The sequence below is a fragment of the Blastococcus sp. CT_GayMR16 genome, assembly GCF_004570875.1.
GTDB lineage: Bacteria > Actinomycetota > Actinomycetes > Mycobacteriales > Geodermatophilaceae > Blastococcus_B.
In genome coordinates, this window is the sequence record NZ_SPQK01000002.1 from 1 (window position 1) to 109,668 (window position 109,668).

General features: G+C 70.7%; 129 protein-coding genes, 2 tRNA genes and 1 pseudogene (1 of these 132 only partly in view). 34 read left to right on the forward strand and 98 right to left on the reverse strand.

Going from position 1 to position 109,668, the window contains the following annotated elements; translation table 11 throughout:
* The 4 genes from E4P38_RS23125 to E4P38_RS02510 form a co-directional block, all read left to right on the forward strand.
* A partial coding sequence (locus E4P38_RS23125; protein ID WP_209308905.1) for a hypothetical protein occupies positions 1–235 on the forward strand: 235 nt, incomplete at its 5' end.
* Positions 236–255: 20 nt separating this feature from the next.
* The gene (locus E4P38_RS02500; RefSeq protein ID WP_135130157.1) at positions 256–1,143 is read left to right on the forward strand and encodes a 1,4-dihydroxy-2-naphthoyl-CoA synthase; all 888 of its coding nucleotides are present in this window, start codon (positions 256–258) and stop codon (positions 1,141–1,143) included.
* Positions 1,144–1,188: 45 nt separating this feature from the next.
* The gene (locus E4P38_RS02505) at positions 1,189–1,521 is read left to right on the forward strand and encodes a hypothetical protein (RefSeq protein WP_135130158.1); all 333 of its coding nucleotides are present in this window, start codon (positions 1,189–1,191) and stop codon (positions 1,519–1,521) included.
* Positions 1,522–1,659: 138 nt separating this feature from the next.
* Entirely contained in the window at positions 1,660–2,271 is a 612-nt protein-coding gene (locus tag E4P38_RS02510; protein ID WP_135130159.1) for a TetR-like C-terminal domain-containing protein, read from the forward strand.
* A gap of 5 nt (positions 2,272–2,276) precedes the next feature.
* On the opposite strand, the gene E4P38_RS02515 is transcribed toward E4P38_RS02510, so the two are convergent.
* Together E4P38_RS02515 and E4P38_RS02520 are read right to left on the reverse strand one after the other, a co-directional pair.
* Positions 2,277–2,987 (reverse strand): TetR/AcrR family transcriptional regulator, encoded by a 711-nt coding sequence (locus tag E4P38_RS02515; RefSeq protein ID WP_135130160.1) that lies wholly within the window; start codon positions 2,985–2,987, stop codon positions 2,277–2,279.
* 72 nt (positions 2,988–3,059) lie between these two features.
* Complete coding sequence (locus tag E4P38_RS02520; RefSeq protein ID WP_135130161.1) at positions 3,060–3,488, reverse strand: DUF5946 family protein; 429 nt, start codon at positions 3,486–3,488, stop codon at positions 3,060–3,062.
* A gap of 143 nt (positions 3,489–3,631) precedes the next feature.
* On the opposite strand from E4P38_RS02520, the gene E4P38_RS02525 reads away from it, so the two are divergent.
* Positions 3,632–4,759, forward strand: coding sequence for an NDMA-dependent alcohol dehydrogenase (locus E4P38_RS02525; protein ID WP_135130162.1), 1,128 nt, complete (start codon positions 3,632–3,634; stop codon positions 4,757–4,759).
* On the opposite strand, the gene helR is transcribed toward E4P38_RS02525, so the two are convergent.
* Positions 4,746–6,911: an RNA polymerase recycling motor ATPase HelR gene (gene helR, locus E4P38_RS02530; RefSeq protein ID WP_135130163.1), complete on the reverse strand. Its 2,166-nt coding sequence runs from the start codon at positions 6,909–6,911 to the stop codon at positions 4,746–4,748. The two genes, E4P38_RS02525 and helR, sit on opposite strands and share 14 nt — an antisense overlap.
* 169 nt (positions 6,912–7,080) lie before the next feature.
* Here helR and E4P38_RS02535 point away from each other — a divergent pair, with 169 nt between their 5' ends.
* On the forward strand, positions 7,081–7,746 hold the full coding sequence (locus tag E4P38_RS02535) for an HAD family hydrolase (protein WP_135130164.1): 666 nt from the start codon (positions 7,081–7,083) through the stop codon (positions 7,744–7,746).
* Between the two features lie 15 nt (positions 7,747–7,761).
* Here E4P38_RS02535 and E4P38_RS02540 read toward each other — a convergent pair whose 3' ends face one another.
* Both E4P38_RS02540 and E4P38_RS02545 read right to left on the reverse strand, forming a co-directional pair.
* The gene (locus E4P38_RS02540) at positions 7,762–8,601 is read right to left on the reverse strand and encodes a glycerophosphodiester phosphodiesterase family protein (RefSeq protein ID WP_135130165.1); all 840 of its coding nucleotides are present in this window, start codon (positions 8,599–8,601) and stop codon (positions 7,762–7,764) included.
* 112 nt (positions 8,602–8,713) lie between these two features.
* Positions 8,714–9,685, reverse strand: a complete 972-nt coding sequence (locus E4P38_RS02545; protein WP_135130166.1) for a glucosyl-3-phosphoglycerate synthase — start codon at positions 9,683–9,685, stop codon at positions 8,714–8,716.
* A 237-nt stretch (positions 9,686–9,922) separates the two neighbouring features.
* Here E4P38_RS02545 and E4P38_RS02550 point away from each other — a divergent pair, with 237 nt between their 5' ends.
* Positions 9,923–10,117 (forward strand): hypothetical protein, encoded by a 195-nt coding sequence (locus tag E4P38_RS02550; protein WP_135130167.1) that lies wholly within the window; start codon positions 9,923–9,925, stop codon positions 10,115–10,117.
* A gap of 9 nt (positions 10,118–10,126) precedes the next feature.
* Positions 10,127–10,486: a DUF1801 domain-containing protein gene (locus E4P38_RS02555; protein WP_135130168.1), complete on the forward strand. Its 360-nt coding sequence runs from the start codon at positions 10,127–10,129 to the stop codon at positions 10,484–10,486.
* 101 nt (positions 10,487–10,587) lie between these two features.
* Here E4P38_RS02555 and E4P38_RS02560 read toward each other — a convergent pair whose 3' ends face one another.
* The 5 genes from E4P38_RS02560 to E4P38_RS02575 form a co-directional block, all read right to left on the reverse strand.
* Positions 10,588–12,738, reverse strand: a complete 2,151-nt coding sequence (locus E4P38_RS02560; RefSeq protein ID WP_167760413.1) for a phage holin family protein — start codon at positions 12,736–12,738, stop codon at positions 10,588–10,590.
* The gene (locus E4P38_RS22740) at positions 12,735–13,370 is read right to left on the reverse strand and encodes a VTT domain-containing protein (RefSeq protein WP_167760414.1); all 636 of its coding nucleotides are present in this window, start codon (positions 13,368–13,370) and stop codon (positions 12,735–12,737) included. Before E4P38_RS22740 ends, E4P38_RS02560 begins: the two co-directional genes overlap by 4 nt.
* Entirely contained in the window at positions 13,367–14,179 is an 813-nt protein-coding gene (locus E4P38_RS02565) for an MBL fold metallo-hydrolase (RefSeq protein WP_167760415.1), read from the reverse strand. The genes E4P38_RS22740 and E4P38_RS02565 overlap by 4 nt, the downstream gene beginning before the upstream one ends.
* 199 nt (positions 14,180–14,378) lie before the next feature.
* Positions 14,379–16,970 (reverse strand): diguanylate cyclase, encoded by a 2,592-nt coding sequence (locus tag E4P38_RS02570; RefSeq protein WP_135130169.1) that lies wholly within the window; start codon positions 16,968–16,970, stop codon positions 14,379–14,381.
* A complete protein-coding gene (locus tag E4P38_RS02575) occupies positions 16,967–18,913 on the reverse strand; it encodes a GGDEF domain-containing phosphodiesterase (protein ID WP_167760416.1) in 1,947 nt (648 codons plus the stop codon). Before E4P38_RS02575 ends, E4P38_RS02570 begins: the two co-directional genes overlap by 4 nt.
* Before the next feature lie 124 nt (positions 18,914–19,037).
* Between E4P38_RS02575 and E4P38_RS02580 the strand changes: the two genes are divergently transcribed.
* Positions 19,038–19,322 carry a hypothetical protein gene (locus E4P38_RS02580; RefSeq protein WP_135130171.1) on the forward strand — a complete coding sequence of 95 codons (285 nt, stop codon included), beginning with the start codon at positions 19,038–19,040 and terminating at the stop codon, positions 19,320–19,322.
* A gap of 223 nt (positions 19,323–19,545) precedes the next feature.
* Here the strand turns inward: E4P38_RS02580 and E4P38_RS02585 are convergent, their stop codons facing one another.
* Both E4P38_RS02585 and E4P38_RS02590 read right to left on the reverse strand, forming a co-directional pair.
* Positions 19,546–19,905 (reverse strand): type II toxin-antitoxin system PemK/MazF family toxin, encoded by a 360-nt coding sequence (locus tag E4P38_RS02585; RefSeq protein WP_135130172.1) that lies wholly within the window; start codon positions 19,903–19,905, stop codon positions 19,546–19,548.
* The gene (locus E4P38_RS02590) at positions 19,902–20,135 is read right to left on the reverse strand and encodes a toxin-antitoxin system protein (RefSeq protein ID WP_135130173.1); all 234 of its coding nucleotides are present in this window, start codon (positions 20,133–20,135) and stop codon (positions 19,902–19,904) included. Before E4P38_RS02590 ends, E4P38_RS02585 begins: the two co-directional genes overlap by 4 nt.
* Positions 20,136–20,260: 125 nt before the next feature.
* Between E4P38_RS02590 and E4P38_RS22745 the strand changes: the two genes are divergently transcribed.
* The 4 genes and pseudogenes from E4P38_RS22745 to nrfD all read left to right on the forward strand — a co-directional run bounded on the left by E4P38_RS22745 (position 20,261) and on the right by nrfD (position 25,882).
* Positions 20,261–20,398 carry a hypothetical protein gene (locus E4P38_RS22745; protein WP_167760417.1) on the forward strand — a complete coding sequence of 46 codons (138 nt, stop codon included), beginning with the start codon at positions 20,261–20,263 and terminating at the stop codon, positions 20,396–20,398.
* Positions 20,399–20,453: 55 nt separating this feature from the next.
* Positions 20,454–23,747 (forward strand): annotated as a pseudogene (fdh, locus tag E4P38_RS02600) (formate dehydrogenase).
* Positions 23,748–23,772: 25 nt separating this feature from the next.
* The gene (locus E4P38_RS02605) at positions 23,773–24,834 is read left to right on the forward strand and encodes a 4Fe-4S dicluster domain-containing protein (RefSeq protein WP_135130176.1); all 1,062 of its coding nucleotides are present in this window, start codon (positions 23,773–23,775) and stop codon (positions 24,832–24,834) included.
* Positions 24,835–24,838: 4 nt separating this feature from the next.
* Entirely contained in the window at positions 24,839–25,882 is a 1,044-nt protein-coding gene (gene nrfD / locus E4P38_RS02610) for an NrfD/PsrC family molybdoenzyme membrane anchor subunit (protein WP_135130177.1), read from the forward strand.
* Positions 25,883–26,036: 154 nt separating this feature from the next.
* Here nrfD and E4P38_RS02615 read toward each other — a convergent pair whose 3' ends face one another.
* Positions 26,037–26,699 (reverse strand): TylF/MycF/NovP-related O-methyltransferase, encoded by a 663-nt coding sequence (locus tag E4P38_RS02615; protein WP_167760418.1) that lies wholly within the window; start codon positions 26,697–26,699, stop codon positions 26,037–26,039.
* Positions 26,700–28,407: 1,708 nt separating this feature from the next.
* On the opposite strand from E4P38_RS02615, the gene E4P38_RS02620 reads away from it, so the two are divergent.
* A complete protein-coding gene (locus tag E4P38_RS02620) occupies positions 28,408–29,199 on the forward strand; it encodes a glycosyltransferase family 2 protein (RefSeq protein WP_135130179.1) in 792 nt (263 codons plus the stop codon).
* Between the two features lie 1,182 nt (positions 29,200–30,381).
* Here the strand turns inward: E4P38_RS02620 and E4P38_RS02630 are convergent.
* Genes E4P38_RS02630 through E4P38_RS02650 form a run of 5 tightly spaced genes read right to left on the reverse strand, consistent with a single transcriptional unit; the run spans position 30,382 to position 35,922 of the window.
* Entirely contained in the window at positions 30,382–31,752 is a 1,371-nt protein-coding gene (locus E4P38_RS02630; RefSeq protein ID WP_167760420.1) for an O-antigen polymerase, read from the reverse strand.
* A gap of 6 nt (positions 31,753–31,758) precedes the next feature.
* Complete coding sequence (locus E4P38_RS02635) at positions 31,759–32,865, reverse strand: hypothetical protein (RefSeq protein ID WP_135130182.1); 1,107 nt, start codon at positions 32,863–32,865, stop codon at positions 31,759–31,761.
* The gene (locus tag E4P38_RS02640) at positions 32,862–33,923 is read right to left on the reverse strand and encodes a polysaccharide pyruvyl transferase family protein (RefSeq protein ID WP_245160787.1); all 1,062 of its coding nucleotides are present in this window, start codon (positions 33,921–33,923) and stop codon (positions 32,862–32,864) included. The genes E4P38_RS02635 and E4P38_RS02640 overlap by 4 nt, the downstream gene beginning before the upstream one ends.
* Complete coding sequence (locus tag E4P38_RS02645) at positions 33,923–34,960, reverse strand: glycosyltransferase family 1 protein (RefSeq protein ID WP_135130184.1); 1,038 nt, start codon at positions 34,958–34,960, stop codon at positions 33,923–33,925. The genes E4P38_RS02640 and E4P38_RS02645 overlap by 1 nt, the downstream gene beginning before the upstream one ends.
* 2 nt (positions 34,961–34,962) lie before the next feature.
* Positions 34,963–35,922 (reverse strand): glycosyltransferase, encoded by a 960-nt coding sequence (locus E4P38_RS02650; RefSeq protein ID WP_167760421.1) that lies wholly within the window; start codon positions 35,920–35,922, stop codon positions 34,963–34,965.
* 392 nt (positions 35,923–36,314) lie between these two features.
* Between E4P38_RS02650 and E4P38_RS02655 the strand changes: the two genes are divergently transcribed.
* The 4 genes from E4P38_RS02655 to E4P38_RS02670 all read left to right on the forward strand — a co-directional run bounded on the left by E4P38_RS02655 (position 36,315) and on the right by E4P38_RS02670 (position 42,031).
* Positions 36,315–37,712: a polysaccharide biosynthesis tyrosine autokinase gene (locus tag E4P38_RS02655; protein ID WP_135130186.1), complete on the forward strand. Its 1,398-nt coding sequence runs from the start codon at positions 36,315–36,317 to the stop codon at positions 37,710–37,712.
* Positions 37,713–38,002: 290 nt separating this feature from the next.
* Positions 38,003–39,517: a sugar transferase gene (locus tag E4P38_RS02660; protein WP_135130597.1), complete on the forward strand. Its 1,515-nt coding sequence runs from the start codon at positions 38,003–38,005 to the stop codon at positions 39,515–39,517.
* A gap of 16 nt (positions 39,518–39,533) precedes the next feature.
* Positions 39,534–40,169 (forward strand): hypothetical protein, encoded by a 636-nt coding sequence (locus tag E4P38_RS02665; protein ID WP_167760422.1) that lies wholly within the window; start codon positions 39,534–39,536, stop codon positions 40,167–40,169.
* Positions 40,170–40,333: 164 nt separating this feature from the next.
* On the forward strand, positions 40,334–42,031 hold the full coding sequence (locus E4P38_RS02670; protein ID WP_135130188.1) for a hypothetical protein: 1,698 nt from the start codon (positions 40,334–40,336) through the stop codon (positions 42,029–42,031).
* 10 nt (positions 42,032–42,041) lie between these two features.
* Here the strand turns inward: E4P38_RS02670 and E4P38_RS02675 are convergent, their stop codons facing one another.
* Positions 42,042–43,166 (reverse strand): LCP family protein, encoded by a 1,125-nt coding sequence (locus E4P38_RS02675; RefSeq protein WP_245160743.1) that lies wholly within the window; start codon positions 43,164–43,166, stop codon positions 42,042–42,044.
* A gap of 108 nt (positions 43,167–43,274) precedes the next feature.
* The gene (locus E4P38_RS02680; RefSeq protein WP_135130189.1) at positions 43,275–43,610 is read right to left on the reverse strand and encodes a hypothetical protein; all 336 of its coding nucleotides are present in this window, start codon (positions 43,608–43,610) and stop codon (positions 43,275–43,277) included.
* A gap of 366 nt (positions 43,611–43,976) precedes the next feature.
* Here E4P38_RS02680 and E4P38_RS02685 point away from each other — a divergent pair, with 366 nt between their 5' ends.
* The 4 genes from E4P38_RS02685 (at position 43,977) to E4P38_RS02700 (ending at position 48,243) form a co-directional block, all read left to right on the forward strand.
* Positions 43,977–45,296, forward strand: coding sequence for a UDP-glucose/GDP-mannose dehydrogenase family protein (locus E4P38_RS02685; protein ID WP_135130190.1), 1,320 nt, complete (start codon positions 43,977–43,979; stop codon positions 45,294–45,296).
* A gap of 149 nt (positions 45,297–45,445) precedes the next feature.
* Positions 45,446–46,441, forward strand: a complete 996-nt coding sequence (rfbB, locus tag E4P38_RS02690) for a dTDP-glucose 4,6-dehydratase (RefSeq protein WP_135130191.1) — start codon at positions 45,446–45,448, stop codon at positions 46,439–46,441.
* The gene (locus E4P38_RS02695; RefSeq protein WP_167760423.1) at positions 46,438–47,277 is read left to right on the forward strand and encodes an NAD(P)-dependent oxidoreductase; all 840 of its coding nucleotides are present in this window, start codon (positions 46,438–46,440) and stop codon (positions 47,275–47,277) included. The genes rfbB and E4P38_RS02695 overlap by 4 nt, the downstream gene beginning before the upstream one ends.
* Positions 47,278–47,334: 57 nt before the next feature.
* Positions 47,335–48,243 carry a hypothetical protein gene (locus tag E4P38_RS02700; RefSeq protein ID WP_245160744.1) on the forward strand — a complete coding sequence of 303 codons (909 nt, stop codon included), beginning with the start codon at positions 47,335–47,337 and terminating at the stop codon, positions 48,241–48,243.
* 1 nt (position 48,244) lies between these two features.
* Here the strand turns inward: E4P38_RS02700 and E4P38_RS02705 are convergent, their stop codons facing one another.
* The 6 genes from E4P38_RS02705 to E4P38_RS02730 form a co-directional block, all read right to left on the reverse strand.
* Positions 48,245–49,297 (reverse strand): PHP domain-containing protein, encoded by a 1,053-nt coding sequence (locus E4P38_RS02705; RefSeq protein ID WP_348633777.1) that lies wholly within the window; start codon positions 49,295–49,297, stop codon positions 48,245–48,247.
* A 4-nt stretch (positions 49,298–49,301) separates the two neighbouring features.
* Positions 49,302–49,841 (reverse strand): DoxX family protein, encoded by a 540-nt coding sequence (locus E4P38_RS02710; RefSeq protein WP_135130194.1) that lies wholly within the window; start codon positions 49,839–49,841, stop codon positions 49,302–49,304.
* Positions 49,842–49,953: 112 nt separating this feature from the next.
* Positions 49,954–51,450, reverse strand: coding sequence for a sugar transferase (locus E4P38_RS02715; protein WP_135130195.1), 1,497 nt, complete (start codon positions 51,448–51,450; stop codon positions 49,954–49,956).
* A 146-nt stretch (positions 51,451–51,596) separates the two neighbouring features.
* Positions 51,597–52,544: a hypothetical protein gene (locus tag E4P38_RS02720; RefSeq protein WP_135130196.1), complete on the reverse strand. Its 948-nt coding sequence runs from the start codon at positions 52,542–52,544 to the stop codon at positions 51,597–51,599.
* 274 nt (positions 52,545–52,818) lie between these two features.
* Entirely contained in the window at positions 52,819–54,255 is a 1,437-nt protein-coding gene (locus E4P38_RS02725; protein ID WP_135130197.1) for a phosphatase PAP2 family protein, read from the reverse strand.
* Positions 54,256–54,386: 131 nt separating this feature from the next.
* A complete protein-coding gene (locus E4P38_RS02730) occupies positions 54,387–54,917 on the reverse strand; it encodes a CGNR zinc finger domain-containing protein (protein ID WP_135130198.1) in 531 nt (176 codons plus the stop codon).
* A 102-nt stretch (positions 54,918–55,019) separates the two neighbouring features.
* Here E4P38_RS02730 and E4P38_RS02735 point away from each other — a divergent pair, with 102 nt between their 5' ends.
* The 5 genes from E4P38_RS02735 (at position 55,020) to E4P38_RS02755 (ending at position 58,312) form a co-directional block, all read left to right on the forward strand.
* Complete coding sequence (locus E4P38_RS02735) at positions 55,020–56,225, forward strand: MFS transporter (protein ID WP_135130199.1); 1,206 nt, start codon at positions 55,020–55,022, stop codon at positions 56,223–56,225.
* A 97-nt stretch (positions 56,226–56,322) separates the two neighbouring features.
* A tRNA-Ser gene (locus tag E4P38_RS02740) sits at positions 56,323–56,411 on the forward strand.
* Positions 56,412–56,726: 315 nt separating this feature from the next.
* Positions 56,727–57,548, forward strand: coding sequence for a tyrosine-type recombinase/integrase (locus E4P38_RS02745; RefSeq protein ID WP_167760424.1), 822 nt, complete (start codon positions 56,727–56,729; stop codon positions 57,546–57,548).
* Positions 57,545–57,922, forward strand: a complete 378-nt coding sequence (locus tag E4P38_RS02750) for a hypothetical protein (RefSeq protein WP_135130201.1) — start codon at positions 57,545–57,547, stop codon at positions 57,920–57,922. The genes E4P38_RS02745 and E4P38_RS02750 overlap by 4 nt, the downstream gene beginning before the upstream one ends.
* A 42-nt stretch (positions 57,923–57,964) precedes the next feature.
* Positions 57,965–58,312: a hypothetical protein gene (locus E4P38_RS02755; RefSeq protein WP_135130202.1), complete on the forward strand. Its 348-nt coding sequence runs from the start codon at positions 57,965–57,967 to the stop codon at positions 58,310–58,312.
* Positions 58,313–58,392: 80 nt separating this feature from the next.
* Here E4P38_RS02755 and E4P38_RS02760 read toward each other — a convergent pair whose 3' ends face one another.
* The 51 genes from E4P38_RS02760 to E4P38_RS02990 all read right to left on the reverse strand — a co-directional run bounded on the left by E4P38_RS02760 (position 58,393) and on the right by E4P38_RS02990 (position 95,344).
* Positions 58,393–58,794, reverse strand: coding sequence for a hypothetical protein (locus E4P38_RS02760; protein ID WP_135130203.1), 402 nt, complete (start codon positions 58,792–58,794; stop codon positions 58,393–58,395).
* Entirely contained in the window at positions 58,791–59,132 is a 342-nt protein-coding gene (locus tag E4P38_RS02765) for a hypothetical protein (RefSeq protein ID WP_135130204.1), read from the reverse strand. The genes E4P38_RS02760 and E4P38_RS02765 overlap by 4 nt, the downstream gene beginning before the upstream one ends.
* Positions 59,119–59,595, reverse strand: coding sequence for a hypothetical protein (locus E4P38_RS02770; RefSeq protein ID WP_135130205.1), 477 nt, complete (start codon positions 59,593–59,595; stop codon positions 59,119–59,121). The genes E4P38_RS02765 and E4P38_RS02770 overlap by 14 nt, the downstream gene beginning before the upstream one ends.
* Positions 59,596–59,603: 8 nt before the next feature.
* On the reverse strand, positions 59,604–60,521 hold the full coding sequence (locus tag E4P38_RS02775; protein ID WP_135130206.1) for a hypothetical protein: 918 nt from the start codon (positions 60,519–60,521) through the stop codon (positions 59,604–59,606).
* Positions 60,518–60,691, reverse strand: coding sequence for a hypothetical protein (locus tag E4P38_RS22750; RefSeq protein WP_167760425.1), 174 nt, complete (start codon positions 60,689–60,691; stop codon positions 60,518–60,520). The genes E4P38_RS02775 and E4P38_RS22750 overlap by 4 nt, the downstream gene beginning before the upstream one ends.
* Positions 60,692–60,777: 86 nt before the next feature.
* On the reverse strand, positions 60,778–61,065 hold the full coding sequence (locus tag E4P38_RS22755; RefSeq protein ID WP_167760426.1) for a hypothetical protein: 288 nt from the start codon (positions 61,063–61,065) through the stop codon (positions 60,778–60,780).
* Entirely contained in the window at positions 61,062–61,298 is a 237-nt protein-coding gene (locus E4P38_RS02785; protein ID WP_135130208.1) for a hypothetical protein, read from the reverse strand. Before E4P38_RS02785 ends, E4P38_RS22755 begins: the two co-directional genes overlap by 4 nt.
* Positions 61,295–64,387 (reverse strand): tail fiber domain-containing protein, encoded by a 3,093-nt coding sequence (locus E4P38_RS02790; RefSeq protein ID WP_135130209.1) that lies wholly within the window; start codon positions 64,385–64,387, stop codon positions 61,295–61,297. Before E4P38_RS02790 ends, E4P38_RS02785 begins: the two co-directional genes overlap by 4 nt.
* Positions 64,387–65,568, reverse strand: a complete 1,182-nt coding sequence (locus E4P38_RS02795) for a hypothetical protein (protein ID WP_135130210.1) — start codon at positions 65,566–65,568, stop codon at positions 64,387–64,389. Before E4P38_RS02795 ends, E4P38_RS02790 begins: the two co-directional genes overlap by 1 nt.
* Positions 65,569–69,483, reverse strand: coding sequence for a hypothetical protein (locus E4P38_RS02800; RefSeq protein ID WP_135130211.1), 3,915 nt, complete (start codon positions 69,481–69,483; stop codon positions 65,569–65,571).
* Positions 69,484–69,486: 3 nt separating this feature from the next.
* Positions 69,487–69,750 (reverse strand): hypothetical protein, encoded by a 264-nt coding sequence (locus E4P38_RS02805; protein WP_135130212.1) that lies wholly within the window; start codon positions 69,748–69,750, stop codon positions 69,487–69,489.
* A 62-nt stretch (positions 69,751–69,812) separates the two neighbouring features.
* Complete coding sequence (locus E4P38_RS02810) at positions 69,813–70,310, reverse strand: hypothetical protein (RefSeq protein WP_135130213.1); 498 nt, start codon at positions 70,308–70,310, stop codon at positions 69,813–69,815.
* Complete coding sequence (locus tag E4P38_RS02815; RefSeq protein ID WP_135130214.1) at positions 70,307–71,155, reverse strand: hypothetical protein; 849 nt, start codon at positions 71,153–71,155, stop codon at positions 70,307–70,309. Before E4P38_RS02815 ends, E4P38_RS02810 begins: the two co-directional genes overlap by 4 nt.
* A 3-nt stretch (positions 71,156–71,158) precedes the next feature.
* A complete protein-coding gene (locus E4P38_RS02820) occupies positions 71,159–71,488 on the reverse strand; it encodes a hypothetical protein (RefSeq protein WP_135130215.1) in 330 nt (109 codons plus the stop codon).
* Positions 71,489–71,490: 2 nt separating this feature from the next.
* Positions 71,491–71,964 carry a hypothetical protein gene (locus tag E4P38_RS02825; RefSeq protein WP_135130216.1) on the reverse strand — a complete coding sequence of 158 codons (474 nt, stop codon included), beginning with the start codon at positions 71,962–71,964 and terminating at the stop codon, positions 71,491–71,493.
* Positions 71,961–72,269, reverse strand: a complete 309-nt coding sequence (locus tag E4P38_RS02830; protein WP_135130217.1) for a hypothetical protein — start codon at positions 72,267–72,269, stop codon at positions 71,961–71,963. Before E4P38_RS02830 ends, E4P38_RS02825 begins: the two co-directional genes overlap by 4 nt.
* Before the next feature lie 33 nt (positions 72,270–72,302).
* Positions 72,303–73,319, reverse strand: coding sequence for a hypothetical protein (locus tag E4P38_RS02835; RefSeq protein WP_135130218.1), 1,017 nt, complete (start codon positions 73,317–73,319; stop codon positions 72,303–72,305).
* Entirely contained in the window at positions 73,319–74,548 is a 1,230-nt protein-coding gene (locus E4P38_RS02840) for a hypothetical protein (RefSeq protein WP_135130219.1), read from the reverse strand. Before E4P38_RS02840 ends, E4P38_RS02835 begins: the two co-directional genes overlap by 1 nt.
* On the reverse strand, positions 74,548–74,670 hold the full coding sequence (locus E4P38_RS23735; RefSeq protein WP_280791039.1) for a hypothetical protein: 123 nt from the start codon (positions 74,668–74,670) through the stop codon (positions 74,548–74,550). Before E4P38_RS23735 ends, E4P38_RS02840 begins: the two co-directional genes overlap by 1 nt.
* The gene (locus E4P38_RS02845) at positions 74,670–75,929 is read right to left on the reverse strand and encodes a hypothetical protein (protein ID WP_135130220.1); all 1,260 of its coding nucleotides are present in this window, start codon (positions 75,927–75,929) and stop codon (positions 74,670–74,672) included. Before E4P38_RS02845 ends, E4P38_RS23735 begins: the two co-directional genes overlap by 1 nt.
* On the reverse strand, positions 75,929–76,327 hold the full coding sequence (locus E4P38_RS02850; RefSeq protein WP_135130221.1) for a hypothetical protein: 399 nt from the start codon (positions 76,325–76,327) through the stop codon (positions 75,929–75,931). The genes E4P38_RS02845 and E4P38_RS02850 overlap by 1 nt, the downstream gene beginning before the upstream one ends.
* Positions 76,324–76,737: a hypothetical protein gene (locus tag E4P38_RS02855; RefSeq protein WP_135130222.1), complete on the reverse strand. Its 414-nt coding sequence runs from the start codon at positions 76,735–76,737 to the stop codon at positions 76,324–76,326. The genes E4P38_RS02850 and E4P38_RS02855 overlap by 4 nt, the downstream gene beginning before the upstream one ends.
* A gap of 24 nt (positions 76,738–76,761) precedes the next feature.
* A complete protein-coding gene (locus E4P38_RS02860) occupies positions 76,762–77,358 on the reverse strand; it encodes a hypothetical protein (RefSeq protein WP_135130223.1) in 597 nt (198 codons plus the stop codon).
* Entirely contained in the window at positions 77,358–78,260 is a 903-nt protein-coding gene (locus E4P38_RS02865) for a major capsid protein (protein WP_135130224.1), read from the reverse strand. Before E4P38_RS02865 ends, E4P38_RS02860 begins: the two co-directional genes overlap by 1 nt.
* A gap of 19 nt (positions 78,261–78,279) precedes the next feature.
* Positions 78,280–78,666 (reverse strand): capsid cement protein, encoded by a 387-nt coding sequence (locus E4P38_RS02870; RefSeq protein ID WP_135130225.1) that lies wholly within the window; start codon positions 78,664–78,666, stop codon positions 78,280–78,282.
* A 3-nt stretch (positions 78,667–78,669) separates the two neighbouring features.
* Entirely contained in the window at positions 78,670–80,085 is a 1,416-nt protein-coding gene (locus E4P38_RS02875; protein WP_135130226.1) for a head maturation protease, ClpP-related, read from the reverse strand.
* A 14-nt stretch (positions 80,086–80,099) separates the two neighbouring features.
* Positions 80,100–81,419, reverse strand: a complete 1,320-nt coding sequence (locus tag E4P38_RS02880; RefSeq protein ID WP_209308907.1) for a hypothetical protein — start codon at positions 81,417–81,419, stop codon at positions 80,100–80,102.
* 17 nt (positions 81,420–81,436) lie between these two features.
* Positions 81,437–83,005 (reverse strand): hypothetical protein, encoded by a 1,569-nt coding sequence (locus tag E4P38_RS02885; RefSeq protein WP_135130227.1) that lies wholly within the window; start codon positions 83,003–83,005, stop codon positions 81,437–81,439.
* Positions 82,977–83,342, reverse strand: a complete 366-nt coding sequence (locus tag E4P38_RS02890; protein WP_135130228.1) for a hypothetical protein — start codon at positions 83,340–83,342, stop codon at positions 82,977–82,979. Before E4P38_RS02890 ends, E4P38_RS02885 begins: the two co-directional genes overlap by 29 nt.
* A 241-nt stretch (positions 83,343–83,583) precedes the next feature.
* On the reverse strand, positions 83,584–84,405 hold the full coding sequence (locus E4P38_RS02895) for a hypothetical protein (RefSeq protein ID WP_135130229.1): 822 nt from the start codon (positions 84,403–84,405) through the stop codon (positions 83,584–83,586).
* Positions 84,405–84,692 (reverse strand): hypothetical protein, encoded by a 288-nt coding sequence (locus tag E4P38_RS02900; RefSeq protein WP_135130230.1) that lies wholly within the window; start codon positions 84,690–84,692, stop codon positions 84,405–84,407. Before E4P38_RS02900 ends, E4P38_RS02895 begins: the two co-directional genes overlap by 1 nt.
* Positions 84,689–84,940 carry a hypothetical protein gene (locus tag E4P38_RS22760; RefSeq protein WP_167760427.1) on the reverse strand — a complete coding sequence of 84 codons (252 nt, stop codon included), beginning with the start codon at positions 84,938–84,940 and terminating at the stop codon, positions 84,689–84,691. The genes E4P38_RS02900 and E4P38_RS22760 overlap by 4 nt, the downstream gene beginning before the upstream one ends.
* 25 nt (positions 84,941–84,965) lie before the next feature.
* On the reverse strand, positions 84,966–85,769 hold the full coding sequence (locus E4P38_RS02910; protein WP_135130231.1) for a GIY-YIG nuclease family protein: 804 nt from the start codon (positions 85,767–85,769) through the stop codon (positions 84,966–84,968).
* Positions 85,766–86,014 carry a hypothetical protein gene (locus E4P38_RS02915; protein WP_135130232.1) on the reverse strand — a complete coding sequence of 83 codons (249 nt, stop codon included), beginning with the start codon at positions 86,012–86,014 and terminating at the stop codon, positions 85,766–85,768. The genes E4P38_RS02910 and E4P38_RS02915 overlap by 4 nt, the downstream gene beginning before the upstream one ends.
* Positions 86,011–86,505 carry a helix-turn-helix domain-containing protein gene (locus E4P38_RS02920; protein ID WP_135130233.1) on the reverse strand — a complete coding sequence of 165 codons (495 nt, stop codon included), beginning with the start codon at positions 86,503–86,505 and terminating at the stop codon, positions 86,011–86,013. Before E4P38_RS02920 ends, E4P38_RS02915 begins: the two co-directional genes overlap by 4 nt.
* Before the next feature lie 99 nt (positions 86,506–86,604).
* On the reverse strand, positions 86,605–86,814 hold the full coding sequence (locus E4P38_RS02925; RefSeq protein WP_135130234.1) for a hypothetical protein: 210 nt from the start codon (positions 86,812–86,814) through the stop codon (positions 86,605–86,607).
* A gap of 116 nt (positions 86,815–86,930) precedes the next feature.
* Complete coding sequence (locus E4P38_RS02930; RefSeq protein WP_135130235.1) at positions 86,931–88,019, reverse strand: hypothetical protein; 1,089 nt, start codon at positions 88,017–88,019, stop codon at positions 86,931–86,933.
* A gap of 21 nt (positions 88,020–88,040) precedes the next feature.
* Complete coding sequence (locus tag E4P38_RS02935) at positions 88,041–88,235, reverse strand: hypothetical protein (protein WP_135130236.1); 195 nt, start codon at positions 88,233–88,235, stop codon at positions 88,041–88,043.
* Complete coding sequence (locus E4P38_RS02940) at positions 88,232–88,453, reverse strand: hypothetical protein (RefSeq protein ID WP_135130237.1); 222 nt, start codon at positions 88,451–88,453, stop codon at positions 88,232–88,234. The genes E4P38_RS02935 and E4P38_RS02940 overlap by 4 nt, the downstream gene beginning before the upstream one ends.
* Entirely contained in the window at positions 88,450–88,971 is a 522-nt protein-coding gene (locus E4P38_RS02945) for a hypothetical protein (RefSeq protein ID WP_135130238.1), read from the reverse strand. The genes E4P38_RS02940 and E4P38_RS02945 overlap by 4 nt, the downstream gene beginning before the upstream one ends.
* Positions 88,968–89,717, reverse strand: coding sequence for a CAP domain-containing protein (locus tag E4P38_RS02950; RefSeq protein WP_167760428.1), 750 nt, complete (start codon positions 89,715–89,717; stop codon positions 88,968–88,970). The genes E4P38_RS02945 and E4P38_RS02950 overlap by 4 nt, the downstream gene beginning before the upstream one ends.
* The gene (locus tag E4P38_RS23740) at positions 89,714–89,845 is read right to left on the reverse strand and encodes a hypothetical protein (RefSeq protein ID WP_280791040.1); all 132 of its coding nucleotides are present in this window, start codon (positions 89,843–89,845) and stop codon (positions 89,714–89,716) included. The genes E4P38_RS02950 and E4P38_RS23740 overlap by 4 nt, the downstream gene beginning before the upstream one ends.
* 17 nt (positions 89,846–89,862) lie before the next feature.
* Positions 89,863–90,060 (reverse strand): hypothetical protein, encoded by a 198-nt coding sequence (locus E4P38_RS22765; RefSeq protein ID WP_167760429.1) that lies wholly within the window; start codon positions 90,058–90,060, stop codon positions 89,863–89,865.
* Positions 90,057–90,311 (reverse strand): hypothetical protein, encoded by a 255-nt coding sequence (locus E4P38_RS02955; protein WP_135130240.1) that lies wholly within the window; start codon positions 90,309–90,311, stop codon positions 90,057–90,059. Before E4P38_RS02955 ends, E4P38_RS22765 begins: the two co-directional genes overlap by 4 nt.
* Entirely contained in the window at positions 90,308–91,636 is a 1,329-nt protein-coding gene (locus tag E4P38_RS02960; RefSeq protein WP_135130241.1) for an AAA family ATPase, read from the reverse strand. The genes E4P38_RS02955 and E4P38_RS02960 overlap by 4 nt, the downstream gene beginning before the upstream one ends.
* The gene (locus E4P38_RS02965) at positions 91,633–92,493 is read right to left on the reverse strand and encodes a DNA adenine methylase (RefSeq protein ID WP_245160745.1); all 861 of its coding nucleotides are present in this window, start codon (positions 92,491–92,493) and stop codon (positions 91,633–91,635) included. The genes E4P38_RS02960 and E4P38_RS02965 overlap by 4 nt, the downstream gene beginning before the upstream one ends.
* Complete coding sequence (locus E4P38_RS02970; protein ID WP_135130242.1) at positions 92,481–93,236, reverse strand: hypothetical protein; 756 nt, start codon at positions 93,234–93,236, stop codon at positions 92,481–92,483. The genes E4P38_RS02965 and E4P38_RS02970 overlap by 13 nt, the downstream gene beginning before the upstream one ends.
* Complete coding sequence (locus E4P38_RS02975; protein WP_135130243.1) at positions 93,236–93,643, reverse strand: hypothetical protein; 408 nt, start codon at positions 93,641–93,643, stop codon at positions 93,236–93,238. Before E4P38_RS02975 ends, E4P38_RS02970 begins: the two co-directional genes overlap by 1 nt.
* Positions 93,643–93,966 carry a WhiB family transcriptional regulator gene (locus E4P38_RS02980; protein ID WP_135130244.1) on the reverse strand — a complete coding sequence of 108 codons (324 nt, stop codon included), beginning with the start codon at positions 93,964–93,966 and terminating at the stop codon, positions 93,643–93,645. Before E4P38_RS02980 ends, E4P38_RS02975 begins: the two co-directional genes overlap by 1 nt.
* Entirely contained in the window at positions 93,966–95,150 is a 1,185-nt protein-coding gene (locus E4P38_RS02985) for a hypothetical protein (RefSeq protein ID WP_135130245.1), read from the reverse strand. The genes E4P38_RS02980 and E4P38_RS02985 overlap by 1 nt, the downstream gene beginning before the upstream one ends.
* Positions 95,147–95,344, reverse strand: coding sequence for a hypothetical protein (locus tag E4P38_RS02990; protein WP_135130246.1), 198 nt, complete (start codon positions 95,342–95,344; stop codon positions 95,147–95,149). The genes E4P38_RS02985 and E4P38_RS02990 overlap by 4 nt, the downstream gene beginning before the upstream one ends.
* Positions 95,345–95,365: 21 nt before the next feature.
* Here E4P38_RS02990 and E4P38_RS02995 point away from each other — a divergent pair, with 21 nt between their 5' ends.
* Together E4P38_RS02995 and E4P38_RS03000 are read left to right on the forward strand one after the other, a co-directional pair.
* Complete coding sequence (locus E4P38_RS02995) at positions 95,366–95,578, forward strand: hypothetical protein (protein ID WP_135130247.1); 213 nt, start codon at positions 95,366–95,368, stop codon at positions 95,576–95,578.
* A gap of 26 nt (positions 95,579–95,604) precedes the next feature.
* The gene (locus tag E4P38_RS03000; RefSeq protein ID WP_135130248.1) at positions 95,605–95,871 is read left to right on the forward strand and encodes a hypothetical protein; all 267 of its coding nucleotides are present in this window, start codon (positions 95,605–95,607) and stop codon (positions 95,869–95,871) included.
* Between the two features lie 50 nt (positions 95,872–95,921).
* Here the strand turns inward: E4P38_RS03000 and E4P38_RS03005 are convergent, their stop codons facing one another.
* From E4P38_RS03005 to E4P38_RS03090, 19 genes are all read right to left on the reverse strand, one after another.
* Entirely contained in the window at positions 95,922–96,323 is a 402-nt protein-coding gene (locus E4P38_RS03005) for a hypothetical protein (RefSeq protein ID WP_135130249.1), read from the reverse strand.
* A 2-nt stretch (positions 96,324–96,325) separates the two neighbouring features.
* The gene (locus E4P38_RS03010; RefSeq protein WP_135130250.1) at positions 96,326–96,607 is read right to left on the reverse strand and encodes a hypothetical protein; all 282 of its coding nucleotides are present in this window, start codon (positions 96,605–96,607) and stop codon (positions 96,326–96,328) included.
* Between the two features lie 17 nt (positions 96,608–96,624).
* The gene (locus E4P38_RS03015; RefSeq protein WP_135130602.1) at positions 96,625–97,128 is read right to left on the reverse strand and encodes a DUF1643 domain-containing protein; all 504 of its coding nucleotides are present in this window, start codon (positions 97,126–97,128) and stop codon (positions 96,625–96,627) included.
* Positions 97,128–97,418, reverse strand: coding sequence for a hypothetical protein (locus E4P38_RS03020; RefSeq protein WP_135130251.1), 291 nt, complete (start codon positions 97,416–97,418; stop codon positions 97,128–97,130). The genes E4P38_RS03015 and E4P38_RS03020 overlap by 1 nt, the downstream gene beginning before the upstream one ends.
* Positions 97,415–97,975: a hypothetical protein gene (locus tag E4P38_RS03025; RefSeq protein WP_135130252.1), complete on the reverse strand. Its 561-nt coding sequence runs from the start codon at positions 97,973–97,975 to the stop codon at positions 97,415–97,417. The genes E4P38_RS03020 and E4P38_RS03025 overlap by 4 nt, the downstream gene beginning before the upstream one ends.
* The gene (locus tag E4P38_RS03030; protein ID WP_135130253.1) at positions 97,972–98,478 is read right to left on the reverse strand and encodes a hypothetical protein; all 507 of its coding nucleotides are present in this window, start codon (positions 98,476–98,478) and stop codon (positions 97,972–97,974) included. Before E4P38_RS03030 ends, E4P38_RS03025 begins: the two co-directional genes overlap by 4 nt.
* The gene (locus tag E4P38_RS03035; RefSeq protein WP_135130254.1) at positions 98,475–98,732 is read right to left on the reverse strand and encodes a hypothetical protein; all 258 of its coding nucleotides are present in this window, start codon (positions 98,730–98,732) and stop codon (positions 98,475–98,477) included. The genes E4P38_RS03030 and E4P38_RS03035 overlap by 4 nt, the downstream gene beginning before the upstream one ends.
* Entirely contained in the window at positions 98,729–99,079 is a 351-nt protein-coding gene (locus E4P38_RS03040) for a hypothetical protein (protein WP_135130255.1), read from the reverse strand. The genes E4P38_RS03035 and E4P38_RS03040 overlap by 4 nt, the downstream gene beginning before the upstream one ends.
* Complete coding sequence (locus E4P38_RS03045) at positions 99,076–99,453, reverse strand: hypothetical protein (protein WP_135130256.1); 378 nt, start codon at positions 99,451–99,453, stop codon at positions 99,076–99,078. The genes E4P38_RS03040 and E4P38_RS03045 overlap by 4 nt, the downstream gene beginning before the upstream one ends.
* Positions 99,450–99,647: a hypothetical protein gene (locus tag E4P38_RS03050; RefSeq protein WP_135130257.1), complete on the reverse strand. Its 198-nt coding sequence runs from the start codon at positions 99,645–99,647 to the stop codon at positions 99,450–99,452. The genes E4P38_RS03045 and E4P38_RS03050 overlap by 4 nt, the downstream gene beginning before the upstream one ends.
* Positions 99,644–100,732, reverse strand: coding sequence for a hypothetical protein (locus E4P38_RS03055; RefSeq protein WP_209308909.1), 1,089 nt, complete (start codon positions 100,730–100,732; stop codon positions 99,644–99,646). Before E4P38_RS03055 ends, E4P38_RS03050 begins: the two co-directional genes overlap by 4 nt.
* Complete coding sequence (locus E4P38_RS03060) at positions 100,729–101,664, reverse strand: PD-(D/E)XK nuclease-like domain-containing protein (protein WP_209308910.1); 936 nt, start codon at positions 101,662–101,664, stop codon at positions 100,729–100,731. The genes E4P38_RS03055 and E4P38_RS03060 overlap by 4 nt, the downstream gene beginning before the upstream one ends.
* Positions 101,661–102,074 carry a hypothetical protein gene (locus tag E4P38_RS03065; RefSeq protein WP_135130258.1) on the reverse strand — a complete coding sequence of 138 codons (414 nt, stop codon included), beginning with the start codon at positions 102,072–102,074 and terminating at the stop codon, positions 101,661–101,663. The genes E4P38_RS03060 and E4P38_RS03065 overlap by 4 nt, the downstream gene beginning before the upstream one ends.
* Complete coding sequence (locus E4P38_RS03070) at positions 102,071–102,421, reverse strand: hypothetical protein (RefSeq protein ID WP_135130259.1); 351 nt, start codon at positions 102,419–102,421, stop codon at positions 102,071–102,073. Before E4P38_RS03070 ends, E4P38_RS03065 begins: the two co-directional genes overlap by 4 nt.
* Positions 102,418–103,038 carry a hypothetical protein gene (locus E4P38_RS03075; RefSeq protein WP_135130260.1) on the reverse strand — a complete coding sequence of 207 codons (621 nt, stop codon included), beginning with the start codon at positions 103,036–103,038 and terminating at the stop codon, positions 102,418–102,420. The genes E4P38_RS03070 and E4P38_RS03075 overlap by 4 nt, the downstream gene beginning before the upstream one ends.
* 121 nt (positions 103,039–103,159) lie before the next feature.
* Positions 103,160–103,768: a hypothetical protein gene (locus tag E4P38_RS03080; RefSeq protein WP_135130261.1), complete on the reverse strand. Its 609-nt coding sequence runs from the start codon at positions 103,766–103,768 to the stop codon at positions 103,160–103,162.
* Positions 103,765–104,115 carry a hypothetical protein gene (locus E4P38_RS03085; protein WP_135130262.1) on the reverse strand — a complete coding sequence of 117 codons (351 nt, stop codon included), beginning with the start codon at positions 104,113–104,115 and terminating at the stop codon, positions 103,765–103,767. Before E4P38_RS03085 ends, E4P38_RS03080 begins: the two co-directional genes overlap by 4 nt.
* 219 nt (positions 104,116–104,334) lie before the next feature.
* Positions 104,335–104,475 carry a hypothetical protein gene (locus tag E4P38_RS22770; protein ID WP_167760430.1) on the reverse strand — a complete coding sequence of 47 codons (141 nt, stop codon included), beginning with the start codon at positions 104,473–104,475 and terminating at the stop codon, positions 104,335–104,337.
* Positions 104,476–104,592: 117 nt separating this feature from the next.
* The gene (locus E4P38_RS03090; protein WP_135130263.1) at positions 104,593–104,802 is read right to left on the reverse strand and encodes a hypothetical protein; all 210 of its coding nucleotides are present in this window, start codon (positions 104,800–104,802) and stop codon (positions 104,593–104,595) included.
* Positions 104,803–105,196: 394 nt separating this feature from the next.
* Here E4P38_RS03090 and E4P38_RS03100 point away from each other — a divergent pair.
* A tRNA-Arg gene (locus E4P38_RS03100) sits at positions 105,197–105,269 on the forward strand.
* Between the two features lie 74 nt (positions 105,270–105,343).
* On the opposite strand, the gene E4P38_RS03105 is transcribed toward E4P38_RS03100, so the two are convergent.
* Positions 105,344–105,940, reverse strand: a complete 597-nt coding sequence (locus E4P38_RS03105; RefSeq protein WP_135130264.1) for a TetR/AcrR family transcriptional regulator — start codon at positions 105,938–105,940, stop codon at positions 105,344–105,346.
* Between the two features lie 30 nt (positions 105,941–105,970).
* Here E4P38_RS03105 and E4P38_RS03110 point away from each other — a divergent pair, with 30 nt between their 5' ends.
* Both E4P38_RS03110 and E4P38_RS03115 read left to right on the forward strand, forming a co-directional pair.
* A complete protein-coding gene (locus tag E4P38_RS03110; protein ID WP_209308911.1) occupies positions 105,971–106,393 on the forward strand; it encodes a cupin domain-containing protein in 423 nt (140 codons plus the stop codon).
* A gap of 80 nt (positions 106,394–106,473) precedes the next feature.
* Entirely contained in the window at positions 106,474–106,668 is a 195-nt protein-coding gene (locus E4P38_RS03115; protein WP_135130265.1) for a DUF1059 domain-containing protein, read from the forward strand.
* 237 nt (positions 106,669–106,905) lie between these two features.
* Here the strand turns inward: E4P38_RS03115 and E4P38_RS03120 are convergent, their stop codons facing one another.
* Positions 106,906–108,186, reverse strand: coding sequence for a lactate 2-monooxygenase (locus E4P38_RS03120; protein ID WP_209308912.1), 1,281 nt, complete (start codon positions 108,184–108,186; stop codon positions 106,906–106,908).
* Positions 108,187–108,416: 230 nt separating this feature from the next.
* Here E4P38_RS03120 and E4P38_RS22775 point away from each other — a divergent pair, with 230 nt between their 5' ends.
* A complete protein-coding gene (locus tag E4P38_RS22775) occupies positions 108,417–109,376 on the forward strand; it encodes a hypothetical protein (RefSeq protein ID WP_167760431.1) in 960 nt (319 codons plus the stop codon).
* A 162-nt stretch (positions 109,377–109,538) separates the two neighbouring features.
* On the forward strand, positions 109,539–109,668 hold the 5' end (the start) of the coding sequence (locus E4P38_RS03130) for a VOC family protein (protein WP_135130267.1). It continues 221 nt past the right edge of the window; only the first 130 of its 351 coding nucleotides appear in the window; it begins with the start codon at positions 109,539–109,541; its stop codon lies off the right edge, out of view.

Here is a 109,668-nt window from a genome sequence, read left to right on the forward strand (position 1 = left end):
GGCGCCGGCCGCTGCGCCCCAGCAGCCGGCGCAGCAGCAACCGGCGGCCCCGCAGCAGCAAGCACCGCAACAGCAGCCCGCGCCCGCCCCCAAACCCGCCCCGGCACCCGCACCCGCACCCGCGCCGACGAAGGACGGGAACGGCTATCCCTGCCCGTGCCAGATCATCAACGGCGTCCTGACGAGCCTGACCGCGCCGGTGACCGGATCGCTCCCCAAGCTGCCGGGACTCTGACGGCCGCTAGGTTCGAGCGCATGAGCGCCCGCGACGACGTCTCCGAGATCTTCGACAGCTCGGCATGGCAGCCGGTGGACGGCTTCGACTTCGCCGACATCACCTATCACCGCGCCGTCGACGCCGGGGTCGTCCGGATCGCGTTCGACCGGCCCGAGGTGCGCAACGCGTTCCGCCCGCAGTCGGTCGACGAGCTGATCACCGCGCTGGAGCACGCCCGGCTCGCCACCGACGTCGGCTGCGTGATCCTCACCGGCAACGGCCCGAGCCCCAAGGACGGCGGCTGGGCCTTCTGCTCCGGCGGCGACCAGCGGGTGCGGGGGAAGTACGGCTACGAGCACGCGGCTGGCTCGAGCGGCCGGTTGCACATCCTCGAGGCGCAGCGGCTGATCCGGTTCATGCCCAAGGTCGTCATCTGCGTCGTCCCCGGCTGGGCGGCCGGTGGCGGGCACAGCCTGCACGTCGTCTCCGACCTGACGCTGGCCAGCGCCGAGCACGCCCGCTTCAAGCAGACCGACGCCGACGTCGGCAGCTTCGACGGCGGCTTCGGCTCGGCGTACCTGGCGCGTCAGGTCGGGCAGAAGTTCGCCCGCGAGATCTTCTTCCTCGGCGAGGAGTACTCCGCCGAGGACGCCCACCGCATGGGCATGGTCAACCGGGTCGTGCCGCACGCGGACCTCGAGGCCACGGCGCTGGACTGGGGGAAGCGGATCGTGGCCAAGAGCCCCACCGCCCAGCGCATGCTCAAGTACTCGTTCAACCTGATCGACGACGGTCTGGTCGGCCAGCAGATGTTCGCCGGGGAGACCACGCGGCTGGCGTACATGGCCGAAGAGGCCGTCGAGGGCCGGGACGCCTTCCTGGAGAAGCGCGATCCCGACTTCAGCCGCTTCCCGTGGCATGTCTGAGGGCCGTTATGGCCATAAAGGCCCCATGAGCATGAGGAGGTCGCCGTGATCGTCGAGGTGGTAGGTGGCGCGGAGGAGCGTCCAGAGGCGCGGGTCGTCGACGTCGACAACCTCACGTCGCTGCACCTGGCCCTGGGCGAGGTCACCGACGAGGAGGCCGCCGAGGTGCTCGAACGGGCCGGGCTCGGCCGGCTCAAGGACGCGGACACCGCGTTCCTGGACACCGCCGCCCTGCGGGCCGCCGCCGAACCGCGCGCCACGGCCGCCGACTGGTCGGCCCGGTGGGACTCCATGATCGGTCACGCGCGCGGCAAGGGGTGGCTGTCCGACGACGGCGCCAGCGTGCAGGTCCAGATCGAGAGCGCCGCGGGGGCCTGAGCGACGCGTGAACGGCACCCCCACCGACCGTCACTGACTTGAGATTGTCAACGGTTCCTCGGCCGGAGTCATTGTGGTCGCTCCACCGACGCGCCAGGATGTCGCGGTGCGTATGACCACGCGTCACGGAATCCCGTCATGACCGGGACACCCGGGCGGCCCCTCAGCAGCGAGCTGTCCGAGCAACTGATCTCGGTCGCCGTCGACATCCTCGCCGAGGAGGGGTGGGGTCGACTCAACAGCGACCGGATCGCTGCCCGTGCGCGAGCCGGGAAGGCGGGCATCTACCGCCGGTGGCCCACGATGGCGGCTCTTGCCCGGTCCGCGGTGAGCCGGTTCACGCTGGTCACGCCGCCGCCGGCCGGAGATTCGCTGCGCGAGGACCTCGTCGGTCTGGTGAGCCGGTGGACCGGGCCGCTGGACCGCGAGGAGCGAGCGGTGGCCAGCATCGTCGGCGCCGCCCGCCACGAGGAGGAGCTGCGCGCCGGCCTGGACGACGCACTGGTCCGGCCGCTCGCGTCGGCGGTCGCCGACATCGGTGCGCGCGCCGCCCAACGCGGGGAGTCGATCGACGTCAACCGGCTGGCCCTGCTCGGCTCGGTGCTCGAGGCGTTCTGGTGGCAGCGCTACACGGCGGCCGGAGACGGCGCCATGACCTCCGACCAGGTCGAACGCGTTGTGGACGACGTCCTGCTGCCGATCGCCACCCCGACGGCGCACGCGATCCAGCCGGAGCCTGCCCCGGTCTGAGCCCCTCAGCCCGCCCGGCGGACGGTTGCTTCGGGCCAGCCGGTGTCCGTCGGGAGCGCAGGTCCCGGGCCGTGGAGCACGTTCGCCGTGGTCTCCATCTCGCGGAGCAGCCGGTCGGCCAGGTCCATCACGGCCGCGGCGGACAGGTCGGGGTCGGCACCCCCCGTCACCCGGGGGCGCTGACCCACCACGAGTGAGCGGCCCGCCGCGAGCCAGACGGCTGCGATGAGTCTCGAGGCGGCGTCCGGGTCGGACGGACTGATGGCGTCGTCGGCGGACCAGGCCTCCAGCAGGGCCTGGCGCAGCTGCTCCTCGGACCGGTGGACCAGCCCGCGCTCGTAGGCCCGCAGTGCCTCCGAGGCGTCCAGCGTGGCGATGTAGCGGCGCCGCTCCGGGCAGCGCAGGGAGCCGACGAGCTCGGCCACCAGGTCCACCAGCTGCGACCGCAGTGCCGTCAGCGGCGCGACCGAGGCCTCGCGCAGGCGCACCGCCTGGGCGGGGGCGTCGACCCAGGGCGTGCGTCCGTCGAAGAAGAGGTCTTCCTTCGTCGCGAAGTGGTTGAACACCGTCTGGACGGCGACGTCGGACGCGCGGGCGATGTCGGCGATCGTGACGGCCTCGAAGCCGTTCTCGTCGAACAGTCGACGGGCGACCGACCGGATCAGCTCTCGGGTCAGTGCCTTTTTCCGTGCTCGACGGTCCGTCAGTTCACCCACCGTCGCAGCATAGCCACGGTCCGTGGTCGGCGCTGGATGACGGACGGACGAGTGCCGTTATTGCCCGTGTTGTCAGTGCCGGAGCGCGCCGACGGCCGTCCAGTCCTCGCTCACCGAGCGGGCCCACGCCTCCACCAGCACCCGCAGGTCGATGACGTCGAGGTCAGCGGCGACATCGGCGATCGTCGTCCGCCAGGCACCGGGGGTGCGTCCCGTCGCCGGCGCCACCTCGAGCGCCTCGAGCGCCGTCCGCAGGCGGTCCGGGTCGGCCGGGTCAGGGTGTTGAGCGTCATAGGCGGCGTCGGCAAGTCGGACCACCGTCGCGGCGCCCGCGTCCGGCCCCGCCTCCTCCCGCAGCCCGCGGAGGGTCACCTCGAACAGCCGCGTGCAGGACGTCGACGCACCGGGGTGGGACGGCGTGGTGTCCTCGGTCAGCCGGACCAGGACGGCGCCGCAGCCGGGGCAGGCCTCGGTCGGTTGGGGCGGATCGACGGGAGGCACCTCCCGATGGTGCCGCACCCGGGCCAGGGGCGCGGGTCGAGGGGTGGCCGTCGGCGGGCGACCGGGCCCAGGCAGCATGGTCGACCGGCCCACGGCCGACGAGACCGGCCCACGGCCGACGAGCAGAGGAAGGGAGCCGCCCCGTGCGGACGAGAGCAGCGGTCCTGCGTCAGGCGGAGACCGAGTACGAGATCGTCGACCTCGAGGTGCTGGACCCGGGGCCGGGCGAGGTGCTGGTCGAGATGGCGTACGCCGGCCTCTGCCACTCCGACGAGCACCTCCGGCACTCCAACCCCGGGGGGCGGTACCCCATCGTCGGCGGCCACGAGGGCTCCGCCGTCGTCCAGGCCGTCGGCCCCGGCGTGACCGGCGTCGCGCCCGGCGACCACGTCGTCACCAGCTTCCTGCCCGCCTGCGGGCACTGCCGGTTCTGTGCCGCCGGCCGGTCGAACCTCTGCGACAAGGGCGCCACCATCGCCAGCGGGCAGCTGCCGAGCGGCACGTTCCCCTTCCGGCTGGACGACGAGCCGCTGGGAGGGTTCTGCATGGTCGGCGCCTTCGCCGAGCACACCCTGCTCAGCGAGTTCTCCTGCGTGAAGATCGACCCCTGGATCCCGCTCGACACGGCCGCGCTGGTCGCCTGCAGCGTCCCGACCGGATGGGGCTCGGCGGTCTACTCCGGGGGCGTGCGGCCCGGGGACACGGTGTTCGTCGTCGGTCTCGGCGGCGTGGGTGCGAACGCGGTGCAGGGCGCGGTGCACGCCGGGGCGATGCACGTCGTCGGCGTCGACCCGGTCGCCCTGAAGCGGGAGTTCGCCGAGTCGGTGGGCGCCACGCACACCGTCGCGAGCGCCGACGAGGCGGCGGGACTGGCTCGTCAGCTGTCGCGCGGTACCGGCGCGGACGTCGTCATCGTCACGGTCGGGAAGATGTCGGCCGACGCGATGACCGGGGCGATGACGTGCCTGGGCAAGGGCGGCACGCTCGTGCTCACCGCCCTCGGGGATCGGGTCTCCGACGGCAACGTGACCCTGAGCGGGCAGCTGGCGACGGTCTTCGAGCAGCGCATCCAGGGCTCGCTGTTCGGCTCGTGCAACCCGTTCCGCGACATCCCGATGCTGCTGCGGCTGCACGAGGAGGGGCGGCTCGAGCTCGACCGGCTGATCACCCGGCGCTACTCGCTGGAGCAACTCAACGAGGGCTACCGCGACCAGGCGGCCGGCCTCACCGTGCGGGGCCTGCTCGAGCACGCCGCCGTCAGGAGCTCGTGAGGACGACGAGTCGCTGGGTCGCCCGGGTCATCGCGACGTAGCGGTCGACCGCGCCTTCGATGCCCGTGCCGAATTCGTCCGGGTCGACGAGGACGACCAGGTCGAACTCGAGACCCTTCGACAGCTCCGGGGTCAGCGACCGGACGCGGGCGGTCCCCCGGAAGGAGGGATCGCCGATGACGCAGGCGATCCCCTCGGCGTGCTCGGCGAGCCAGGTGTCGATGATCGTGCCCAGCTCCGACGCAGCCCCGTGCAGGACGGGGATGCCGCTGCTGCGGATGGAGGTCGGCACGTTGGCGTCGGGGAGCACGGCCCGGATGACGGGCTCGGCCTCGGCCATGACCTCTTCCGGCGTCCGGTAGTTGATGGTCAGCGACGCCAGGTGGATGTCACGTAGTCCGATCCGTTCCAGCCGTTCCCGCCACGACTCGGGAAACCCGTGCCGGGCCTGCGCGCGGTCGCCGACGACGGTGAAGCTGCCCGATGGACAGCGCAGCATCAGCATCTGCCACTCGGCGTCGGTCAACTCCTGGGCCTCGTCCACGACGATGTGCGCGAACGGGCCGGCGAGCACATCCGGGTCCGCGGTGGGCAGCGCGGCCTGGTCGACCAGGGCGTCCCTCAGGTCGCCGTGGCGGAGGCTCGTCATCAGCAGCAGCTCGGAGTCGTCGGCCGCGATCAGTTCGTCGATGACGCCGGCCATGCGGTCGCGTTCGAGGGCGGCCGCGGCCTCCGCCCGGCGCCTGCGCCGCGACGTCTCCGGGTCGCCGAGCCGCTGCCGTGCCGCGTCGAGCAGCGGCAGGTCGGGCACCGTCCAGGCCTGGGGGTCGGTGCGCTGCAGCGTCCGGACGTCGTCGGCGCTGAGCTCCGGAGCGCACATCCGCAGGTAGGCGGGCACCGACCAGAGGTCCCCGACGACGTCGGTCGCCTCGAGCAGCGGCCACGCCCGGTTGAAGACGGCGAGCAGCTCCCGGTTCTGCTGCAACGACTTCCGGAGCAGGTCGTCGTCCTCCTCGCCGTCGTAGGAGTCCACCAGGATCGTGAGGAGCTGCTCGAGGACCAGGTCGCGTGCCTCGTTGTGCGGGGTGCCCGGGTCGGGAGACGCGAACGCCTCGGCCCAGTCGGCGGCGCTCAGCCGGAGATCACCCGCGTCGGTCTCGACCGTCATCCCCGTGGCGGGCGGCTCCTCGTAGAACCGGGCCGCCGCCTCGATCACGGAGCCGACGGCCATGGACGACTTCAGGCGAGCGACGTCGGGGTCGATCTCGATGCCTGCGTCGCGCCCCTGGGGGACGAGGTCGCGCAGGGTCGCAGTCTGCACGCCCTCCTCCCCGAGGCTGGGAAGGACGTCGGAGACGTAGGCCAGGTAGGGCTGGCTCGGGCCGACGAACAGGACCCCGCCCCGGTGGTGACCCAGGCGCGGGTCGGAGTAGAGGAGGTAGGCGGTGCGGTGCAGGGCGACGACGGTCTTGCCCGTGCCGGGACCGCCGTCGACGACGAGGGCGCCGGCCGATCCCGCCCGGATGATGGCGTCCTGGTCGGCCTGGATGGTGCCGAGGACGTCGCGCATCCGGGCCGAGCGGTTGCTCCCCAGGCTGGCGATGAACGCGGACTGGTCGTCGAGCGCTGCGTTGCTCTCCAACGCCTCGATCCCCCCGAACTCATCACGGGCGAACACCTCGTCCCAGTAGTCGGTGACGCGGCCGCGGATCCAGCGGTACCTGCGGCGGCTCACCAAACCCATGGGGTTGGCGTGGGTCGCGCCGAAGAACGGCTCGGCCCCGGGCAGGCGCCAGTCGAGCAGCAGCTGGCGACCCGCCCTGTCGGTGAGCCCGAGGCGTCCGATGTACACCGGCTCGGGCTCGGCCGCGTGCACGATGCGGCCGAGGGACAGGTCGAGCCCGAAACGGCGCAGGATGCGCAGGCGGCCGGTCAGCCGGTGGATCTCCAGGTCCCGGTCCAGGGCTTCCTGGCCGATGCCGCCGGGCGTCCTGCGCTCGGCATCAAGCCGGTCGGTGAGGTCGGCGATCGACTGCGCGAGGCTCTCGGCGATGGCGGCGAAGTGCGCGTCGTCGGCGGCGATCAGGGTCGGATCCGCCTTGGTGGCGAGGCTGTCGGGAAGGTCGAACGCGCTGGTGGGAGGGGAAGTCACGGCATCAGCTCCGATCTGAGATGGGCGACCATAGACCGAAATTTTCGGGCTCATGAGCGACGCCGATTTCTGCTACACATGAGGTGGCGGAGAGGCGCGCAACCATTGCGCGGGCCCCGCCCCCCCGGACTCATGTGCACAAACCGCGCGAGCTGGGCAGCCTCCGCCCATGACTGAGCAGCGCATCGCCGTCCTCGATGTCGACGGCACCCTCGTCGACACCAACTACCAGCACGCGCTGGCCTGGTACCGGGCGTTCCGGTCGCTGGGGGAGACGTTCCCGATCTGGCGCATCCACCGGCTCATCGGCATGGGCGGCGACCAGCTCGTGGCCGCCCTCGGTGGGGACGTCGTCGAGGCCCGCATCGGCGACGAGGTGCGCGAACGCTGGGTCAAGGAGGCAGACCCGCTGATGGGCGAGGTCGCCCTGCTGCCCGGCGCCCGCGAGCTGATCCTGGCGCTCAAGGAGCGGGGGCACCGGGTGGTGCTGGCCAGCTCGGGCAAGCCGCACCACGTCGACCACGCGCTGGACATGCTCGACGTCCGGGACGTCGTCGACGGCTGGACGACGAGTGAGGACGTCGAGGAGACCAAGCCCGCGCCGGATCTCCTGCACGTGGCCCTGGAGAAGATCGGCGAGCCCACCGACGCCCCGAGCGTCGTCATCGGCGACTCGGTCTACGACGTGGAGGCGGCCAAGAACGCCGGGATGCCGGCGATCGTCGTCCGCTCCGGGGGATTCGGGGACGACGAACTGCGCGATGCCGGCGCGGTCGCCATCTACGACACCCCCGCCGACCTCACCGCGGCGCTGGACGACACCGATCTCGCCTGAGCGGAGGAGGCCGGGTCAGCTCGTCGGGGCGTCGCGACCCAGTCGGCGCAGCATCGCGTGCGGATTGTCGGTGACGGCGGCGTCGACGCCGAGCTCGCGGACGAGGTCCATGTCGGCGGCGGTGTTCACCGTCCACACGTGCACCTCCTTGCCGGCGGCGTGGGCGGCCGCGACGTAGTCCGGGTCCGAGCGGATCAGCGAGATGCCCGGCCCGACGGCCGTCGCGCTGCCCAGCAGGAGCTCCCGCCGGACGGGCCGCAGCCGCTTGCCGATGAGCTGCACGGTCGGCATCCCGGGGGCCAGGTCCGCCATCCGGCGCACCGCCAGCTGGGAGAAGCTCATCATCCGGACGGCGGGCTTCCCGGCCCACTCGACCGGCGTGCCGTTGCGGATCATGCCGAACCGCTCGAGGCAGGCGACGAGCGCCTCCTCCACCTTCCGGGCGTGCCGGGTCGGGTGCTTGGTCTCGATCGCCAGGCGCACTGTGCCGGGGCTGGCGCTGATGTACTCGAGCAGCCGCTCCAGGGTGAGCACCAGACCGCTCTCCACGTCGGGCTCGTCGTTGACGGCGGTGATCTCGTCACCGCCCCAGCGGCTGCGGGGAGACGACCGGCGGGCACCGAAGTGGAACTGCTCGAGCTCGTCGAGGTGCAGCGCGGACACGACGCCGCGGCCGTTCGACGTGGTGGCGATCCGCCGGTCGTGCACGCACACCAGGACACCGTCGCGGGTCATGCGCACGTCGCACTCGACGGCGTCGGCGCCGATCTCGGCGGCTCGGCGGTAGGCGGCGAGGGTGTGTTCGGGTGCCTCCGCGGTCGCGCCGCGGTGGGCGACGACCTCCGGACCGGTCACCGGAGCGGAACGGGAGCGACCGGCACGACGCGATCTTCCCCTGCCGGTCCGCGCCTCCGCGAGCGGGCCCGCCCCATCCGTCCCAGCGGCCACCCGCACCACCGTTCGACCGTCAGCCGACCATTCCCGCCCAGAGCGAGCGGTACTCGGGGACGGTCTCCATCGGGGGGCGCTCGTCCACGGCGACGGCGGTGCTGCGCGGGACGAAGCCCACCCCGTCGTGCCGGAACTGGGTGAGCAGGCCGCTCGCATCCGGCCCCCCGGCGCGGGTGAGGACGGCGGAGACCACCTGGGCGGCCATCGCCCCCAATGCCTCCTCGCCCTGCGACGTGTGCCGGCGGACGCCGAGGTCCACCTGTGCGAGCGAGCCGAGCCCGCCGAGCTCCAGCAGGTCGATGAGCAGCCCGATCTCCACCCCGTATCCGGAGACGAACGGCACCTGCTCCAGGGCGGAGCGGCGGCCGGCGTACTCACCGCCGAGGGGCTGGACGAAGCCGGCGAGCTCGGGCCACAGCGCGTTGAGCAGGGGCCGGGCGGTCAGCTCGGTGACCCGCCCGCCACCGGCAGGCTGCACCACGCCGTCGACCTCGAGCGGCCGCGTGTAGCAGCCCTTCACGTAGGCGACCTGGGGATCGGCCAGCAGCGGGCCGAGCAGGCCGGGCACGAAGTGGGCGACGTCGCCGAGCAGGTCGGCGTCGAGGAAGACGACCAGGTCGCCGGTGGTGGCGGCGAGTGACTTCCACAGCGCCTCGCCCTTGCCGGGGCGGGTGCCGTGCGCGGAGAGGACGTCGGTGGTCGCGACGACGTCGGCGCCGGCCGCCCGGGCGACGGCCGCGGTGTCGTCTGTGGAGTCGGAGTCCATGACCAGCAGCTCGTCGACCAGGGGCACCCGGCGCACCCACCGCTCGTGCAGGTCGGCCACCAGATCGCCGACCGTGGCGGCCTCGTTCCGCGCCGGGAGGACGACGCTGACCCGATGGCCACCGCGCCGCTTGGCCCGCAGCAGGGCATCGAGATCCAGCTCCGCCAGGGCAGCGGCGGACGTCGTCCGGTGCTCGAACCAGGCGCGGGCGTCGGGTCTCATCACCTCACTGTCGACCAGGATTGCCGAAACAGCCAGAACGGCCCGCGGAAATGCAATGCAGTTCACCTGTTCGTCACCGCCGTGCCGGCGACATACCCGCCGCAGGAAGCTTTCCGCCGGGCGCCCGCATCTTGCGCATTCCTTGCGGTTTCCCGGCGGTCGCCCTGCGGTTGACCCGTCAGAGTCGTCTCTGCAAGGCCAAGGGGGAAGTAGCCCGCCCAGGACCGAGGAGACCACGTGACGATCCGCACCGACGCCGCTCTCAGCCGCAGCGTCACCGGCGCGCGACTCGCCACCACGCTCGCGGTCCTGGGCGGCACCCTCGCCCTTGCCGGACTCGGCGCCTTCGGGAACCTGACGACCGGCCCCACCGACGGGAGCGTCCCCGGCATCGTGACCGTGGAGCTGTCGCAGGCGGTCACGACCCGGTAGGAACGGCGCATGGCCACCACGTTCGCCGACGTCGACGAGTACATCGCGGCACTGCCGGAGGACGTCCGGCCCCTGCTGGAGGGCATCCGGCGGTCGGTCCGCACGGTCGTGCCCGACGTCGGCGAGACGATCAGCTACGCGATGCCGACGTTTCTCCTCGACGGTCAGCCGCTGCTGCACGTCGCGGCCTGGAAGAAGCACATCGGCGTCTATCCGCTCCCGGCGATGGACGACGACCTCGCGCGCGACGTCGAGCCCTTCCGCGGTGCCAAGGACACCATGCGGCTGCCGCTGGACGCCGTTCCGTACGAACTCTTCGAGCGGGTGCTCGCGGCGATGCTGCAGCAGCGCCGGGCCGGCGTCGGCTGAGCTGCGCACGGCTCTCGCGCCGTTGCAGCCGCTCTCGCGGCGGGGCAACAGCGTGAATGCGGGGGAAGCACCGCAAGAGCGCGGGGACCGGACGGCGTCGGCTAACGGACCACGGGCGTCGCGAGCCCCAGCGGGCTCTCCTCGCCGATCGCGGCACCCTCGCCGGTGGGCTCCGGGTGGCCGAGGTCGGTGAGCCAGCCGCGCAGCACGCGGTGCAGGTGCTCCGCACCCACGATCTCGCCGGGCGGTGTCCATGCCCGCGGATGGGTCAGGAAGCCGAACTGCTGCGGCCCGCCCAGCCCGCCGTGGGAGCCGACGTGCGGCTCGAACGGCGAGGCCTCGTCGGTGTCGGGGTCGTACCGGCTGTTGATGACGACGTCGGCGCAGTGCGGGAAGGACGAGACGCGGGCGACCAGGTCGCGGGCGTGCTCGCCGTAGGGCAGCAGCGGGTCCTTCCCGATGACGACGCCGGACGCCAGCCGGTGCAGCCCCGAGCGGCCGAGCACGACCGGGCCGAATTCGTCGGAGTGCACCAGCAGGAAGCCGACGCCGTCATGGTCGACCAGCCCGGGCAGCAGGTCGGGCCAGTGCCGCTCGATCTCCTCGATCGACACCCGGCCCGGCAGATCGGCGAAGGACACCATCGCGGTGTGGCCGGACACCACGCAGACGACGCCGGGTGCCACCCGCGGCACCTCGCCGGCCTCCCCGGGGACGAGCTCGTGGTCGTGCCGGGAGTCCTGGGCGCGCTCGGCGCGCTGGCGCAGCCGCCGCGCGATGGGTCCGGCGCTCTCGCCGAGTGCGGCGGTCACCTGCCAGCCCTCCGTCGTCCGGCGGCTGTCCTTGGGCCCGGTCAGGTGTCGCTTGCGCGGCTCCACCGTCGAGCCGCACAACCGGCCGACCAGCTCCTCGATCGATTCCCCGAACCGGTCGGTGAACGCCCAGCCCTGGGTCTGGCCGTGGTCGGAGAGGACGACGAGGTGGTAGCGGCGCGGCGCCAGCGCGCTGGCGCGGTAGAGGCGGCCGAGCTGCTGGTCGATGCTGTGCAGCACCGCCAGGCTGTCGGCGCGCTCCAGCCCACCGTGGTGGGCGGCCTCGTCGTAGCCGAGGAAGTCGGCGTAGGCGACCGAGTGACCGGCCAGCATGTCCTCGAGCAGGGCGTAGACGACGACGTCGCGGGAGATCACCGTGACCCCGGGCCGGGCCAGCGGGTAGATGCCGCCGCGGGACACCCGGGGGCGGACGTCGTCGCGGCGCTCGCGGGCGGCCGCGGACAGTTCGCGGAGGATGTCGACGGCCGAGACGCCGATGGTGCGGATGGCGTTCACCGGGCTGGCGAAGTACGCGTAGTAGCCCGAGCCGACCCGGTCGCGGGTGCGCCGCGTCCGCCGGGAGCCCGCGGGGACGACGTGGGACAGGGAGCTCATCGTGAGGCTGATGTGCGCGGCGTCGCCGGTGAACAGGTTGCCGCGGCTGGCGCCGTCACCGGCGAGCAGGCCGCGGCCGTCGGAGTGCCGGCGCTCGACCTCCGCGGCGTCGACGGGGTGGGAGACGCGGGTGATGTGGTCGCGGTCCTTCTCGTACCAGCGGAACCCGAGGATGTCGTGGTTGGAGCCGTGCAGGATGCCGCTGACGGCGGCGCCGGTCTGCGAGCTCCAGTCGGTGTGCCAGGAGGTCATCGTGTGGCTGCCGGCGCGCAGCCAGGCGGCGAGGTTCGGCATCGAGCCGTCGCGGACGGCGCGACGGGCGGTGTCGTAGGAGAGCGCGTCGATCTGCAGGAACAGCACGCCGGGGGGCCGCTCGCCGTCGCCGTCCGTCGCGCGGGCCTTGCGCCGGGCCCGGCGGAAGAAGAGCTCGTCGGAGTCGACGGCGAGCAGGCTGCTGACCACTCCCGACACCGCGGAGAGCACGACGGCGACCACCACCGCGACGCCGAGGTCGGCGACGTAGACGCCGGGGACGGCGAAGGACAGCGCGAGCACAGCGGCGCCGAAGAGCAGGAAGCTGCTCAGGCCGAGGGTGAAGAGCGCGACCGGCAGCGCCACCCGCATGACCAGCGGCCACGCCACGGCGCTGAGCAGGCCGAGGAGCAGGGCCATGACCGGGGCCTGCCACCACGAGGGGACGGCGAACCCGTCGAGCCAGTTGCTGAGCGCGACCAGCGCACCGGTGACGGCGGCCCAGGTGATGACCACGCGGGCGACGGTGCGACCGGTCCGCAGGAGCCGGCCGTGCGTGGCGGGACCGGTCACGTCGACTCGCAGCGTTCCGGGGTCGTCTGCTCGACGGGGGTGGCGTGCCGCCGGCGCCGGGCGCTCACCAGGTTCAGCACCGCGCCGATCACGAGGATCAGCAGCGTCGCCAGGAGGGTGGCCAGCAGCGGGGAGTCGAAGATGCCGCCGCTGAGGACGCCGAGCAGCGCGTAGGCGATGGCCCAGAGCAGCGCCGCGAGGGTCGCGGCAGGAACCAGCCGCCGCCACGGGTAGGCGAGCGCGCCCGCGGCCAGCAGCACGGGGATGCGGCCGGCGGGCAGCAGCCGGCCGACGACGATGATCTGCCAGCCGTGCCGCCGGAACTGGTCGCGCACCTCGTCGATGCGCTCGGTGTGCTGCCCGCGGGCGATCCAGCGCACCGCTGACGGCCCGCCGAACCGGCAGATGGCGAAGGTGACGAGGTCGCCGGCCAGCGCGGCGGCGGTGGCGACGAGCACCACCGCCGGGAGCGACAGGTGGTCGGTGGTCGTCGCGACGGCGGCCCCGGCGCCCACCACGGCGCCGGTCGGCACCACCGGCAGGATCGAGCCGAGGAGCACCAGCCCGAAGAGCAGCGGGTAGCCGATGTCGGACCCGTCGGTCCAGGCCGACGCCAGCAGGTCGGTGCTCATGCCGCGGCCGCCGGGGCGGTGAGGACGACGGGCTGCCCGGGGTCGGTGACGACGACGCGGGCGTCGAGCCCGCGGGCGGTGACCTCGGCGGCGAAGGAGCGTGGTGGGTCGACCAGCAGCCGGCGCATCCGGCCGCGCAGCGGAGTGGGCAGCGAGGTCAGTCCGGCGACGGCGAGGGTGCCCCAGTGGACCGGGACGACGATCCTCGGGCGGATCAGCGCGGTGGCGTCGGCCGCGGTGACCGGATCGAGGTGGCCGGGCCCGAGATTGGGGCCCCAGCCCCAGACGGGCAGCAGCGCGACGTCGACGGCCCGCTTCGCCAGCACGGCCATCCCCTCGAACAGCCCGGTGTCTCCGCTGAAGTAGACGGAACTGCCGGCACCCTCCAGCAGGTAGCCCAGCGACTCGGTGGCCGGGCCGTGGGTGAGCCGCGGGCCGAGCCGGTGCCCGCTGTGCTCGGCGCGGACGCCGGTGATGTGCAGGCCGCCGTCGGTCAGGGTCTCGCCCGCGGAGAGCTCACTCACGTTCGGGAAGCCGCGGCCGCGCAGCCACGCACCGGCGCCGCGCGGCACGACGATCCGCGTGCTCGGGCCGACGGTGCGCAGCGAGGGCAGGTGCAGGTGGTCGCCGTGCAGATGGCTGATCACGACGACGTCGACCCCGGCCCAGGTGGCGGGATCGGGGAGCGGCACGACGCGGCGCAGCAGCCCGACCGTGTCGGCGAGCAGGGGGTCGGTGAGCACGGTGCGCCCGGCCAGCTCGACGCGGACCGTCGAGTGGCCCAGGAAGTGCAGGTCGGGGCGCGCCACGCCGCCAGTATCGGCGTGCCCGCGGACAGTTCCTACGGATGGCCGTCCCTCTGGGGGTCTGCGGCGCAGAAATGGGGGAGAACCCCGACCGCTCACCCCGGAGTTGATCATCGGATGTGTGTTCGCGGCAGGGCGCGCCACGTGCCGACGCGCCGCGCGAGGGGGCACGCGGGCGATGATCAACTCGGAAAGGACGGCGTCACGCCGCGGGGACCGGGTCGCCGCCGGAGACGAGCTCGGCCAGTTCCTCGACGGTGAGGTCGTGCGGCTCGCTGCGGCCGTGCATCAGGTCCATGCCCGAGGCGATGACGCCCTCGCGCAGTTCGGGCGTGCCGACACCGCCGGCGATGCTGACCAGGTCGAGGCTCGCGGCCGTCCGCGCGATCATGCCGAGCACGAGCAGCGCCCGGGAGGTGTCGTCGCGGGGGGCCAGCGCGGACAGGTCGACGCGGACGACGTCGAGGGAGATGCGGGCCAGCAGCGCGAAGATGCTGTGGCCCATGCCGTAGTTGTCCAGGCACAGGCGGACGCCGGTGCGGCGCGCGGCCTCGAGCTCCGGCACCAGGGCGGCCGACGACGTCAGCAGGGTCTCCTCGGTGAAGGAGAGCGCGAGGCGGGAGGGGGCGAGGCCGGCGCCCTCGAGCGCGGCCGCGACCTCTGCGGCCAGGCCGTCGGGGTGCACGTGGCCGGCGGGGAGGCTGACGGCCACGGTGATGCGGTCGTCGTCCAGGCTCGCGACCTCCAGGCATGCCTGGCGGAGCAGCCAGCGCTGCAGGGCTGCCGAGCGACCCTGCCGTTCGGCGGCCGACCACAGCTCCATGCCGCGGACCGTGCCGTGGACGGCGTGCTGCCACACGGGGACGGCGTGCACCATCCCGATACGTCCCGTCGCGTCGCAGGCGGCGTCGAGCCGGAGCTGGAGCACGCCCTCGTCGACGACGGCGGCGAGGTCGGCGTCCGGGATGACGATGTGGGTGGACTCCTCGTGGTGGGCCAGCCGCACGCAGCCCTTGCCGGCCTGCTTGGCCGCACGCAGCGCCTCGTCGGCCTCGCGGAAGGCGAGCTGGCCGCCGGCGACGCCGAGTTCGGCGACACCCACGCTGGCGCCGACGGCGAAGGCCCACTCGTTGGTGCGGTGCGGCATGCCGAGGACGTCGACGACGCGCTGGGCGACGTCCTCGGCCTCGATGATCGAACCGGTGACGAGGACGGCGAACTCGTCGCCGCCGAGGCGGGCGACCAGGTCGTCCTCGCGGACGACGGTGTTGAGCCGGCGGGCGACCTCGACCAGGAGCTGGTCGCCGGCCTCGTGCCCGGCCTCGTCGTTGACGGCCTTGAAGCCGTCGAGGTCGAGCACCAGCAGGCAGCGCTCCTCGAGCGAGGGCGAGGCCATCTCCTGGAACAGCATCGCGCGGTTGGGCAGCGCGGTGAGGTGGTCGGTGTAGGCCATCCGCTCGAGCTCGCGCTCGCGGCGGCGGCGCTTGGTGACGTCGCGCAGGTAGAGCACGCGGCGGCCACTGCCCGGGCGCTCGGTCGAGGTGGCCTCGACCTCGCGGGGGGCACCGTCGCCCTGGCGGACGCGGAAGTGCAGCGGCGGTCCGTCCCCGGCGGGGTGGTCCAGGGTCGTCGTCCGCACGGCGTCGCAGTCGTCGGGGTCGACGAGGTCGAGCAGGCTGACCTCGGTGTCGTCCGTGGCGCCGTCGAGACCCAGCAGGCTCCGGGCGGCGGGCGAGGTGAACAAGAGCCGGAAGTCGCGGTCCATGATCGCGATGCCGTCGGAGCTGGACTCGATGAGCCCGCGGAAGTCCTCCTCGCTGCGGACGAGGTCCTCGGTGACCCGGCCGTCCTCGCGGATCCGCAGCACCAGGCGCAGACCCATGAGGCCGAAGACGATCGCGCAGCCGATCTCGGCGCCGGCGGAGAGCGGCTCGCCCCACCACAGGCTCAGGCCAATGGTGAGCGGGAGGCTCAGGGTGGCGGCCAGGACGAGCAGGATGCCCAGCGGGGTCACCTGAGGAGCCCCGGCGCGGGCGCTGTGGTCGGAGAAGCGGTTCGGCGCGAAGCCGGCCGCGATCACCACGGTCACGAGGCCCAGCGCGACGGACACGTCGGAGCCGGCGGTCCACACCCAGGACGGCGAGATGATCGCCATCGCCTCGAAGCAGGCGGCCGCGGCCTGCCACGCGACGGCGCCGATCATGATGCTGACCGAGCGGCGGAGCGCGGCGGTGGAGACGGTGCACAGGGCGCCGGCGCCACCGAGCATCACGGCCGCGTAGCCGCCGTAGGCGAGCACGAGGGAGCGCAGGTCGTCCGGGGCGCCGACGGGGTTGATCAGCGGCGTGCGGAGAACCTCGGTGACCACCAGGAGCGCGGTGGCGATGACCGCGCCGTCGACGACCAGGGCCGGCCAGCGGGTGCGGCTGACCCGGCGGGCGAGGAGCGCGCAGGTGACCAGGGGCGTGGAGGCGCCGAGGAAGACGAGGACGTCGTCCACACCGAAGCCGTCGAACTCGGGACCCGGGAAGAACCCGGCCAGCCACTGGGCGAGCGTGAACATCGACGCGCCCACACCCATGGCGCGCCAGGGCCGCGCTGCCTGCGGCGTCATGTGGCGGGTCAGCCGGAAGAGCGTCCAGGCCGAGCTGGCGGCCACGGCGCCCAGGACGAGTTCGTCCCACTGCATGCCGGTGCCGTCGGGCGCGCTGAACGGGACGGCGAGGGCCAGTCCGATCAGGGCCAGAGGCACGGTCCAGCGGACCTCGGGGGGAATGCGGCTCAGGAAGGTCATGACGGCATCGCCGCCGATTGTGCAGGGGCCTCGGCCGCTGTGGTCGGAACCGGGGCGGGCAGTTCGACCCAGGCCTCCCAGGCGCCGTCGGCGAGCTGCTCGGCCTCGAGCGGCCGGGAGAAGACGTAGCCCTGAAGAAAGCGGTGGCCCATGTCCCGTAGCAGGTTCAGGACGGCGGGGTTGGTGACGCCCTCGACGATGACCGGAAGGCCGAGGCTGGAGCCCAGGTGGAGCACCGCCCGGCACATGGCGCGGCGGGCCGGGTCGTGCTCGACGTTGGACAGGAAGTACTGGTCCATCTTGAGCACGTCGACGGGCATGCCGACGAGGTAGGCCAGCGACGACCAGCCGGTACCGAAGTCGTCGATGGCGATGCGGACGCCGAGCTGGCGCAGGACGGTGAGGTCCTCCAGCACGTGGGAGTCGTCGAGCAGGACCGATTCGGTGATCTCGACGATCAGCCGGGACGACGGCAGGCCGCTGGTCTCCAGGGCGCTGATCACGTCGGGGACGAGCTCGCCGCTGCGCACCTGGCGCGCGGAGACGTTGACCGCAACCCCGAGGTCGGTGTCGCCGAGCGCGGCGATGGTGGCGCAGGCCTCGCGGAGCACCCAGCGGCCGAGCTCGGTGATCAGCGGGGATTCCTCGGCGAGCGGCACGAACTCGGTGGGGGAGACCTCGCCGAACACCGGATGCCGCCAGCGCAGCAGCGCCTCGACGGAGACGGTGCGGTGCATGACGACGTCGACGACGGGCTGGAAGACCAGGCGCAGCTCGCCGCGGCTCAGCGCGCCGTCGAGGTCGGTGCGCAGGGCGTCGCGGCGGTCCTGCTCGATGCGCAGGGCGTCGAGGTAGCGGTGGACGGCGCCGGGGCCGGCGTTACGGGCGCTGCGGAGGGCGAGGTCGCCGCGGCGCAGCGCCTCACCGGTGTCGACGTCGGCCAGCAGCGCGGTGACGCCGGCGACGGCGGTGAGATGGAGGGTGCCGCCGGGGATCGGCAGCGGTCCGACGGCGGCGACCAGGCGGGCGGCCACGGTCTCGGCGTCGGCGATCGTCCCGTCGACCAGGACGACGAAATCGCCGTCCTTGCCGCGGGCCAGCCAGTCCTCGCCGCGCAGGGCACGGGTGAGCCGGCCGGTGAGGGAGCGCAGGACGGCGGCCTCGGCGTCCGGGGTGAGCACCTCGGAGGCGAGGCCTTCGACGCCGACGAGGGCGAGGGCGAAGGGGCGGCCGGCCTCGCGCTGCACGGCGCCGAGCCGGCGGACGAGCGCGGCGCGGTTGGGCAGCCCGGTGACCGGGTCGGTGAGGGAGAGCTCGGCCAGCTCGGGGTCGAAGCCCGGCGCGGGGACGCGGGCGGTGACGTCGCGGCAGTACAGGACGAGCGCACCGACGTCGGGGTCGGTGCGCAGGTCGCGGACGGTGGCCTGGATCAGTCGCCAGCGGCCGTCGGCGTGCTGGACGCGGGCGGTGCGGACGGCGAAGTCGGTGCCGTCGGTCAGCGGCGAGTTCAGCGCCCCGACGAGGGAGGCCCGGTCGTCGGGGTGGACGCGGCCGGTGACCGGCTCGCCGATCATGCGGGCGGCGTCGAGGCCGAGGAGTTCGGCGGCGGACTCGGAGGCGAAGGTGACGCGGAGCGTGTCGTCGAGGATGACGACGGGATCGACGCTGCTCTTCACCAGCGTGCGGAACGAGGACTGGCTGCGGTGCAGGTCGCCGGCCAGGGAGCGCTGGCGGACGTAGAGGGCGGCCTGGAAGGTGACGGGGACAGCGATCCCGGCCAGTGCGAACAGCAGGCGGAGGGCGGTGCTGCCCGCCAGGACGACGCCCAGGACGGCGCAGACGGAGATGACCAGTACGGGGACGGCGAGGAGCCCGGCGCGCCCAGTTCGGGGCGCGGCGGGGTACGCAGCCGCGGGCTGCCCCAGTACGGGGGCGGTGGTCACGTGATCTAGATCGGGATTCGGGGCCTTTACCTGCAGCATCGTTATCGTTCCGTCACCCATCGGGGTGAACGGCCGCCGGATGTGTGATTACGCGGACCGTCCCGCGAACCGTTTCCGTCTCGACGTGGCGCGGCTGGGTCAGGATGCGCCCGTGGTGGCCGCGATCGTGCTCGTCGGGCTCGTGCTGGCGGCCGGCCTGAGCGGAATGTTCAGGATGGTCGGTGTCGCGGTGCTGGCCGCCGTGTCACTCCTCTGGCTGGTGGTCAACGGCCCGATGGAGGGACCGGTGCTGGTCACGGTCACCGCGGCCCACGGCGTCACCGGTGCCGACCTCGCCGGCTTCGCGGGTCTGGCGCTCGCGACCTATCGGGCCCTCGCCGTCCGGCGGATCCGCATCGGAGGTAGCTAGTGCCGCCACCGCCAACCTTTGCCCCCTTCGGGTCAGCCCTGGCCATACGAGGTGCCGACAGCATGTGCGGCACCTCGAGGCTGCGATCGGTGTCTCGCCGCCCCGCTCTTGCGGCATCGCCCTTGCTCTTGCGCCGTTGCACCGCCGCAAGAGCAAGGGCAAGACCGCAAAAGCCACGGGGTATCAGCCTCATGCGGAAAACGGCCCACGAGTGGAGGGGCGCTCAACGGCCGAGCCCGAGAAAGTCCTGGAGCCACCGATCGACCTCGCGCATGGTCTCGCTCTCGGCCGTGCCCGAGCGCCGGGTGATCCTTGTCGTCGACACCGTCCGCGGCTGCTCGGTCATCGCGAAGCTCGGCTTCGGCAGGCCGCTTCGCTCGCCGACGACGGGAACGTGGTGCGGCCAGGCGCGATCGACGGACGTGATCGGGAGGACGACGACGAGGTCACGGACGCTGGTGAGGTAATCCGCGCTGCACACGACGAGCGCAGGACGGGTGCCACGCTGCTCACGCCCCGCAGTCGGATCCAAGTCGACCCAGACGACTGCGCCTCGCTCGAGGGGCGTGGGTCCAGCGGTCACGGATGAAGACCGTCGTCAGCCAACGAGTCCCACGCCTCGGTCTCCTCCCGGTAGGACGCGTCCGCCTGGTCGTACGCCGCGCGGACCGCGTCGAACCGGGCGCGCCGGTCGGCGTCGTCGAGCAGTCCGGCGATCACCTCCGCAGCAGTCATCCGCTGCTCCCCGGCGCGTATCGCGATGCGCTCGCGAAGGCTCTTGGGCACCTTGATCGTGGTGAGGAGGTCAGGCATACCAACGAGGATACTCTTAGGGCTACCTTCAGTACACTCTCCTGTGCGCGTGACCGTGTGGTTTCGCCTCTACGTCGACGGCTTCCGTTCACGGCGATGTCACTCGCCCGGGTATCGCCCCGGTCATGATCGGACTCGTGGTACTCGCCGTCCTCGGATCCTGGTTCGTCCTCTCCGCCCTCACCGCCGTGGGATGTGCCGCGGTGGTGCGTGGTGGCGTCGCGGAGGACCGTGCCCGCGGCTACCTCAGCTATCGGTCCTGACGAGCCGATCACCGTCGCCGTGCCAGACCCGGTTCCGGGTGGCAGAGTTCCGTAGGTGAAGACCTGGCTCGACGCGTGGCCGGTGTACCGGCAGTTCACAGGCTCTGACCCCCTGGGCCGCGGCAAGGCCGCGCGCAGCAAGGCGACCGAGGCCACGGTGTCGCGAACAGCGACCGCCGATCGGGTCGTGCAGAGCGTCTGCCCCTACTGCGCCGTCGGCTGCGGGCAGAAGGTGTTCGTCAAGGACGAGAAGGTCGTCCAGATCGAGGGCGATCCCGACTCGCCGATCAGCCGCGGCCGGCTGTGTCCCAAGGGCAGCGCGAGCAAGCAGCTGGTCACCAGCTCGACCCGGGTGACCACCGTGAAGTACCGCCGTCCGTACGGGACCGAGTGGGAAGACCTCGACCTGGACACGGCGATGGAGATGATCGCCGACCGCGTGCTCGACGCCCGCCGCAAGGGCTGGCAGGACGAGTTCGAGGGCAAGCGCGTCAACCGGACGATGGGGATAGCGAGCCTCGGAGGGGCGACCCTCGACAACGAGGAGAACTACCTCATGAAGAAGCTCTACAGCGCCATGGGCGCGATCCAGATCGAGAACCAGGCCCGGATATAGCACTCCGCGACGGTGCCCGGTCTGGGTGCCTCGTTCGGCCGTGGTGGCGCAACCAACTTCCTGGAAGACCTCGCGAACTCCGACTGCATCGTCATCGAGGGTTCGAACATGGCCGAGTGCCACCCGGTGGGGTTCCAGTGGGTGACCGAGGCCAAGGCGCGGGGCGCCAAGATCGTGCACATCGACCCGCGGTTCACCCGCACCAGCGCGATCGCCGACCTGCACGTGCCGCTGCGCATCGGAACCGACATCGCGTTCCTCGGCGGGCTGATCAAATACGTGCTCGACAACGACCTGTACTTCAAGGACTACGTGGTCGCCTACACGAACGCGGCCGCGCTGGTCGGTGAGGAGTTCGTCGACGCCGAGGACCTCGACGGCCTCTTCTCCGGGTTCGACGCCGAGAGCGGCCACTACGACGAGGCCAGCTGGCAGTACGAGCCGGAGGAGGCACCGCACTCTTCCTCCGAGGACCCGACCGGGGCCGCGGAGCAGGACCGCACCGAGCAGCACCCCGACGTGAAGGACGCCGACCGCGCCCAGGCCGCCGGCAGCGGCGGGCCGCCGATCCCGGCCAAGCCCAAGCGGGACGAGACGCTGCAGCACCCGCGCTCGGTCTTCCAGATCCTCAAGCGGCACTTCGACCGCTACACGCCGGAGATGGTGTCCGAGGTGTGCGGCATCGAGCCCGACGTGTTCGAGCAGGTCGCCCAGTGGGTGACGTCGAACAGCAACCGCGACCGGACGACGGCCTGGGTGTACTCGGTGGGCTGGACGCAGCACAGCGTCGGCGCGCAGTACATCCGCACGTGCTCGATCCTCCAGACGCTGCTCGGCAACATCGGCCGCCCCGGCGGCGGGATCATGGCGCTGCGCGGGCACGCCAGCATCCAGGGCTCGACCGACGTCCCGACGCTGTTCAACCTGCTGCCCGGCTACCTGCCCATGCCGCACTCCCTGCAGCACCACACGCTCGACGACTACTGCGCCGACGCGGAAGGCAAGGCCGGCTTCTGGGGCAACAAGCGCAGCTACATGACCAGCCTGCTCAAGAGCTACTGGGGCGACGCCGCCCAGCCCGGGAACGACTTCGCCTTCGACTACCTGCCCAAGATCAGCGGCGACCACAGCTCGTACCAGACGATCGCCGAGATGATCGAGGGCAAGGTCTACGGCTACTTCCTGGTGGGCGAGAACCCGTCGGTCGGGCACCCGAACGGCCGGATGAACCGGTTCGGTCTGGCCAACCTCGAGTGGCTCGTCGTCCGCGATCTGCAGATGATCGAGTCGGCGACCTTCTGGAAGGAGTCCCCCGAGATCGAGACGGGGGAGCTGGCCCCGGAGACGATCGGCACCGAGGTCTTCTTCATGCCGGCCGCCAGCCACGTGGAGAAGGAAGGCACCTTCACCCAGACGCAGCGCGTGCTGCAGTGGCGGCACAAGGCGGTCGATCCGCCGGGCGACGCCAAGAGCGACCTGTGGTTCTACTTCCACCTGGGCCGGATGCTGCGGGAGCGGCTGAAGGACTCGACCGACCCGCGGGACCGTCCGCTGCTCGACCTCACGTGGGACTACCCGACCCAGGGCACCGACGCCGAGCCGAGCGCCGAGGACGTGCTGCGCGAGATCAACGGCGTCGGCCCGGACGGACGGGCGCTGTCGTCCTACATGCAGATGAAGGACGACGGCTCGACCAGCGGCGGCTGCTGGATCTACTGCGGCGTCTACGCCGACGAGGTGAACCAGGCCGCACGTCGCAAGCCGGGTCGCGAGCAGGGGGCGGTCGCCTCCGAGTGGGGCTGGGCCTGGCCGCTGAACCGCCGGATGCTCTACAACCGCGCCTCGGCCGACCCCGCCGGCAAGCCCTGGAGCGAGCGCAAGAAGTACGTCTTCTGGGACGAGGAAGCCGGCGAGTGGACCGGGCCCGACGTGCCCGACTTCGAGAAGAACAAGCGGCCCGACTACGTGCCGCCGGACGGCGCGAAGGCGCAGGACGCCATCGGCGGCGCCGACCCGTTCGTCATGCAGGGCGACGGGAAGGCGTGGCTGTTCGCGCCGTCCGGGCTGGTCGACGGCCCGATGCCGACCCACTACGAGCCCGCGGAGTCCGTCGTCGAGAACGCCTTCTACAAGCAGCAGGCGAACCCGACGCTGGAGAGGATCGGCGGCCCGTGGAACCGCGCGAACCCGACGCGCAGCGAGGTCTTCCCGTTCCAGGTGACCACCTACCGGCTGACCGAGCACCACACGGCCGGCGGGATGAGTCGCACGCTGCCCTACCTGGCGGAGCTGCAGCCGGAGTTCTTCGTCGAGGTGAGCCCCGAGCTCGCCGACCTGCGCGGGCTGACCCACGGCGACTTCGCCACGCTGGTCAGCACGCGGACGGCGCTGGAAGCCAAGGTGCTGGTGACCGAGCGGGTGCGGCCGATCAAACTGCGCGACGGCACGGTCGTGCACCAGATCGGGATGCCCTATCACTGGTCCTACGCCGGCATCTCGACCGGAGACTCGGCCAACGACCTGCTCGGGATCGTCCTGGACGCGAACACCCACATCCAGGAGTCCAAGGTCAGCACCTGCGACATCGTGCCGGGACGGCGGCCGCGCGGGCCCGCGCTGCTCGAGTTCGTGGAGTCCTACCGACGGCGGGCCGGCGTGGACTCGGGCCGGGTGGGCCTCAACGGGCGCGCGCCCGACGACGCGCCGATGGTGAAGGGACAGTCCGGCTCATGACGGCACACGGCGAGAGGAGGCGGGCATGACCTCGATCAGTTCGGCGAGCCCGGCACTGACCGGCAACGATCCGAAGAACCGGCTGTTCGGCCCGTTGCCCGACGTCTCGGCGGAGGCCGGCTACGTCGAGGAGCACCCGAAGCGGGTCGGGTTCTTCACCGACACCTCGGTCTGCATCGGCTGCAAGGCCTGCGAGGTCGCGTGCAAGGAGTGGAACACCCTGCCGATGGACGACTCGCACGGCACGCGCGACGTCATCGGGCTGTCGGGGATGTCCTACGACAACACCGGCCAGCTCGGCGCGAACTCCTGGCGGCACGTCGCGTTTATCGAGCAGACGCGCGTCGTCGACCTGCCGATGCCGGCGGTCGGCCTTCCCGGGGCGCTGAACCGGCCGGAGATGCCCGCGCCCGACAGCGGCGACCTGGATAGCACCGCGAAGGCCCAGGCCAGTGTGCTCAACGCCGAGGCCCTGTCGGAGTTCGATCCGCAGACGGCGCAGACCGGGGCGGATAAGCAGATCCGCTGGCTGATGAGCTCCGACGTCTGCAAGCACTGCACGCACGCCGGCTGCCTGGACGCCTGCCCGACCGGGGCGTTGTTCCGCACCGAGTTCGGCACCGTCGTCGTGCAGCAGGACATCTGCAACGGCTGCGGCTACTGCGTGCCGTCGTGCCCGTACGGCGTCATCGACCAGCGCAAGGACGACGGCCGGGTCTTCAAGTGCACGATGTGCTACGACCGGCTGACCGACGGGCTGATGCCGGCCTGCGCGACGGCCTGCCCGACCCAGTCGATCCAGTTCGGCGACCTCGACGAGCTGCAGGAACGGGCCGACGCCCGGCTCGCGACGCTCCAGTCGCAGGGCGTGGAGACCGCCCGCCTGTACGGGCGGGACGAGAACGACGGCGTCGGCGGCAACGGGGCGTTCTTCCTGCTCCTGGACGAGCCGGAGGTCTACGGCCTCCCGCCGGACCCGATCGTGCCGGCACGCGACCTGCCCGCGATGTGGAAGGCCGCCGCCACGGGGGCAGCGATGATCGTCGGGGTGGCTGTCTCCGCCGTCCTGGGTTCGCGGAGGCGGTGACGGCATGACGAGCGGGATCGCGACACCGGGCGCCGGCTGGCGCAAGGCCGACGGCGCGGCAGCGCAGAAGAACCAGAAGCGGCGCCGGCGGGGCAACGGCCGCCGGGGGCGCAACGCCGAGATGGCGATGGTCGACGAGGCCGAGTTCACCTCGTACTACGGCCGCCCGATCATCAAGGCGCCGGTGTGGAAGACGCCCGACGTGCCGCTCTACCTGTTCCTCGGCGGTGCTGCGGGCACGTCCTCGATCCTCGCTGCGCTGGCCGACGCGAGCGCTCGGCCGTCACTGAGCCGCGTGGGTCGGTTCGTGGCCGGGGGTGGGGCGATCGCCTCGGTCGGGTTCCTGGTGCACGACCTCGGCCGGCCCGAGCGGTTCCTGCACATGCTGCGGGTCATGAAGCCGACGTCGGCGCTGTCGGTGGGGACCTACATCCTGTCGCCGTTCAGCGCGGCGGCCGGCGCGACGGCAGCGGTCGAGCTGCTCGGCTGGTTCCCGCGACTCAAGCGCTTCGGCGGAGCGGTGTCGGCCTTGTTCGGTGGTCCGATGGCGACCTACACGGCGGTGCTGCTGGCCAACACAGCCGTGCCGTCGTGGAACCACTTCCACACGAAGCTGCCGTTCGTCTTCGCCGGGTCCGCCATGGCCGCCGGCGGGGGACTCTGCATGATCTTCACGCCGGTCGACGAGGCCGGGCCGGCCCGCAAGATGGCGGTCGCCGGTGCGGCGGTCGAACTGGGTGTCGTGCACCAGATCGAGAGCGACGAGAGCATCGTCTCCGAGCCGTACCACCTGGGCCGGGCGGGCAGGTTCATGCAAGCGGCGAAGACCTGCACCGCTGCGGGCGCCGGGCTCACCGTCGTGGCCGGACGCACCCGCCTCGGGGCGGTTGCGTCAGGAACGCTATTGGCCGCGGGCTCGCTGCTGACCCGGTTCGGGGTCTTCGACGCGGGGATGGCCAGCGCCCGGGACCCGAAGTACACCGTGATCCCGCAGCGCGAGCGCATGGCTGCTCGAGATCGCGAGCACGCCTCCACCATCACGCGCTGACGCGAGGCAGCATCCATCGGCGCGCGAAAACCTGTGCCTACGGTGGGATTGAGCGCCCTTGCGGAGGATTGTCGATTTAACTGGTCTAGTTCGGTGACCGCTCGCTGGATGGGTGCCGCGCGTAGCAACGGGACTACCCCGCTAGGGCGGTGGCTTATGAGCCGGCCAAGCGTGGCCTGCTAACGACGCCCATGCCGTACTCGACGACTGGCGGGAGCCCATACTCCTCGACGAACTGGAGGTAGCCCTCCCGCGCCTTCCAGTGGTAGCCCTCGGGACAGTCGTCAACGAGCAGGACTCCCCCCGGCTGCAGGCGGGCATACAGGCGCTTCAGCGCCACGTACACCGGCTCGGATAGGTCGACATCAACCAGGCCGGCGCAAATCGCAGGCGGAAGCGCGTCCTCAGCAACTGTGACGATGTCTCCCTGCACGAGCTCGACCTGGGGTGCCCCGAGCGCGTCGAGATTCCGACGGACCAGGCTCACCGAATTGGCGTCGAACATCGTCCGAGTCGCCTTGCGGGTTCCCCGCTCAAGGTCATCGCTGAACTGGCCCTCGACAAAGCCCCCGAAGGTGTCGACGCATACATAGCGTTTCTCAACACCAAGGCGCTTCAGCATCCGACCACTGAATGCAGCGGTACCCCCAACGGAACAGCCCACCTCGACGACGGACCCAGTCAGGTCCTGCGTGTCCTTCAAGACCCCTAGCCACATGTGCAGCCGCTCCGGTTGCAAACCGATAGGAGCGTGCCGAAACAGCAGGGGCCGCAAAGCTGACTTGGCCATGTACTTGAGCCGCACGGATGCACCCACGATTTCTCCTCGCCTGCTGCGCGTGCGACACCCTCGGCCGCTGGCATCCACGGTAGATGACCTGGTCGGCGCCGCCATCCGGCGCCGCCAGCGTCGGCCACCAGGCAGCCGCCAGACGACAGGCATCATCCGAGGAGGGGTTTGCCGCCCGACGACGACCTCGATGGGCAGGACCACGCGCTGTGCGCCGACGTCGGCTGGGGGTCAGGAGACGAGTAGGCCGCACCGGCCTCGCCCAAGTCAAGTGCGTCGTCGGCCCACGTGACCTCGCTGACAGTCCATCTCCCCCGCCCGTGCGTGCGGCATACTTTGGCGGTCTCGCCCCGCTGCCGCGTAGGTTGCGCTTGTTCTCCCGGGGTAGATAGCAGGAATGGGTAAGGCCTTGGCTACCGCGAGCAAAGGATTGGCGGCTGATGAGCGGACGAGCGGTTCCCGCCCAGGCTCGGCTGCCATTTCGCCGAGTCGCTAATTTTTACGTGTTGACAGCCATATCAGCTTTGGCGCCACTGATCGCTCTGCCTGCCATCACCTCTGTCGGCGGGGCTTCGGGATTCGGCGCTATCGTGCTGGGCCAATCTCTAGGTTCGGCGACAGCCATGGTCGTCCTCATGGGCTGGGGGCTGGTAGGTCCGCATGAGGTAGCCGGCCGATCCAGCAGACAAGATGCACTCCGCGACCTCTACTGGGTGAGCATGCTCTCTCGGTCATTCGCTGCCGCTGCACTAATCCCTCCATTGGCCGTCGCGGCCTTTTTGCTCGCCCCGGCCGAGCCACTGACCGTTGCCGCCCAGGCCATCACAAGTTCACTCGTCGGATTGTCGAGTTCCTGGTTCTTCACCGGCTTGGGACGCAGCGGTCTGGTGGCCCTCTATGAGACTTTGCCCCTTGCAGGTGGGGCGGTGGCCGCTTCGATCGCGCTGTGGATGGGTATGCCGCTGCTGGGATATCCGATAGTGACGGGGGGCCTCTTCCTCATCTCTATCGGAATGTCCGCGCGCAAGCTGGGTGGCGGCGCCCCGCGCCGCGGCCGAGGCTACCGAAGAGCCGTGAAGCGAAGTCTGCGAGATCAGAGCCAAATGGTGGTTGGTTCACTAGCGTCATATGCCTATACGGGTTCCTCGGTGCCGATTGTGGCAGCTGTCGCGCCCCAGTCGCTTCCGGTCTTCGCCGCAGTCTATCGGGTATATCTGCTGGGTAGATCTCTTCTGTTTCCATTCAAAAACGCTCTCCAGAGTTGGGTTTCCGCAGAGAGCCGCCCTGATCAGGAGTCGCGCAGTCGGACAGCGGTGGTAGTCACAAGCGGGGCGAGTGTCCTTGCGGCTGTTGGGATGGCAGTCCTGCTGCCACTCCTCGACGAACTCATCTTTTCCGGATCAATTCGTGTCGACCTGCGTACAGCCGCGACGATGTCCATCTCACTAATCATCATCGGTACGGCCATGGGTTTATCGGCTTACTGCCTTATCCCACGGGGACTGGTAGCCGTCGTCGTAAGGGCCTCCGTTGTCGGCGCGGTGGTCGGGGTTCCGCTTCTGATCGCTCTCGCGAAGTCTTACGGCGCCATAGGAGCGGCATTGGCAGTCTCGCTAGCCGAGGGAGCGGTTCTCGTGTACCTCGCAGTTGGCCTTACGCGGAGGCGGGCTGAAAGTCCGAAAGGCCAGACAAATGTAGTCGGCCGGCTCCAGGAAGTCGCTGAGGTGGACCGCACATGACCCGAGATGCCGTGTCAATCATCATTCCCCATTACGGGTCTTCCTTACTTCTTCGGCGATGCCTCAATTCATTGGTGGATCTCCAGGAGTCCGATGAAGTGATTGTCGTTGATAATGGCACTGGGGTCGAGCTCTCGGGGTCGCGGGTGACGCTCATCAAAAATCCCGAGAACCGCGGCTTCGCCATCGCTTGCAATCAGGGGGCTTATGCGGCGAGTAACAATCTGCTATTGTTCCTAAACAACGATACGAGGCCGCGCGATGGTTGGCTTGCGTTTTTGTCCGAAAGCATTTCGAGCGATTCGGATGTTGCCGTCGTGGGATGCAAGTTAGTGTTCCCAGGTGGCGAGATTCAGCACTCGGGTTCAGTCGTCTCCCTCGATGAGCGCGGAATGCTGCGGGGGTACAACTTGACGGCCGACCTGCCGAAGCGCTATGTTTCCGCCGTGACGGCCGCCGCAATGCTAGTCAGGCGGGATGCATTTCTTGATATCGGCGGCTTCGACGAAGCTTATTGGAACAGTCATGAGGATGTGGACTTGTGTCTTCGACTCGGTGAGGTCGGCTGGAAGATTCTGTACGATCCCCGTGCCATAGTTCAGCACATTGAGAGCGCAGGCGGCGAACAGCGACACGTGGGAATTGATGCTGCGAGGGTCCGCTTTAATGAGCGTTGGGTCGGGAAGGTGACTCCCGAGCCCAGGCCAGTCGCGCATCCCCTGAGCCTCAGACGGAAAGTTCGGAATCTTGCGCGTCGCCGCTTGAGGCGCCTAGTCGGGCGCCTGTAGGTGCCCGCTGCCTACGCGCAGTTCCTAAGCCAAGAAGCAATGGTCTCTAGCCCAGGCGCCGTTGGGTGACGTCTGCCCTGGCCGCTGAAACGGCAGCGGTAAGACTGGGCACGAGCGCGGTGGGTGTGAATCGGTCGAGTGCCCGGGTGCGAGCGGCGTGACCGTGTGCCGTCCGTATCGCGGGGTCGCCGTACAGGCGAAGCGCGCAAACTAGAGACTCCAAGCTGCCCGCCGGAACCGCCTGACCGGCATCGCCCAAGGCCCAAGTGAGCGGCTCCAGTGAGCTCACGACTACAGCACGCCCGGCGAGCATGCCGTCGATCAGCTTCATCGGTAGCTGTCCTCGACCCCACCCCTCATCGAGGGAGGGTAGCGCCACGATGTCGCTTTCTGAGAGCAGGTGGTATGCCTGCTCTTCCGTGACTTCTCCGGTCCAGGTCTCCCATGGAGCTGCCGACCCGTCTTGCGGGGCATCCGCGGTGATCACCAGTCGATAGCCCGAGACGGCGAGTTCAGCGGTAGCGCGCCGCAACAAGTGGATGCCCTTGTGAGCCTTTGGCGTGCCGACGAACGCGATTGTTGGGGCGCGGGACATGTGGGGACGACCTGGGCCACGGTCTGGGCGAGCGTGCGGAAGGAGCGTCCCGCCGTGCCGGCGTTGGAGAACAGGGTTCGAGGTGAGAACCGGGAGCCCTCGAACGGCCCGCGCCAAGATTCCATACCGCGCTGCACGGACTGCGAACCGCGGGAGATTCAACATCGAGGGGCGACCGAAGACGCTTTGTCTAAGGACGTCCAGGTCCGGGTCGTCGATGTCTACCAGAAGTGGTGTCCTTACCGGCCCGAAAGCCCGTAGAACAGATCCGAGGCTGTCCCACCGTGGCTTGAGAGCGATGACGGCGTGTAGGCGCCCCGCCAAGCGCTCACGAAGCTGCCCCACCGTCACCCGCTGTAGCGCTGAGTCGACGTCTGCCCCTCGAACGGGTTCCCAGATCCCGGGAGCTGATGATGCCGTCACGAGGGTCACGGCATATCCCGCAGCCTGAGCAACGCGGTAGACGGCCTGTGTGCGCCCCATCTGGTTGTTGGTGGGGTCACCGGTAACGAGCAGCAGGTCACGCCGTCCCGCGCAACTAGTGCGAGCGGAGGCGGCGTGATCTACCGATGTCGGGGGACCCGGCTTCATCGAGTGCGCCGAACTTCCGGCTGTAAGAGCTTGCGGGCTGGCTGTACCGGCCGTCTCAATCGGAGGCCGTGGGCAAGCACCAGACAAGCGAGCCACACAGGGGTGGACCGGCCCTCTGCCCAGTAGATGATCCTAGGCAGCTCGAGAACGGGCACGAGACACACCGACGTGACCAGGAGGCCGACCAAACTTCCGAGCCGCATCGCGCGGTAGGCCCGCCCTATAGCGAGGCCGAGGAGGATCCAGAAGACAAGCATGCCCACCAGTCCAAGTTCAGCATAGGTGACCAGGAAAGACCCGGGGCTGTTGTATTCAGGATTCGCCTGATTCTTGAGAAAGTCCTGCCACCATGGCGCACCCTTGTCGCCGACTATGAACTCCATGAACTGCGCCGTGGCGGGAAAGCTCCACAGGAATTTCAGCGAGTAGGAGGTTGGGTACCCGTAGACGTCGGACGCGTCGACAAAGAGTGCACTGTTGTTGACCGCGGTGATGTAGTAACCAGACACTCGGGACGTCACATACTGGAAGAAGGAGTCCCCCGAGGTCGCCCCGACCGTGAGCCAACTACGTGAATACTCGAAAATTGCAAAAAATGTCCAGAGCGCGGGCAGCGCCAGGAGCGGCGCAAGCTTGATCGCTCCCTCGATCCAAACGGGGCGCCGTCCCCCCTTAGGGCGACAGACTGCGGCCACTACGACAACAGGACCCAGCACCTCGATGAGGGCCAGGCGCTCGGCATACAGGAATGACCGAAGGGCCGCGAGCGCCAATACGATATAGAGGTAGGTCTTCTCCGATCTAGCGTCGGGAACCAGGCGCATCCTTATCATGCACAGTGCTGCGACCACTGGACCGAACTGGGTGATGGTGGTTATTCCCCCGATGGGGGTGGCGTTCTTCTTTAGGGCGCTGACCGCGCCTGGTTCAAACTGCAAGATGGCTAGCAGTTGCGAGAGGGTGGCGCCCCGCAGCGCCGCGGAGGTGGCCCAAATCACGTAGCCCGCGACTGTCAAAATGAAAAGCGTTCGCGTCGCGCGACCCAAGTACTCAACCTGCCGCGGGGACAGGGTTATTGTCGCGGATCGACTGCTGGTCGGCCTCCACGACGCAACGGCAATGGCAAGCGCAAAGGCACACGCGCCCACGATCAACAGGACGGCACTGTTTCCGCTTAGGACCTTCGGTACCCCCCAATCAGCGAAGGCCGACGATGGGAGGCTCAAGCAGTAGAGCGTCAGCCCGGTCGGGATGGCGAAGGCAAGTAGCGCTGGATGCAACCACCAGGGCCAGGTCAGGCGTAGCCCAACAGAGGCCTCAGTAGCCACTTGACCGGCGTCGTTCTCCCGCGCCTCGAGCTCGCGCATCATTCTCTACGGTCTTTCAAACTTCGCCGGCTGGAGTCTCGATGTCAGGAAATCCTCGAGGAGGGCAGCTCGGGCAGCCCAATCGTATTGCTTGGCAAATCGCTGACCCTCGTGGTTAAAGCCGGGCGCCGCAAGTGCGGTGGCCATAGCCACTGCCTCCTCGGGAGTTGCGAAGAGCGAGACCCCGGGGGCCTGGCGCGCGGTGAGGGCAGGCGAACTCGTGGCGAGCACAAAAAGCCCCGAAGCCAAGTACTCGTAGAACTTCATGGGACTGCGTCCGTCGTTGATGCGCATATCTGTGAGTGGGAGTATGCCCACGCTGCCACCGGCCAGGAACTCGGGCACCCCTTCGTAGGGAATAGGTCCTTCGTAGTATAGGTTCGGCGGCGGGTCTCCCACCGCCGTCGTCACCGGTCCGGCCAATCGAAATTCCGCCGCCGGTAGCGCCGAGGCGAGACGATATACCGTTCGCCAATCGAATCTGTCGTCTATCGCTCCGACGTAGCGGAAGCCCTGGCCGGCACGCGACGGCGCGGCGAACCTGTCGTACTCGACGCCGTTTTCGAGAGTCATGCTTGGCTTTGATCCGGCGCCGGGGAGGCGGTTGAGAACCGTGTCGGACGTCGCGATAACCGCGTCGGACGCGGCGACCAACAGTGCTTCGTGTTGCGCTGACACTCCGTGGAAGTGGGAATCGGTCGGTCGGTAGACGAGCGCTCGTGAGGGCAGCGACAGAGCGAGTCCGGCCATGGTGGGCTGGTCAACCAGGACGACGTCAGGGGCGCTGAATCCGTGGGCGGCTAGAAGCCTGCGAGCATGGCGGTGTCGGCCGGCGCCAGTGATCCAAGCCCGTCCTATCACCGCCTCCGGTAGGAACTGCCAGGGGACGCCATGGAGATCACCGGCATCTCCTCGCCGGGGGCGTCGAAGAAGACTGAACCGCTGCAGGGTCACGGCATCGCCCTTGGCCACGCGCCCTATGTGGGCTGCCGTCAGGGGCGTTGACAGGTGGAAGACCGCATGCCCGCGGCGGGCAAACTCTCTTGCGAGGTGGTGACTTCCGACGCGGACGGTGCCCGTGTCGGGTGAGTGCGACAGAAAGACAACCTTCACAGGCGCTCGTCCTTGTTGTTCCCGCGTACGGCCTCACGCAGCCGCTCAAGAATCACGGACCGCTGCGCAGCAGCCTTCACCCTGCCGGCGGCTACTCGCCGTCGGTACTCCGCGCGCAACTCGGGCGACGCTCGCAGCTGCTCAAGCTGGCCGAAGACCATCGCTGGTTCAAAGGCTTTGGAGTTGTGGACGAAGTCATCAAGCCCGAGGTCGGCAAATGCGCCCCAGCCCTTTCGCTCATAGGCCAGGTGCACCACGTAGTGCCCGGCACTGAGGGCAATGAGGGCCGCGTGTAAGCGAACCGCCGCTATGACTCGTGGGCTCATGCCCCCCAGAGTTCCACGGGGAATGACCTCGACTGGGCAGACTGACGCCATCGCAGCCCGGTCGTCATTCGTGCCCGTCGCGCTCTGCACGTAGCCGTCGAACTGGTTCAGGAGACGGGCCAGCTCAACCACCGGCCGAGGCACCTCCCCATCGACCGCGCGAACGCTGAGCACGTAACGCCCAGACGGTTGCGTCGATTCGACCTCGCCCGGACCTAGACCTACCGCCAGATCCGACATACGTAGGGCGTTGCGAGTCCGAAGTTCTTCGCGCGACCGGTCATCCCGTACGTAGACCGTGGAGACCCGCCCGAGGAGCTGACGCATCACCGGCCACACGGCGCCATGAAACGGCCCAACGGACTGCGGAAGGTAGACGGCTGGGGCACGAGTCAGGGCGGCGAACAGGAGTTGCGGCCCGTGCACCACGAATGTGCGGGCGGTCTCGACCAGGCTCTTCCCGCGCAGATAGCCGCCCCCTACGCCGACAACCAAGTCGTATCGCGGGTGGCGCAAGAGCTGCCGATACAAACTGTTCGACCGGAGAAGGTGGCGAGGGTTGGACGAGAAAACGGTCGCATCACGATCGTTGAAGCTGGCCGGCCGGGATGCTGCGAGATCCACTTCGCAGTCCCTTCCGAGGGCGTCGCGAACCAGTTCGATGGCTTCGTCCATGAGCAGGCCGTCACCCAAATTGTCGGCGCTGTAGCCGTGAAGGATTAGCGCCCGCATCACTGCACTTCCTTGTAAAGGGCGATGTGCTCATCAACGGATCTGTCCCAGGTGAAACGAGAGGCCCAGGCGGGCCCCTCGCCTCGGAAGCGATCGGCCGCGTCCGCGTCGCCAAGGACCTCGACGATTCCGTCGGCCACTGCATCAGCGTGGATGTCGCGAAAGCGGATCGACGGGCCGGCAACCTCTGCGAGCGAGCCGCGGTCGGAGCAGACGACCGGAGTGCCGCAGGCAAGAGCCTCCAGGACAGGGAAGCCAAAGCCCTCGTACTGGCTGGGAAAGAGAAAGGCGACGGCGTGCTGCAGGAGCCAGAGCTTCTCCTCCTCCTCCGTCCACCCCAGATAGCGGACGCCAGGTGCGGCGGCGATCGCCTTCATGGATGAGTCGGAATTCCACGCGGGCTTCCCCGCAATCACGAGATCAGGGGCGCCAGAGGTCCGTTGAGCGATGGCGTGTCCGTCAATGAGCGCAGCAAGGTTCTTGCGCGGTTCGATGTTGCCGACGTACAGCAGGAACTGGCCGCCGGTCTCCTCGACGACGGCGGCCAATCTGCGACTGGGCGGTGTCTCGTCGGTCTGGGCGAAGTAGCGGGGGTCGATGCCGTGGTAGATCACGCGGATGTGACTTTGATCGATCTCAAAAACGGTGGCGATGTCTCGCGCGCTGCTCTGCGACACCGTGATGACCGCGTCAGAGGCTGCGATCGCACGTCGGACGCGGGCCCGCCATGTCGCCTCCTGCCGCTGAGAGCGGATTCCCGACACGTGACGGCTCGCGATGCCGTGAACGGTGACAACCGTTGGGGCCCTTGTCGGCACCAGGGGTCCCGTATCGGCCGTGTAATGCAGAAGTGTGCCCGGGGCGCGCCGAAGCCCCGTGAGGGTCTCCAGCCCGGCAGTGACCACCGGGTTCGAGTGGTGCGGCATCGACTCGACAACCCACCCCCTGGAACGCAGCCCAGCCGCGATGGCTCGCGTGTAGGTCGAGTTGCCGCCGACGTGTCGGTCGAGGACCCGACCGGGCATGAGGATCTTCATCCTCATCCGCGTCCGGAGCGGTAGAGAGCCTCGAGAGCCTGCGTGGCGACGGAGCGGTTCATGTGATCGAGGATCCTGGCCGAGCTTCGCCGTTCCTCCTCGTATCGCCTCTCGGTCTCGTGAAGGTCCACTACGTGTGCCGCCAGCTCCTTGGGGGTCTGGAATACCGCCACGGGTAGTCCTTCGAAGGCGCCGATGCTCCGGGCAGCGATGGGAAGGCCGAGTCGCGCGGCGTCGAGCACGCTCACAGGAAATCCCTCGTAACGGGCGGTGTGGCAATACGCCGAGCATCCGGCAAGTTCTTTCGCTACCGCCGGACCGTCGAGCCATCCCGTGACCTTGACGCCGGCTTCCTCCAATGCGCGCCGGGCGCGCTGGTCGCCGTCGCCCACCCAAATGAAGTCGAGAGAATCGTCAAGGCCGCGGGCGGCGATTGCCGTCTCGCGGAAGAAGTCAGGGTCCTTCTGTGGGGCAATGCGCCCCGCCATGGCAACGCGCCGGGCCAAGCGGTCAGGTGGAACGGTGGCTTCTCGGAGGGGCGTCCAATTGGGCACCTCGACCACAGCTAGTCGCCCCGGCGCGAGGGAGCGCCCGAGTGCTGCTTCGTGGGGGCTGACAGCCGCGACAGTGCTGGTACGCCTGGCGAGCACGGCCTCCGCTGCCCTGAGCAACGCGCGGATTGTCTTGGGACGCGCCGGGTCGCTGAAGGCAAAGCAGTGGGGCTGGTAGATGACCGGGACGTGGTGAGGCAGCACGCGAGCCAGTACTCCGGCATGGCTCGAGTGGGCGTGCACCAGGTCGGGCTTCCAGTCGCGCAGGGCCGTGGCCAAGTTGCGAGCGGCGCCTCGCCATCCCACGCCCAGGTGGCGCGCTGCCAGGAAGGTGCCGGGCACGTCGTAGGGGCCGTCGTACAGCAGGTAGTGATCGATGGCCGGAGTGAGATCCGGGATCGTGTCGATCACGGTTCGAACGCCACTCTCATAGCGGGCGGTGACGTGGAGTACGCGAACGGGCCTGCACGACCCGAGCAGGTTGGAGGTAGGGCGGTCTGCGGTCATGCGACGCTCGCCCGCCCTTCTGATGTGACAGTTGCGCCCGCGCTCTCGTGGAACACCACCTCTATCCGTTGACCGGCGGTGGCAGCATCGTCCGTGACCGTGAGCGACAGTCGCAAGTTCTGTGTGCCGACACACAGCGCCACAGTGCCCTCCGGTGACGCGGGCCGCTGACCCCTGCGTCACCCGGTAGAAGGGGAGGCGGCCAAGCGTTACGCAGAGTGAGTCCCGGTGCCGTACCTTTTCGCTGACGTGGGCGGTGAGCTGCCGCTGCGTGGTGAAACGGGACGGGGCGCGGTGTGGACCTGAGTAGCATCTTGGCGGCGTTGCGCGCGTCCTGGTGGATGCCGGTCGCCACAATGCTCGCGGGCGGTCTGCTCGGTTTGTTGCTAAGTCTCGCCACTACACCGACGTACACCTCCTCGACCCGGCTCTTCATCTCGGTGAGCGGGGACAATTCGACGGCAGCACTCTCACAGGGAAGTACGTTCTCTCAGGACCGCGTGGCCTCTTACGCGCAGTTGCTGCAGAGCGAAGGGCTCGCTGCTCGGGTGGTCGACGACCTCGACCTGCGACTTACCCCGCGGTCGTTGGCGGAACAACTCTCGGCCTCAGTGGTGAGCAACACCGTGCTGCTCGATGTCGCGGTCACAGACACCTCGCCGGACCGGGCGCGTGATATCGCTCGTTCGGTGGGAACCGAGTTCGCGGAGATGGTTCAGGAGCTGGAGACGCCGGACGGGCAGGCGAACTCCCCGGTAAAGGTCACCGTAGTAGCCCCTCCAGACCTGCCGACCGGTCGGAGCGCACCGCGAACTGCTCGGAACGTTGCGGCGGGCGCTCTCCTGGGCCTCGTAGCTGGCCTAGGGCTCGCTGTGGCGAGGGTTCACCTTGACCGGACCGTCAAGGATCCGACCGAGGCTGCAGAACGCGCAGGTGTGCCGGTGATTGGAACAGTCATTCGGGACGACGGGGTCGGCTCGCGCCATGTGTTCGATCGGCAGACTCCCACGCGCGTGGCGGAGGACTACCGTCAGCTACGGACGAATCTTCAGTTCCTTAACGTGGACGACCCGCCCAAGGTCATCATGGTGGCCAGCGCCATGCCTGCCGAGGGCAAGACAACGGCTGCCATCAACCTCGGCCTAGCGCTCGCCGAGGCAGGCCGGCAAGTAACGATTCTCGACGCAGACCTTCGTCGGCCGCGCGTTACCAGCTACCTCGGGATGGTAGGCGGGGTGGGGCTGACCAACATCCTGGCCGGCACGGCAGTCATGACGGACGTGATGCAGCCGTACGCCGACACGGGGGTTTCCGTGATCGGAGCAGGGCCGACGCCGCCTAATCCAAGCGAGCTCCTCGCCTCCAAGCACATGCTCGCGCTCATTGACGAATTGCGCGGGAAGAGCGAGTACGTACTCATCGACGCTCCGCCCCTGCTGCCGGTCGCCGATTCAACGGGGTTGGCAGTCATGGTCGACGGGATCCTGCTCTCTGTTCGCTACGGCAAGAGCCGTAAAGATCAACTTGAGCAGGCTGCCGCAACTTTGGAGCGGGTGGGGGCCCGCACTCTGGGGGTGATTCTCAACATCGTCCCGCCTAAGGCGGGTATCACTGCCGCCTACGGCTACGGCTACAGCTACGCGGAGACAGCTCCCGAGTCGAAGCAGCGGCGTGGCAGGCGCCGGGCGTCATGACGCAAGTCACGTTTACGCCCTAATGGGTGCGCGGGCAGCGGGCGGGGCAGCAGATTCAGCGTGCCGCGACGTTTAGTAGTTATGTATGACCGTGAGTGACGGAACTCTTGTCCCGGTCACCCATCGGCCTTTTCCTAGCTCAAGATGTAACGGAACCGACCTACTCAGGATGCAAAACCGTAGGTAGGTTCGCCTAGCCGGTTGAACAGTGAAGTTCCTGGCGCACACGGGGGTCAGTCGCCTGGGTCACACATGCCCTGGCAGAGCGCACGGGGGTTCGCGGCTTGTCCATGCTCGATGTTCGTCGTGACGAAACGGTTCGTCACATTCCGCAGCAGCGCGGTCGCCGCGCGTCATGGTCTGCGGCGCTCCTGCGCGGGGAGGGCACGGAAGCCCGCCGCGCATGGCGGGCCAATTATGTCCGTCGCCTCGTCGCCCTCGATGTCCTCGCTGCCTTGGTGGCGGCCTTCGTCGCCCAGGCCTTCGAGGTCGGTGCGGCCACCGGCTCTCTTGTCAGCGCGGGAAGCCCGCTCTGGTCGGTTCTCGTTCTCCCCGTCCTCTGGGCTGGCTCCATGATGGCCGCCCGGGCGTACGAGGAGCGGTTCCTATGGGTCGGCGCGGAGGAGTTCCGCCGCGTCTTCTTCGCCGCCGCGCTGCTGCTCGCCATGCTGGGCACTCTCTCCTGGGCCTTCCGCCTCGAGGTGGCCCGCGGCTTCGTGATCGTCGCCGTCCCTCTCGCCACGGCGCTGACGCTCAGCTTCCGGCTCGCGCAGCGTGCGCTCCTGCATCGACAGCGGGCCGAGGGCAAGTTCCTGCAGACCGCCATCGTGGTCGGCCACCGCAGTGGCGTCGCGGCGCTGCACGAGCAGTTCGAGCGCCAGTCCAAGCACGGCTACCGCGTGATCGGCTGCTGTGTCCCCGCGCGGCGTGACGGACAGGCCATCACGTTCGACGGACTCCCTGTGCTCGGCTCCCTGGATGACGTCGTCGACGTCGTCCGCAAGTACGAGGTCGACACCGTCGCCGTCCTGCCGTCGCCGGAGCTCGAGGGTGCTGCCCTGCGCCGCCTGGGCTGGGACCTCGAACAGACTGAGGCGGAGCTGCTGCTCGCTCCCGCCGTCACCGAGGTGGCCGGCCCCCGGGTCCGGATCCGCCCCGTCGCCGGTCTGCCCCTGATGCACATGGAGCGCCCGTCGTTCACGGGACATCGGCGCGTCATCAAGGACTCCTTCGACAAGACCGCCGCCGTTGTCGGCATCCTGCTGGTCGCGCCAGTCCTGATCTCCCTGGCGCTCGCAGTCAAGCTCACCAGCCGCGGGCCGGTCTTCTTCAAGCACGAGCGGGTTGGCCGTGACGGCCAGCCCTTCCACGTCTGGAAGTTCCGCACGATGGTGCCGAACGCCGACAAGATCGAGATGGACCTCTTCGATCAGAACGAGGGCAACGCTGTCCAGTTCAAGATGAAGCGGGACCCGCGGATCACGTCGGTCGGCGCGGTCATGCGCCGCTACTCCCTCGACGAGCTGCCGCAGTTCTTCAACGTGCTCGGCGGCAGCATGAGCCTCGTCGGGCCTCGCCCGCATGTCACCCGCGAGGTCGAGCAGTACGGCTTCGACATGGCCCGCCGGCTGCTTGTCAAGCCGGGCATCACCGGCCTGTGGCAGGTCAGCGGCCGCTCCGATCTCTCCTGGGACGACTCGGTACGCATTGATGTCCGCTACGTCGAAAACTGGACGCTCACCTTCGACCTGATGATCCTGTGGAAGACGGTGGGGGCCGTCGTGCGCGGTTCCGGTGCGTACTGACCTGCACACTGTGCGGGTGCCCGGCCCACTCGCGGAGTCGGGCTTCACCCTCCTGCTCGTGTGCACCGGCAACATCTGTCGGTCCGCCCTGGCCGAGCGGCTGGGCCGCGCCTACCTCGACGAGGTGCTCGGCGCACAGGCCGGTGCCGTTCGGCTGGTGAGCGCCGGAACCCAGGGGGTCGTCGGGTCGGCGATGCATCCGCACAGTGACCTGGTTCTACGCGGCTACGGTGCCGCGGGCGGCGACTTCAGGGCCCAGCAGCTCACCGAGTCGATCGCCGCGCAGGCCGACCTCGTGCTGAGCATGACTCGCACCCACCGACGCGAGGTCCTGCGGCTGAACCCGCGCGGACTGGCGCGCACGTTCACCCTCCGCGAGGCGGCGGACCTCCTGGGCCTGCTCGGAGAGCACGCGCCCGACGGCCGTGGGTTCGACGAGCGTGCCCGAGGTCTGGTGCAGGCGATGGCCGAGGTCCGCTCGCGGCGCACGGCCGACGACAACGATGACGTGCCCGACCCGATCAGCGGACCAGTCGAGGCGCACGAGGAGGCCGGCGAGCTGATCGTCGGCACTCTTCTCCCGATCCTTGGCCGCCTCGCAGCGATGGTGCGGGAGCCTGAGGACGTGGCCCGTGCGGCCCCGCGACGCTGAATTCGCACCCTGGGTAGTCAACTCGTGGCGCAGGGATCCGGGACTGGCCGTTCCGTCCGAGTTCGTTCAGCTGGCAGGACCAAAGCCCTCTCGATCGTCCCTCACCGGCTGTAGTTTCTGCCCACCGTGAGCCGTTCGGGGGGCAGGGGACAAACGTGGCCGGCGTGACGACATTCGAGGATCCACCCGCGTCAGCGCGCTCGACCGCGCTGACCCGGACGCGGCTGCGCTGGTTCATCGCCTGTGGTCTCCTGTTCGGACTGCTGGGCGGCGGCCTGGCTTACGGGCTGACGCCGCTGCTGCCGACGACGTACACCGCCCAGTCGCAGATTGTCGTACGGGACCCAGGCGACATCGACCTGTTCGGCGGCCGCGGCAGCTCCAACATCACGCCGATCTCGCTAGCCGCTGCGCAGATCCTCCGTTCGCCAGAGGTGTCGATAGAGGCCAGCGACGTCCTCCGCGGTGAGTTGACTTCCGGTGAGGTCGGCGATCGGCTCACCATCACGACGGAGCCCAACTCCCCGGTCGTGACGGTCGACGCCACCGCACCGACGGCGGAGGAGGCGAAGGACCTCGCCAACGCCGTCACCACGGCCTATCTCCGCGTCGAGGAGGACAGCTACGCGAGCGGCGCCGACCGGGCCGCTCAGGTATTGGGTGAGCTTCTTGACAGCCAGCGGGCGCGCCTCGACGAGGTGCAGGCGGCGCTGGCGGCCAAGGTCAATGCCGTTCGAGCCGTGGTCCCGCTGTTCATCAATCCGGTCGACAGTGCCAACTACCTGCAAGCCACGCTCGAGACCGACGTCGAGTACCTGCGACTGAGCAACGAGGCGACCGCGCTGGCCGAGAGCGTCAACGGCACCGAGGACACGATCCGGCAGAGCGACGTCAACTACCGGCTCCTGCAGTCGGGCGTGGACCGGATCATCCGGGCGGAGCTACCGACAACCACGACCAGTCCGTCTTTGGAGAAGAACGTCGCCGGCGGCGTGCTCGCAGGGGTGCTGCTCGGTGTCGCGTTCGCCTGGTGGGCCACGGAACGACGCCGGGCGATCGACCCCGCGGCCGCGGCCGGTGCCCTCGGCGCCCCCCTCCTGGGCAGTTTCGGTCCGGACCGCAGGCTGCGCCGCTTCCCGCGGCTCGCCGACTTCGCCGCCGACTCGGCGACGGGCAACGAACTGAAGGTGCTGACCTCCTCGCTCCTGTTGAGCGCCCGACGCCGCGAGAGCGGTGCCGTCGTCATCACCAGCGCCCACCGGGGTGAGGGTAAGAGCGCCCTGGCCTGCAACATCGCCGCTGCCGGCGAGTACACCGGCCATGCTGTCGCCCTCGTCGACGCCGCCACCGGCGCCTCGACCGTCACCGAGGTGGTGGGTCTGTCGTCGTCGCCCGGGCTCTCCGAGGTGCTCGACGGCGGACCGCTCGCCAACTCGATCCAGGTCCTCTCCTACGGCGAGGGCCGCACGCTCTCGGTGATGCCGGTTGGCCGCGACGGCTGGCGGCAGGAACCCGGGCGCCGGCTGAACGCCGATCGCCGCGCCGCGTGGTTGTCGGCCTTCGACGGGCATGGCGCACTCACCGCGATCGTCGACGCGCCACCCGTCAATGACCATCCGCTGGCTCTGCAACTGGCCCAGGGCGGGATCCTCGTGGTCGTCATCTCGCCGCTGACGAATCTGACCGACCTCGAGATGATCCGGAACCGTGCCGAGGTCGCTGACGTCCGGATCGTCGGGTTCATCGTCAACGAGTTCCGCCCTGGACGCCGTCTGCCGTTGCGCCGGCTGACCCGGCACGGGGCGTACCACGGCGAGCTGACCCAGCTACCCGAGTCGGAGAAGCAGACCCTGGCCGGCTGACCCCTTTCGGTCAGCGGGGGACGTCGGGCAGCGCCTGGTTCTCGAACTCTGCGGCGTTCGCGGCCAGGGAGTCGCTGCGCAGGTAGGTCCACATCCGCTCGCCGGAGACCATGTCCAGGTAGACGACGCTGGCCGGGCCCTCCATGCCGGTGCCCAGCACGGGCGCGGTGAAGAAGTCGACGTTCTCCGGCGAGACGTTCCGCATCGAGTAGGCCAGGGCCAGCAGGTCGCCGTTCCCCAGGGTGTCGTCGACGGTCACCGCACTGGTGACGGCAAGCATCGCGGAGTCCAGCTTCGCCGGGTCCGTGAAGGTGTTCGAACTGAACAGCTTGCCGAACATCGCCCGCAGGTACTGCTGCTGCCGCTTGACGCGGTCGAAGTCGCCGCCGAGCAGGCCGTGCCGCTGGCCGAGGTACCACCGGGCCTGGTCGCCGTCGAGGTGGTTCATGCCGGCCGGGAAGGTGTACGGGCCGTTCGTCGTCGTCTCCGCCACGACGACGTCCACGCCGCCCAGGTCGTCGGTGACCTGGATGAGTCCCTCGAAGTCGATCGCCACGTAGTGGTCGACCCGCACGCTCGTCAGCTGCTCCACAGTCTGGATCAGCAGGGATGGGCCGCCCCACGAGTAGCTGGCGTTGATCTTGCTGCGACCGTGACCGGGGATGTCGACCCACGAGTCGCGCGGGATCGAGATCAGCTGTGCGTGCGCCCGGTCCGCCGAGAACCGCGCGAGCATGATCGCGTCGGACCGACCGTCGGGGTCTTCTCCCTCGAGGGTCTCGCCACGGGTGTCGGAGCCCACCAGCAGGAACGTGACCGGCTCGTCGGAGGCAGACTCGACCGGCGTCGCCGGGGCCGGGCGGGAGTCCTCGTCGAGGCCGGCGAAGACGTCGGAGACGCGGTCGATGTTGCCGCCCCAGCGGTTGGTCAGGAACCACAGACCGCCGCCGACGACGAGGGCGAGTACGAGGCCGAGGACGCCGAGGCTGATCAGGATGCGGCGAAGTACGCGGCGGCGGCCGGGACGCTCGCCGGTCTCGTCGTCGCCGGCTGCCGCGGCGTCCTGCGTAGCGGCGCCGTCGACAGCCATGCGCGCGGCGCTCTGCGCGCGTGCGTCCGAATCGTCGGTGCTCATGCCCAGACCCCCGTGTGGCAGATGACCGCCCGAGGTTACGGGGCTTAACAGCGAGGCAGGGTCGGCTTCCTACCCTGTCGGGTGAGGTTCAGCACGGGGGTGGAGCGCTCAGAACGACCCGGACTCGCGCGGCTTACGCATCTGCTGCTCCGAGGCTCTTGCCGGAGCCCGACCGGCGGGCGGACGCGCGGTGGGGATCAGCGGGGTCATGTGATCCGGTGTCGCGGGATCGCGGACGGCGTCCGCTGTGTCGGTCGTGAACGGCTGAGCGGGACCCGCGACGACGGGCGATGGCACGTCGACCACGAAGTTGGGCGACGCGGCCTCGGCCGCGGCGGAATCCTCTTCCTTGCGGTCGGCCAGCCGGATGCCCCTGCCGATGAGTACTCCGAGGAGCGCGGCGACGGCAAGCCACACCGCCCCGATCAGCAGCACCCAGGTCATGTGTCCTTCTTAGGTGACCGCCGGTGCCCCTCCCGAGTTCCGGCGTGGGCGAAAGATGCCAACATCCGTACAACGCTCTGGCGCCTAGGGTGAGTGCCCCCGGACGCGCCCAGATACGCGTGACGCGCGGGATCAATGTGCACCGAGGGACTCTCGGTGCGACGTCGTGATCCAGTTCGTCCGATGGCGCGCCGGCCGGTCGAACGACCCGTCATGTCCCTCGCACGGAGGACGCCGGGTCCTGCAGCGCATGAGGGTGGTCTCACCGGATGGCTTCCACCACTGCATTCGATCTAGCGTCGGCAGTGACACGTGCGGGAGCGCGTCGTTGGACAACCGTCCAGTTCCCGCTGAACGGAGCGATACATGAAGATCTCGGTCATCGGTTGCGGCTATCTCGGCGCCGTCCACGCGGCATCGATGGCCGAACTGGGTCACGAGGTCATTGGCATCGACGTCGACCAGCCAAAGATCGACGCGCTGTCCAAGGCCAAGGCGCCGTTCTACGAGCCCGGCTTCGAAGGCCTGCTCGAGCGGACGCTGGCCACCGGGCGTCTCCGGTTCAGCACCGACTTCGCCGACGCGGTCGGCTCGAAGGTGCACTTCCTCTGCGTAGGCACACCGCAGAAGCGCAGCGAGTACGCCGCCGATCTCCGCTACGTTGAGGGCGCCACGGAGTCGCTGATCGGTGTCGTCGCTCCCGGTGAACTCATCGTGGGGAAGTCGACGGTGCCGGTCGGGACGGCGGCTCGGCTGGCCGAACTCGTCGAGGAGAAGGTGCCGGGCGCTCTGCTCGCGTGGAATCCGGAATTCCTGCGGGAGGGCTTCGCCGTCCAGGACACCCTGCACCCCGACCGGCTGGTCTACGGCCTGCCGTCCGGCACCGACGGTGACACCGCGCGGGCGCTGCTCGACGAGGTGTACGAGACCATCGTCGCCGCAGGTACCCCCAAGGTGGAGGCCGACTACGCCACGGCGGAGATGGTGAAGACGGCGGCGAACAGCTTCCTGGCCACCAAGATCTCCTTCATCAACGCGATGGCCGAGCTGTGCGAGGCCACCGGCGCCGACGTGAAGCTGCTTGCCGACGCCATCGGCTACGACGACCGGATCGGCCGCAAGTTCCTCAATGCGGGACTCGGCTTCGGCGGCGGTTGCCTGCCCAAGGACATCCGGGCCTTCATGGCCCGGGCGGGCGAGCTGGGTGCCGACCAGGCGCTCACCTTCCTGCGCGAGGTCGACAACATCAACATGCGTCGCCGCATCCGCATGGTCGAGTTGGCGCGCGAGGTCTGCGACGGCTCACTGCTCGGCAAGCGGGTCGCCGTCCTCGGAGCGGCGTTCAAGCCGAACAGTGACGACATCCGCGACTCCCCGGCGCTCAACGTCGCCGCCCAGCTGCAGCTACAGGGCGCCGTCGTCCGGGTGACCGACCCCGCCGCGATCGAGAACAGTCGCAAGCTCTGGCCGCAGCTGGACTACGCCGACACCGCCGAAGAAGCCGCCGAGCGCGCCGACGCCGTCCTGGTGCTCACTGAATGGCAGGACTACCGCGACCTGGACCCGGCGGCGTTCGGTCGCATCGTCAAGCAGAAGCGCGTGCTCGACGGGCGCAACGCACTCGACCGCGAGGCCTGGACCGCCGCAGGCTGGAGCTACCGGGCACTCGGCCGCCGGGCCGGCTGAGCCCGCCCAGGCCGGCCGACGCGCCGCGATGGGCGCGCCCGTCCGCGTGTCCCGCTACCGTCGTCCCAACAGAACCGCCGGACCGCTGCGTCCGGGGGGAGCCGGCCGGGTCGTCCGTCGGCCGAACACGCATGGAGGTTGAAGCGGCGATGCGCATGCTCGTCACCGGAGGCGCCGGCTTCATCGGCGCGAACTTCGTCCACTACACGCGCCAGCACCACCCCGAGCACCAGATCACCGTGCTCGACGCGCTGACGTACGCGGGCAACGAGGCGTCCCTGGCGCCGGTGCGCGACGACATCGAGTTCGTGCACGGTTCGGTGGCCGACGCCGCGCTCGTCGACGAGCTGGTGAGCCGCTCCGACGTCGTCGTCCACTTCGCGGCCGAGAGCCACAACGACAACTCCCTCAACGACCCGTCGCCGTTCGTCACGACCAACCTCATCGGCACGTTCACGATCCTCGAGGCCGTGCGGAAGCACGGCGTCCGGCTGCACCACATCTCCACCGACGAGGTCTACGGCGACCTGGAGCTCGACGACCCGAAGAAGTTCACGCCGCAGACCCCGTACAACCCGTCGAGCCCCTACTCCTCGACGAAGGCCGGCTCCGACCTGCTCGTGCGGGCCTGGGTGCGCTCCTTCGGCATCCACGCCACGATCTCCAACTGCTCGAACAACTACGGGCCGTACCAGCACGTCGAGAAGTTCATCCCGCGCCAGATCACCAACGTGCTGGCCGGCCTCCGCCCCAAGCTGTACGGCAAGGGCGAGAACGTCCGCGACTGGATCCACGTCGACGACCACAACTCCGCGGTGCACGCGATCCTCGAGAAGGGCCGCTCCGGCGAGACCTACCTGATCGGTGCCGACGGCGAGAAGAACAACCTCGAGGTGCTGATGCAGATCCTCGAGCTGCTCGGCCAGCCGGCCGACGCGTTCGACCACGTCACCGACCGCGCCGGGCACGACCTCCGCTACGCGATCGACGCCACGAAGCTCCGCGACGAGCTGGGCTGGACGCCGCAGTACACCGACTTCCGGGACGGCCTGGCCGCCACCGTCGCCTGGTACCGCGACAACGAGTCGTGGTGGGGTCCGCTCAAGCAGCAGGTCGAGGCCAAGTACGCGGCCCAGGGCCAGTGACCACACTCATCGTCGGCGCCAACGGCCAGGTCGGCCGGGCGCTGCAGCAGCAGTTCCCGGACGCCGTCGCGCTCGACCGGAAGGCGCTCGACGTCACCGACGCCGCGGCGGTGCGCGCCTACCGGTGGAGCAACGTGGACGTCGTCCTCAACGCCGCCGCCTGGACGGCCGTGGACGCCGCCGAGGACCCGGCCAACGCCGACGCCGTCCGGGCCGCCAACGTCGACGCCGTCGGGCACCTCGCCCGAGCCGTGCGGACGTCGGGCGCCACGCTCGTGCACATCTCCAGCGAGTACGTCTTCGACGGCAAGCGCGAGAGTCCGCATCCCGAGGACTGGCCGCCGAACCCGCTGTCGGTCTACGGGCAGAGCAAGGCCGACGGTGACACCCAGGCCACCAACGTGACCAAGCACTACCTCGTGCGCACCACCTGGGTCGTCGGGGACGGCGGCAACTTCGTGCGCACCATGGCCGGCCTCGCCGACCGTGGCGTCTCGCCGACCGTGGTCGACGACCAGATCGGCCGGCCCACCTTCACCGCCGACCTCGCCGCCGGGATCGCCCACCTGCTGAGCACCCAGGCACCGTTCGGCACCTACAACCTGACCAACGACGGCGACCCGGCCTCGTGGGCGGACGTCGCCGCCGCGGTGTTCGCCGCCCGCGGCCGCTCGGCCGACGACGTCGGTCGCACCAGCACCGAGGCCTACTTCGCCGACAAGCCGCAGGCCGCCGTCCGCCCGCTGAACAGTGTGCTGGACCTGTCGAAGATCACCGCGACGGGCTTCACACCTCGCGACTGGCGAACCGCGCTCGCGGAGTACCTCGCCGGCTGACGGGGCGCCTGGGACCCGAGCGCCCGGTGGGGCCGACACGGCGACGTTCGTGACGGGGTGGTCACGTTCTCCGGCCGGGCTGCCGATGATCAGCTCGTGTGGTGGGTCTGGGTTCTCGGTGTGCTCGCCGTCTGGGTTGTCGTCGGGCTGGTGTTCGCGCTCCTGATCGGCCGTGGCATCCGGATGGCCGACCGCCGATCCCCGGGCACGGGGGTGTCGCTGTCCACCGCGGACCTGCCGGCGTCCTTCGTTCCCGCACCCGCCCCGGTCCGTCGGCGGGCGATCCCGCTGCCCCCGATCGGCATCACGCTCGCCGCCGTCGCGGTGGCGCTGGAGACCTCCGGTTACCTGCTCCGGCTGAGCGGCGCGACCGGCCGCTCCGCGCAGCTGCTCTCCATGGACGCACCGTTCGCGCTGCCGCGGATGTTCGTGGCCCTGCTCTTCGCCGCCGGCGCGATCGCGGCCGTCGCCGCAGCCGGCAGCATCCCCGGCCGCCGCACCTGGTGGCTGGCCGTCGCCCTGGTGGGCGGTGGCATTGCCGCGGTCAAGGCCGGTGGCACCGTGCACGCCGACGGCATGGGGGCCCTCACCGATGCGCTGGGCGCCCGCACGGCCGTGCTGGTGAGCGCGCTGGCCGCTGTCGCCGTCGTCGCCGCACTCTGGTTCCTCAGCCGGACCGAGCGACGCGACCGTCGCCGCGTCCTCGGCACCCTGGCCGGCTACGGCGCGGCGTCGGTCGGGCTGTCCGCCCTGTCGGCGTCCGTGCCGGCGTCCTGGTATGTGACCGCGACGTTCATCGAGGAGTCGGGCGAGGCGCTGGCCGGCGTCGCGTTCCTGATCGCCGTCCTGGTCGGCGTCGCACCGCGCCTGGTCCTGCCCGCCACCTGGCCGCTGCGCCGTACCGCGGACGCCCACACCCTCGAGGTGCCCGCGACCCTCCCCGGCCGCACGGTCGAGGGACGCTGACCTAGTCGGTCCAGGCGAGCAGGTCCTCGGCCGTCCAGGTGTTGACGACCCGCTCGACCGGCACCCCGGTCTCGAGGGCGCGCTCACAGCCGTTGCCCTGCCAGTCCAGCTGACCGGGCGCGTGCGCATCGGTGTCGATGGCGAACTCGCAGCCCAGCTCGACGGCGAGCGACAGCAGCCGCTTCGGTGGGTCGAGCCTCTCGGGCCGGGAGTTGATCTCGACGGCGGTGCCGTGCTCGACGCACGCGCTGAAGACCGCCTCGGCGTCGAACTGGCTCTCCGGCCGCGGCTTCTGGGTTCCGTTGCGCTGACGCCGGCCGATGACGAGCCGGCCCGTGCAGTGCCCGAGGACGTCGGCGTGCGGGTTGGCGACCGCCGCCAGCATCCGGGCGGTCATCGCCTTGGAGTCGGCCCGCAGGTCGGAGTGCACGCTCGCGACGACGACGTCGAGGCGGCCGAGCAACTCGTCGGTCTGGTCGAGGCTGCCGTCGACGTTGATGTCGCACTCGATGCCGGTCAGGATCCGGAACGGCGCCAGCTCCTCGTTGAGCGCGGCGACGACGTCGAGCTGCTTCTCCAGCCGTTCGGGGCTCAACCCGTTGGCGACGGTCAGCCGGGGCGAGTGGTCTGTGAGCGCCATGTACTCGTGCCCGATCGCCATCGCCGCCTCGGCCATCTCCCGGATCGGGCTGCCGCCGTCCGACCAGTCCGAGTGCGTATGGAGGTCACCCCGCAGGGCGGCACGGAACTCGGCGACGTCGTCGGCCATCGGGACGAGCTCGGCGTGGGCCTCCTCGAGCTTCGCCAGGTACTCGGGGACCTGCCCCTTGTGCGCCTCGACGATCGCCGTCGCCGTCTTCGGGCCGACGCCCTTGAGGTCCTTCAGCGTGTTCGTGCGGATCTTGAGGTCGAGCTGCTCGTCGGTGAGCCCGTCGACCACGGCCGCGGCGGTGCGGAAGGCGCCGACGCGGTAACTGGGCTCGCGGGCGCGCTCCAGGAGGAAGGCGATCCTCCGGAGCGCGGCCGCGGGCGGGAGCGGGGAGCTCAGGGCCAGCCCCTCAGGACTTGGCCTTCTTCGCTGCCTTCTTCTGGGCCTTCGCGGCGCGCTTCTGCGCCTTCGCGAAGGTCTTCTCCGTCGACTCGGCGGCGTTGTGCGCGGCCCGGCGGGCCCGGTAGCCGACCGACGGCTTGCCCTCGGTGTCGACGGCGGCGAGCAGTAGGCCGCCGAGCAGGCCCAGGTTCTTCACGAAGTGGGCGATCTTCTCGAAGGAGACCTTCGGGTCGCTCTCCTCCCAGAACCGGTGGCCGGCCAGCGTCGTCGGCACGGTGGAGCCGGCGAGCAGCAGCGCGGTCAGGCGCGGGAGCCGGCCGAGCGCGAACAGGGCGCCGGCACCGACCTGCAGTGCGGCGTTGGCCTTCACGTACTGCTCGACGTCCTTGGGCACCTGCACCGGCAGCTGCTTGTCGGCCGTCTCCGTGATCTTCTCCACCACCGGACGGGCACCCGGGACGCGGTCCTGCGGCTTGCGCAGGGTGCTGATCCCGCCGTAGACGAAGGGGGCGGCGAGCAACGGCCGGGCGATCCGGCGGACCAACATGTGCAGACCTCTTTCCTCAGTACCGCGACTACGTCGGGGTGTGCACTGCCCGGAAGATCGTCCGGGCAATCTCTGCTGCCGACCGTAGCGACCTGCGCCGATCCCGGCAGGGTCAGTAGGCGCCGTCCCCCCGAAGCACGGCGCCGACCGTCCGCCACAGGATCATCAGGTCCAGCAGCAGCGACCAGTTCTCCACGTAGTGGATGTCCATGCGCATTGAGTCGTCCCAGGACAGGTTCGAGCGGCCGCTGACCTGCCACAGGCCGGTCAGGCCCGGCTTGACGACGAACCGGCGGTGCATGTCGGCTTCGAAGCGCCCGACCTCCGACGGAAGCGGCGGGCGCGGACCGACCAGGGACATGTCGCCCTTCAGGACGTTGAACAGCTGCGGCAGCTCGTCCAGGGAGTAGCGGCGCAGCGTCCGGCCGACGCGGGTCACTCGCGGGTCGTGCCGGAGCTTGAAGAGCACGCCGTTCCCCTCGTTGGCCGCGGTCAGCCTCTCGAGCAGCAGCTCGGCGTCGGCCTCCATGCTGCGGAACTTGATCATCGCGAAGATGCGGCCGTCGCGGCCCACCCGTTCCTGACGGAAGAGGATCGGTCCCCGGCTGGTCACCTTCACCATCAGCGCCACCGTGAGGAGGACCGGCACCAGCAGGAGGAGGCCCACCCCGGCCCCGATGCGGTCGAACGCCGTCTTGGCCACCCGGCGCACGCCACGGAGCTCGGGGCGTTCCATCTGCAGCAGCGACAGTCCGCAGACCGGCCGGATCCGGACCCGCGGTCCGGCGATCTCGGTGGCCGCGGGCGCGAGCAGCAGGTCGGCGCGGGTCGTCTCCAGGTCCCAGCCGAGCCGCCGCAGCGCATCGCCGTCCAGTTCTGGCGAGGGGAGCACGGCGACGGTGTCCACCTCGTACCTGCGGACGACGTCGACGACGTCACGCGGTCCGCCGAGCACCGGGACCCCGTCGAAGGTGTCCGTGCCGGCCGTCGGCAGGCAGCAGCCGACCACCCGGTAGCCGTACTGGGCCTCGCGCAGCAGCTGCTGGTGCAGCGCAGCGACGCCCTGGGGGCGGCCCACCAACAGCGTCGTCTGCAGGAACCGTCCCTTCGCCCGCTGACGGCGCAGCCACTCGCGCTGCACCAGCCGCGAGGCCAGGGTCAGGGCGGTCGCCAGCAGCAGGGCGACGACGACGAAGCCGCGGTCGATCGGGAGCTCCAGGCCCCAGGACGCGATGGCGACCCCGGCGAGCACCAGGGCACCGGCGAAGAGGACGCGGCGGAACTCCTCGAGGCCCTCCCAGAGGAACTGCTGCTCGTAGCTGCGCATGGCGTGCATGGCGAGCACCCACACCAGCGGCAGTGCCACGAACAGCCCGAGCGGAAGCGCCGCCGTCCAGGGATGGACCGGTCCGAGACCGGCCAGGCGCCCTACGGCGCCGGCCACGAGGGCGCAACCGGCATCGACGACGACCAGGCGGCGCACGTAGGCGTCGCGCCACGCGCGCCGGGCGACGGTGCCCGAGCCACGCAATCGGTGGCCGAACGACGGCGGATGGCTCGGCGCCCCACGAACGGGGAGCACGTGCTCCGAATACTTGGCTTGACTCATCTGAGTGTTTCCTTGACGTGCGTGCGCTGGAGCCCCGCGACGGCGCGCAGGTGCGAGGGGGGAGTGCGGGCGAACGGCCGGGTCCGGGGCCGTGGCCGAGCGAGATGCGAATCGAACGCAGCGGAACTCGGTGCCGCCGCGCGGACTCAGCCGGGGCGCACTCCGGGGTCGTCGGCGCCACCGACGATGGCTCCGGCGAAGCCGGAGGAGGAACGGACCGCGCCGTCGGTGAGCATGGCCGCGAAGCGGGTGTCGAGGACGGCGTAGCTGCTGTCGGCGTGCGTCTCGTGGCCGTTCCCGGAGGTGGATGCGCCGGCGGCGGCCGCGGCAGAGGGGCAGGCGGGGGCGGAGGGCTGCGGGAGCGGCAGGTCGAGCGGCGCGAGCGGCCGGAGCGGGCTCCACGGACTGGTGGTGGTGCGCCCGGCGGGGGCGATCGTCGTCCCGCCGTCGGCGCTCGTCGCCTCGACCACCGCGAACGGGCGGCCGTCGGCGGAGGCGCTGAGCTGTGGTCCGGTGAACGCCGGCTCGGCGGTCCCGAACCCGCAGATCTCCGGGACGTCGCAGACGACCTCGACGAGGATCGGGACCTCGGCGGACGCCGTCGTCGTTCCGGGTCCCGGCTCCACCGCCACGATGGTCGCGGCCACGTCCTCCGCGGCGTCGACCTTCTCCGGCCCCGCTGGGTCAGCCGTTTCCTGCTCGGCCGCCTCCGCGGCGGGGCTCGGCGGCTCCGCTGCCGTGGTCGTAACGGCCGGGCCGGGATGGGGTGCCGGTTCCGGAGCGGGGACCTGCTCGGGGACGACGGGCGGTACCTCGACGGGGACGTCCACGGGCGCAGGGACAGGAGGTTCCGGGAGGGTGGCCGGCGTCGTGGGCAGCGGGAGGGCTGGGGGCCCGTCGGTAGGCGGGACGTCGCACTGCGGCGGACCGACCGACGCGGGTGGCCCGCTGCCGAGTTCGCCGGGCGGCGCAACGGTCACCGGGACACCGCAGGACGCGGTGACGACGGGCTGGCCCTCGTCGGCCTGCGCCACGTCGACCACGGCTCCGACCAGCACCCAGGCGCCGATGGTGAACGTGACGATCGTCAGCATCCGCCGCCACCTCGGCGGGGAACGGCGCAGGGGGGAGACCGGCGTCCCTGGCCACTCTCTTGGACCAGGCGCCTGGATCGTGCTGGTGCCGATCGACACGCGCTCCCCCGCTTTGCTCGGACGGGGACCATGCGCCCGCGCCTGTTCCGGCGACAAGTCCTCTCGCTACGGCGGGGTGCGCAGCGTGACCGGCCCCGGCCAGGCTTCACCCTCCGTGTCCAGGAATGGACGGAGATGTGTCGGTCGTCGCCGTCCTGACGTGGGCTTTCGGACGTCAGCCGGTGCGGCAGCAGTAGACGGTCAACTCGGCCCGCTTGCGGAACCGGAACTCGGTCGCCTTCTCACCCATCTCGCCGTCGAAGGCGACCTGCTTGAGCCCGGACCGGGAGACCACCGTGACCTCCTCGGCCTCGAAGTGCCCGTAGCTGCGCGCGTGCTCGCTGATCCCGAGGAGCGTGGCCAGCACTGCGCGCGTGCGTCCGAACGTCAGGTCGGCCCGCAGGTACTGGACGTCGAGCAGTCCGTCCTCCAGCCGCGGGCGCCAGGCGGGGGAGAGGCCGCGCGGCGTGTAGAGGCAGTTGCCGATGAAGACGATCCAGACCGACAGCGGCCGGCCGTTCACGACCAGCTGCACCGGGGCCTGCCGGCGCAGCACCTGGGCGGCGGCGACAGTGAGGGCCAGCCACTTGCCCATCCGGCCCGACAGGCGGTCGCGGCGGCGGACCATCTCCAGGTAGGCGCCGATGCTCGCGGTGTTGAGGAACGGCGTCCCGTTGACCTCGGCGACGTCGACCCGCACGGCCTGCCCCGCGACGACGGCGTTCGCGGTGTCCTGCGGGGTCTCCAGGCCGACGTCACGGGCGAAGTGGTTGAGCGTGCCCGCCGCGATGACGGCCAGCGGGAGCCCGTGCTCGAGCGCGACGGCGGCCGCGGCAGCGACGCTGCCGTCCCCGCCGGCCACGCCCAGCGCCTTGGCCCGGCCCGAGCGGGCGGCCTCGCCGAGGAGCTCGTCGACGCCGGACTCGGGGGTCAGCTCGAGGACCTCGGCACGGGGGAGGAGGCGCCTGATGTCCTCGGCGGGGTCGTAGTCGTCGGGGCCGGAGCGCGGGTTGACGGCGACGACGAGGCCCTCGCCCTCCGGGAGCGCGGGCGCGTCGAGCGCCGTCCGGACACGGGCGGCCTGCTTGGGTCGCACGCGCCACCAGTGCTGGGTGGCGACGGCGACGGCTCCGCCCACGGCGAGCCCCGCGACCACGTCCCCCGGGTAGTGGACTCCCACGTGCACCCGCGAGTAGCCCACCCCGAACGCCACCGGCGCCAGCGCGGCGCCGGCGAGGGGGCTCTCCATGGCCACGCCGGTAACGAATGCAGCCGCGGAGGAGGAATGGCCGCTGGGGAACGACAGGCTGCCGGGCTCGCGGCGGAGCCGGCGGTGCGTCTGGAGGTTCTCCAGGTCCGGCCGGACCCGGCCGAAGATCCGCTTGAGGACGACGTTGACGAGAGCGCTGGACACCGCCATCGACCCGAGGCCGCGGATCACGCCGCGGCGCAGCGGGCCCTTGCGGATGCCGAGCAGGACGCCGATCACCAGCCAGAGCCGGCCGTGGTTGGCGTAGGTGGAGAGCCGGCGCAGCCAGCGGTCGGCGGGCGTCGTGGGCAGGCGGCCGATGAACGCGTGGAGGCGCGCATCCCAGAGGCGGGGAGAGGACACGACCGGACGTTAGTTGGCTCCGGCGGTGGGTGCTGATGATCAGGTCACCTGATCGTGGGGGGTCCTGGCTCAGTGTCGACGGTGAGCCAGGACCCTTGATGATCAGGTCACCTGATCAACAGGGCCCCGGACTACGTCTTCTGGCGGGCGCGGTAAGCCGCGACGGTCGACCGGCTGGCGCACGTGTTGGAGCAGTACCTACGGCTCGCGTTGCGCGAGGTGTCGATGTAGACGTTGTCGCAGCCCTCCGCCGAGCAGACGCCCAGCCGCTGCCAGCCGTGCTGGATCACCACCTGCGACAGGCCCATCGCGACCGTCGTCGTGAGCTGTTCGAGCACCGGGGCGTCCTCGCGGGCGTAGTGCAGGTGCAGCTCGCCGTCGTGGTCGGTGGCGTAGGGACGCGGGCGGGCCAGGGCCAGCAATTCGTTCAGCCGGAGGACGACGTCGTCCTGGGTCTCGGCGAGCGCGACGTCCCGGACCAGCGCGGCGGTGGTGCCGGCCCTGTGCGTCTCGCCGGGGGAGAGCTCGTAGGACGTGCCGGGGGTGAACCACTCCGAGTGGGAGGACAGGAAGGCGCGCGCCCACTCCGGATCGGCGCGCTCGACGTTGGCCAGTTCGATGGCCAGCTCGATGGCGCTCGACCCGTAGGTGTCGTAATCCATCTCACTCCCTACCCATGGGTGATAGCCTCGGAACTACGTAGGGGGTTAACTGTGTTTGACCCCCTACAGATTCCTTCCCTTGCAAGTGAAACGAGTTCTGTCGTGCGTGCGTACCTCACCGTCTGGCGGCTTCCCTCCGCCCCGGTGCTCCTGCTCTCCGGCTTCGCCGGCCGTCTTCCGTCGGCCATGGTGCCGTTGGCGCTGCTGCTCATGGTGCAGCAGCAGACCGGTTCCTACGCGATCGCCGGGCTGGCCTCAGCCGTCCTGGGGATCGCATCGGCGGCGATGGCGCCCGTCCTGGGCCGGCTCGCCGACCGTCGCGGGCCGCGCCCTGTGCTCTTCACCCAGGCGGCGGTGTACCCGGTCCTGCTCGGCGTGCTGATCGCCGTCGTCCTCGGCGGCGCTTCTTCCCCCGCCGTCGTCGCGGCATCCGCCCTCGCCGGCACCGCGACCCCGCTGGTGTCGGGCACCGTGCGGGCGCTGTGGTCGCGGGTCGACGTCCGCGTGCGGCCTACCGCCTACGCCCTCGACGCGACCGCCACCGAGCTCGTCTTCGTCGTCGGGCCGACGCTGGTCGCCGTGCTCGCCGTCCTCGTCGACCCCGCACTGGCGATGGCGCTGGCGGGCGTCCTCGCGGTGGCCGGTGCTCTCGGGATCGCCACGGCTGCCCCGACCAGGGCGTACGTCCCGGTCGTGGGGAGTCGGTCGGGGCTGTTCTCCACGGTGCTGGCCCCTGGCATGCCCCGGCTGCTGGTCACCGGCTCCGCGCTGATGCTCGGTTTCGGTGCGCTCGAGGTGGCCATCCCGGCGTTCGCCGACGAGCTCGGTTCGCCCGGCCTGTCCGGGCTGCTGCTCGCGCTGTGGGCGCTGGGCTCGACGGCGGGCGGCCTCTGGTTCGGTGCCCGCGTCATCAGCATCTCGCTGCCGCGGCAGTACCGGCTGCTGCTCCTCGGCGTGACCATCGGCCTCGCGCCGCTGGCCTGGATCTCCAGCCCGTGGGCGCTCGGCGTGCTGCTGTTCCTGGGCGGGACGGCGATCGCGCCGACGCTCACCGTGCAGAACACGCTGGTCGGCTCGCTCGCTCCGGCGCACGCCACCACCGAGGCGTTCACCTGGCTCTCAACGACCACCGTCGGCGCCTCCGCGGTGGGCGCGGCCGTCGGCGGCGCGCTGATCGAGGGCCCGCTGGGGGTCAGCGGCAGCCTCATGCTCGCCGCCCTGGGCGCCGCCGGCGCCGTCGTCCTGACGCTGGTGCCGGGCCGCCGCCCGGCGTCCGCGCCGTTGGCGAGGGAGCCGGTCGCGGCCTGAGCTGCGGCTCCCGGCCCCGCTCGCCCCCGGGCTGGGAGGGCGCTCCAGGCCGCTGGTAGTCTCTCTCTTCGGTGGTTCCGGGGTAACTCGGGACCCGGGAGGCTTCGCCTAGTCCGGTCTATGGCGCCGCACTGCTAATGCGGTTTGGGTTAATCCCCATCCCGGGTTCAAATCCCGGAGCCTCCGCGCACGACAACTGAACACAGGCACCCGTAGCTCAACGGATAGAGCATCTGACTACGGATCACAGATCGAACGCTGCCGGCCCCCCTTCCGTGGTCCGAAGCGTCGGACGACTGACCGGCCAGGCCGCCATCTCGCACTGGTCCCGGCGATCTACGCCGAGCGTCTGATCGCATGACGACCGAGCTTTTTGTAACGGATCGGTCACGGACAGGAAACGTCACCCGTGTAGTTCCGGTACGCCTTGTTCGCATGATCGCTACAGGGGGAACAGACAGCGTTACGGGGAGCGAATCGCTCCTCGCTTGGGCACAGCAGATGAGAGCCGAAGGCCTCTCGAAGCGGACGATCACCGAGTGGCCGCGGGTCGTCCTCCGCGCTGCCCGATGGGTCGACGCCGGCCCCGACCGGCTCAGCACCATCGAGCTGATCGACTACCTCGCCGGCCTCCCGTCCGCCTCCACCCGGCAGACCTACTACTCGGCGCTGCAGGCATGGCACCGCTGGTTGCTGGCGACCGGCCGCCGCACCGACAACCCGCTCGACGGACTGCGCCGCCCGCGGGCACCTCGCCGCGAACCGCATCCCGTGGCCACTGGCCACGTCGAGGTGCTCCTGGCGTCCGGCATCCGCCGGCGTACCCGCACAGCGGTCCTCCTCTGTGCCTACGAAGGCCTCCGCGTCCACGAAGCGGCGAAGGTTCGTGGCGAGGACGTCGACTTCGTCGGCCAGCGACTGCGCGTCGTCGGCAAGGGCGGCGTGGAGAAGTGGCTGCCCCTGCACCCCGTGATCGCCACCGAGGCACGGCGGTACCCGCGACGCGGCTACTGGTTCCCGTCGCCGAAGCGTCCCGGCCGGCCGATCCGCCGCGACTCCCTTTCGGCGGTCATCTCCCGGGCAATGCGGCGCTGCGATATCCCGGGCACGGCGCACAGCTTGCGGCACTGGTTCGGCACGGAGCTGATGCGCTCGGGCGCGAACGCCCGGGAGACGCAGGAGCTGCTGCGCCACGCCTCCCTGAACACCGTCGCGATCTACACGCTCGTCGCCGCCGAAGCCCAGCACGCCGCCATCAACCGGCTCCCCATGGTCGGCCCTGCCCCCGCCGGCCCATCCACCCCCGAGAGGACCGCGTCATGACCGCCGTCATCGAATCACCCAAGAGGCAGATCGCGGGGACGACCGCGATCCGTCTCATCGCCGCCGAGGTGCTGGCGGACCTTGATCGTCTGGGAGTCACACCTCGCACGCTGACATTCGAACTCTGGCGCGACGAGATACCGGCCGGCATTCAGGCGTGGTTTGGCTGCTACGACGACGCCCAGGCCTACGCCGACCATCTGGGGGTCGGAGACCGGACGAACTTCAACGGCGACAGCGACTCAACTCTCTTGCACATGGGCCGCGCCACGTGGGAGGCCGGTTGCCCGACGATCGCCGGCCTGTGCCTCGGGGTCCGGCTGGTCTGTGACCGCCCTGCATCGCGAGAGGAGATCTCGCAGCCGCCCGTGTGATCCGGTACCGTCCCGTCCCACCAACGACGGGGCGGGAAGAAGATGCGCAGCACAGCCATCGGTTCGGCGGTCGTTCTGCTCCTGTCTGCTTGCGGTGGAGCCAGCGCCGACGACCTGACCTCCTACCTGTCAGACCACTACGAAGGCGTCGGCGAATACCGAGCCCTCCGCAACGGCGAGATCAGTATCGAAGGCGGGAACGTCGAGGTGCGGCTCGGTGAGGACGGCACTGAGACCGCGGCGATGGACTACTGCGGCTGGATCGGCGAGTGGCTGTACGACGAGGGCAACGGCGAGCCGAGCTCTGACATCGTGATCGTCGACGAGACCGGCCGTGTCCTCTCGCAGCGTGGGAGTGACCGGGCAGCTTGCTCATTCGGTGCCGGCTGACCGCTTCGCCTGCTCACGACGAAGAGGCCCCCGACCGCCACCCGTGAAGGGCAGCAGCCGGGGGCCTCTTCTGTGACGGGCTAGCCGGAGCGCCGCTCCGCCTGCAGCCGCGCCACAATCGCGTCGACGGAGTGCCGGCCGGGGTCGTCGGCGCCGAGACCGCCCGGCACGGCCGTCGCGATCGCCCCCTGCGACCCGGTCATCTTCAGTGGCTTCAGCAGCCCGTAGTGCGCTGCCACCGCGACGATGAACGCCATCAGCCAGTTCGCGGCCGCGGTCCCGAAGTCGAACGGCAGCGCCGTCACCAGGGCGTCGAGCAGCTCGGACAGCAAGCCGGTGAGCGCCGCCAGGAACAGCAGCGTCACCGCCTTCAGGGCGGGGGCGGCCATCCTCTTCGTGATGAGCGCGACGAGTGCCGGCAGGACGGCGGACACCGCGAAGGTCAGCAGCTGGACCCACGTGAATCCGGTGTAGGTGATCACGGAAGCTCCCTCTCGTTCGATGCGCGGGTGCGTCGGAGCATCCAGATCTGCTCGTCCTTCGCACGGTTACTGGTCCTGCACTCGTCGAGCTGTTGCTCCAGGCTCTCGGCCTTCTGCTGCACGCGGTCGAGCTGCTCCTCGAGTTCCTTGATGCGCTTGCCGAGGGGCTCGACGAGTGCCAGTGCGGTCTTCGACAGGATGTCGGCGGTGTCGGCGTCGGTCTTCTCCGTCTCGGCGCCGAGCTTGCGGCGCTGAGAGAAGTTCTGGACGGCGACGGTGACGACGGAGAACACGGCGCCGGAGGTCAGCATCGGGCCGATGTAGTCACCCAGCGGCATGAAGGACCGCCTTCGCCCAGCGGCGGATCCGGCGGGCCCTCCACAGCGATGCCAGCCCCAGGCTGGCGACGAGCCCCGCCGGAACGTAGCGGCCACTGTCGCCGCCGGCCGCGATGACGCCGATGGCGTAGATGACCGTGCCGAAGCCGACGGCGATGAGCCCGAGCTGCTCGATCAGCAGCCCCGTGGATGCGACCGGCTTGATGCGCGGCCACCAGCGGCCGCACCAGCACCACCATGTCCACCAGGCGCCGGTCAGGGCGATGAGGCAGCCGCCGACGAGCAGCCACGCCCACACGCGTCCCCAGAAGACTCCGAGCAGCTCGGCGGTCGACCCGGGGGTCGGCGCCCCGAACAGCAGCGGTGCGCCGACGAGCAGGCCGAGGTAGAGGACGAACAGCTCGAAGGGGTTGTCGCGAGCGGAGTCGAGCGGCCGGGCTGCTTCGGTCAGCGTCGACGGCATGGACTGGGTCAGGACGCCGCGGCGCGGGCGGCTTCGTCGGCGGACAGCTTCGACAGCACGGCGGCCATCTCCGTGTCGTTGATCTCCGACAGCTGGTAGAGCACCCGGTAGTAGTCGAAGACGTTCGGGGCGACGTTCCGGTACGGGGTGCACACCTCGTCGGAGATCAGCAGGTTGTAGTAGTCGGGGTTGGGCACGAGGTACCAGATGCCGAACGCGGCCAGGGCGATCGCGCCGGTGCCGCCGTTCTTGGGGTCGGAGCGGAAGGCCTTGAACTTCATGCTGTCGTCCTCCTCGGACTGGGTGGGCTTCTTGCCGCGGACAGCGGCGATGCGGGCGCGACCGGACTTCGCGGTGTAGCCGATGCGGTCGATCTTTCGGCCGGGCGCCCATGGGTCCTTGTGCTCGCCGAAGCACTCCAGCGGGGCGGGCTCGCGGCCGTTCAGCCAGCCGAGCCATTCGAGGGTGCCGGCACCGCAGCGGGCCATGAAGTCGTGCATCTCGTCGGTGTATTCGAGGTAGCCGCCCTCGAACTCCCAGCCGAGGATGTACGGGCGGCCGTTGTCGAGCGGCACAGTTCCCCAGCCGGGCACGGACCATGGGCCGCCGGCGCCGGGGTGGTTGGCCCAGCCGAGCGTGATGATGCGGGCGGTGAGGTCGAATCCGCCGTAGCAGTTCGCCAGCGGCCCCTGCAGTGGGCTGGCGCCTTTCCGTCCGCCCTTGACGACGCCGAGCCCGGGCGTGGCTCCCTGGGTGGGGTAGGAGGCGATGTGGTGGCCGAGGCCGCGGACGAACGGCGCAACCCCCCACGGGTCGGCTTTCGGGCCGACGCCGGGCTGCAGCTCGATCGACACCCGCTGCACGCCGTTGTCGAGCAGCGCGGTGCGCAGCTGCTGTGCGGCGGCCTGTGCGGCGGCTGCGGTCACAGGAGGCCCCCGTCCCGGTCGTCGTCGTCGTCGACGTCGATGGCCTCGCCGAGCGCATTGCCGAGCTCGACGTCGTCGTCGGTGAGCGGCTCGTCGTCGTGGTCGACGAACACGCCGGACGCCGGTGGCTGGTCGAGGACCGGCAGCTCTTCGTCGTGATCGGTTTCCACGGCACCTCCTGGCATGGGTCAGGCCCCGCTGCCCGGGAGGGGCGCGGGGTGGAGCGGGCGGGGCGGGCGGGGCGGTCGAGCAGGGGTCAGGCGGTCGGAGGTTCCTCGTCGCCGCCGGCGGACTTCGCCTCGAGCCCGGCGATGCGGGCCCGCAGCTCGTCGGCGACCTGGTGGGCGCGGGCGAGCTCAGCGTCCTTGTCGGTCAGCGCCTGGTCCCTGTCGGCCAGTGCCGCGGCTTGGCCCTCCATCGTCTCCTGCGCCAGGGCGAGCTGGCAGGCGAGGTCTGCGTTGCCACGACTGGCGTTGTCGGCGGAGCGCTGCGCGATGCGGGTGACGATGCGCTCGAAGTCGGCCTGCGGGTTCGGACTGGTCATGTCTGGGGGGTCCTCGTCTCGGTGTAGTTCGCCAAGGTCGCGGGGCCGAAGGTTTGCCCCTCGCAGCCGTACGGGGCGCCCTCGCGGGGCTCGCGGCACAGGTGGTAGACGACCGGGCGGACCGGGTCGTCGCGCTGCACGGTGGAGATGACGGCGCCCGACTGCACGCCGCCGTTGCCGACATCGACCCCGCACTTATCGCACCGGTATTGGCCGTCGGATCGCAGGCTCACAGCACCGCCCCCTTCGCCCTCTTGGGCGCCGCGGGACCGCCGCGCACCTCGGTCACGAACTGCTGCAGCGCTGCGTGCAGCAGAGCCGTGTACTGGTACAGGTCGACGGCGCCCATGTCGTCGATCGTCTTGACGACGATCTGTGGCGGCGCCTCGCCCGCGTCCAGTCCGATCTCCACCGGCATGTTGCGGCCCTCGGCGTCCGGCTTGCGCCGGTACCGCTTGACCCGCGTGGTCATGACGTCTGAGAGGAAGTCGCCGGTGGCGTCCGTCATCTCCTCCTTCAGGCGGGCGTCGGAGGAGACCGTGAATGCGCTCGCGAAGAAGGCCTGCCAGCCGGTGTCGGTGCCGTTGCGGCTGTGCAGGCCGATCGCCCCCGTGCCGTCGTAGTACAGCTTCAGGTAGCCGCCGAAGCTGTTGCCGTTGACGAATTGCATGCGCGCCGAGTTGAACGGCGCGAAGTCCGGCGGGTTTACCGTGATCTTGGAGATGGAGCCGGGCCACAGAAAGGTGACGTCGTTGTCGTCGACGAAGAATCGGTTGTGGAGGCTGCCGTCGGTGTTCCGCTGCACGATGCTGGTGGCTTGCCCCTGCGCGTGGTAGACGAAGTTCCCGCCGCCAGCGTCCATCCACAGGCGGGTCATGGTCTGCTCGTTGATGAAGAAGTCCCCGCCGTTGGGGATGACGAACGTGTGGGACAGCGGCGTGGCCTGGTAGAGGGTCTGGATGCCGGTGGATGTGTTCGCCTTGTCGGGCGCGTAGAAGATCGTGAACGTCCGGGTGCCCGTGGCGGCGCCGCCGATGTAGGCGACGACGTTCTTGCCGACCAGCGTCACCTGTTCGACGCTGTTCACGATGACCGAGTTCCAGTCCGCGCCTGCGCCGGCGATGGGGATCTGCATCTGCATGGCCTCGACGCCCGAGGTCGCCGTGAACCCTCGGACGTAGCCCTCGGTGCCGTCCGGTGCGAAAAACTGGACCTTGCCGGTGGTGCCGGCGGCGCCGATCTCGATGCGGCGGCCGCTCAGCGCGGTCTTGAAGATGCCGGTCAGCAGGTTGTTGACGCCGTCGATGTTCACGGTCAGCGCGTTCAGGGCGTCGAACGCCTGCCAACCGATCGCGTTCATCTCCCGCCGCTGACCGGTGAGCGCCGTGGTGAACCGGCCGGCCATGACGACGTCGGCGGCCATCGTGCCGGCGGTGAGCTTCCCGACCGACAGGCTTCCGATCTCGCCGTCGTTGACCTGCGGGATCACCGCCGACACCGTCGCCGAGTACGCGGACCCGTTCCCGTTGTGGTCGTAGGCCCGCAGCCGCACCCACCGCGTCTGACCGGGGGTGCCACCGACACGGTGGATGCCCTCCACGAACGGGTTGAGTGAGGACTCGACGACGAACGGGCCGCCGGATCCCGCCGCCGCGACCTCGACGTCGACACGGTTCGCGTCGGCCGGCATCGCCCCGCCGACGCTCGTGGTCCCGGGGTAGCGGACACGGATCTGGCCGAGGGACTGCGTGAGCACCGGGTCCGCCGGCGCGGCCGGTCCGGTGGAGTCCGCCGCCGAGGTGATCGACGACGTCGACGTCCAGGCGCTCGCGACGCCGCCGGTGGACACGGCGCGGACCTGCACGTCGTAGCCCAGGGCGGCGACCACGGCGAGGTCGACGGTGGTGGCGTCGGTCAGCGCGTTGCCGAGCCACTGCGGGGCGCGGTATGTCGGCCGGAACTGCACCTCGTAGTGGTGCAGCGCCACGGTCGTGTTGTCGGTGTACTGGGTGACCGCTGACCAGGACGCGGTGATCGTGGCCGAGTCGGTGCCCTTCGGGTTGATCGCCGACGACGTCGACAGCGTCAGCCCGGTCGGCGCCTTCGGGACCTTCGTCGACGGCTTCCCGCGCGCGGCGTCGACCCGGTCAGCGATCGGGTCCGACGGACGGGACAGGGTCTTCGGCAGGTCCCCGACGGTGATCTCCCGGGAGCCGGCCGACTCCCAGACGACCCACCGGGTCAGGTCCAGCCAGACGCCGGTGTCCGTGCGCCAGGCGATCGTCATGCCCTCGACGATCGGGGAGCTGATGGAGGAGACCCGGACGATCGCCGGGTGGATCGGCTGCCCGCGGAAGAGCCGCTCGACTGCGGTGTCGAGGATCCCGGAGTCGGGGTCGTAGACGTAGCTCGCGTCGCCGACACCGAACCCGCCGCTGATCTCGTAGTCGGCCGCGGTCACCTTGATCGCGGCCGTCTCCCGGCTGAACCGGTTGAGCTGCAGCTGCGCCCTGGCGGCCACCGTCCCCGAGGTCTCACCGGACTCGGAGATGAGGCGTACGAACTTCACCGTGCTGCCCTGCGGGTCCTTCCACGGCACCGAGGGGGCGCTGGCCGAGCCGACGGCGAAGACGGTGTCCGGCTCGTCACCGACGCCGATGGTCTGCCCGAGCAGCGTCGCCTTCGTCGTGTAGTCGTAGACGGCGCCCTCGGTCTCCACCTTCCCGCCGACCGCGACCAGGTCGAGGTCCGAGCCCGCGCCGCGGCGCACGATCATCGGGGACGGCTTCGTCGTCAGCGGCAGCGCGGTGTCGTACAGCTGCCCTGGCGTGCCGACGTCGACGGTGAAGTTGGGGTTCACGCGGAGCTCGGCGCCGAACGGGGCCAGAGCGATGCGCAGCGCATCCCGCCGAGACTGGAAGACGTGCGTCCCGGTGTAGCGGGTCGCGGGGACGGCCTGGGGGAAGACGGTGCCGATGGTGACCGTCGGCGGCATCAGCGCGGTGACCACCTGGGCGAGGGTGGCGTTGGTCAGCGTGATTGTGCTCTCGAGCGTGTGGCCCTTGCCGTCCTCGTCGCTGATCCAGAAGAGCAGCCCGGATCCGCCGCGCGTGAAGGTGCTGGGGTTCGACCGGGCCCGGCACACCCCGACGTAGCGGGCGGCAGCGAGCAGGCCGTTGCCGGTGGTGTCGACGTCGACCTGGCCGTCGACGACGACCATGTGCCCGTAGTAGCCGAGCTGCGCGATCAGCTCATCGGGGGTCTCCTCGGCCAGCTCCAGCTCCCAGGAGCCGAGCGCCTCGAGGGTCTCCGTGAACGGCATCAGCGGCTCACGACTCGGACGCGCTCGCCGGTCGAGCCGCGGTACTGCGCCCACAGGTCAGCGAATGCGTCGCCGGCCTGCGGGGCGGCGTCGACTTCGTGGCCGAGGAAGAAGTCCAGTTGCAGCACGGCCGCCTTGGCGATCGACGCGGTCGCCGTCGTGGTGGTGACCGTGACCATGGAGCCCAGGACGAAGCGGTTCCCGTCGGCGTCGGCCGAACTGGCCCGCAGGCCACCGGTGACGACGCTCGCGGTCTCCGCCGCGGTGCGTGCGACCCCCAGAGTCGCGGACGAATGACGCTTCATAACGCCGGTGACGAAACGGGCGCCCCTGCGCAGGGAAAGGTCCACGTGGACCCGGCCCGGCGCGCCGGGGTAGGACAGGCGCACGGCCACCTCCTCCGGGGTGTTCCGCAGCACGGTCAGCTCCGGCTGAGAGGTCAGCGCCACCCCGTTGACCGTGAACGCGTACGACTTCGGCGATCGCCACGCGCCTGCGTCCCAGCAGGACACCGTGATCGCGCCGGACGGGCCCGACATCAGACGCACCAGCCCGTTGTCGACCTGCCAGACGACCAGCGGGGGAGTGAACGTGCCGGCCCTGCGGATGCCGTCGAACAGGATCCGCGCCGATCCGCTCATGTAGGACTCCGCAGGAACCGTCCACCGCGGTGACACCCCGGCCGGGATCCCGAGGAACACCTGCAGTACTCCGTCGGCCGACGTCCGGCCGATCGAGGACGCCGGCACCGTCGGACCGGTGAAGTAGGACGTCGCCCCACTGGCCGGGGCGTGCCAGAACACCGCCGCCGGCGGGGTGCCGACCGTCGTCGACCGGGCCACGGTCGGCACCCGCGACTCGACCTCGACATCGCGCCCCGACCCCAGCCGCAGAAGGGTGATCGCCCAGTCGACGGTCTGATACGCGCCCTCCTGGATGCGGGTGAACACCGACCGCACGTCAGCCACCAGGTAGAAGCCGCTCAGCTCGAGCTTGTCGGTGAAGGTAACCGGGACGACCTGGTCGCGGAGCCCGAGCACGTTCCGGTGGGTGGCCTCGACGAACGCGCGGGTGGACGGCGGGTGCGACTCCTGCCCGACGATCTTCAGCGTGTCGGCGTCCTCGTCGGCGACCTTCGTCTCGCGCAGGGCGATCCCGCCGATGGTGACCGTGCCCCACATCTAGCTGTCCTCCCGGTCCACGTTGAGGAGCTCCTCGCGGAGCGCACGCGCGAAGCGGCGGATCTCGGCGCGGTCCCGGATGTCGAAGCCCTGCAGCTCCACCGTGAGGTTCTGGACGACGACCGACTTCCCGCCGGCCGCGGCCAGCTCGCGGGTCTTGTCGGCCGAGAACACTCGGCCGGGCTGGTCGAACTGGACGAATTCCTCGCCCTCCTCGCCGACCTTGAGGAACTGCCCGGCGCCGAATCGGCCGCCCCGGGCGTAAGGCGAGTAGAGCCGCTCCTGACTGTCATTCGGGTTGCCCTTCCACCCGGCACCCAGCAGCCCGTTCCACCAGTTCATGTACACGGGGTCGTTCTGCCGGGCCTCGTCGAAGATGAAGGACTGCGACCCGCCGCCACCGCCGCCTGCCGGCGCGTAGAGCCGCTCCTGGCCGTCGGTCGGGTCTCCGCGCCACCCAGCGGCGAGCAGGGCGTTGCGCACTGCGTCGCTGAGCGACCCGGCCGCGACCGACACTGCGTTCGTCAGCGCCGGTCCGGCGGCAACGACCGCCTGCGTCATGAACGGTGCGGCCGCGGAAACCGAGCGGGTCATGGTGGGTGCGGCAGCCTGAATGGCGCCGGTGAGGCTGGGGCTGGCGCTGCGGACGGCGGCCGTCATGGTCGGTGTCGCACGCAGGATCGACGAGGTGAGCTGCGGGGAGGCCACGTCGACGCCTTCGTTGATGCCGGCCGTCATCGCCTCGAACAGCTGGGAAGTGACGTAGTCGACGTCGGTCGAGGCGCCCGATCCGGGAGCGAACCGCCCGCCGCCGGCCACGTTCCCGCGCATGACGATGTCCGCCCGGCCCGAGTTCAGGGCGGCGAACTTGGCGCCACCCTGCTCGCCGACGGTCATCGCGTTGTTGATGAACTCGCCGGCGGAAAGCCGGTAGTCGGTTCCCCCTGGTCCGACCGCGCGGACCAGGTCATCCGTAGGCCCGCCCGGCCCAATGACCATCCGGCCGGTCGCAGCGAAGATCGGGCCGCCGCCGGCCTTCCCCTTCAGTTCCTTCGTGGTGACGGTGACCGTTTTGTCGTGCAGCGCCGCGAGCTTGGCCGCGATCTTGTCGAGCCCACCGCTCGCGTAGTCGTTGAGGAACGCCGACGGTGTCGGGCGCTGCGCGCCGAGGATGTTGAGCCGCTGCGTCGCGTTGTCCGCACCACCGAGCAACGGGCTCGGATTGAGGTTCGCCCACGGCGTCGGCCGCTGACCGGCGAGTACTGCGAGCACGTTCATCGCACCGCCGTAGTGCGCGTTCAGCTGCGCCGTGTCGACGTCGGCCACCGGCGTCGGGCGCTGCCCGTCGAGCTCCTCGATCTGCGCTGTAGCAGTCGCCGTTGCCCCGGCGAAGGGGTTGATGTCCAGGTCGAGGACCGGCATCGGCTTCTGCCCCGACAGCACGAAGAGGACGCTCATCGCGTCGGCCATCTTGGCCAGCGCCGGGTCCGTGTTCGCGTCGACCGTCGGCGTCGCGGTCGTCGTCGCCAGGCCCGTGAGCTGCGTCGACAGGTCGGTCAGGTGGCCCCTGGCCTGGTCGGTCTCCGCGACGACCTCGATGTCGCCGTTCGGGAGCTCCTTGATAGTGAAGCCGAGGTCGGCGAGGCGCTGCCGCAACTCGTCCGTGGGGGCCGTGATCGTGATCGACTTCTCGCCCGGTACCGCGGCGACGGCGAAGCCGAGCTCACCGACGGCGGCCGCGAGCTGCGCCTGCGCCAGCATCGCCCCGTCCGCCTGGCCGGTGATCTGGATGAGCTGCTGCCGGTAGTCCTCCATCGACTGCGGCAGCTGCACGCCCTGCGCGATCAACTGGTTGAGGCGGTCGAGTTCACCCTTCGCCCCGAGGATCGCCTTCTGAGTGTCGTCCATCGACGCCGGCAGATTGGACGTGGCGATCCGGCCCGCGGCCTGGACGGACTCGTCGTAGGCCTGGTTGAGGGCGAGCTGCGCCCGCTCCACGTCCTCGGTCGTGGACTCGCCATCGGCCAGGACCTCATTCAGCTTGGCCTGCGCGTCCTCGATGCCGTTCAGCGACTGCTCGTAAGCGAAGCCGGCGTCGACACGGGACCGGGCCTGGTCGACCTGGTCGGCCATCGCCTGGGTGACGCCCTTGATCGCCGATTCTTCCTGGGCGGCCAGCCGGGCGCCCTCGGCCTGCCAGAAGGCCAGACGTCGCTTGGCCGCCTCGAGGTCAGAAGCGCTCGTCGACTCGTCGAGCATCCGGTCGGTCAGCGTCTTCGACCACTCGGCGACCTTGGCCTGCGCCTGCTGGAGCGGGTTCATCGCGACCCACTGCTCGTGCAGGGCATCGTTCGTCTGCTCGATCGAGGAGAGGGCGAGGTAGTTCTGGGTGTTCATCCCCGCCAGGCCGGCGATGAACCCTCCGAATCCACTGTTGGCTTCATCGAATGCCGCTCGGTAGTCGCCCATCGTGGCGCGCGTCTCGTCGGCCGCGGCGCCACCCTGGCGGAGAGCATCCGCCCACTCGGCGGCCTGTTCGCTGGCCCGCTCCATGATGACGGTGACCGCGGTGATGGCCGCGCCCAGAATCGGGCCGGCCTTCTCGCTGATGGACTCGGCGTTGTCCCCGATCGTGGACAGCATCCCGGAGAAGACGCCAGCACCTTCCTCGGACCCACCCATGGCGTCGCCGACCTTGCCGATGCCAGTAGCGGCGGAACCCATCCATCCGGCGACCATGTCGCCGACCTTGAAGGCGCCGAATGCGGTCGCAACCGTGGGTAGTGCAGGCCCCAGCAGGTCAACGACGCCGAGCACGCCGCCGAGCGCGCCATTCAGCAGAGGCAGCACGTCGGAGGCCAGTTCGGCGCCCTGCCCGAGCAGCTCACCGAGGGTCGGCAGCAGCTTCTGCATGGAGGTGCCCAGCTGCGACCACACCTGGCCTGCGGCTGGGCCGTGGTCGGTGATCTTGTCGAAGAAGTCCGACAAGCCGGTGCCGGTCTTCGACAGGAAATCAGCGAAACCCTTCGTGACCGGCATGCCGCGCTCGACGGCCCGCGCCAGCCCGGGCAGGGCGTTTTCGGCGAGGTCCAGGATGCCGCCGGCGAAGACCTCGATCTGGGGCGCCGCGTCGGAGAAGACGTTGCGCAGCGACGGGCGCATCCGGTCGAAGCCGGCGCTCACCTTGCCGGCGAGGCCCACGAGCACCGGCTCGATCGCGCCGGCGTCGGCGATCGCCCCGGCCTTGATCTGCTGCCAGGTGCCCAGCCACGCCGACTGCACCTTCGCCGACTGGGCGGCCGCAACGATGCCGATGCCGGCGAACAGGGCTACCGCCGCCGTGCTCATCAGGGGGGCGCCGGCTGCCAGCACCCCGCCGATCGCGGCGACGATCAGCGGCGAGTTGCGGATGAGCGACATCCGCATGCCGAGCGCCAGCTTGCCGCCAGCGTCGTCCCCGGCCTTCTGCGCCTGAGGCCCCAGGTCCTTCCCCAGCGCCCCCATCGACGACGCCAGGCTGCGCTGCGCATCGTCGAGCTTCCTCGTGGAGGTGACGGTGTTCGACTGGGCCTGCGAAAGCCGGTACTGCGCCTTCTCGAGAGCCTGAGTCAGCGCGAGAGCCCGGGCAGACCCCTCAGTCATCCCCTTCTGGCGGGCCTCGAGCAGTCGCCTCTCGGCCAAGGTGACCGCGTTCGACGCGTCCACCTCGGCACGGCGGGCCTTGACCAGCCGTGCCGACGACGCCTCGACAGCCTTCGCGAGGCCGTCGGTCATCCGCTTGCCGAGCTCCCGGCCCGCCCGGTCGGCGTCCGGGCCGAAGGCGGCCGCCGACCCGCGGAGAGTGGCCTGCGCAGAGTCCCTGTCCAGGTGGAGCTCCGCGTAGACGTCTGCGACCTTCCTGCCCTTGAACGCCACGAATCACCCCCCGCTGTAGCCGATGCCGGGGAAGCCCGGGTTCTGTGACATGGCAGCCATCGCGGCGATGTCGTCAGGGGTCCCGGCAGAGATCCCCGGGGCGCTCGAGGTGGGCGGAGGAGGCGGAGCGATCATCTCCTCTCGGCCGACTGGGCCGGCGGTGGCCAGAGCGGCGGTGACCGCGCCGCCTCGCACGTACAGGCGCTGCGCGTGCTGGAAGAAGCGCGAGCTGGGGAGCTCCAGCGGCTCGTCGACGCGGTGGAACACCGAGATGTCGTCGACGACGTCGTCGAGGCAGTCCAGGACCCAGAGGACCTCCTCGACCCGCGCTACGAGGGGTCCGGGGCCGCCATGACCTTCTGATAGTTCTCCGACGAGAAGAACACCGTGCCGATGTTGGAGAAGATGTCGGCGAGGTCCTCCGGCTCCACCTCCGGCGAGGCCTTCAGCGCGTTGAGGGGCTCCTCGCCGAGCAGCTCGACGCCCATCTTGAAGTTCGCGTTCGCCGTGCCGGCCTTCTGTGCGTCGAGCAGCCAGGACAGGACCAGCGCGGCCGACGGGTTCCGCGGGATCTGGTACGGCACGTCGTCCAGCTCGAACAGCGTCACCATCGCCACCGGGACGTCGCCGCGGCGGCCGCGCTTGCCGATGATGACCGGCCGGATCTCTCCCGGAGCGAGCTCCTGCTCGCCCAGGTCCTCACGGAGCGCCGCGAACTCCTCCTCGGAGATCGCGGTCGATGCCCCCGCGGTCGGCTTGGCGGCGCGCGGTGAGCGCTTGACCGCCGTCTTCTTGACCGTCGTCTTCTTCACGGCGGGGGTGCTCATGCCTGACGGTCCTCGACCCAGACGGCGTCGATCGAGTCGGACACGTAGTAGGCCTTGAAGGTCACCGGGATGAACTTCTGCTCCCCCCGCTTCCACGCCAGCGCGATGTTCTCCGTCGAGAGGCACCGGCGCGCAACGGCGTGCCGCATCCCCCCGCCGGGCTTCCGGCCGCGCAGCAGCACCGACGTGTAGTTGGGCCCGGTGTTCAGCAGCTTGCCGCTGATCGCCAGCGTGGGGCCGGGCGCGCCCTGGGTGCCGGTCGCGACCGTCACGGTGCCGCCGGTGAGGCCGGTCGGGGCCACGGTGACCTGGCCGACGTCGGTGCCCGCGTACGAGCCGCCGAAGGTCAGGGTGACCGCCGCGGGCAGCGGGCCGCCGGTGACCACGATGTCGCCGGCGTCGACGTTGGACAGCGACTCCAGAGCGGTCTGCACCGTGGCCGCCGACGCGTTGTAGGCGATCGCCCCGGTCGTCTGCCCGTTGACGGTGATCGCGATCGTCCCGGCCGTGGCCGACCCGAGGCTGATCGTCTGCACCTCGCTCGTGCCGACGGGGTTCGGCATGTTCAGCGCGGTCCGCAGGTTCGGCATCGTCTGCTCGGCGAAGGAGACGGTGATGTTCGTCATCTGCTCCGACAGCTCCGCGCCGGCGGCCATCGCGATCTGCTCGGCCACCAGGTCGACGTAGGTCTGGCCGATGGTGAGCGAAGCCTCCGCCCCGGTGGCGCCGACGTCCCGGAACGGGAACACGGGAAGGGCCAGCGCGTGCAGCGGCTCGGTGGCGCCGAACGGCCCGACGAAGACGTCGGCCGGACCGGCGAACAGGTTGGTGGCGGTGATGCCCATGGGTCAGCTCTCCTGGTTGCTGTTGGGGGTGTCGTCGGTGGTGCTCACCGGGGGAGCCCCGGGGTCCTGGTCGTCCTCGTCCTCGTCGTCGACGATCGGGTCGTCAGCGGGGTCGCCGACACCGATGACGACCGCAGGCGCGGTGGTGGGGACGGTGGCGGTGCCCTCGAGCTGCTCGACCACCTGACGGGTGGCGACGGCGAGGAGCGTGTCGGGCCTCTTGGCCCGGTTGGGGTTCTTCAGCAGGAGACCCATGCGATCGAGATCGAGGGCTTCCTCTTCGGAGACCTCCCGCTCGTTGAGCGGGTTGATGGTGTCGCGGACGGTGGGCATGGTCAGGCTCCTTGGGTCCAGGTGAAGGCGAGGTCGATGTCGACCCGCGCGAAGTCGGACTTTTCTTCCTCCACGCGCTCCGGTTCGGTGAGCGCGATGACGTCGTGCACCCGTGCCGGCGCGTAGTTGCCGAACGTCGACAGGTCGACGTCGACGCCCTGCAGCTGCCGGTCCCAGGTGGCCTCCAGCAGGCGGGCGGCGATCTGATCAGCGGTCAGCCACGCCGTCTCCTGCGGGTCTCCCTGGCCGCCGGGATTCGGTGCGACCCAGCACTCGACGAACACCACGGGATTCCGCATGGGCACTTCCAGGCCCGGGTCGCCGCCAAGCGCCCCACCGATGCGGATGAATCCGTCCGTGCGCAGCGCCTCGTCCACCGTGTCGGGCAGCTTCGTGTCGACCCGGACGCCGGACGCCAGCCGCAGCCACGCCGAGCAGACGAGCAGCGACGTCGGCCGGAACAGCGGCGAGCTCACGACGACCGGTACTTGTAGGCGGCCGGCCGCATGTAGGGCTTCGCCTTCGACCGGCGAGTGCCCTTCTCCACCCAGTACGGGTAGGCGGCGTGTTCCGGTGAGGACCGCGGGTTGGCGGCCGTCGACTCGATGATCGCGTGCGAGTCGGAGACCTCGGTGACGCTGATGCCGGAGCTGAGGCCCAGTGTCCGCCCCTTCTCCGCCAGCGTGCGGGCGTCGGAGGCGATCGCCTCCGCGATGCGGCGCATCGTCGGCTCGGTGTCGACCTGGTCGAGGGCGTCCTCGTGGACTACGACGCGCGCCATGAGCCCTCCCCGTCCCCGTGGATCGAAGGAGCGTCAGACATTCCGGATACGCGCGGGGACCCAGGAGCCGGACAGCATGATTCGCTCGGAGGCGGGCAGCACAGTCACGGTCATCGTGTCCGAGGTGGAGGCACCGCCGTTGTCGGTCGCCGTGTACTGGAACGTGAGCGTCGTCCCGGCCAGGGTCAGCGGGGCGGTGAAGGTCGCCGTCGCCGTCGCTGCGCCCGACAGCGTGACCGAGGGGGAACCCGCTGTCTGCGCCCACGCCCGGGTGACCACGGTCCCGTCGGTGTCGCCGTCGGTGCCGGTCAGGGTGACCGTCGCACCGGGCTCGACGTTGACCTGGTCGGCACCGGCCGAAGCGGTCGGCGGGGTGTTGCCTGCCGCTCCCTTGATGCTGACCAGGTACGCGGCCCCCGACTCCAGCCCCGCCGAGGAGTAGGTCACGGTCCGGGTGCCGGTCGCGCCGGCTGTCGGCCGTGACTCGGTGTGCAGCGACAGCGCCGTGGCGGGTGGGTTGGCCCCGGCGAGGATCTCGTACGCCTCGGTCATGGTGCCCGGGGGGATGGCGGTACGAGCTGCGCCCGACGTGGTGTTCAGCGCGACGTTGGCCAGCAGCAGCGTGTTCGCTGCCACGGTCGTCGTCTGCGGGATGGGGGTATTCCCCGCCTGCGACGCGACCCAGTTCCCGATCGAGTCCACGGGGGCGGCCAGGTCGGCACCGGTCATGCGAGAGATGCGCGCCGCTGCCCGGCCGTTGGCCGTCGTGAACGTCCACGACGCCGGCAGCAACCCCAGCGCGGTCGCGTCGGGCACCGGCAGCACGAAGATGCGGAGCACGCCGACGGTCTGCGCGGGTGACGCCGGGGACGGGACCGACGTCCAGCCCGAAGGCGTGGACGGCGCGGTCGTGTTCCGGGTGTAGACCTCGGCGTACAGCAGGTCACCGACGGCGGTGTTCGCGGGCTTGCTCACGACGATGGATGTCGTCGTGGCCGAGACGAACTCGGCGTAGTCGCCTGCCCCGGTGAGCAGGACGGGTACGGCCACTAGAGCGCCACCATCGAGTCGTCCACCGAGATCGACCCGGCACCGGAGTACCGGGGCAGGCCGTCGGACCCCGGCCAGTTGATACCGCGCATCGTGTTGCGCACCCGAGCGGTCGCGCCCGATGCGCAGTAGACGGTGGGCACGGTCTGGCGACGGGTGCTGCTGCCCGCGTCGGTCCACAGCCCGTCGATGAGCACCCGGGAGGTGCCGGCGACGTGGATGACCCCGGCGTCGTCCCGGCCGGTCGCCGACGGGTCGGCCATTGCGTAGGACGCCCAGCAGTCCCGCAGGGTGACGCCGTTCGCGCCCTCGATCCGGAACGCGGCGCCCGCCGAAGGGAGCCCGGAGTTCCGGCCCTCGGAGCGGACCCCATTGAAGACGAGCTGGCCGACGTTGCTGCCGGTCACGTGCACGCCGGTCCCCGGGTCGCCGGTGATGTAGATGGGCCCGACGTAGGTCTTCGAAAGGCTGGCGGCCTCGAACAGGTACTCGGTGGCCCGCTGCCCGTAGGTGGTCGGGCCGAAGTAGCTCATGTCGTACATGAGCCCGTCGGGCCACAGGATGTTGTCCGACCCGGAGATCCGGACCGGGTCCTCCATGAAGTTGTTGACGTGGCCGCCGCCGTTGGTGAAGCAGCCGAGCATCGGCAGCCGGATCAGCCACTTGAAGTTGTCGAACGAGCAGTTCTCGATGTGCGAGTAGGCGAGGATGCCCTGCGACCCGTTGGACGCCTGCTCCTGGAAGATCCCGGCCGTGTTGACGTTGGCCTCGAAGTCGATGTCCCGGAGGACGACGCCCTGGGTGCGGGCGCCGGCGCCGGGCTTCAGCGCGAAGACGCCGTTCGTGCCCCGGACCTGCATCTTCGACCCGTAGCCGAACTCGCTCTCGGTGCCGGTGCCGAGCAGCTTGAAGCCGTCGTAGAGCTGGAACGGCGTGGCGCCGGCGTCGTAGACGTCGGTGGTCGGCACGTAGAGGATCGCGGGCTTGAAGGTCTGCGCCGCCCCGTAGGTCATCGCCGCCCGAAGCTTGTCCGCCGGCGTGGCCCCGGCGAACGACGAGAGCAGCACTGTGTTCGGCCAGGCCGAGGCGACCGTCTCCGGGACGGGCAGGTTTCGGCTCCACTGACGCAGGGTCTCGGTGTAGTCGGCGACCTCGGAGTGAAGCGCCGCGTGCCCGGCCTGGCCGTCGACGATCGTGGTGTCGGAGAGCGGGACGCTCAGGTCGGCCATCAGACCGTCGTCGTCACGGTCGAGGCCACGACGTTGCTGCCGCCGCCGACTGCCGGTGACACCGGACGGTCTGGACGTCCCTTCGCCTTCAGGGCCAGGCCGATCAGCACGAAGACGGCCATCAGACGCCCACCACGAGATCCTTCGAGTAGGCGCCGTTGACAGCGGGGCTGGTGGCCGCCGCCGGGTCGGAGGAGCCGACGACCGTCTTCGTCCAGATCACCTTGATGTCGGTGCGCGAGGTCGGTCGGTTCGGCCAGGTCCCGGCCGGGTCGTTCTGGTCCACGTAGAGCGTCGACCCGGCGGGAAGGTCGGCGATCGGCGGCGTGTAGTTGCCCGCCTTCGCCTGCTGCGCGCCGGTGCCGATGGTGCGGATCGAGGCGGTGCCGGCGGCCTGGTCGGCGGTGACCCTGGCGTCCCCGGTCTGCACCGCGTTGACGATGCGGCTGTCGTTGCCCTGCGCCGCGGTGCCGGACGTCGTGCCGTAGGTGACCGCCAGGGTCCGGTCGACCGACAGATCGCCGCCGCCGGACAGGCCGGTGCCCGACACGACCTGCCGGGTCGGCAGGACCGCCGTGGACGCGATGGTGATCGTGTCCCCGGCGTCGTTGACCGTGATCGTGACGCCGGCGCCGGCGACCAGCGCGCCGCCGATCGTGTCCCGGACGATTTCCGGGTCGGTGGTCCCGCCCCCGCCGCCGGAGGAGTTGATCGTGAACGTGTTGGCCACGTCGTCGTACGTGGTGGTGACGTTCGTGCCTGCCACGATCAGCGCCGCGACGATGTCCTGCACCGTCTCGGTCAGGTCCGAGATCGTGGCCGCTGCCTGGGTGCCGGTGTGGTTGGCCCGGGCCTTCGCCGCGGTGTCGGCCACCGCCTGCGCCGTGGATACCGGCTTGCTCGCGTCGGAGGTGTTGTCGACGCTGCCGAGTCCGACGTGGGCCTTCGTGATGCCGGTGGGCGTGCCGGTGAAGGCCGGGCTGGCCAGCGGTGCCTTCAGGTTCAGCGCCGCCTGCTGCGCCGTCGACACCGGCTTCGCGGCGTCGGACGTGTTGTCGACCTGGTCGAGGCCGATCGTGGCGCGCGCGCCGAGAGCAGCGGTCGCGGCCAGCAGCGCCCGGCCCACCGAACCGGAGTCCGAGATGTCGACCGCGAGGTGAGTGTGCGGGCCCGGCGGGAACTGCTCGACGGCGGCGTGGACCAGCGAGTTGATGTCGTTGATCAGGTCCGCGAGCTGGCTGTCGAGGACCTCGGCGGGGGCGACCGGCTCGCCGATGAGGATCCCGAGCTCCGCGAGCAGCTCCATCTCCGCCCGCGTCACGTTGTACTGGACACCCGGGTTCAGGGTCGTCGACACGACGTAGAACTCGTCGACTGCCATCAGCTCGACTTCCTCAGCTGCGCCTGGAGCGCCTCAGCCCACGGCCCGGGCTCTCCGTCGACCTGATAGACGGGCCCGGACAGCTTCAGCGCCCCGTCGACCGTCTCCTCCGAGGTGATCGGCCACATGACGACATCGGCCGCGTCGAGACCCCCGACGGCCGCCACACCGGCGGGCGGGGCGAGCAGCGTCATGCCGGTCGTCATCGGCGCCGACCGGTCCTCGGGCTCGTCGTTGTCCAGCGACCGCGCCGTCGACGGTGTCACCAGGCACCAGCGCACCTTGGCGTCGACGACGTCGACGACCTGGGCGCCGATCGGGGTGCGGACGGGCTGCCCGTCGCCGTCGACGCGCGGGATCCGCTTCCGCAGCCCGATCGTGTGGTTACCGAGCTTCACGCGACGCACCAGACCTGGCGGACCGGGTCCCAGTACTTCGCCGGCAGCGCAGGGTCCGGCCAGGGCTGCGCCGGCGGGAACGAGCCCCGCGGGCCGCCGGTGGCCGCCCGGTAGGTGGCCCTGACCCCTGCTCGGATGGCATCCCGGCGCCGAGCCTGCGGCCAGGTCGCCGACGTCGGTCCGGAGGTCCGGGAAGCCAGTGACGTCGGGTTCTCCGCCACCAGGGCGACGAGCTCGAGCGCCGGCGACCAGAGGGCGTGCGTGTCGAGCAGCGGGTCCGGGAGCTCCGTGAGCCCGGAGTCCTCGCGGAGCCACCCGGCGACCAGCCGCATGGTGACGGCCAGCTGGTCGTCGGAGAAGTCCTCCTGAGGGACGAGGTCCCGGACGTCCTTCGCGGTGAGCAGTGACATCCGGGACCTCCTCCCGTCAGGCGGTCAGGCGCCGGCGCCGGGCTGGCCGCCCGGGTCGCCCGCCGGCCGCTGGTAGGACGCCATGAACTCGTCGTCCTTCAGCTCCTTGACCGTGATGGCCTCGGCCTGTTCCTCGGTCAGGTCACCCAGACCGCGGAACTGCAGCCAGATGGCCTTGTTCGCCGTCTGCGGCGGCCGCTCAGGCTCGGACTCCGAGTCGGCGACGACCCCCGTCGACGACAGCTCGTCCGCCCCCGCCGCGGCCGCATCCCGGTCCAGCGGGGTCGGCTGCGCGCCGGCGGGTGACGACGGGGCGGTCGCGGCGAGAGCATCCGCGAGGGCCGCCCGCTGCTCGTCGTCGAGGCTGGCGACGGCGGCCACCAGGTCGACCTCGCCGATCTCGCCGTCGAGGATCTCGTCGTCACCGACCAGGGCGCCGTCCAGTGGCGGCTTCACGTCGGCGGCCTCGTCGTCGTCGAAGAAGACGTCGAACCGCTCGCCGCGGGCGAGCTCGTCGCCGTCGATCGAGATCGTCTCGCCGCGCAGCGCCGTGCGGTAGACACCGTCTGAGTCGAGGTAGGTGAACACCGCGTGCTTGACCACGCGCTCCACGGCGGCCATCAGCCGGCCAGCCCGGTGAACTTCTTGATCGAGTACGGGTTGGTCACGCCCATGATCGGCATGACCGACGACTGCACCCACTGGCGCTTCGTCTTCGGCTCCCGCCACGTCTCCGTGGCGAGGCCCTGCTCGTAGTCGAGGAAGCCGACCTGGCCCCGGGCGACGGCGTAGGCCGTGCCCGCTGGCACCCGGTTGGAGGCGAACAGCTCGATGCTGTTGGAGCGCAGCAGCTCCCCGAGGTTCGCGCCGTAGACCGTGACGAGCGCCGCGTACTGCGTCGGGTTGACGAGCCACAGGTCGTAGACGACGCCGAGCTCGTCGACGTCGGCAGCCAGCTGGGCCTTGGCGAAGTCCGCCGCCGGCCACAGGCTGTTGTTCGACTGCGACGAGCCGCCGGTCACGACGGCGCCCCAGTTCACGCCGGTGATGACCCCGGCGCCGCCGAGCGCGGCGATCGCCGCCTCGAGCGTGATGATCGCCCGGGTATTGACCTTCCGGACGATGGTGTTCGCCAGGGCGGTGGTCTGGTTGTCGAAGTACACCTTGTCGTTGCGCCGGACCGCCTCGTCGGAGATCCAGAACTTGCCACCCCAGTCCTCGGACAGGGCCACCTGGGGCGCGGTCCGGGGGGCCCCGACGATCGGGTACTCGTCGCCGGGCATCCGGCGTTCGACGTCCCGGCTGGTGTAGAGCTGGTTCGACGTGGCCTGGTCGAAGATCACGGCGCCGGAGGCGACGGTGGTCCCGGACGAGGCGAAGATCCGGTCGACGATGAACTTCTGCAGCGTGAGGTCCGCGATCCGCTTCGTGATGCGGCCCGGCTGCTTCAGCGCGGTGTCGACCGTCAGGGTGTTGCCGGTGAGAACCGGCGCCCCGAGGGGGTAGGACACGGGTGCGGTCATGGTCTGGGCTCCTCGGGGCTCAGTAGAGGGAGATCTCGGCGTCCGCGCCGCTGGTGGCGGCGGTGACGGCGAAGCCGACGGCGACGCCGCTGGCCTTGACGATGGCTCGACCCGACGCGTCGGACTCGACGTCCTGACCGGCGGCCAGGTTCGCGGCGCAGTTGACGTAGGTGACCCGCGAGTTGCCTCGCATCACGCCGACCTTGCCGCCGGACGCGGCGTCGTACTTCGAGACGCCGAACGCCTTCGCGCCGGCCCCGGTGTGGGCGACGGTGATGTTGCCGCCGTTGTCCGCGGTCTGCCGGTTGCCGGTGATGGAAACGAACCGCTTGCCGGTGACGGCAGCCGAGGCGTGGCAGGTGAGGTCGACCCCCGGCTCGTAGACGCCGACGTTCTCGTTGGCCATGGGTCAGCCCTCCCGGCTGGTCGTGGTGGAGACGGCACCGAACCAGCCCAGGTCCTCCTGGGCGGCCGGCTGCTGGTCGTGGCCGAGCTCGGCCACCGGCACCAGGCCCTTGGCCAGGCTGGCGAGCTGCTGCTCGGCGACCTCGCCCTCGACCTGGAGCTTGTTCAGCCAAGCCGCCTTGGCGGCCGGCGTGGTGCGCCCCTCGCTGATGGCCGCGTTGACCATCTGCTCGCGGCGCTCCGCCTGCTGCTGCTCCCGCGCCGCGCGCCCCGAGGCCGCGTCGGTGCGCAGCTGCTCGAGCACACCGGAGTCGATGGCGACGGCGCCCTCGGGGAGCGCCGCGTTCGGCTCCTTGGCGGAGTCCTTCTTGATCTCTGCCACCGTGCTGACGATCTGGTCCTCGCTGGCATCCGCCGCGAGTCCGAGCGTCGTCCGCATGGTGGCGAGCTGCTCGTCCGTGAAAGGCACGGGCGTGCTCCTCTCCTTGTGCGTTGACCCGCTCGCGGACGCGGCGGGGGTCTGGGGGGAGGCGGCGTAGGACATCCGCTTCCCGTCGGGTGCCACGTGGAGGAGCCCCTCGGAGCTCATCTCGCGGCGGGCACCGGTCAGAGCGGTCACGAGCCGCCCCTGCACGACGAGGTCGGCGCCACCCGGCAGTCGCGGAGGAGGAGCCTCGGCGCGGCCGGCGTAGGCGAACAGCTTGCGTACCGTCTCGGTGTGCCGGTCGGCAGACGCCAGCTGGTCCCACATGTCCCAGAAGCTCGGCGTCGAGCTGCCGGGGACGACCTGCTCGCCGGATGCTCGGCCGTTGTCCTCGGCCGTGGCGATGCGGTCGGCCAGCTTCGCGGCCACGGCTTCCTCGCCCGTGTACCAGGTCTCTTCGACCATGACCCCGCGCCATTCCGCTGAGGTCCCGCCGGCCTTCGCCGCGTACGCAGAGGCGTACGCGTTGCTCGTCGAGTCGAGCATCTCGGCGGCCTTGCGCATCTCCGACGCCGGGCCGAACGCGTAGCCCGAAGCGTCGTGGATCATCATCTGCGAGCCGATGCCCATCACGACCTCGTCGCCGGCCATCGCGATCACCGAGGCCGCGGAGGCGGCCATCCCATCGACCCAGACCGTGACCTCGGCCCGGTGCTGGCGGAGCACGTTGGCGATCGCGACGCCGTCCATGGCGTTGCCGCCGGGGCTGTTCAGGTGCAGGTCGATGTGGTCGACGTCCAGCGCAGCCACGTCGCGAACGAAGCTCGTGGCCGTGGTGCCTGACCAGCCACCGATCGCGTCGAAGATGTAGACGTCGGCGGTCTTCCGCTCGCTGTTCTCGCCCCCGGACTGGTCACCGACGACCTCTGCGCGGGCTGGGCCGATGTGGAACCACTCGCGGGGCTGCTCGACCGGCAGGTCCGCCAGGGCGGGCATTCGGGGATCACGGGTCACTGGTCGCCTCCAGAGGCGGGGTTGGGCTGCGGGATGACGTAGTCCTTCGCCGGAAGGCCCAGGAGGTCACGCAGCCAGGAATCCAGACCGGGCGACGCCTTCAGGGCGCCCGTCGCCAAGAGGTCCTTGACGGCTGCCACGACAGCGGCGCTGTCCCGGCCGATGGGCTCGAAGACGACCCGCGGTGCCGGCTCGTCGACGCCGAAGTTCAGGTCGACCATGTCCTCGACGACGTGCTGCGTGGTGGTGTCGGCGAAGGTCTGCGCCAGCGAGTTGAGGGAGCCGAAGAAGGTGCCGGCCTGCACCGACGCGAGGGCGTAGGAGCCGCCCTGCGCGTTCAGGTTGAGGAAGTGCGCGAGGACCGAGCGGCCGATCTGCTCGTCGTGGTAGCGAACCGCCTTCTCCGCGTCGGGCAGTGTTCCCTTCACGCCGAGCAACTCGAGCTTCGCCGAGAAGGGGATGCCGGCGCCGGAGTTGTCCCCCGACCGCACGGACTTGGCGACCCCCTCGCCCTTGTCGAGGTCGTCGGGCGGCACCGTCACGAGGTTCGGATCGCCGCCGGTGTAGACCGGCAGACCCATCCCGTTCCGGTCGATCGTCTGCGCCCACGTGCGCAGCAGACGGTCCTTGATCAGCCAGTGCTTGTAGGCGGCCCGCAGCAGCGACGTGCCGAGCCAGTTGGCGCCCTCACGGTCGAGGACGTAGGCGACCAGCCGGGTCACGTCGAGGATCGGGCCCTTGCCGTCGACGGCGATCAGTCCGGCCGGCGGGTGCTGCTCGATCGACTTCAGGCCGCCGTCCATGGCGACGTTGATCTTCGAGATCGTGCGTGGCCACCGCGGCGCCAGCTTCCGCAGGTGCATGAAACCGTCGGCGCCCAGCGGCCGGTACACCTGCTCGAAGTACATGTGCCCGAACACCGTCATCAGCAGGGCGTTCTGCAGATGCTCCGACCAGGAGAACCGATCCCGGGTCCGCGCCGGCGGGGTGTCGTCGTCCTGGCCCTTGATCCGCAGGCCCAGGTCGTCGGCGACGAACTGGACGACCTCGTCGCGGGCGCCGGCCGGGTCCAGCCGCCACTCCGTCTGCCGCACCGGCAGCGTCACCGCGCGAAGCACCGACTGCACCTGCGCGTCCTGCCGGCGCATCCGGTCGAACACCTCGATCGACAACGGCCACTGCAGCTCGGGCGTCTCCTCGACGTTGACTGACCACCACGACGCCTCGTCCTGCGGCGACGAGTAGCCGACCTCCGTCGACGGCGAGCTCCGCCGGGGGCGGCCACCGGGTGACCGGAGCGGGATGGGTTCAGCCACGCGACACCACCCCTCTCTCAGAAGCCGACGGTCGACAGGTCACCGACACCGACGGACGCGAGTTCCGCTGTATCGGCCTTGATCACTCGGGCGGTCGGCAAGGTCTGCTTCACCGGCTGCGCCGCGACGGTCAGCAGCCCGTGCCGGGCCAGGGACAGCGACACCACCTGGCTGATGCCGGCGCCGCCCGCGCGCCGGTCGAAGTACCGGACGTCCCCGGACTGCCGCCAGGTCGCCGACTCCACGGCCGCGTCCGTCTCCGGCATCGGCACGCCCGGCAGGCGCAGCTCGTCGGCCTCGATGTCGCGCACCAGGCCCTCGTCGGCCTGCGACCGCTCGATCGACGTCAGCACCTGCGGGTCGAAGCCCTCAGCGCGGATGTCCGGAAGCAGCGACCCGCCCTTGCCGCGGCTGTCGATCACCAGCGTCGCGGGGTCGACCTTCGCGATGATCTTCTTCAGGACGGCGACCGCGGCCGAGGACGGCCCCGACCAGATCTCCTCGCCGTGCTTGCGGCCGTCCGTCCGCCACCCGCAGACAGAGATCGTGGCCACCCTCCGAAGCGACACCTCGATGCCCAACGCGAGCGGCCCCACCGGCGCCGACAGCGGATCCCGCCGGGCCTTCCATACCTCGAAGTCGAACGCGGACTCGCCGGCCTCGTTCGGATCCGGATCCGGCCAGTAGTCCGGGGCCGCCAGACCTTCGACGAGGAACCCACGGTCCCCGGACTCCGTGCGGTCCGCCTGCAGCGTGCCGACGTCGAACAGGTAGCCCAGGGACGGATTCCCCTGCTGCCACAGCGCGACCGTCTCCGGCGGCGGCTCGAGCTCGGGATCGGGCAACCGAGGATCGCCGAGCAGCTTCCGCCCCTCGGCCTCCGCGGCCGCCGTGAGGTCCTCGAGCGACGGGACGCTGAACTCGATCCACGTCACACCCCGGGCGCCCGACAGGGCACGCTTCCGCAGGCGTGCGAAAACGACCCCGTTGTGGTGCGTCTCCTCATCAGGCGGCGTCGACACGTAGATCGTTTGTGCCCGCCGGCCCGTCCGGATCGCCGCCGTCCGGAGCGTGTACCGCAGAGCCGACAGCTCCGAGTCGGTGACGTCCAGCGCCTCGTCGACGATCAGCATGTCGGCCCACAGACCACGACCTGCAGAGTTCGACCGGGTGAAGAACAGGATCTGCGACCCGTCCTTCAGGTTGATCGACCGGCTCACGTTGCCGTAGCCGATCCCGCCGGCGTGGGGCTCCCCGTTGCCCTTCAGCCGCGACTTCAGGTCCGGGTGGCTCAGGAAAATCTTCGCAACCCGCTCGTGAGCGTCCGCCGCGGTCTTCCACGTGTGCGCCGTCCAGAGGATCCGCTTCTCGCGGAACTGCGGCAGCGTGACGCCGGCGACCACGCGCACCTCGAGCACGCCGCCCTTGCCGTTCTGCCGGCTCACCACCTCGCCGACCGCGCTCGCCGCGAACTGGTCCTGCGCGTCCGTCGCGCAGATGTCGAGGACCGACCCCTCCTGCCAGGGGATCAGGTCGATGACGTTCGGACCGAGGCGGTCAACCAGCCGCAGGGCGGCGTCGCCCAAACGGTCGCACGTTGCCGTCGCCGACACGATCCGGATCCGCGGCTCCTGCAGCCCCACCGGAAAGCTCGTCGGCTGCCTCGTCAACCGCGTCCCCCTTCGACGGCTCCGACAGTCCGCGGAACGTCTGCAGCTGGATCCGCAGCTCGCGAGCGAGCGCCGCCTTGTCCCGCGCGGCCGTCGTCCGGTCCTGCGTCTGCGCCAGGTCGACCGCGATCGCCGCGATCGAGGACGCCGGACCCACCGACGTCGCCGTCCAGCCAGCGGCCTTCAACTCGGCCTTGATCCGCCGCTCGACCGGCCCGGCGCGGTGCCGGACCGCGGGCTTTCGCGGCGTCATCGAACGCCCCATGCATGACCATGCAGAGCGGGGAAGCCGCTGGTGAATGGCCATACAGCCGTCGCCCGGCGGCCCCCGGCCTTGGTGGCAACCGGGCCAGAGAGAAAAATCCTGACTGCTGCGCGGGGGTCAGGATGATCATGTGCTGGATATTTCAAGATCATCCGTGGTGGCACGCCGTCATCCACCTCCGTGCATGGCCATCCACCGGCCTGCGTTCGTCATGCACTTCCGTGCATGGTCAGACGGTCGCGGCCTGCCTGATGCCGAGCGCAGCCCAGCCGGGGAAGTCCTCGACGTCGTCGTCGCGGTCGAAGCGTTCGAACCAGGTGCGGATGGATGCGAGGCCCGCGTGCTTGTCTGCTCGGTTGCGGTGGGCGACGCGGTGTCCGAGCTCGGCCTGGTCGAGCAGCAGCAGGTAGATGTGGGTGGCGCCGGTGAGGGCGGCTGCCTTGGCGCGTGCGCTGCTGGTGGCGCCGGCTCGTATGACGACGGCCCGTGCGTGTGGGTCGGCGGCGAGCTGGGCGAGGGCGGTGGTGAACTGGGTCTCGGTGGTCCACTGCGGGTCGTCGCGGTCGTAGACGGTGAGGCCGGAGACGCGGGCGGCGGTGGTCTTCCCTGCGCCGGCTGGGCCGCAGAGCAGGACGACGAGGCGATCGCCAGCACCTGGCCGGCCATCTCCGGGTGTCGGGGTGGTCGGCACGTCGAACCAGTTGTCGGTCCACCACTCGGGGCGGGTGAAGGGGACGGCGTCGGTGGTGCGTGTGCCGTCGCCTCGGCTGCGGTTGCAGGTGGCGAGGAGGAGGCGGTCGCCTCGGGTTCCGCCTTGGGAGCGGGCGAGTGTGTGGTCGAGCTCGAGCGGCATGCCGTCGGGGTTGCGTGCCGCGTCTCGGTACATGGGGAGGCCTTCGCCGTGTGGTCGGCAGAGGCAGGCGGGTCCGCAGTCGTTGAGGTCGAGGCAGGGGCAGGGGTCGCCGTCCTTGTGGCGGGCGAGGGTGCGGCGCTTGTCCTGCTGGTGTTGCCAGCCGAGGCCTCGTTCGGTGGTGCTCTTGCGCGCCGGCATCAGGCCTCGGCCATGAGGGCGGCGACGTCGGCCAGGTCCTGGAGGACTGCCTCGAGCTCGGCGTAGGTCCAGGGCTGGCAGCAGGCGCAGGGGCCGCCGTGGCGGACGAGGCCGAGGCTGCCGGTGGCCGTGTCCTCGAAGAGGGTGAGGTGCCGGCCGACGGGGTGGCGGTGGCAGTTGCAGTTGTCGGCGCAGAGGCCGAGGCCCCAGCCGCTGACGGTGACGGTCGTGCCGTCGTCGCGGATCTGGCCGATCTGGAAGATGGAGGGGCGGCGGCCGCGGGTCACGGTGTGGGGCCGATGCGGGCGTCGGGCGCGTACCGCTCGGGGTGGACCAGCTGGTCGCGTTCGTCGAGGAGCTCGTCGAGGTGTGCGTCGGTGGAGCGGATGTCGGCTTCGTACTGCTCGACGTCGGCGAGGGCGCGGAGCATGTCGGCGTCGCGGCGGTCGCGGGCGGCGACCTTGACGGAGCGGGCGGCGGTGAAGCGCCGGAGCTCGGCTTCGATGGCGGCGAGATCGCGGGCTGGGGTGGGCATGGCGACCTCCCCTCGCGATGAAGTGCTACGCGGCGAGCTCGGCTGGGGTGAGTGGCTGCTCCCGCAGCGAGTTGATGTGCGCGATCAGCGCGGCGCTCGGGTGGAACCACTCGCGGCGATGAGCGTGGTCGAGACGGAACTGCCGGTGTCGTTCGGCTTCTAGTTCGCGGTGCTCGCCGATCTCGGTGGCGAGCAGCACAGCGTTCGGCGGGTATGCCCGGAGCCGGCTAGCGATGTCGACGGTCTGCCCGATCTTGATGAGTTGGCCGACGCGGATGTAGAACACGGTGACCGGCTCGTTGACCGGCTGCAGCGTGCGCCGGGCGGCGTCGCGGTGTTCGACGTCGGCGACTCGGTCGAGCAGCTCGGAGGTGATGGGGACGCCGATGCGCTGGAGGTAGCTGCAGCGAGCAGCGACGCGGGCCTTGATGGGGCCCGGCAGGTCGGACTCGACGATGCCGTCCCAGGGCTGCGGTTCACGCTGGGGCGCTTCTGCGGGGAGCGTGAAGGAGGCCGCGGTGCCGTTGGCGACGAAGGTCGCGCCGAAGTCCACGGCGGTGATGATGGGCGAGCCTGCCGACAGTTTCCGGGTATGCGGTCGCCCCGCGGATTGGTATACACGACCTGTGGTTGAGGGCGCAACTCCCTGTCGAAGAGCGGCCATCCGCGTGTTGCGCTGCTCGTCGTACCAGCGGACGACCTCGGCGAGGTCGTAGCGGCCGTCGACGGGGGTGATGTGGCCGCGTCGGCGCCATGCCCAGATGGTTCGGAGTTGGACGTCGAAGAGGACAGCGAGTTGCTCGGCTGTACGCCAGACCGGATCGCTCATGGCCTGACGAACGCCCAGCCGACGGCGTCGCCCGGTGGGACGGTCAGCGCGTGCAGATGAGCGGCCCGAGCCCCCTGGTCGGCGAACAGCTGCGGCTGCGCTTCCGCCTTCGACATCCAATCTTCGAGCTCGTCGCGGAACGTGTCCCGCTCGTCGGGTGTGAGGTCGGCCCACCCGTCGGGGAGGACGGCGTCGCCGTCGCGCTGCACGGCTTCCCAGGCCAGGCCCTCGGGGTTGCCGCTCACGGGTAGCTCACGACCTCAGGGCGGTCGAGGTCGGCCGCGACCGCCTCTACCCGCCGCCGGCGCTGGCTGGCGCGGGAGGTGACGGCCTGCCTCGGGATCACCCAGGTGTCGCCGACCTTGACCGCGTCGAGCTGGCCGGCGTTGACCAGCTGCAGCGCACGCTGCCGGGAGATCCCGAGCTCGTCGGCGGTCTGGGTCACCGACAGCAGTTCGGGGACCGTGGTCGCGTTGATGCGCTGATGGAAGGCGTCGGTGGGCAGCACCTCGAGCGCGTAGACCTGGTGGCCGGTGGCCAGGACGATCGACAGCGCGGTGATGGTGGCCTGCCGCAGGTTGTCCGCTGGCACGGTGAGGATCAGTTCGACGCGGCCGCCGTGGACCGCGCGTGCGACGACGCCGGCGTAGGGCTCGACGACGTCCATGAGGACGTCGACGGCGGCCTCGTCGTAGTCGCGCGAGTCGAGCTCGATCCGCGCGTTGTAGTCGGTCATCGGTGGGACCTCCCTGGTGTTCTGGGTCGGAGAGCGGGGAACATGGAACCGGGTCCCGGGACCGGGGACGATTCGCGCGTCCCCGGCCCCGGTTCTCCGCTAGCTGTCGGGCCAGCGGAACCCGGCGCGCCGTAGCGGCGCCAGGGCGTTGTCCAGACCGGTACCGGCCTTGAAGCGCATCGGGAACGTCGCGATCCAGTCCCCGTCACGGTCCACCACTTGCAGGCGACCGTTCTTGGTCTCGATCACGTCGAACCCTTGCGCTTCGAGGGCCTTGACGATCTGGCGAACGACCTTGTCCATGTTCACCCCCTCTCCTTCCTGTCCGGCTCGCTGCCGGACAAGAAGAAGCATACCGTACTACTTGTCCGCAGACAAGTCCCCCGAACGGTGTCCGGGCAGCCAGTGGACGACGCCGACGGCGGTCATGACGCGGTGTCCTCTCGTCGCTGCTGGTCGAGGACTGCAGTGAGCCGGTCGCCGTGGCCGGCGGACGGGCCGGCCGGGAACGCGGGCGGTGGGGGTGGGCCGGGCGCGGCCGGGGGCAGCTCGTCGAGGCGCTGCCGCTCGAGGATCAGCGACAACAGGGCGAGCTCGTGTCTCTCCCACCGATGCTCGACGGGGTGCAGCTCGCAGACGATCGCCCGCGGCCGGTCCGGGGCGTCGTCCTCGTAACCGCTGGAGTGCTTGGGTTCCGCCGGCCAGAGCGTGCCGCCGCACTCGACCCCGTCGACGAGCCGGTAGCAGTGACCGGAGAGGGGCGGGTCCTCCTGGTTGCGGTTCGCGCGGAGCAGCTGACCGCGGAGGTCGGCGAGCTGGCGGCGGAGCTCGTCGACCCAGTCCTGGCGGGCGATCCAGTCCAAGTGGTCGGTGAGGATCTTCCGTTCGCTGCTGATGGTGGGCGGGATCGGGATGGGCCGGATCCAGCGGGCGGCCTTGCAGCTGCTGCACGCGCAGCCGTCGACGGGCTTCGGCATCCCGGGGACGCGGTCGACGACGTTGCGGATGGGCATCTTGAGGAGCCGCTCGTCCCGAACCCGCTGCGCCAGGCCGTGGAGGACGTTGAGGACGGCGACGAGCTGCTCGGCGTGGGCCTCGTGCTCGTCGCGGTCGGCGAGGATGTGCAGGCAGGAGGGGTGGGTGTCCTGTCGGGGGCAGCCGGCCCAGTGCATTGCGCGGCGCCAGTCGAGCGGCGGGCACGTGCAGCGGCGGCCGGCGAGTGTGGGGCACCGGCTGCAGACCGGGCCGGTGTGCCGGTAGCCGTGGGCGGTGGACCGCTGGTCGGTGAAGACGATCGCGTCGAGGACGGCGGGGGAGCGCTGGGAGGCGAGCGCGCCTCCGCCGGCGCGGTCGTAGCGGCTGGACGTGGGTGGCGCCGGGTCGAGGTCGGCCGATTCCCGTTCGATGTCGTGCAGCCAGGTGTTGAGCTCCTGCCGGTGGTGGTCGCACAGTTGCCCGTAGGTGGCCGGGTGCGGGCGGCGGCCGACGATGCAGAGAGGGGCGGGGTCGGGCACGTCGGCGGCTCCGGGGACGGGTCAGCGGTGGATGGCGGCGGTGACGCGGTCGACGCGCCGCCAGTCGGCGAGGGTGAGCCGCACGAGCGGGTGGTGGCCGGGGTCGATGTCGAGGAGATCCATCGCGTCCCGTTGGCCGGCCGTGGGGTGGCGGGCCTCGGTGACGTCGTCGTCCCGGTCGTGGAACAGGTCGCAGTCGATGGCGGCGTGGGTCATGGCTGTTCCTTGGCTCGGCGGCGGGCAGCGGCACGTGATGCGGCCCGCCGTGCTCGGGCTGCGACTCGGGGGGAGGTCGCGGTGGCGTGCCCTTCGGCGTGCCGGTCGCGGACGGCGTCGAGGCAGCAGGCGACGTCGAGGTCGGTGGCGGTCACTTCGACGGTTCGGCCGCAGCTGCTGCAGGTCCAGCGGCCGGTGTAGACGGGGCTTGCGGTCATCGGTGATGTCCTTCCGCATAGCTGAAGCGGGCGAGCCGGCGGTCGACGTCGTCGGACTCAGGCAGGGGCCGGGGGCGGCGGCGTGGTGTGGCGCGCAGGCCGGCGGCCAGGTCGACGCGGGGTGCGGGGCGGGTCGCCGGGCCGAGCACGGCCGGCGGGGGAGGAGCGAGCGCGGGGCCGCGACCGCCGTCGTCGGCCCACCGGTCGAGCTCGAGGTGGGCGGGCTCGGCCGGGACGACGAACTCGGCGGTGGCCACCTGGTCCTCGTCGACGGTGATCGTGCGGATCCGGTCGGCGAGCGCGCGGAGCTTCGGCCACCAGGTGCGCGGCTGGAGGTCCTCCGCGGCGACCGTGCGGGGCGCGGACTTCGACGGTGCGGCGGCGAGGAGTCGGGCGCCGGCGCCGAGCAGCTGCTCGGCGTAGGTGAGGATCCGCTGGACTCTGCCGGTGAGCCAGTAGAGCCATCCCACCAGGACGAGCCCGAAGAAGATGAACGTCAACCGCTCGGCCAGGCTCATGCCGCGAACTGCTCTGTCCAGTAGCGGACGCCGATCGCGGAGTCTGCGGAGCCGGCGCCCATGACGGTGAACCCGCAGTTGAGGATGTTCGCGCGGTGGCCGGCCGACCGCATCCAGGCGTCGTGGACGGCGGTCGCGGTGTCGTAGCCGGCGGCGATGTTCTCACCCCAGGTGTGGAAGCCGGTGACGCCGGGGGAGTGGTACATGGAGTCGTCGGCGGCCTGCCGCTGGGCGTGGGTCTGGGACTGGTCGGCCAGGGACGGGTGCGGCGCGACTGGTCCGCAGCCGCCGGCGAGCCGGTCGCGGTTGACTAGGGCGAGCAGCTCGGCTGCGACGCCCGGCTCGGGATCCGCGGCCGCGTGCTCGACGACGTCGGGCGTGCTGGTGGTCGCCGGCTCGGTGGGTGATGACGTGACGGGCGTCCGCTCGCCGCAGCGCGAGCAGCGGGTCGCGGTGGGCCGGTCGACCGTGGGAGTACTCGACTCCGGCGACGTGGTCGCGTCGGGGTCCCAGGCGCCGGACGCGCCGATCGAGGGGATTGCGACGGTCGGCCAGGGCTTCGTCCCGGACGCACGGCTGCTGGTGGGTTGCGCTGTGATCGGCTGCCGCTGGTCGACTTCGGGCCGGGGGCCGACGGCGGCCGCGACACCGATCACCAGGGCGACGACCAGGACGCCGGCACCCACCGCGGAGGGCGCCGGGTTGCGTGCCCACCACGGGGGCGGCCGGTGCCGTCCGGGGCTCATCGCTTCCCCCGCTGGTAGGCGAGTGCCCGGTCGACGGAGCGCACCCACAGCCAGCCGGCCAGCCGGGCGGCGAGGCTGGGGACGAGGAGCTGCAGCCCGACGGCGGTGGCGATCAGGGCCCGCTTCACGTCCGTTCCCCCTGGGGTCACCGGTCCTCCGCTCGGTAACCGTTGTCGGGGCAGTCCGCGTCCCCGCAGGCGTGCGCGGCGAGCCAGTCCTGGCGGTCGTTGAACGACACGTCCTCCCCGGCGTCGTAGCAGGAGTACCGGTGGCCGGCATGCTCGGTGCAGTGGGCGCCGTAGGGGCCGGGGGCGCCGCACGTACCGAACCGGCGCTTAGTCACTGCCCCTCCCGACCGTCGTCGACGTGCGGGTGATGACGGAGCGCGGCCTCGACCGCGCCCTCCTTCCGGGTGTGGCCCTCGCCGTGGTCACCGACCTCGTGGTTGGTCGCGGTGACGTGCCACCGCCAGTCACCCGGCCGGGCCTCCCACACGGTGACGACGTCGCCGCCGGTGGTCGTCCAGGTGATCGGGTCGGGGACGGCCCGGAAGCCTTCGCCCGCGGTGCCCGCAGATCCGGATCCGGTGGTCATGAGGTGCCTCCTGTGTCGGGGATGGGGATGGCGTTGTCCTCGTCGATCGCCCGGAACAGGGCGTCCTTGTTGTCCGGGTCGTAGTCGGTGGCCCAGGGCCAGCGGGATGCGTGCTTGATCAGCTGGTCCGGCCAGCAGCGGACGTCGCGGTCACCGCGGAAGCGGTCGAGCATGTAGACGTTCGGTTCCGAGTGCGGCTCTCTCCTGAGGACCAGGCCGAACTCCGGCCACCGCAGCCAGTACGACGAGCCGATCGGGTCGGTGCGGCGGGCCTCAGATCCGGAGGCCTTCGGTGCGTGGTGCTCGATCCAGAACGCGCAGCCGTACCGCTCCCGCAGGTGGTCGATCGCCGCGCCGAACTCGGCCGGCCCGGTCTCGTGGCTGTCGCCGGGGCGGGAGCCGTAGGCCTTGTAGACAGGGCCGATCGCGACCAGGTCGGGCCGGGTCTTCTCGATGACGCGGGCCAGCAGCTGCCGGTCGACGGGTCCGCGGAGGTCCATGCCGCCTGGCCGGTTCCACCGCCAGGCGCGGCCGCCGAGGTCCAGGCCTTCTGCGTGGATCTGGCCGACGACACCACGGAGGTTGCGGCGCACCAGGTCGGGGGGGTTCTCCAGGTCGACCAGCAGGGTGCGGCGCGGCCGGATGATCGCCTTCGGCATGAACGGGTGCCGGCCGGCGGCGAGGAGGGTGACGATCTGGCGGGCCAGCACCGACTTCCCGACGCCCTCGCCGGCGATCAGCATGATCCGGTCGGCGCGTTCGACGACGCCGGGGATCACCCACGAGTGCGGCGGCGACGGCTCGTTGATGAACTCCTCGATGAGGCTCAGCCCGGGGATCGGGGCGTCGCCCTCGACGGGGTCGTCGACGAGGATCCCCAGCTGCAGCGACATGTCCGAGGCGGCGTCGAGCATCGCGTCGAGGTCCGGCGTCGTCGTCGCCGACTGCACCAGCCGGGTGCCGACCTCGTAGATCCGGCGGCGGACGGTCGCCTCCCGCACGAGCCGGGCGTAGTGCTGCACCGACGGCAGGCCGCGGCCGGCCTCGAGGAGCTCGGCGACGTAAACGCCGGCGCGGGCCGACTCGTTGCCAACCTGGCCGAGCTGGTCACGGCGAGCGAGGTGGTCGAGGACGAGGACCGGGTCGCCGGTGCGGTGCGCGTCGAACACCTCGAGGACGGCGGACAGGATCACGTCGTGCCCGGGCCCGGGGTCGAGGTCGCCGGGGCGGACACCGCAGGCGTCGGCGAGCTGCGGGGAGTCGATGAGGATCCCGAGGAGCGCCCGCTCGGCGTCGACGTTGTGCCGGGTGATCGCGTTCGTCATGCCGGCACCTCGTCGTCCCAGAGGGTCGGGTGGGCGAGCTCGCGGTTGGACCAGAGCACCTCGGTGCGTGTCGCCTGACCACCGGTTGCTGCGGTCCCGTTCGTGGTGGCGTGGAACGTCTGGCGATCCCAGCCGGCCAACCCTTCGGCGTAGAGCGCGCTGTCGTAGCCCGAGAGCACGACGACGGCCTTGCACCGGCGGAGCGCGGCGAGCAGCTCGAGGTGCTCCGCCTCCGAGCGCATGTCGACGAGGTAGCCGGACCCTCCGCCAGAGCTTCGGGTTGCGCCGAGGTAGGGCGGGTCGACGTACAGCAGAACGCCGTCGTCGACGCCGCCGTACTGGTCAATCAGCTCGAGCGCCGGCCTGCACTCCAGCGACACACGCGCTAGGCGCGCAGCGGCCGCTGCCATCCGGTCGACGTAGGCCTCGAGATAGCCGGGCATCCCGATCGACGAGCCTCGCGGCTTGACGTAGTTCCGCCAGCCGGTCCGCCGCTGCGTGCCGCCACGGCCCTGGGCGAGGCGAACCCACACGCGCCGAGCGACCTCGAGCTCGTTGTCGACCGGGTCCTCGTCGACGTCCTGGGACGCGTGGAACTCGGCGCGCGAGTGCGGCGTCAGCGAACAGACGCGCTCGAGGTCGGCGGGGCGATCACGTAGGACACGCCAGAACGTCATCAGCCGACCGTCGAGGTCGTTGACCGTCTCCATCACCGACGGCGACTTGGCCAGGAGCACCGACAGGCCGCCGCAGAACGGCTCCACGTAGTGCTGGTGCGCCGGCAGCATCGCCGCGATCCGCGGCGCCAGCGTCGTCTTCCCGCCGAAGTAGGCGAGCGGCGGCGTCAGAGCTCCCACGACGGCCTCCCCGACGCGGCCGTGGCGCCGACGGGGCGCGGGCTGCGCTCGGCCTCCTTGCGGATCCAGTTCCGCCAGGTCGCCGGCCAATCGAGCTTCACGCCGCCCGCGCCGGACCGACCCCGCCAGTAGTCGATGAACGTCGCAGTGATCGCGTCTACGCGCTCGTCGGTGAAGCCGAGGCCTCGACCGAAGCCACGGAGCTCGTCGTCGACGGCGAAGTCGTCGGGGATCCGGGAGCCTCGTCCGCCGCGCCGCGGAGCGTCGCTGACCGAACGAAGTGAGGTCTCTGTATCTGTCTCTGTATCTGCTTCGACGTTGCCTGCCACCGGCTCAGGCACTTGCTTGGCACTTGCCCGGCTTCCTGCTCGCGCTCTGCCACCTCGCCGGCCAGCCTCGGACCGCTTCCGGCTGAGCTCCTCGATCTCGGCCGCCGACCGCTGCCAGTCCAGGTAGTCGTGCATCTGCACGTGCCCACCAGGAGCCGGTGGGCAGTCCTCGGCCGGATGCGGGCACTCGAACCCGGGAAGGTGGACCAGGCCCGCGTCGACGAGCTCCTGCCGGGCCTTCGCCGTCCCGCGGTTCTGCCAGGCGGCGTCGGTCAGCCGGCCGTCGGTCTTCTGCCGCGAGCAGTAGGCCCAGCACTTGTGGAGCAGACGGAAGGCGGCGTCGGACAGCGGCTCGATCTTCGGGTGCTCGTCCATGCCGTCGTGCACCCGGATGTAGGTGCGGGGATCTGCCATCAGTCGACCTCGTCGAGCAGCTCGAGCACGAGGGCCTCGGGCAGCCCGGACGTGGACACGAGCTCGGGCAGCTCGAGGCCGTAGCCGAGGGACCAGCGCAGGGTCCGGGACAGGGCGAGGCGGTTCTCCCGGTAGGCGACCGAGGCGACGGCGACCGCGTTGACGGCGGCGGCCTCGATCTCGAGCCGGGCGAGCTTGGCGCCGACGCGCTCGACCGCGGCCGCGTGGACGTCGTCGAAGGTGCGGAACTTGCCCGGGCCGTCGAGGGCGGCGATGTAGGAGGGGAGGCCGTGGCGCTCGCGGAGGGTCTGCTCGACGGCGACGTGCTGCGCGTTGATGGACCCGTCCGGGTGCGTGCGCGGGTAGCTCGTGTCGACCTGGGCGCGGATCTCTTCGGGCGTGGTCATCAGGTGGCCCATCCGGCGCGGGCGCGTCGGCGGGCTGCCTTGAGGTCGCGGAGGTCCTCGCCGCCGCGGATGCCCTCGTCGTAGTCCAGGTTGACCGCGGCGAGGACCTCCCAGCGCACGGGGCACTCGGTGCGGCAGACGGCCTTGGCCCGGCCGATGCGCTTCGCCCGTCTCTGGACGGTCTCGTGGATGCCGACGATGCCGTCGTCCCAGGCGGCGGGCTTGAGCCGGGGATGGTCGTGGCAGGCGGCGCGGTCGCGCCATGCGCCGGTGGTGAGTTCAGGCGGGGGTGGGGTCGACCGCGGGGAAGAGGCGGTAGCCATCACGTGTCTCCAGTTCCTTGCTTCGGAGCTCTGGCTTGCGCGCGGGCGACGTCGTCGAGCGCGGCGTCGAGACGGGCAAGGAGGCGCCCGTCGGCGAGCTGGGCGGTGGTCGCTGTCTCGACGCGGAGACGGAGACCCACGGTGAGGGCGGCGGCGCGAGCGACGGCCCGGTGCGGTGACCGCTGGGCCTGGGTCAGCCAGTCACCGGCGGCGGGGGGCGCGGCCGGTGCATCTGACGCGCCGAGCCCCCCGCCCTCTCCGGAGTGGGAACGGGACGGGCTTACCTGCGGCTGGGCGTCAGGCCCCGCGTACCCATGACCAGACCCAGAAGGCTCTGGTGCCGTCCCTGCAGCGTCGGCCCCGATGGTTCCCGGCGCTGTCCCTTCAGTGGGGGTCTCTGGTGGTGCGCCGCCGGTAGCTCCTGCGGCGAGGACGGCCGCGGCGACAGGGTTGACGCCGGCGGCGAGCAGTCGCGCCTCCTCAGGGCTTCCTGCTGCCGTGCCCCGGTTGTTGGCGGCACGGCAGGCTGGGCACGTCGGCTCCTTGAGCCGGAGGTGACGCATGTAGCCGCTGCGGGTGCCGCAGTCGGCGGCCTTCTTACGGCCCCCTGCAGAGGGGCGTCCCTGCTCGACGCGCCGGGCAGCGTCACGTTCCCGCCAGTAGGCGTTCTTCGCCTCGCGGCACGGATCGCAGATCGACTCCTTCAGCCGCTTGTGGCGCGCGTATCCGCCGGTGGAGCCGCAGACGGCGACAGCTGCGCGCTGCCGGCGGGGGACGTCGGCGCGCGGCTTTGCCTCAGTCCGCCGGCCGTGCTGGCGGACACCGTCATCAGCGGCGTCGCGGTCCGCGGCCTTCTTCGGCTTCGGCGGCTTCCGTACGGCGGGCGCAGCAGACAGCGGGGGGAGGACACGCAGCCCTGGCGGGGTGGTGAGGTGTCGTGCGCGCGGCTCGTCAGGGTCGACGGGCGACGGCGGCGGCCCGTCCATGTTCGCCATGCGGCCGATCGACGGGACACGGATGCCGCCGGTCTGGTCGGGCAGGATCTCGCTGCCGCCGGGCTCGACGATGCCGCATATCTCCAGGAGCTCACGGGCCTCGGCGAGGTCGGTCGCGTGCCGGCAGATCGTCGCGGCGGCCCGTTCGTTCGTGGTCGTCGATGGGGCGGTGACCGCGGCCGCGGTCATGACCGGCTCCCGGCACGACGGCGGCGCATCTTCGACGGCGACGTCGGTGGGAGCTTGCGGGGCGCGGGGTGGGCGGCGGCGTGCTCCTGCTGCACGGCGCGGATCGCCGCCGCGAGTTCGTCCTCGGGGACATCCGGTGCCTCGGTGCTGCCGCACGTCGGGCAAGTCCACCGGTCGAGCGACGTCCACGTCACCGCGCACCTACCGTGGGCGTCGTGAGCGGCCCGGGGGTGCAGCGCTTCGACCCCCTGCGGCCGGTCGAGGTGGAGCTCGACGGCGCGTGGTGGCCCGGGTCGCAGGACGCCTGGGTGCGCTGGCCCGACGGCTCATGGCGGGCGTCAGTCGAGTTCGTGGCCGAGAAGGAGTGGGGCGCGGGGAAGCACGTGATGTCGGTGCCGGAGGACCGGGTGCGGCTGCGCCATGCGTGAGCAGGGATGTCCTTGCGAGGCGCGTCATGCTGAACGGCATGACGCAGAGCGGGCTCATCACTGGCTACGAGCTTCGGCTGGTTCAGACCAGGCACATGTCCGGGACCGATTCGACGACGTTGCGGGTGCCGCACGCCGTCCTGACCGGGACAACCGTCGACGATCTGCCGGCGCGCGCGATGTGTGGTGCCACGGTGCAGCAGGTCGGCAGCAAGCCATGGCCGCCTGGGCAAACGATGGACTCCTCGTCCGTTCCCTGCGGCATCTGTGAGGCATTCGAGCTGGTGAACTGATGCGCTCGTGCGGCCTGGCGGGCTGATCCTGGTGCGGCTCTCGGGCGCGGTCACCAGGCAACCCCGATCGCGTCGGAGGCCCGGTCGAACCGCTCGCCGATCTCACGGCGCAGGTAGAAGCCGAGGTAGGCGAACGCGGCGTCGACGCGGCCCATAGCGACCAGGTCGCCGGCGAAGTCTGGGCGGAACGGGCCCGGGGGCAGGCTGCGGACGTAGGCGCCGACGCTGCGTCGGTCGGCGGCCAGTCCCTCGAGGTGGGTCGGGCTGAACTGGGGCGGGCAGGTGGCGCAGCGTCGGCCGTGGACGCCGTCGACGGTGACGGTGTCCACGGAGCCGCACGACGTGCAGCCACCGGCGGGCTTGGACGGGACGAACGCCAGGTCGCTTCTCTGGCTGATGGGGATCGACCTGCCGGTCAGGGCGGTCGGCGGGGCCGGCTCGTCGGCAGTCACGGCTACTCGGCGGCGGGTGCGGTCGGGACGGAGCCCTGGTCGAGGCTCATCTCGAACAGGTCGACGGTGGGCAGCTGCATCTGGCCGGTTCCGACGTTGTCGGCGGCGATCAGCGGGGCGCGCCGGCCCCCGATGCGGCCGAGGGCGACCTGCGACCGCTCGGTGGTGGTGACGAGCCGGCCGCCGCGGGTGGCGATGTGCCACTCGTCGCCGGACGGGGCCGGGATGAGACACAGGAAGCGGGCAGAGACGGCCGGGACGGCGGCCGCGGGGGTGTCGGGCATGGTGGAGCTCCTTCGGGTCAGACGGGCGAGTAGGGGACGAGCTGGGTGTCCTTGCGGACGTACAGCGGGTGCCGCGGGTGGCGGCCGCGGGTGAGGCCGAGGGCCTGCAGCGGCCCGCCGACGAGGTCGCGGACATGGCGGCCGCGGTGGACGGTCATCACGTGGGAGCCCCAGGCGGCGATCACCCGGGCGCCGTGGAGCCGGGCGAGGGTCACGGCCCGAGCGATCGCGGCGTCGTTCTCCGCGCCGATCGGGTCCGGGTGGCGCCGCAGCGTGTTCGGGTCGACCGCGCGCAGTGCGAAGAGGTTGACGACGCGGATCCCCCCGGCGCCCCACCGCTTGGAGAAGTCGATGCAGCGGCGGATCGTCGGGTCGTCGACGTTCGCGTCAGCGGTGGAGGGGTTGAGCATGATCCAGCAGTCGCGGGGGGCGGACTTCCACAGCCGGGACAGCTCGTACCGGTAGACGCCGTCCTCGGACAGCTGTGCGCCCTTCACCATGAAGTCGGCGGCGGCGACCATCACCGCTTCACCGCCAGCACGGCGATCGACTCGATCGCGACGTGGTACCGGGTGTCGTCGTCGTCGACGGTGGCGACCAGGGCCTCGTCGTCGACGTCGACCAGGCGACCATCGACCTGGATCCCGCCGGCGATGTAGACGGTCACCTTCCGGTCGACCAGTTCCCGGGCCTGCTCGAGGAGCGGGACGATGGCCACGGACAGCTCGGTGCCGAAGGTGAGGCCACCCGCGTACTCGGAGGTCTCGCCGGTGAGCCGGCCGCTGACCGGCTCGATGGGGACTTCGCTCATGGCCTGCTCCTGGCGATGTCGGGCCACGCGACCTTGTCGAGCGAGGCGCGGTGGGACTGCGGGACGACGGCGAGCGGCTGGCCGAGGTGGTCGCAGCCCATGGCGCGGAGGACCAGGGCGTCGGCCTCGTTGTTGTTGGTGACGTCGACGTCGGGGTAGCGGCGGACGACGGCGGCGAGGACCTCGTCCTTCCCGGCGTTGCCCTTGCCGGTGGCGTACTTCTTCACGCCGCCGGTGGTCACCTCGACGACGTCGGCGAAGCTCGACCCGCACAGTTCGTCGACGACCAGCCACCAGAGTCCGGAGCGGTCGTGCTGGTGTCCGGTGCGACTGTCGAACGCGGGGCCCTCGACGACGACGAGCACACGCTGTCCGCGGTGCCGACTGGCCACCCCGTCGACGGCCGCGCCGATGTCCATCGCCAGGTCGTGGAGGCGCACCGACCTCTGCAGCAGAGTCGCGCCGGCCTTGCCCTTGCTGCCGACGGTCTGGACACCGTCGGGGGTGGCGATGCCGGTGGCGGTGAGGGACAGGTCCAGGCCCACCACCGCGGTCACCGCGCGGCCTCAAGTGCGAGGTGCACCGGCGGCAGCAGCGACGGCGGTGTGCGGCCCTCGGAGAACGTCTGCGCCAGCACGGGGTGCATCCGCTGGCCGACGGTGTCACCCTCGGGCAGCACCAGATGCGCCATGAACTCGTCCTCGAACGTGACGATCCCGGAGGCGACCGCTTCGAGCTTCGCCCGGATGACCAGCCCGAGGGACCGCCAGCGGGAGCGGACGGCCTGCTCGTAGGCCTTCTCCTGCTCGGCGGGTGAGCGCCGGTTCCCGCGTGCCGGGGTGTGGGTGAACTGGCGGTCCTGAGCGTCGGGCATGGGCAGCAGGAAGCGGACCTGCCGGTCGTTGATGACGAAGGCGACGACAGCGCGCGGATCCGGGCCGTCCTCCTCCCAGCCGTACATGAATCGGCGGCCGCCGTAGCGGCGCACGGCCTTCTCGATCTCGGCGCGGGACCGATCGGCGGGGACGTCAGTGGTCGCCGCGTACGCCGGCGCGGTCACGGCTCGATCACCTCTTCGGCGACGATCGGGGAGGCGGCGAGCGCGGCATACGCGGTGCGCAGCAGAGCCCAGGTGGTCTCGGCGAGCACCTGGGAGCCGTCCGGCAGGGTGACGATCACCGACACACTGGCCCGGCCGCGTGACGTCCCGTGGCGCAGCAAGCCGACGGCGGTGAGCTGCCCGTGGGCGACGAGCTTGGACCGCTCGAGGGGGAAGCCCTGCTCGGCGTCGACGTGGACGCTCAGCGACGTCATGACCCGACCGCCAGCCGGTCAGCCGGGATGACCTCGCCGCCCTTGCGGTCCCAGTCGAACTCGCCGTCCGCGCCGACGGGGCGGTGCATGTTGCAGCCGACGCAGTAGGTGGCTCCGTAGAACTTCGGGTCCCGGGCGTAGGTCTCGGCGATCGCCAGCCCCATGGTCGTGACCGCGCCGCAGCCGCCACGCTCGCGGACGTGGATGTAGCTGCGCCGGACCGGCCGGACGAAGCCGGCCGCGCGTTCGGCGTCGGACAGGACGAGGTAGGCATCGGCCATCGGGACGGGTTCCTCGTCAGCTCCGTGGGTGAGCCGTGGGTCGTTCCGGTCGCTGGTGGTGCTCATGACGCGATCCCGGCGGCGACCAGGGCGGCGCGGAGGTTGTCCGGCGTCGCGTACTGCAGGTTCACCGTGGTGCCGGACCGCCGGAAGTGCCCGGGGGTGGGGAAGGTGCAGCCGTCGCCGTCGAAGTGGCCCTCAGCATGGGTCTGCGGCGGCGTGAACTCGGTGTCGAGGACCTCGTAGGGGCGGCCGAGCTCGTCGTGTCCCAGGATCGCGCCTGGCTGGGCCTGGTCGGACGTGGTGACGTCGGCCCGGTAGTGCAGCTCCTCGTACCGCTGCGGGCCGACTGGTCCGTGCGCCGGTCGAGCGGATGGCAGTGCCGGTGGCCGCTGGGTGCGGGCCAGCCTCCGTTCGAGCTTCGCGCGGCGGCCGCTCACCGCGACGTCCGGTTGATCCGTCGAGACGCGCGGGCCCGGCGGTTCGCGGCGCGGCGCCGCTGCACCTCAGCGTGCGGGACGGTGCCCGCGTAGATGTGCTTGCCGCTGGCCGTCAGCACCGCGCCCCAGCTCACCGAGGAGGGCATGTCGTCTCTCTTGCCGGTGAGCCCGAGCAGCTCGCTGAGGCCCTTCACGACTGCTCTCCGGCGGACTCGTCGCGGTCCTCGTCCGGTGGCGGCGGATCGTCGCCGTCCGGCGGCGGGGGCCCGGTCTCCTCGAGCCTCGCGATGACGGTGTCGGCCTCGGTGCGGAGGAGGTCGCGGCGGGACTTGAGGGCGCGGCCGATGATCGCCGAGATCGCCTGTCGGACGCCGTCGTCGCTCTCGACGTTGCGGTCCTTCAGGAGCGCGTGGATCCGGCCCATCTGGCCCTGCGTCGCCTTCGGGCCCTTGGTTGCCTCGCCGCCGGTGATCTCGTCCTTCTTGACGGAGGTCTCCGGGTCGCCGAAGGCTTCGTGGACGGTCGTCTCCCGGCGGCGGAGCGACTGGTAGAGGACCTCGAGCTGCGAGATGTCAGCGGCGGTCCACTGGTCGACCGGCTTGCCGACCCGCTTGACGAGCTGGGCCTCGATGACCTTCGGCCCGTTCGCGAAGGCCTCGATCGCCTCCTTGACTCGGTCGGCCAGCGGAGAGCCGTTCCCGGCCTCGATGGTGGCCTGGCAGATCTGTTTGGCCTCCTCGGTGAACCAGGTCGGGAGGATCGCGAAGATCATCTCGCGGAGGCGGCGGGCGCCGTGGTTGGCGTTGTTCTCGTAGACGTCGCGGAGGTCGGTCAGGTCCTTGCGGCCGTTCCGGGTATCCGTTGCGTGCGGGACGATGAAGGTCGCGGTCGACCGGGTGTTGTTCTGGACGTCCCAGGCCCACGCGAGCATCTCCGACTGGTGGTGCTCGTCGTCGCGTCGCAGCTCGTTGATGCCGTACTGGACGTTGCCGAAGCACCGGGCCAGCTCGCGGGCGAGGTGGATCGACGGCCCGGTGATCTGCTCGCCGGCCCGCGGGTAGGCGAAGAAGGCCCGGTCGGCGAGCGCCTTCTGCTCGCAGGACTCCTGCATCTGCGAGGTCGCGAGCTCCATGTTGCGCGGGACCTGCTGCGCGACCATGACGGCCGCCTGGACCTCGGCGACGGCGCGGGCCTGCTCGACAGCCGTCGCCTGCCCGACACGGCCGGGCGAGGGGACCGCGGCGGCGCGCTGGCCGACCCGGTCGAGGGCGGTGGTCATGGCATCTCTCCGAACTCTCTGAGGACGTACGGGGGAAGGCCGACGAGCTCGATCTCGTCGGAGTACGCGGGCCACTCGGCGGTCGCCACGCAGTCGGCGTAGAGGCCGAGCGCCCGCTGGTTGAGCTCGCGGGCGACGCGCAGGGAGGGCGCGTCGACCTCGGCCACGTTCACCAGGAACGGGGCGGTCTTCTCCTGGAAGACGAAGACGAAGGCGACGTCCTCAGCGACCTCCAGGGCGCGAACGAGCTCGCGGTACCAGTCGTCCTGCTGGTGGTAGCCGTACTCACGCACGCTCTTGGCGATCGACGACGTCGACGCGGACGTCGTCGTCTTGTAGTCGGGGATCACCAGCCGGCCGGCGGAGGTGAGCTCGGTCGGGAGCCAGTCGAGCCGGGCGCGCCGGCGGACGCCGAAGGCCGGATCCGTCCAGAAGAGCGACTGCTCCGGCTTCCCGCCGCGGTCGGGGTCGAAGAGGATCGACGCGATCGGGTGGTCGAGGATCGCGGCCGCCATCGCGTCGACGACGTCGAGCTCCTTGCGGAGGAGGGGGACCTTGCCCTGCGCGCGGATCTCCTTCTCGTGCTCCTGGGCGTAGGCGGTCCGCCGGTCGGTCGCGTCGACGCCGGCCTTCTTCTCGACGACCACGAGCTCGGCCCCGACGCCGAGGACCCGCTGGTGCGCGGCGTGCCCGAAGTCGAAGGTCCGCTTGGGCGGGCGGCCGTAGAGCTGCTCGTAGCGGAAGAGCGCCGGGCAGTTCGGCGGGAGCAGCATCCGGGCGCCGGAGGAGGACAGCGACTCGCGGTGACCGTGGTACTGCTCCTCCGGCAGGCCGTCGTAGACGCCGTCTTCGGACACGTCGACGAGGGGCTCCGGCGGGACCGGGACGGCGACCTCGACGTCGCCCTGGTCGAGTGCGATCGCGGCGGTCACTGGTGGACTCGCTGACCGGACTCTGCCGCCAGGCGCACCGCGGCCTGCTGCCGGAGGAACTCGGTACCGGCCGCCACCTGCTGGGGCGCGCTGGCCGGGTCGTAGCCACCGGGATGGCGCGGTCCGAGGACGGTTCCTCCGTCGCCGCTGCGGGTGACCACCGATGAGGGCGGCACGCTGGCCGGCGTCTCGCGGACGCACTCGATCGTGACGACCTCGCGGCCGCGGACGAGTACCTCGCGGCCGTCGAAGCCCTCGACGGTGACAAAGCCGTAGCCGTCAGCGCAGCCGATGACCTCGCGCTCGAGGTCCTCCAGGAGCTTCAGCGCGGTCTCGTGGACCGTCCACGGCCCGGTGACCGCGCCGCGCATCCAGCGGACCTTCACCGCCGACCGGCGGGCGCCGCTCACCGTCCCGGCTCCGTCCCCGGCAGGGCCGGGGAGGCCATGCTGCTGAGGATCTCTTCCCACTCGGCCGGCAGCTCGAGGGCGCCTGTCCGCTCAGCGTGGATCCGCTGCAGCATCGCGCGGAGGGTCCCGTGGTCATCGCCCTGCACGACCTCGATCGCCCGGATGGTGATCTGGGGGACCGTGTCGTAGTTGTCGATGTCCTTGACGATCTTGGACGTCTGCAGCAGCGCGACCACCATCACCGGGGACCGCGGGTCGGTGAGGAAGTGGCGGAAGACCGAGGGGTCGTCCAGGCCGTTCTGGTCGTTGTCCTTCGGCAGCTTGCCGCCGAGCTTGACGGTGCTCACGGGAGGCTCCAGAACTCGTCGGACGCCGGGTCCGGCATGGTCGGGGTGATGGGCGCGAAGTCGCGCAGGGCGTCGCGGCTGCCCAGCAGCGGCACGTCGGGGTACAGGGCGGTCAGGCGGTCACGCATCCACCGGCAGCCGCCCAGAGAGCCCGTCGTCACCCCCGGGTCGAGGAGCGCGGCGATCTCCGCCTTCTCGCAGCGGAAGCCCTTGCTGCCGATCAGGGTCCGGCCGGTCCCGCGGACGAGACCGACCACTCCGGCGGAGTCCTCGACGTCGTGGGACGGAATCGTGTAGGCGTAGAAGCCGCACTTGCAGTGCTCGGCGGGAGCCGGGTGCTCCGGCGGCGGCACTTCCTCTTCCGAGGGTGGGGGCGGAGCGACGACGCTGAAGCCGCCGTTGGGGCCGATGAAGACGCCGCTGCCGCGACCGGCCTTGTAGTGACCGGCGAAGCAGGTGGCCGTGTTGATCCCGGGCCGCCAGGGACGGGCGAAGCTGACGTGCCGGGCCCGGAGCCGGCCGTACTCGTCCATGTTCCAGATGCGCAGCCCGTAGACCTCACCCACGGCCAGGTCGAAGTCGAGCCCGTCGAAGTCCCGGGTGGCTGGCGTGGTCATCGCGAGGGCTCAAGCGGACGCGCCGGCTCGGGGGACGGCTCAGCCACCGGCACGGACTCGGGGATGGGCTCGAGGTCGACGCGGCGCCGCACGGGGCCGATGTCACCTGCGCGCGGGCCGGTCACGCGGTCACCGCCGCGGGGTTGATCATGGCGGCGTAGAGCTCGATGGCCGACGTCTGGAGCTGGTCGACGGTGGGTTGCAGGGCGTCCCTGGCGGCGTCCCCGGCGGCGTCCCCGGCGGCGTCCCCGGCGGCGGCCCAGGCGGCGTCCCCGGCGGCGGCCGACTGGTCACGAGCAGCTCGCACCACCGGGCCGGCGGACTGAGCCGCGGCCAGGTCCACGATCCGGCGCAGACCACGCAGCTCCGCGGCCACATCCGCCAGCTCCGGACGCAGATCGAGGAACGCCGGCGTGTAGGTGCGGATCAGCCAGTCCAGTGCCAGGAAGCTGCGGGCCTCGTCCTGCCCGTCGCCCTCGGTGCCGTCGAGCGGGTCCACCCCGTCGCGCGGCAGGAACCGCTTCAGCTCCTGCCGCTTCTCGTCGCCGAAGGAGTCGTTGAGCGAGATGCCGAAGTTGTGCAGCACCGGGGAAGTGCCGGGCGGGCGGTCGTCAGACTTCTCCCGGCCGAGGAGGAGTGCGCGGGCCTCCATGAGGCAGGCGCCGTCCTCGCAGGCGTGGGAGCCCTTCTCCAGGACGAGGGTGGTCAGGTCGATCGCGGTGTCGGTCACGGGGTACCTCCGGTCGGGATGTGGGTGAGGGAGTGCATGAGGTCGGCCAGGGCGAGGCCGAGGACCCCGCCGGTCAGGAAGGCGACGAGCAGCGCCCAGTCGCGGAGGTCGGCCCGGAGCCGGGAGCGGGCGAACCGGTCAGCCAGCACCCGGCACGGCCGCGGGCTCCAGCGCGCGGGGAGGGACGTGGTGGCCACGGGCGTCTTCCCTGAGACGGATTCCTCCGCCTCCGCCCACGGCCACCACGCCGCTTCTCCCTGTTCGGCCGCCGGGGGAGGGGCGGCCGAGCAGAAGTCGATGTAGGTGACGTTCTGCTCGTGCTCCAGGAGCACGTCGGCGCGGTTCATCGGGTCAGGGGCCGGGAGAGCTGGCTGTCGATGGCGCGCAGCAGGATGAGCGCACCGACAGCCATACCGATGACGGCGAGGGCGGCCGCGAGGACGATCTCCCGGGTCTTCACCGGGGCACCTGCTGCTCGCGCTGGTCGGCGATGCGGATACCGCGGCCGACCGTGAGTGCGAACGCGACGGCGACCGTGACCCAGACGACGGCTGCGACGACGGCGATCACCGTGCGCCGGCCGAGGAGGTCGCCGCGGCGGCGGTGATGCCGATCGGCTGTCGGTAGTGCTCCGGGCAGGTGCCGATGGGTCCGGCGCCGGGGACCCAGATCGGGTGGCAGCTGTGGATGCGGACCGGGTCGGGCATGGGAGACTCCTTCTTGTCGGCGCCGCCCGCGCTGTCTGACCGGATGGAGCGGGCGGCGTTGTGCTGCGTGCAGGGGTGAGCACCGGCGGGCGCCACGGGGGGGCGCCCGCCGGGCGATCAGGGGGAAGCCGCGGACTGCAGTTCCGCCGAGCCGAACCAGCCGCGCAGCGTCTCGGCAGTGACGTCGACCTGCCCGTCCGTCTGCTCGTGGAGGTCACGTGCGATCAGTCGCCATGACCGGCCGGACGCGCGCTTCGTCGCGACGAAGTCGGCGAGGGTGGTAGGAAGCAGCACGTCGGCAAGCCGGTGGGTCGGTGTCGTTCGCACGATCGGGACCGTAGTCGCATTTATGCGACACCCGCAAGAGTGACATGCGGAAGTTTTTGGGCGATCGAGTGCCGCCCCTCTTGCCAAGAAACTTGACAGCAGTCCATCATCTGCGACATGAGTCAGAGTTCAGCGACACTCAGCGGTAGGACGGACGAGATGATCTCGGCTGCCGTCCGCGGTCTCATCGCGCAGCGCAAGGACAAGCCGACCGAGGTGGCCATGGCCGTCGGCGTCAGTCGAGCCGCCCTCTACAGGAAGCTCGGCAACGATTCGCCCTGGCAGGCCGAAGAGGTCGACCGGCTCGCGCGCTTCTTCGCGGTCACCCGAGACTCCCTCTACGAGGGGCGGGCAGAGTTCTCGCGGGAGCTGGCTGGTAATCTCGACGCCGCCAGCACCCGTAGCTCAACGGATAGAGCATCTGACTACGGATCAGAAGGTTAGGGGTTCGAATCCCTTCGGGTGCACGTCTGGTTGAGACACCGATCTGCCGCGCAGCCCCGACGGGGGCGGCGCGGCAGATTCGTTTGTGCGGTGGACGTCAGGCGGGGGCGGGCGCCGTCGTCAGGCCGGCGAGCACCTGGTTCGCGGACGCGGTGAACCGGGCGACGTCGCCGTCCAGCCGGGCGATGAGCATGCCGCCCTCCAGTGCACCGAGCACCATCGACGCGGAGTCCTCGGGAGTGCCGGGGCAGTGCAGGCTGCCGTCGGCGCACCCTTCCTCGAGCACCTTCCGCAGCCACGAGGTGTTCGACGAGAAGAACTCGCAGACCGCCTGCTGCAGCGGGTCGGGCAGGGTCCGGTGCTCGGCGGCGAGCATCCCGCACAGGCACATCCGGTCGGCGCTGAGCACGTCGGTGTAGAGGGCCACGTAGCCGCGGAGTTTGGCGGCCGCGTCGGGCGCGGTGGCGTCGAGGTTCTCGAGCGCAGTGCCGAACCGGGCGGCGTAGCGCTCGATCAGCGCCTGGCCGAGCTCCGCCTTGCCGGGGAAGTGGTAGTGCAGTGCAGCCCGCGTGATGCCCAGCTCCGTTGCCACGTCCCCGTAGCTGAAGCCGTTGTAGCCGCGCACCTGCAGCAGTCGCTCGGCGACGTCGAGGATCCGCACCGTCGTCCCGTTGGCGTCCTGGTGGTCCGGCATGGGACCTCCGACCCTAGTCTCCTGACTTACGTGCAAGTAAGGATATGCCCTGCGGCCGCACCGAACAGTCACGATCCTCTCGAGGAGGCACGAACGGCTACGCAGGGCACGGAGCACCGCAGCTTCACGGCTCCGGACGAGACGCGCGAGTTCCCACACGGCCGCGCGGAGATCCTTAAGGTCGGGGGGAGCGAGGTCGGACGGCTGATCTTCGAACCCGGCTGGCGCTGGTCGAACGACGTCAAGCCGCTCGCCGGCACCGACAGCTGCCAGGCCCCGCATCTGCAGTTCCACGTCAGCGGGCGCCTGGCCATCCGCATGGACGACGGCACCGAGTTCGTGGCCGGGCCGGGTGACGTCACGTCACTTCCCAGCGGCCACGACGCGTGGGTCGTCGGCGACGAGCCCGTGGTCGCCGTCGACTGGTACGGCGCCAGCAACTACGCCCGCTAGGGCACACCACCAGCCGCCCGATGTGGCGGCACCCCCGGCCGGACGCTCACCGAGGCCGGCCAGCACGAGAGGAAGTCACGATGGCCCGCAAGATGATCGACTGCCGGACGATGCCGAGCGAGATCAACTGCACCCTCACGATCGCGGGTGAGCCGGAGGACGTGCTCGACGCGGCCGTCACGCACGCGGTCGACAAGCACGGTCACCAGAACACCCCGGAGCTGCGCGAGCAGTTGCGTGGACTCCTGGTCGACGCCGAACCCGCGATGGCCTGAGGGATCCCGGGCTCGGTCGAGCGCGACGACTCGGCCGAGGCGACAGTGGATGTGGGGGCGGGGGGCCGGTCCTGACGGTCTGGCCGCGTTGGTCGGTCCATCCAGCGGTGGATGGCCACTCTTAGCCGGCTACCCCCGCCCCTCCTGAACTGTGACTCACGCCACACGACCCGTCAACCCGTCCCCGGAGTGTCGCGACCGGCGAGTTCCGGACCGGACGTGCGCGCCGGAAGTCCGTCAGCCGACGCGGCGGAGGATCTCCGGCGAGAGCTGGTCGACGGCGGTGTGGCCGGTGAGCCCCAGCGTCAGGTCGAACTCGCCCATGACGTCGGCGAGCACCTGCCGCACGCCCTCCTCGCCGGCCAGCGCCAACCCCCAGGCGAACGGCCGGCCAAGGAGCACTGCGCGGGCGCCGAGCGCGACGGCGGTGAACACGTCGGCCCCGCTCCTAATGCCGCTGTCCAGCAGCACCGGTGCGCGCTCGTCGATCGCGGCGACCACGTCGGGCAGCGCGTCGAGGGCGGAGATCGACCGGTCCACCTGGCGGCCGCCGTGGGTGCTGACGACGACGCCGTCCACGCCTTCGTCCAGCGCGCGGCGGGCGTCGTCGGGGTGCAGCACGCCCTTGAGGAGGATCGGCAGCCGCGTCTTCGACCGCAGCCAGGCGAGGTCGTCCCAGGTGATCGACGGCCGGGAGTAGATGCCGAGGAACGTCTCGACGGCGGCCCGCGGGAGCGGCGAGCGCAGGTTGTCCCGGAACGACCCCGGCCACGCCTTCGCCATCCCGACGAGCGCCTTCACGGCGGCGGGAGTCGGCCTCGGCTGCGGTTCGCGCTTGCCGGCCGACGCCGCGCGCGCCTCGACCAGCCGGCGGAACACCGGATCCGACGTGTACTGGGCGATGCCCTTGCCCAGGGCGAAGGGCAGGTGGCCCAGGTCGAGGTCGCGTGGCCGCCAGCCGAGCATGGTGGTGTCGAGGGTGACGACCAGTGCGTCGCAGCCCGCAGCCTCGGCCCGGCCGACCAGGCTCTCGACCAGTTCGTCGGACGTCGACCAGTACAGCTGGAACCAGCGCGGGGCGTCCCCCATGGCCGCCGCGCAGTCCTCCATCGACACCGACGCCTGGTTGGAGAACACCATCGGCACGCCCAGGGACGCCGCCGCCCGCGCCACGTCCAGGTCGGCCTCGTCGTGCACCAACTCCAGGGCGCCCACGGGAGCGAGCAGCAAGGGGGCGGGCAGCCGCCGTCCGAACAGTTCGACGGAGGTGTCCCGGCGGCTCACGTCGCGCAGCACCCGGGGGACGACGGCCCACTTGTCGAACGCCGCCCGGTTGGCGCGCTGGGTGACCTCGTCGCCCGCGCCGCCGGCCACGTAGGCGTACGCGCGCGGGTTCAGGGCCTGCTTCGCCCGCGCCTGCAGGGCCCGGACGGCGGTCGGCACGCGGGGATGGTGGCCGTAGACCCCTGCCCGGTAGACCTCGTTCTGCCGACGGCGACCCGCACCAGCTTCGTCCACCCGGCCACCGTAGTGATCGCGCTCACGCCGCCGGATCCGGGTCCGTGGCGGCGCTTTTCGCGACACGCCGTACGACACGCGCGCTTCGCGCGTAACGGGCTGGCAACGAAGCGTCACATCAGTCATCATGTGAAACGCATCAGAACCGCAATCGGGGAGCACGTATCGGCACCACCTTGTGGGGCTCGGTCGCAGACCGCGCGACGCCCACCAGCAAGTCCCGGCCGACAGTGTCCGCCGGTCTTCTCACCGGGCTCCTCGTCGCCCTGTTCGGCGCCGCTCTGGCCACCGCCGCTCCCGCAGCCGCGATCGACGACCCCTCCCGCCCCGATTCCCGGGTCACCCACGGGCCGAGCTGCCGTCCCGGCGGACTCGTCGTCGAGGTCGTGGCCGGCACGGCGCCCTACTCCGTGCGGCTGGCCACCACCCGCACGCCGTCCGGTGAGGACGAGGCGACCCTCCAGCCCGGCGAGACCGTCGTCCTCCGCACGGACGACGTGGCGTGGGGCGAGACGATCGACGGCCGGCTGGAGTTCGCCGCGCAGGACGGCACCGGCGTGACCTTCGTCGACGAACTCGAGGAGTACAGCTTCACCCGGCCGACGCGGGAGGACTGCGACGCGATCGCCGCGCCGACCGCCCCGGAGCCCACGACCACCGCACCGCCGTCCCCCTCCGCGACGCCCACTCCCGACGGCGACGCGACTCCTTCCAGCTCGGCCCCGCCGACGACCACGACGACGACCGAGACCCCGGCGCCGGGGGGTGCCGTTCCCGGTGGCGGCGGGCCCGCGACCCCCGCCCCCCGTGCGGTGACGGCCGGCGACACCGTGACCCTGCAGGCCTCGGGATTCCTCCCGGGTGAGCGCGTGACGATCCAGATGCACGGCAGCGACGACATCCTCGCCACGGCGACCGCAGGACCCGACGGGTCGGTGCAGACCGAGGTCCGCATCCCCGACGGCACCGAGGCCGGTCCGGCGACCATCGACATGGTCGGCGCCGACTCCGCGGTCGTCGCCCCCGTCGCCCTCCAGGTGGCCGCGGACCAGACACCGGTCGTCGGCGACGGGGCGGCCGACGTCGTCCCCCTCACGGCCGCCGCGGTGGCGCTCGTGGCCGCCGTCGCCGGACTCGTCTCCGTCGCCGGACGTCACCGCGGCCGCCGGCACACCATTCGGAGCGCCTGAGCCCGCTTCCGCGACGGGATGACCGCGCTGCTCGCCGGGGGCTGTCCTGCTCCCAACCTTGTGCTCTGCGTGCCCAGCGCACGCAGAGCACAAGGTTCCGGACAGACACCTGCTGTCCCGCCGGGGGGCGACCTACCGCCTCGGCCTCGCTACGGTCGGATCGTGACTGTCGAACTCTTCGCGGGCATCCCGGTGCGCGACTACGAGCGGGCCGTGGCCTGGTACGAGCAACTGCTGGGCTCGGGGCCGAGCTTCCTGCCGAACGACACCGAGGCGGTGTGGGAGCTCGCCG

Excerpts from the sequence above, each read along its gene's own strand:
- E4P38_RS02500 (WP_135130157.1), top strand. The coding sequence starts at position 256 with ATGAGCGCCCGCGACGACGTCTCCGAGATCTTCGACAGCTCGGCATGG.
- E4P38_RS02510 (WP_135130159.1), top strand. The coding sequence starts at position 1,660 with ATGACCGGGACACCCGGGCGGCCCCTCAGCAGCGAGCTGTCCGAGCAA.
- E4P38_RS02535 (WP_135130164.1), top strand. The coding sequence starts at position 7,081 with ATGACTGAGCAGCGCATCGCCGTCCTCGATGTCGACGGCACCCTCGTC.
- E4P38_RS02545 (WP_135130166.1), bottom strand. The coding sequence starts at position 9,685 with ATGAGACCCGACGCCCGCGCCTGGTTCGAGCACCGGACGACGTCCGCC.
- E4P38_RS02555 (WP_135130168.1), top strand. The coding sequence starts at position 10,127 with ATGGCCACCACGTTCGCCGACGTCGACGAGTACATCGCGGCACTGCCG.
- E4P38_RS22740 (WP_167760414.1), bottom strand. The coding sequence starts at position 13,370 with ATGAGCACCGACCTGCTGGCGTCGGCCTGGACCGACGGGTCCGACATC.
- E4P38_RS02570 (WP_135130169.1), bottom strand. The coding sequence starts at position 16,970 with ATGACCTTCCTGAGCCGCATTCCCCCCGAGGTCCGCTGGACCGTGCCT.
- E4P38_RS02590 (WP_135130173.1), bottom strand. The coding sequence starts at position 20,135 with ATGCCTGACCTCCTCACCACGATCAAGGTGCCCAAGAGCCTTCGCGAG.
- E4P38_RS22745 (WP_167760417.1), top strand. The coding sequence starts at position 20,261 with ATGATCGGACTCGTGGTACTCGCCGTCCTCGGATCCTGGTTCGTCCTC.
- E4P38_RS02605 (WP_135130176.1), top strand. The coding sequence starts at position 23,773 with ATGACCTCGATCAGTTCGGCGAGCCCGGCACTGACCGGCAACGATCCG.
- nrfD (WP_135130177.1), top strand. The coding sequence starts at position 24,839 with ATGACGAGCGGGATCGCGACACCGGGCGCCGGCTGGCGCAAGGCCGAC.
- E4P38_RS02620 (WP_135130179.1), top strand. The coding sequence starts at position 28,408 with ATGACCCGAGATGCCGTGTCAATCATCATTCCCCATTACGGGTCTTCC.
- E4P38_RS02630 (WP_167760420.1), bottom strand. The coding sequence starts at position 31,752 with ATGCGCGAGCTCGAGGCGCGGGAGAACGACGCCGGTCAAGTGGCTACT.
- E4P38_RS02640 (WP_245160787.1), bottom strand. The coding sequence starts at position 33,923 with ATGCGGGCGCTAATCCTTCACGGCTACAGCGCCGACAATTTGGGTGAC.
- E4P38_RS02645 (WP_135130184.1), bottom strand. The coding sequence starts at position 34,960 with ATGAAGATCCTCATGCCCGGTCGGGTCCTCGACCGACACGTCGGCGGC.
- E4P38_RS02660 (WP_135130597.1), top strand. The coding sequence starts at position 38,003 with ATGCTCGATGTTCGTCGTGACGAAACGGTTCGTCACATTCCGCAGCAG.
- E4P38_RS02675 (WP_245160743.1), bottom strand. The coding sequence starts at position 43,166 with ATGAGCACCGACGATTCGGACGCACGCGCGCAGAGCGCCGCGCGCATG.
- E4P38_RS02680 (WP_135130189.1), bottom strand. The coding sequence starts at position 43,610 with ATGACCTGGGTGCTGCTGATCGGGGCGGTGTGGCTTGCCGTCGCCGCG.
- E4P38_RS02685 (WP_135130190.1), top strand. The coding sequence starts at position 43,977 with ATGAAGATCTCGGTCATCGGTTGCGGCTATCTCGGCGCCGTCCACGCG.
- rfbB (WP_135130191.1), top strand. The coding sequence starts at position 45,446 with ATGCGCATGCTCGTCACCGGAGGCGCCGGCTTCATCGGCGCGAACTTC.
- E4P38_RS02710 (WP_135130194.1), bottom strand. The coding sequence starts at position 49,841 with ATGTTGGTCCGCCGGATCGCCCGGCCGTTGCTCGCCGCCCCCTTCGTC.
- E4P38_RS02715 (WP_135130195.1), bottom strand. The coding sequence starts at position 51,450 with ATGAGTCAAGCCAAGTATTCGGAGCACGTGCTCCCCGTTCGTGGGGCG.
- E4P38_RS02720 (WP_135130196.1), bottom strand. The coding sequence starts at position 52,544 with ATGCTGACGATCGTCACGTTCACCATCGGCGCCTGGGTGCTGGTCGGA.
- E4P38_RS02730 (WP_135130198.1), bottom strand. The coding sequence starts at position 54,917 with ATGGATTACGACACCTACGGGTCGAGCGCCATCGAGCTGGCCATCGAA.
- E4P38_RS02745 (WP_167760424.1), top strand. The coding sequence starts at position 56,727 with ATGAGAGCCGAAGGCCTCTCGAAGCGGACGATCACCGAGTGGCCGCGG.
- E4P38_RS02750 (WP_135130201.1), top strand. The coding sequence starts at position 57,545 with ATGACCGCCGTCATCGAATCACCCAAGAGGCAGATCGCGGGGACGACC.
- E4P38_RS02755 (WP_135130202.1), top strand. The coding sequence starts at position 57,965 with ATGCGCAGCACAGCCATCGGTTCGGCGGTCGTTCTGCTCCTGTCTGCT.
- E4P38_RS02765 (WP_135130204.1), bottom strand. The coding sequence starts at position 59,132 with ATGCCGCTGGGTGACTACATCGGCCCGATGCTGACCTCCGGCGCCGTG.
- E4P38_RS02770 (WP_135130205.1), bottom strand. The coding sequence starts at position 59,595 with ATGCCGTCGACGCTGACCGAAGCAGCCCGGCCGCTCGACTCCGCTCGC.
- E4P38_RS22755 (WP_167760426.1), bottom strand. The coding sequence starts at position 61,065 with ATGACCAGTCCGAACCCGCAGGCCGACTTCGAGCGCATCGTCACCCGC.
- E4P38_RS02790 (WP_135130209.1), bottom strand. The coding sequence starts at position 64,387 with ATGCCGTTCACGGAGACCCTCGAGGCGCTCGGCTCCTGGGAGCTGGAG.
- E4P38_RS02795 (WP_135130210.1), bottom strand. The coding sequence starts at position 65,568 with ATGTGGGGCACGGTCACCATCGGCGGGATCGCCCTGCGCGAGACGAAG.
- E4P38_RS02810 (WP_135130213.1), bottom strand. The coding sequence starts at position 70,310 with ATGAGCACCCCCGCCGTGAAGAAGACGACGGTCAAGAAGACGGCGGTC.
- E4P38_RS02815 (WP_135130214.1), bottom strand. The coding sequence starts at position 71,155 with ATGGGCATCACCGCCACCAACCTGTTCGCCGGTCCGGCCGACGTCTTC.
- E4P38_RS02820 (WP_135130215.1), bottom strand. The coding sequence starts at position 71,488 with ATGCCCACCGTCCGCGACACCATCAACCCGCTCAACGAGCGGGAGGTC.
- E4P38_RS02830 (WP_135130217.1), bottom strand. The coding sequence starts at position 72,269 with ATGGCGCGCGTCGTAGTCCACGAGGACGCCCTCGACCAGGTCGACACC.
- E4P38_RS02840 (WP_135130219.1), bottom strand. The coding sequence starts at position 74,548 with ATGGCCGACCTGAGCGTCCCGCTCTCCGACACCACGATCGTCGACGGC.
- E4P38_RS23735 (WP_280791039.1), bottom strand. The coding sequence starts at position 74,670 with ATGGCCGTCTTCGTGCTGATCGGCCTGGCCCTGAAGGCGAAGGGACGT.
- E4P38_RS02845 (WP_135130220.1), bottom strand. The coding sequence starts at position 75,929 with ATGGCAGTCGACGAGTTCTACGTCGTGTCGACGACCCTGAACCCGGGT.
- E4P38_RS02855 (WP_135130222.1), bottom strand. The coding sequence starts at position 76,737 with ATGTCACTGCTCACCGCGAAGGACGTCCGGGACCTCGTCCCTCAGGAG.
- E4P38_RS02860 (WP_135130223.1), bottom strand. The coding sequence starts at position 77,358 with ATGGCCGCCGTGGAGCGCGTGGTCAAGCACGCGGTGTTCACCTACCTC.
- E4P38_RS02865 (WP_135130224.1), bottom strand. The coding sequence starts at position 78,260 with ATGACCGCACCCGTGTCCTACCCCCTCGGGGCGCCGGTTCTCACCGGC.
- E4P38_RS02870 (WP_135130225.1), bottom strand. The coding sequence starts at position 78,666 with ATGGCCAACGAGAACGTCGGCGTCTACGAGCCGGGGGTCGACCTCACC.
- E4P38_RS02875 (WP_135130226.1), bottom strand. The coding sequence starts at position 80,085 with ATGCCCGCCCTGGCGGACCTGCCGGTCGAGCAGCCCCGCGAGTGGTTC.
- E4P38_RS02890 (WP_135130228.1), bottom strand. The coding sequence starts at position 83,342 with ATGACGCCGCGAAAGCCCGCGGTCCGGCACCGCGCCGGGCCGGTCGAG.
- E4P38_RS02895 (WP_135130229.1), bottom strand. The coding sequence starts at position 84,405 with ATGCCGGCGCGCAAGAGCACCACCGAACGAGGCCTCGGCTGGCAACAC.
- E4P38_RS22760 (WP_167760427.1), bottom strand. The coding sequence starts at position 84,940 with ATGCCCACCCCAGCCCGCGATCTCGCCGCCATCGAAGCCGAGCTCCGG.
- E4P38_RS02910 (WP_135130231.1), bottom strand. The coding sequence starts at position 85,769 with ATGAGCGATCCGGTCTGGCGTACAGCCGAGCAACTCGCTGTCCTCTTC.
- E4P38_RS02920 (WP_135130233.1), bottom strand. The coding sequence starts at position 86,505 with ATGACCGACTACAACGCGCGGATCGAGCTCGACTCGCGCGACTACGAC.
- E4P38_RS02935 (WP_135130236.1), bottom strand. The coding sequence starts at position 88,235 with ATGACCCACGCCGCCATCGACTGCGACCTGTTCCACGACCGGGACGAC.
- E4P38_RS02940 (WP_135130237.1), bottom strand. The coding sequence starts at position 88,453 with ATGACCGCAAGCCCCGTCTACACCGGCCGCTGGACCTGCAGCAGCTGC.
- E4P38_RS02945 (WP_135130238.1), bottom strand. The coding sequence starts at position 88,971 with ATGAGCCTGGCCGAGCGGTTGACGTTCATCTTCTTCGGGCTCGTCCTG.
- E4P38_RS02950 (WP_167760428.1), bottom strand. The coding sequence starts at position 89,717 with ATGAGCCCCGGACGGCACCGGCCGCCCCCGTGGTGGGCACGCAACCCG.
- E4P38_RS02955 (WP_135130240.1), bottom strand. The coding sequence starts at position 90,311 with ATGACCACCGGATCCGGATCTGCGGGCACCGCGGGCGAAGGCTTCCGG.
- E4P38_RS02960 (WP_135130241.1), bottom strand. The coding sequence starts at position 91,636 with ATGACGAACGCGATCACCCGGCACAACGTCGACGCCGAGCGGGCGCTC.
- E4P38_RS02970 (WP_135130242.1), bottom strand. The coding sequence starts at position 93,236 with ATGGCAGATCCCCGCACCTACATCCGGGTGCACGACGGCATGGACGAG.
- E4P38_RS02975 (WP_135130243.1), bottom strand. The coding sequence starts at position 93,643 with ATGACCACGCCCGAAGAGATCCGCGCCCAGGTCGACACGAGCTACCCG.
- E4P38_RS02980 (WP_135130244.1), bottom strand. The coding sequence starts at position 93,966 with ATGGCTACCGCCTCTTCCCCGCGGTCGACCCCACCCCCGCCTGAACTC.
- E4P38_RS02985 (WP_135130245.1), bottom strand. The coding sequence starts at position 95,150 with ATGACCGCGGCCGCGGTCACCGCCCCATCGACGACCACGAACGAACGG.
- E4P38_RS03000 (WP_135130248.1), top strand. The coding sequence starts at position 95,605 with ATGCTGAACGGCATGACGCAGAGCGGGCTCATCACTGGCTACGAGCTT.
- E4P38_RS03010 (WP_135130250.1), bottom strand. The coding sequence starts at position 96,607 with ATGCCCGACACCCCCGCGGCCGCCGTCCCGGCCGTCTCTGCCCGCTTC.
- E4P38_RS03015 (WP_135130602.1), bottom strand. The coding sequence starts at position 97,128 with ATGGTCGCCGCCGCCGACTTCATGGTGAAGGGCGCACAGCTGTCCGAG.
- E4P38_RS03020 (WP_135130251.1), bottom strand. The coding sequence starts at position 97,418 with ATGAGCGAAGTCCCCATCGAGCCGGTCAGCGGCCGGCTCACCGGCGAG.
- E4P38_RS03035 (WP_135130254.1), bottom strand. The coding sequence starts at position 98,732 with ATGACGTCGCTGAGCGTCCACGTCGACGCCGAGCAGGGCTTCCCCCTC.
- E4P38_RS03040 (WP_135130255.1), bottom strand. The coding sequence starts at position 99,079 with ATGAGCACCACCAGCGACCGGAACGACCCACGGCTCACCCACGGAGCT.
- E4P38_RS03055 (WP_209308909.1), bottom strand. The coding sequence starts at position 100,732 with ATGACCACCGCCCTCGACCGGGTCGGCCAGCGCGCCGCCGCGGTCCCC.
- E4P38_RS03075 (WP_135130260.1), bottom strand. The coding sequence starts at position 103,038 with ATGACCACGCCAGCCACCCGGGACTTCGACGGGCTCGACTTCGACCTG.
- E4P38_RS03085 (WP_135130262.1), bottom strand. The coding sequence starts at position 104,115 with ATGAACCGCGCCGACGTGCTCCTGGAGCACGAGCAGAACGTCACCTAC.
- E4P38_RS22770 (WP_167760430.1), bottom strand. The coding sequence starts at position 104,475 with ATGCCCGACCCGGTCCGCATCCACAGCTGCCACCCGATCTGGGTCCCC.
- E4P38_RS03105 (WP_135130264.1), bottom strand. The coding sequence starts at position 105,940 with ATGCCGGACCACCAGGACGCCAACGGGACGACGGTGCGGATCCTCGAC.
- E4P38_RS03115 (WP_135130265.1), top strand. The coding sequence starts at position 106,474 with ATGGCCCGCAAGATGATCGACTGCCGGACGATGCCGAGCGAGATCAAC.